Here is a 115343-nt window from a genome sequence, read left to right as displayed (position 1 = left end):
CGTGGGGGAACGCGAAGTCGCCGGCCGAGAGCACGGCAAAGCGCACGTGCTCGGGCAGCTCGGGCGTGCCCCCTTCGATGTCGAGCGCGGAGAAGTCGACGTCTCGTGGCTTCTCGAACACGACGTAGCCGTAGCCGAAGCGATCGGCGAGGGTCATGATCGCCTCGATGCCCGCGACCTCGAGGTTGGGAACCTCCTCCTTGGCCTTGAGCTCCCAGGCCTCGAACGTGCCCTCGGCCGCCTCGAAGCCCGCGTCGGTGAGCACGATGCTGTAGCCGCGGGTGCGGGCCACCACGAGCACCTTGGCGGGATCCTCGGGGTTGCCCGTGCCCTGCTTGCGCAGGAAGAAGAACCACCCCGCCGCGCCCAGGGCCGCCACGAGCAGGACGAGCAAGACGACGACCTTGCCCCGCCCGCTCCGCCGCAGCGCCTCGAGATCCGACCTCGAGCCGAACTCCGCATCCGTCATGTCGCCCACCATCGCATAGATCGCCGGCCTCGCCAGCCGCCCCGTGTCGGGGGCACGATCATGGAGCCGGACCCGCCAGACCGGCATCGGATCGCCGTTTTGGGCCGAGTCCGGGCACCGATGGGCGGGAGTGCCGCCGCGCCTACTCGACCGCCGCCCGTACCCCGTTGACCAGGATCCCGAGCCCATGCCCCACCGCCGGCAATCGCCCCCGATCGCGCTGCGCGATCCACCGGGGATGGTTCTCCGGGTAGAGATACGCCTCGGGGTGCGGCATCAGGCCGAACACGCGCCCGCTCGCATCGCAAAGCCCCGCCATGCCTGCCATGGACCCGTTGGGGTTGTCGGGCCAGGCCTCGGTGGCATTGCCGTCGGCGTCCACGTAGCGCACGGGCACCAGGTGCTCGCCTTCCACCCGCGCCCGCACGGCCTCGTCGGCGAGCACCAGCTTGCCCTCGCCATGGCGGCTGGGCACCGGCAGCGGCACTCCGGTGCTGCCCCGCGTGAACACGCAGGGGCTCCGCGAATCGATCGACAGCCGCACCCATGCGTCGCGATACCCGAGGCGATCGTTGTGCACCAGCGAAGCCTGCTGCGGCGCGAGCCCCTGCCCGGGCCGGCGATCGAGCGCGGGCAGCAGCCCCAGCTTCACGATCGTCTGGAACCCGTTGCAGATCCCGAGCACCAGGCCGCCGTCGTCGACGAAGCGAGCGAGCCGCTCGCCGAGGCCGAAGCGCATGCGATTGGCGAACACCCGCCCCGAGGCGATGTGATCGCCGAACGAGAACCCGCCCACGAACACCAGCATGTGCGCCCCGTCGAGCTGCGTCCCCCCGCCGTGCACGAGGTCGCCCACGTGCACGATCTCGGCGCGCGCCCCCGCCATGCGCAGGCCAGCCGCGGTCTCGGCCTCGCAGTTCAGGCCATAGCCCGACAGCACCAGCGCCCGCACGTCTCGGGCCCCCGGCACCGGACCGGGCACGAAGTCCCAGGGGCTGCCGTCACCGTCGGAGACCTGCATCGACTGCGCGTGCTCGCTCATGCGGGCCGACCGTAGCGCCACCGGCCCCGCCGCGCGAGCCGGGTCGACGGTCCAGCGCGTGCGGTTTGCCGCGGCCGCGGCCCCGCTCGCGCCGCCCGCCGTCACGAGCCATCGCAGGTCTGCACGTCGCCGAGCCCGGTGCGATCCATGCCCGAGACCGCAGTGATCGCCGCGGGGCACTCCACCTCCCCCCACGAGAGCGCGGGGTTGTCGGCGGCCTGGAACCAATCGACGAACCACTCGCAGCCGGCGTGCAGATCGCCGAACCCCGAGAGCACGTCGTCGCAGCGGCTCATCACGCAGGCCTTGATCGCATCGTGGCTCGCCCCGCCCATCTGCTGCTTGCAGGTGCTCAAGAACCCTCCGTAGGTGGCACCGAGCTGCTCGTTGCTCACGCCCCACTGGAAGCTGCACGCGTTGAAGGCCCCGACGCCACCCCCGGGCGTGAGGATGTCGAACTGGCCGCCCGCGACGTCGTAGCCGATGTTGACCGCCTGCACGATCATCGACTTGCCGGCCAGCGCGGCCGATCCGGGATCGGCACCCGCATTGTGGGACATGCCGTTGAAGTCGAGGCGATGGCAGCGCCCGCAGATGTCCCCCGCGCTGGGGATCGCGGCAAAGCCATACGAGATGTCGCTGGTCACCGCCCACGGCGCGAGGCTGTAGCAGGTGAAGGCGCTGTTGCCCGCGAGCTGGTTGCAGGCGCTGGCCACGTCGCCGCTTCCGTGCGTCTGGTCGCCCTGGTTGCAGCTATCGAGCACACCGACCGCGGCATCCACGTTGCCCGGCCAGCTGCAGTGGGGCTTGCAGCAATCCCAGTAGCGGGTGGCGTAGCCCGGGCACGTCACGTCGGGCGTGGGCGGCGGCTCGCCGGTGTCGAGGGTCTCCCCGTCGTCACTGGTCCCGGTCGAGCTCGGGCCACCGCTGCCGTCCGGCGAGGAGGTGGTCGGGTCGGGCATCGTCGTGGCGCCCGACGTGGTTCCCATGGTGGTCGACGTCGTGCCGGTGGTGGTCCCCGGGTTGGTGGAACCGCCCCCGGTCGCATCCCCGGTGGCGTCGGCCTCGGAGCCCGCAAGCGACTCGTCGGTGCCGACCGACGGTCCCCCCGCGTAGCAACCACCGGCCACGAGCATGCAGGTCAGCCCAAGGGACGGGTTGGATCCACTCGATCGGCGATGAGGACGTTCCACGGCACGATCAGCGTCGCCCCCCAGGCGCGGGCCGACAACGTGATCACTTCGTTCCGCGGACGGATGCCCGCGATCGCGTCCATCCGCCGCGTGTGACCGATCGACGCGATGCGGAAGCGATCGGGCCGGTCATGGCCCGCGGGCTCGGTCGCACCGCCGCCTCCCCGCGCGCACCGGGCTCACCCCGCTCACCCCGATTGGGGGAAGCACCCGTTCATCGGACCGGGCGCCCCGTCGATGGTGCTGCACTCGCACGGGAACGCCGTGGGCCGCTCGTCGCGATCGGCCAGCCGCGTGGCGGCGAAGTTCGAGCCCTCGAGCGGCACCTGGATCGGCGACTCCACGTCGCCCGTGACCCCGCCGCACCACGCATCCTCGCTGCGGATCGAGCCCTCGAGCGCGAGCGTGGCCACGATGTCCGAGCCGGTGATCGGATTGGCCGCGCCGGTGACCATCGTCTCCCCGAAGTCGAGGGCGAAGGCATAGGCCGTGACCTCGGTGTCGATGGTGATCGACTCGCCCACCTCCTCGCGCGGCTCGGTGGTGCTCATGGGATCGAGCGACAGCGGCTGGAACTCCACCGTGACCATGCCGTCCCCCGCCGCATCGAGCTCGGCGGTGACCTCGGCGAGGAACTGCAGCGGCAGCCCCGGGCTCACGATCGTATCGACCGCGACCAGGTAGACGCCGTCGATGACCAGGCCCGGCGGACCCTCGGTCTCCGTCTCGCCGCCCGAGCCGAAGTCGGGCAGGACGGGCGCCCCGAGATCCATCTTGCTCTCGGGCACCTCGCGGTCGTCCTCGGTCTGGTCGATGAAGCCGTTGTACTTGCCCTCGGCATCGGGGCTGGGGCAGCCGAGGATCGGGGCGGAGAGCCCCACCAGGGCGACCCACGATGCCAACGGCCCCAACGGCCGAGCCACCGTACGAGCAAGGGGTCCCCTACGGGGTTGCGAAGCGCTGGACATGGGCGGGGCTCCTCCGGTTGGCGAGGCGTCGGTTTTCTGCGAAGCTGACGACCCGTCGGCCGGCGAGGCAAGCATAGAGCCCCCCGCCGGTCTCCGACAAGCACCACCGTGCCGGGCTTTCCACCCCCCGCGGCACGGACGACACCCGATCGCACCAGCCGATCGCCACCCGATCACCGAGCGAGAGCCGAGAGCAGGAACGTTGCCGATGGGTCGCACGACGAGCAATGGGATCAAGCCGAACCTTGGGCTCGGTGGGGCCGTGGCGGTGGCCGTGACATGCGGGCTGTGGTCCGGGGCGGCCGAGGCCTCGGGGTTTGCCGTCGCCCGCTTCGGAGGCGAGCACGGCCACCCCACCACCGACAACGCGACCGCGATCTACTACAACCCAGCGGGCATCGCGCTGTCGAAGGGAACCCATGTGTTCGTCGACGGCACCGTGGCGCTGCGCTGGGCCAGCTACGACCGGCCCTCGACCGCGGTCAACAACCAGATGAGCCTCGATGCCGCGCCGGGAGCCAACGACGGCAAGGCCACCCTGTTCAATGGCGTCGCCGGGCCGTTCATCGGTGCCACCTCCGACTTCGGGACCGACTTCATGGTCGCCGGCGCGGCGGTCTACTTCCCCTTCGGGGGCTCGGCGGTGTGGGACAAGAACCCGGCCTACATCGACAGCGAGCGCTTCCCGGGCGCGCAGGACGGAACCCAGCGCTGGTACAGCATCGACGGCACGATCCGCTCGATGTACATCACCACCGCCGCTGCCTTCAACATCGAGAAGATCGGCCTCACCCTGGGGCTCAGCGGCAGCGTGATCCGCAGCGAGGTGGTGACGATCCGCGCCCGCAACACCGACGGCACCGACGATCTGCTGGACAACAACGGCAACCTCAAGGAAGGTCGCAGCTACATCGACGTCAAGGGCTGGCAGGGAGGGTTCGCGCTGGGAGCCACCTACAACCTGCTCAAGAAGGACAAGCTGTGGCTCGGGGCCTCCTACACCAGCCAGCCCAACGTGGTGGGGGGCATGACCCTGGAGGGCTCCCTCTACAACACGCTCGCCCTGGCCGAGCCGTCCGAGACTCCGGTCGAGCTCACCCAGACCCTGCCCGAGATCGTCCGCTTCGGTGCCCGCTATCGCCCGACCGACCGGGTCGAGCTGCGCCTGTTCGGTGACTTCACGCGCTGGTCGGTGTTCGACAAGCAGTGCGTGCTCGACACGAACGTCGAGGGTCGCAGCTGCGAGTTCGACGGGGTCGACACCGCGCTCGACGACCCCGAGGCCTTCGGCGGCGACGGTCCCGACGACCAGGTCGTGGGCGTCACCCAGCACCTGCCTCGCTACTGGAAGAACGCCGGGGGCGTGCGCGTGGGCGCCAGCTACTGGTTCCTGCCTCGGCTGGAAGGGTACCTGGGCCTGGGCTTCGACAGCACCGCCGTGCCGCTGCAGACCCTCGATCCCGCGCTCATGGACATGAACAAGGTCAGCGTGTCGGCCGGCGCTCGCTGGCAGATCATCGATCACCTCGGGCTCGCGTTCACCTCGACCGAGCTGTTCTTCATGACGGTGGACACCGAGGGCGAGAACGCGCTGAACAAGTTCCAGTCGCCCACGCGGCAGCCCGACGCCAACGGCGAGTACAAGCAGTTCTTCCAGCTGTTCAATCTCTACGCCGACGTCTCGTTCTAGCAGCTCGCACGCTTCGCGGGGCAGCTGCCTCCATCACTCGCAGTCGATGTAGCCCTGGCGGGGCCGCTGGGAGCTGCACCACTCCATCACGTCCACGGAGCGGATGAAGCCCCCGAATCCGCGGTCGAGGTAGCGACGAGCGGCCGCGGTGTGGGCGTGGGCCTCGTCTTGAGAGGCGAAGCGATCGACCAGCACGTAGAACACCGAGCTCTTGCGGTAGATGGTCGGGTCCTCGGCCCCTGCGCCGCGCGCCTTGGCGGCCTGACGCTTCGCTTCCTCGAGGTCGGATGTCGGGACGGGCAGCCGCAGGCGCCACTGCGAGGCGCGTCGCGGTGCCTCGACCTCCGGGGCCGCGGGCGACACCACCACGCCGGCCGCCACCGCGGGCATCTCACCCGCGCGAACCTTGAGCCCGAGGGTGTCGTTTTGGATCTGCTCGATCTTGCGATTGACGTCCTCCACCTCGAGCTGGGCGACCTGGACCACCGTCTCCTTGGTCTCGGGCTCCGCGGAGGCTTGCAGCGCGGCCGTGGTCTGATCGAGGGTCGCCGTCCTCTCCTTCTCGAGCTGAGCGATGCGCTCCTGGTTGGCCGAGATCTGCTGCTTGAGCGCCTTGATGCTCTCCTCCACGAGGTTCAGCTCGCTCGACGCCCAGGAGCGCAGGTCGTCGTCGTCGGGCACGGTGCTCAGGAACCGCAGCACCTGGGCTTGCCTGGCTTCCTCGGGCTCGGGACTGAGGGCGCGATCGAGGTAGGCCAGCGTTCGCTCGTGCTGCAGCTTGATCCGAGCGTTCTGCACCTCGCGCTCGGTCTGGTAGTACTCGTGGATCGCCGTGAGACTGGGTGGAAGCACGGCCGCCAGCGTACCGATGAGGCCGAGCAGCGCCGTGTTCTTCCACAGCGGCAAGGGCTTGCTCTCGTGCTGGGCCCGCTCGAGCGCGTCGATGCGAGCGAGCAGCACGTCGCGATCGGGGGGATCGGCCGTGGTCATGATCCCAGGGTCGCGGGTGAGCACGGTAGGGTCAAGCACGGCCCCGGATCAACCCGCCGACGGAGACGCGGGCGCGGGCTTGGCCGGCGCGGGCTTGGCCGGCGCGGGCGCGGGCTTGACCGACTCGGGCTTGGCCGACTCGGGCGCGGGCTTGGCCGGCTCGGACGCGGGCTTGGCTGGCTCGGGCGCGGGCTTGGCTGGCTCGGGCGCGGGCTTGGCTGGCTCGGGCGCGGGCTTGGCACGGTCCTTCTCGCCCGCGTTCCCGCTCGGCTCCCGGGGCAGCCCACCGTCCTCGTTGGCCGCGGGCTCGTCCTTCTTGGGCTCGGTCTTGGGCTCGACCCCACGCGCAGGGTCGGCCACCGTGGCGGCCGCGGACGACGTTGCCGCGGACGCGGCCGCGGCCGGATCGGCGTTCTTGACGTGCCGATCGAACCACTCGAACGACTCGGCGAGCACGTGCAGCACCGACTCGCGGGCCACGTAGCCGTGGGACTCGCCGGGCAGCAGCACCAGCCGCGCGGTGCCCCCCGTGCCTTGCATGGCGTGGAACAGCCGCTGGCTCTGCAGCGGGAAGGTGCCCGAATTGTCGTCGATCTCGCCGTGCACGAGCAGCAGCGGCTCGTCGATGCGGTTGGCCGAGAACAGCGGGGACACGGTCACGTAGGTCTGGGGGGCCTCCCACAGGGTTCGGCGCTCGCTCTGGAAGCCGAACGGGGTGAGCGTGCGGTTGTAGGCGCCCGAGCGCGCGATCGCGGCCTGGAACAGGTCGCTGTGCGCGAGCAGGTTGGCGGCCATGAACGCGCCATAGGAGTGCCCCATCACCCCCACCCGATCGCGATCGGCCACGCCGGCCTTCACCGCCGCATCGATCGCCGCCTCGGCCGACCACACGATTTGATCGACGAACGTGTCGTTCATGGTCTCGGGGTCGCCGACCACCGGCATCGCGGCGTCGTCGAGCACCGCGTAGCCCTGGGTCAGGAACATCAGCGGCGAGGTACCGCCCAGGCGGGTGAAGGTGCGCGGCGCGGCGCGAACCTGGCCCGCCGTGTCGCCGTCGTTGTACTCGAGGGGGTAGGCCCAGATCACCAGCGGCAGCCGCTGCCCCTCCTCGTAGTTGGGAGGCAGGTAGAGCGTACCGGACAGCGGCACGCCGTCGCGACGCGCATAGCTCAGGATCTGCTTGCGGATCCCGGTGAGCTGCGGGTGGGGATCGGGGAACGTGGTGAGCTGCCGCTGCGCTCCTCCCTCTTGCTGCACGTGGAAGTTGGGGGGCTCGGTGGCCGACTCGCGGCGCACCAGCCACGCCGAGTGGTCCGGTCCCACGAAGTCGCTGAACTGCACGTGCTCGTCGCCCTCGCTCTGGAACAGGCGCTGCTTGGTGCCAGTGGCCAGCTCGAGGCGATCGAGGAACGGCCGATCGCCGTCGGGGCTCGCCCCGTCGCCGGCCAGGAAGATGCTCCCGCCGTCCACGATGACCACGTGGGTGCCATCGGGCCGGGCCTCGGTCACGGGCACGCCCGGATCGGCATAGGCATCACGCGCGCTGCGATCGAACAGCACCCGCGGCTCGGTGGGCGCCCCGCCCTTGGCGTCGAGCTCGTGGATCCGCGTGGTCACCCAGCGACGGTCGCGGTCGTACTCCTCCACGAGCACCTGCCCCGCGCTGGAGGTCCAGTCGAGCGAGCTGAGCCGGTGCTGGACCCGCAGCCGCTCCTCGGGGGTGTCGGCGAACGGGGCGGCGTGGCTCATCACGCGATCGCGGTGCTCGACCTCCTTGCGAGGATCGCCCTCGTCGAGCGCCTCGGTCCACACCAGCGTGGCCGGAACGCCGGGCTGCCAGTGGACCTGTCGAGGACCGGTTCGCACGCCTTCGATGGGGATCTCGTCGGCCACCGGCAGGTCGGCCACCCGCCGCACCACCTTGGCCTTGGCGTCGAGCACCTCGATCACCCGCGCGAAGCGATAGTACGGCACGGTGTACGAGAACGGCCGCTGCAGCCGTTCCACCAGCACGTACTTCCCATCGGGCGAGGGGTCGGCCGCTTCGACCAGGCCCGGCTCCGAGAGCGGGCTCGCCTCGCCGTCCAGGCTCACGATCGCGAGCTGGCTGCCTGCGAAGTGCTCGAACATCCGCTCGTCGTCGGCGTTGGTCAGCAGATCCTGGTACGTCCGGTTCTGCGCGACCTTGCCCGAGGTGTCCTCCACCACCGGCCCGGTGGGCACGGTGGACCGCGCGGGCACCGGACCATCGCTTCGAGCCTGCCGGACCAGGAGCGCCTGCGAGCCCGGCATCCAGGTGAAGGGCGCATCGAGCACGTCGTTGACGTGGAACGAGCCCAGGCGCCGGGCCTGGGCCGTCTCGGCATCCACCACCCACAGCTCGAGCCCCTGACCGCCGTCGCGGGCGAAGGCCAGGTGCTTGCCGTCGGGCGACCAGTGCGGCCGCGTCAGGTGCGTCCCGGTCGGGAGCTCGACCTCCTTGGTCTTGCCGTCGACGATCGTCTGGATCGCAATCTTCGTGTACCAGCGCGTGTGCCTTCGCGCGTGGCGCTGGGCGTCGACGCGGATCCCCGCCAGGCGCTCGAACGGCCGCGTGACCACGTCGATGCCGGGCAGCGCCTCGTAGGTGAACTGGCCCAGGCGAGCGCCCCCGGGCGCCACGCTCACCACCGGGGTCGGCGGAGCGTCGACGATGTCGACCACGTCGGTCGGCGGCAGGCGGTAGGTCGATGCCGGGGCGTCGGCCTCGTCGCGCTCGGAGCCGTGATCGATCGCGGGCGCCGGCACCACGACCGGCGTGGCCGGCGAGGCATCGGGCGAAGGGTTGGGGGGAGGCGAGCTACAGGCCAGGGCCAAGAGGCCCGAAGCCAGGAGCAAGCGGCGGGCGTGACCTACGCAGATCCCCGACACGGTCGGGAGAGTCTAGCAGACGTGGGCGGGGGTCCTGGTGAACGATCGGGCCGAGTGGACGAGGGGCCGGGATGGGACCGGCCACGGACCGGCCGCGGAATCAGGGGCTGCAGCCCAACAGGCAAGGGCCACCACAGTCGATGCCGAGCTCACCGCCGTTCTGCACGCCGTCCTTGCACGTCGGGCAGGGTGTCGGACAGGGGCCACCACAGTCGATTCCCCACTCGAAGTCGTCATGTATGCCATTGCTGCAGCTCGGACCGCAGGTCAGCGGGCACGAGCCTCCGCAGTCGACCCCGACCTCGTCGCCATCCTGCACGCCATTGCTGCAGCTCGGACCGCAGGTCAGCGGGCACGAGCCTCCGCAGTCGACCCCGACCTCGTCGCCATCCTGCACGCCATTGCTGCAGCTCGGACCGCAGGTCAGCGGGCACGAGCCTCCGCAATCGACCCCGACCTCGTCGCCATCCTGCACGCCATTGCTGCAGCTCGGACCGCACGTCGCCGGGCACGAGCCGCCGCAGTCGACCCCGACCTCGTCGCCATCCTGCACGCCATTGCTGCAGCTCGGACCGCACGTCGCCGGGCACGAGCCTCCGCAGTCGACCCCATCCTCGTCGCCGTCCTGCACGCCATTGCTGCAGCTCGGACCGCAGGTCAGCGGGCACGAGCCGCCGCAGTCGACCCCGTCCTCGCCGCCATTGTGCACGCCATCGGTGCAGGTCGGCACGGTGAAGACCTCGATGATCGCATCGGACCAGTTCGTGGCGGAACGGATCGTGTTGGCGCTGCCATACTGACACGACGTACCGCTGGTGCACCGCTTCTGCTCGACGTGGATGAAGCGGGCCGAGACCGCGGGATGGTTCCCATCGTGGCTGCAGATCGGGTTGCCGAGGTCATCGCCGCCGTCGTCCTCGATGCCATTGAAATAGCGCGACAGCGTGTTGCGGCTGCCGTACTGATTGCAGGTGGAGACGCCGTCCCCTCGAAATGCCACGTTCCAGCCGGGGTGGTCGTCCTGTAGCGCGTCGGCGAGCTGCTGCGCCGCGTCGCCGATCAGCACCGGGCTACCGTCGCCGTTGCTCAGGAACACGTGGTCGCCGACGCAGGTGGTCACCGCCATGCCGTGGAACTGCAGCGCGTGGAACGCGGGATCGGCGTCGGAGAAGTCCACCACCCCACCCACCTCCTCGGCCCCGTAGTGCATCGCAACCGCCTTGCCCGCCGCGTAGAACGTATCGATGTTGTGGGCGGCATTGGCCTCGAGGTACGAGTATCGCGCCTGGCAGATGCTCTCCGCGTCGTTGGCCTCGGGGTGGGCACCTCCGATCAAGGCCGAGCGAGAGTGCGTGAGTTCGAACAGCTCGACGGCCTCGAACTCGGTGAAGATGTTCCCCCGGATGTGCGGGGCCTGCAGATCGATCTCGTTGTGGGCATCGGGAGCGTACAGGAACGTACCCCAGCCGAGATCGGAACTGTCGTCGCCATTGGCGTCGAGGAACTCGTGGAGCACGCAGAACTCGCGGCCGTTGGACTGCAGCGTCGAGACACGGTAGTGCTCGTCGAGCCCGATCGGCACCACGGCATCGCAGTCGAACACCCCGTCGTCCATGTCGGACATCATCTGCTCGACCACGAAGGCGAAGTCGAGCGAGTCGGCGATGCTGGGAAACACGTAGAGCTCGCTGCCACCGCCCGGCGCGGCCGCCCTCACGCAGCCGATGAAGTCCATCAGCGAGGGCTCCGTGTCGCAGGCGAGGTCCTGGGCGCTCGCCACGGGCAGCGCTGCCCCTCCTCCAGCCGCACCCACCGTGTTGGCGAGCTCCAAGAGTTCGATCGACGTTTCATCCAGTCCATCGACCCCGTCATCACTGCCACCGGCGATTGCGGTGCTCGGTGAGACTTCGATGGCGGAGGCGGAGACGAGGACCAGCGAGGCGACGAGAGACGACCTGGTGATGTCCATGCGTAGCTCCTCACGTCTTATGATTCCAAGTGACGGCGTCAAACTCCTGCGCGTCGAACGTGCAAGAACGCAGTCAGTGACCGACTCGAATGCATCCCGACCTCCCGTGACGATCGGATGACCAGGAGTCATCGGTCTTCCACGGCGCGGCTGGCCACGCATACGAGCATCACTGACACATGCCTCCGCGAGCGCCGTCGAGCAACACCCTACGGAGCAGCGCTCGACCGACGGTGTCACGAGCGCTCATTCGATGAGAGATGGCACTACGGGCGGAGCATGATATCCCGAATTCCACGGACGACTCTCGCATCGAGGCACGCGCTGGTGTCGCTGTTCCTTCCTCCTGCTCGGGCTGCCTTCGCCGCCAACGGCACGGCGGTCGCTCGACGAGGCGGGCACCACGACCGCGGCGCCCGGGCCGGTGGGCCCGGACGACCGATGCCCTCCCCCATTCGCTCGCACATGCCCCGGGTCGTCCCGCGAATTCCACTCCTACCGATCATCCCAAGCCGGCATGGACGATCTCGTACCGGCGAATGCCATCGACATGGGCATCGAGACCACGGAGTCGACGATGCCCGGTCCCAAGACGAGGTACAGGTACAGTAGATGCAACGAATGAAGCGAGTCTCGATCTTCGCGTTCGCGATCCTGGGGGGTGCAACGATTGGCGCAATCTCCAGCCACTCGTCGAGCGAACCCGCAATCACCACCCGCAGCCTTGCAGAGGCGGAGGACCACTGGAAGATCGTCACACTGACGAACGACATGGCGCGTCTTCGCGAGCAGCTCGAGCAGGGCGATCGATCGGCCCACCACGCCGCCGAGGACGAGACGAGAGACGACGAGCCGGAGCTCGCGGAGATCATCGCGCGCGAGCGCGAGACGGCCGAGCGCAGGGCTGCGGTGCTCACGGCTGCCGTGCACGGCGAGGTCGTGGACTCGGACTGGGCGCCGGCCGTGGAGCTGCAGATCGCCGACGGGCTCGCGGCCCTCGGGCCGCAGGGGGCCAGGCTGCTCTCCGTGAGCTGCAAGACCACGCTGTGCATGGCCGAGATCGAGCACCCGCCCGGCAGCGACGCCGAGCACGTGAGCTGGCTGCGGGTCTTTGGCCTGTCGCGCGGCTTCTTCGTGCACCACGAGCCCGCGCCGGGCAGCGGGGCTCGAACCGTGGCCTACCTCGCGCGTGACGGCTTCTCGCTGCCACGTGCCGATCCTGCGGCCGCCGCAGGGTGAAGACGACTGGCGCAACAGCAAGCAACAGCAGACGACATCGACAGGAATGGACATGAAGCACGAGAAACAACGCAAACGTCACGCTCGGATCCTTGCCGGCCTCACCGCCTGCTCGCTACTGGTCGTGGGTGGGATCGCAATCCATGACCTTGGCTCCCGAACCGCGATGGCGGCGGACAACAAGGTGATCTCGGGTCATGCATGCGAGCCCGAGGGTGACGATTGGTTCACCGACCGCAGCGATCCCAGATATCTCGAGAATACGGGCGGGGTACAGTCCTACATGTGTCCGGTCGTGCGGGACGACACGACCGGAGAGCTCGACTTCGTGCGGGTTCGGGTCGACAACAACACCGGCTCGGGCCCGACGCCGCTGTCGTGCATCGTCCACTCGGTGTCGGTCGGCGGAGGCTCGCAGGACATGGAAATGGAGTCCACGACCACCGCGGGGGTCCAGACCCTGGAGTTCGATCTGAACGGCTTCACCGAGTACGACAACGGGCACTATGTGATCGAGTGCGTGCTGGGTCCCTACGACCGCATCCTCAGCTACCGCACGGCAGAGGACTGATGCGATCGTCGAGCACGCGGGGCCGGCTCGGCCCGCGTGCTCGTCCCTGGCCCGCCGCCCCTGGAGGGGGCAGCACTGCGAGGTGGGCTGGGTCAGTCGGGCAGCCCGCTCCGAAAGCGCGTTCGCAGCTCGTCCACCCCGACGTCGAGCAGCGCGGCGCCTCCCCACCGCACGCGCAGCCGTGCCCCCCTCGGGGCGGTCGGAGCCGCGAGCCGCCCCAGGGTGACGAGCCCATGCGATCCGAGGTGCTCCCGAAGCGCGGGCAGGTCGTCGACCCGCGCGCTCAGCAGCAGCCGTCCCGTGCTCTCGGACCACAGCATCGCGAAGGGATCCAGGTTCGTGGTGGGCAGCTCCACCTCCACGTCGAGTTCCGCGGCCAGCAGTGCATGCGCCAGCGCGATGCCGAGGCCCCCGCGCCCGATCGGGGCCGCGCTCCGCACCAGCCCCGCATCCCTCGCGGCCACGAACGCTCGATACCTCTGCGCATACCGATCCGGATCGCTGCGCGGTGCGTCCCCGAGGCCCCGAAGGCCCAGGCACCGCGTCACCGCGCTGCCGCCGAGCTCCTCGCGCGTGTCGCCGAGCATCACGAGCACGTCCCCCGCGGCCCGCGGCTCCAGCGTCAGGGCCCGGCTGACGTCTTGCATCTGGCCCATCACGCTGACCAGGAGCGTGGGAGGGATCGAGATCTTGACCCCGTCGAGCACCGCGTCGTTCTTCATCGAGTCCTTGCCGCTGATGAGCGGCAGGCCGTAGGCCTCGCACGCTTGCGCCAGCCCCCGGCAGCACTCGACCAATTGGGCCAGCTTGTGCTCCCCATCGGGCGTCCGCTCGCTGACGATCGGATCGGGCCAGCAGAAGTTGTCGAGCGCCGCCATCCGGTCCCACCGCGCGCCCGCGCACAGCACCCGCCGCACGCCCTCGTCGACCGCGGCCTGGGCCATCGCGAACGCACCATGATCATCGGCATCGGCGTAGAACGGATGCACGCCCTCGCCGAGCACCACGCCCTCGGGTCGCCCGTGACGGATCCGCATCACGGTCGCGCTGGCCGGCACGTCGTGGCGCACGCCCACGAACGGCTTGATGACGCCGAGCCCCTTGACCTCGTGATCGTAGCCCCGCGCCCGCGCCTCTCCACACGCCAGCTCGGGGGTCTGCAGCAGCGCCAGCAGGTGCTCGCCCTGCCGCGCGGGCTCGCGCGCGGCCGCGATCGCGGCCTCGTCCACCGGGGGCCGAGCCGGCGGGTCGAGCCGCGCCCGCAGCAGCGCCCGCGGCCAGCCCTCGTGCAGGAACCGCAGCGAAAGATCCACCACCGCTTGCTCGCCGTGGGTCACCACGAAGCGGCCGCTGTCGGTCAGCTCGCCCAGCACCGTCGCCTCGACCTCGCGGCGCTCGGCCAGCGCCAGGAACGCGTCGAGTCGATCGGGCGGCACCACCACCGTCATCCGCTCCTGCGCCTCGCTGATGAGGATCTCCCACGGCGCCAGCCCGGGGTACTTGAGCGGCGCCAGGGCCAGATCGATCCGCGCGCCTCCGGTCGACTCGGCCATCTCGCCCACGCTGCTGGACAGCCCCCCGGCCCCGTTGTCCGTCATCGCGCTCATCAGGCCGCGGTCGCGGGCCTCGGTGAGCATGTCGAACATCATCTTCTGCGTGATCGGGTCGCCGATCTGGACCGCCTGGACCGGTGAGCGCTCGTCGAGCCGGACGCTCGAGAACGTGGCGCCGTGGATCCCGTCCTTGCCGATCCGCCCGCCCACCATCACCACGCGATCGCCCGGGCGCGGGTACTTCTCGTGGGTCGGCCGACCTGCCGACTCCACCGGCATCACCGCCACCGTGCCGCAGAACACCAGCGGCTTGCCCAGGTAGCGCGCGTCGAACAGCTCCCAGCCCCGCATGTAGGGGATCCCGCTTTGGTTGCCCCCGTCGATCACCCCGTGGTGCACCCCATCCCGGATCCGCCGCGGGTGCATCAGGCCCCGGGGCACCCGCCCGGCGTGGTGCGGATCGCCGAAGCAGTAGCCCCACACGTTGGCCAGCAGGTCGGCCCCCCGCCCCGTGCCGAACGAGTCGCGGTTGACCCCCACGATTCCGGTCATGGCCCCGCCGTAGGGGTCGAGCGCCGACGGCGAGTTGTGGGTCTCGACCTTGTAGACCAGGTGATCGACCTCGGTGCAGCGCACGACCCCGGCGTTGTCATGGAACACCGACACCAGGTACGGCGCGTCTTGGGCATCGATGCCCTCGTCGCGTCGCCGTGCCGCCACCGCCTCCGTGGCGCCCCTGATGTAGCGGCGAAACAGGCCCTCCTCGATCACCTCGGTGGCGCCCGTCGCGTAGGTGTGCTCGATGGGCGCGGCGAAGATCTTGTGCTTGCAGTGCTCGCTCCACGTCTGGGCCAGGCACTCGAGCTCGGCGTCGGTGGGGTCGCGCCCTCGCTCGCGAAAGTGCTGCTGGATCGCTCGCATCTCGGCAAGGGACAGCGCGAGCATCCCCTCGATCGAGCGTCGTGTGAGCGCATCGTCATCGTCGTCGCGCAGCGGAACCACCGCCACCGCCGTGGCTCCGTCGTCGCCCGGCCGCGGCACCTGCAGGTCGAGGGCTCGCGGCACCGCGAGGATCCGCGCGTGCTCGACGAGCGGGTTGTGCAGCACCGCATCCGCGGCCTCCTGCACCTGGGCCTCCGTCAGGCCCCACACGAGGTAGAGCGTGGAGGCATGGGCGCGCCCCGTCAGCGCGCGCCCCACACAGTCCTCGGCCGCCCGTCGTACGCTCGTGCCCACGCTGTCGGTGACCCCCGGGCGGAGGCCCACTTGCAAGACCACGGGCGGGGCGTCCGGCGTGGGCGCCTCGTCGGGCAGCATGCCCACCGCGCCGACCTCCGCCACCGGATCGACCAGGGCTGCCAGCACCCGCTGGGCCTCGTGGTCCGAGAGCCCCAGATCGAGGTGGATCACCCTCCGGGTCCGAATCCCGGCTGGACGAAGGCCCAGCCAGGCTTCCAGGCGTCGCCGCGTCTGCTCGGCCAGCGCATCGACCAAGCCAGGGCGGACCTCGATCTCCAGGCGGTGGATCGCCACGCGCGTCTTTGTCCCAGGCTCGTGCCCCTGTCAAGGGATGGGTCAAGGGATGGGTCAAGGGATGGGTCAAGGGATGGGTCAAGGGATGGGTCAAGGGATGGGTCAAGGGATGGGTCGAGGGCCAGGTCGAGAGATGGGTCGAGGGCCAGGTCGACGCTCGGCCGAGAGTGAGAGTCGGCCGAGGGCCAGCTCGACGCTCGAGTCGCGCAGCCGGCCGAGCGGCGTTGCTTGACAGCGGGTACGGGGCGGCGCACCATTTCGGCGACGGTGGGTGGTCCGATTTCGCGGCCTCCGCCCTCGGTTCTGCCGCCTTTGGCCTTTCGTCCCCCTTGGTGGATGCTCGGGGACTGGCGGACCGAGCCGGGTCGACGACCTCGATGCGCTCCGACCGGTCACGCGATGGATGACACGACACTCATGACGCAGGGCAACGATGCGGTCACCGAGCCGCCCAAGGTGGAGTCGGCCGACACCGCGTGGGCAGAGTCGCTGCGAGAGGTGATGTGCAAGGTGATCTCCACCTTGCCCGATCACGCGACGCTGGGCGAGCTGATCGATGCGGCCCGAGCCAACGCGGCCATGGCCCCGGTGCTCGGCATCTTCACGGTGCAGGAGCTCATCGACACCGCCCGCAAGCGCCCCAAGCCGCAGCCCAAGCCCAAGGACGACGAGATCCAGCTCGACGAGGAGGGCAACCCCATCATGGATCTCGATGCCACTCCCGCCGTGATCCGCCGCCGAGCCGACGTGCCCGACGGCGATCTCCGCGTGCTGCGGGTGCTGGCCGAGCGCGGTGCTCAGCGAGAGCTCGATCTCGCCAACAACACCGGCCTCACCGGCGAGCAGCTCCGCCTGCTCATCCGCCACCTCCGCGCCAAGGGCTTCGTCCACGTGGAGGGCAGCGGCACCAAGCGCCGCCTGAAGATCACCCGCCACGGCAGCGGGTTCCTGCGCCGCCAGAGCTAGGCTTCCCCTCGCAACCGCCACGGGCCAGCCACCACCCAGCGTGCCGGGCCCCCATGCAGCCGGCGAGCTGCGAGCATGCGGCGGGTTCAAGGGGCTCGCAAAGGGGTCGCCAACGCGGGGCGTGGATGCTCGGCCAGCCAGGCACCGACCTCTGCGCGCGCCGAGCTCGGCCCGTGCACCTCGAACCACGCATGGATCTCGCGCACCTGCGACCACGCCTCGGCCTCGTCCCCGGCCGCCCATCGAGCGCGCGCCCGGTGGAACCGGGCCTCCTCCACCAAACCAGGCTCGGCGTCGATGCGCTCGAGCAACACCACCGCGGCCTCGAGCTGGTCGCGCGCGGCCGCGAGCTCGCCCTCGGCGAGCAGTGCCCGACCCACCTGCCCCATCGCCACCCCCACGTGCGGGTGCTCGGGTCCCAGAGCGTCGCGCATGTCGGTGAGCGCCCGCTCGAGCGCCTGCCGGGCCTGCGACGGGCGGCCGAGGCGGAGCTCGGCCAGACCCACGCCGGCCCGCGCGGCGGCGGAGTTGGGGTGCTGCGGACCGAGTCCGGCGGAGAACACGTCGAGCGCGGCCTCGTAGCGTGCGCGAGCCTCTGGCGCACGGCCGAGGTCGAGCAGCAGGTTGCCGAGGTTGGTGTCGCAGTAGGCAACCCGTAGGTCACGCGGGCCCAGTCGCTGCACGAACGCCTCGCGGGCGGCGGCGTAGTGCTCCTGCGCGGCGGCATGCCACCCCAGCTCCGCCGTGACGATGCCCAGGTTCATGCGCGCCGCCGCCGTCTGTGGATGATCGTCGCCGAGCAGCGCCGCGAGCCGCTCGTGCGAACGGGCGTAGTGCTCGAGCGCCTCCTCGCTGCGCCCGAGCCCGAGCGCGGCGGTGCCGAGGTTGTTGAGGATGGTCGGCAGCTCGTGTCCCCCCGGATCGGCCTCCTGCTGCACCGCCAGCGCCTCGCGGTAGCGCTGGTACGCCTCCTCCTCGCGCCCGAGCAACCGCAGCACCGTGCCCTCGGCCACGCGGGCTCGCGCCAGAGGGTAGCGACGCTCGCCGTGGCGCAGCGCGGCGGCCTCGGCATGCCGTGCCCACTCGAGCGCCTCGTCGAAGCGAGCCATCGCTCCGAGCACCGTGGTGAGCTCGACCGCCGCGAGCGCGGCCACCTTGTCGTGCGCGTGGGCAGACGCGAGGTGAGCCGCCTCCTCGAGCACGGGTAGGGCCGGCTCGAGCTGTCCGGCGATCCGACGCACGTGCCCCTCCCACCACAGCGTCTCGGCCAGGAGCGGCGGGTGGCCCAGGGCGCGCGCATCCTCGACCCGCGCCACGACCTCGACGAGCGCCTCGTCGATCCGCCCCGCGGTCACGAGCGCAGAGATCTCGGCCAGCCCCGTGCGCAGGGCTTCCGCCCCGGCGTCGTCGACGAGCTCGCCCCGGGGACCGAGCTCGGCGCGCAGCAGCTCCACGTCGTGACAGCGCTCGAGCGCGGGCAGCTGGGCCACTGCGGTCGACGCCTGCCCCGCCACGTCGGCATCGGCCTGCGCGAGGATCCTCGTCAGCACCTCGAGGTGCTCGGCGGCTCGCCGCAGGCAGCTCGTGCGCAGGTCACCGTCGGAATCGCCGGGACTCGCGAGCATCTCCTCGCACAGTGCCCGCTGCTCGTCGCGCCAAGCGCTGGTGTAGGCATCGAGGCGCTCGAGCACGTGCGGCAGCGCGTGTCGTCCCGCTGCGTGCAGGCCGAGCCCTCGCTCGACGCCTGCACGTGACGACGAGCTCCACGCGGTGGCCATCGGATCGCGATCACCACATTGCGATGCTGCCGTGGGCACGCAGAACCATCCCAGCCCGCCCAGCCCGAAGAGGCCGGTGCCGATCGCGAGCGCCCGACGGCGGGCTCGCCGGGGACGCCGATCGAGCGCTCGCAGCAGGCTCGTCATGGAGGGCCACCGCTGCGACGGATCGGGCGCGAGCCCGCGCAGCACCACCGCGTACAGCCACCGAGGGACGCGGGCGCCGTGGTCGGGGGGCACCAGCGCGAGGCGATGCTTCTGGTCGGCGATCGCCTCGAGGTCGGCACCGCGGAACGGGAGCACCCCGTGGAGGCCGTGGTAGAGCGCGGCGCAGAAGCCATACTGATCGCTGCGCGCATCCACGGTGCCGCCGCGGTGCTGCTCGGGTGCCATGTAGGCCGGCGTGCCGAGCACCATGCCCTCGAGCGTCAGCGAGCGCCGCGGATCCTCGAGCTCGTGCGACGTGGTGCTGAGGCTCGACGACCCTCGTCCGGGGCCGCGCGCGAGGCCGAAGTCGAGCACGCGCACCCGACCGTCGCGCTCGACGAACACGTTGGCGGGCTTGAAGTCGCGATGCACCAGGCCGACCGCGTGCGCAGCCGCGAGCCCCTGCCCCGCGGCCACGAAGCGCTCGAGCACCTCGGGCCAGGGGCGCGGCTCGGCCCGCAGCCACTGCTCCAGCGTCTCTCCCTCGAGCCGCGGCATCACGATGAACACGCCGCGCGACGGTGCACCCGAGCCCTCGCCGTGCAGCTCGGGCGCCCCCTCGTAGGTGCCCACATCGAACACCTCGACCACGTGGGGGTGTGACAGCCGTGCCATGGCCTGACCCTCGCGCAGCAGCCGGGCCTGCTCATGGGCGGCGTCGTCGGCCATCGCATTGCGCACCAGCTTGATCGCGACCTCGCGGTCGAGCTCGGGATCGTACGCCGAGTGGACGACCCCGAGGCCCCCCTCGCCCAGGCGCTCGCGCAGGCGATAGCGTCCGACGCTCGGCTCGGCGACGGTGCGGCCGAACAGCCGCGACCGGATGCCCACGAGCGCGCGTAGCCCCTCGAGGTCCCGGGACGGCCGCGCCTGCCGGAGCACGACGTCGACGTCGTCCTCGGGCGCACTCATCGTGACCGGTGCTCCGCGAGTCCATGGGCGTCGCGCAGCGAGCGGGCCCAGCCCTCGAGATCGGACAGCGTGGACCGGAGCGTCGCCTCGGGAAGCTCGAGCTGCTCGAGCCGCTCGCGCAGCTTGTCGCGGGCTCGCGCGAGGCGACTCTTGACCGTGCCCGGAGCCACGTCGAGCACCGCCGCGACCTCGGACACCGACAGCTCCTCCCAGTAGTAGAGCTCCACCGCGATCTGGAAGTCCACCGGGATCTGGCGCAGCGCCAGGAGCAGCGCGCGCTGCTGCTGGTTGCGCACGAGCTTGACGTCGGCCCGACTGTCGCGGAGGTCCGCCACGGAGGTCTTCGTGGGCTCGAACAGGTGGGCCGAGCGATGGTGGCGACGCAGGTACAGCATCAGCTGGTTGCGGGCGATGCCGAAGAGGTAGGCACGAAAGCTCAGCTCGGGCCGCACGCGGCCGCGGGCCTCCATGCACGCCAGGAACGTACGCTGCGCGAGATCCTCGGCTGCGTCGTCGACCTTGTTGCGAAAGAAGCGGTACACCCCCCAGAAGTGGCGCTTGACCAGCGCATCACCGGCCTCGTCGTCACCGGCCTGCCACGCCTTCACGAGCTCGAAATCGCCATCCATGTCCACGCGGGCCCATGCTAGCAGTCCCAACCCGAGCTCGTGACGGGATCGGACGCGAGCTCGAGCGTTTTTCTCGAGGAACTCGGGAACCGCGGGCGCGCTCGGGCAAATCCACCACTGACTGCCTCGCTCGGGCGAAGACGACCGAGGGCGTAGGCACGAGGAGAACGACATGACACGGCACGTACGTTGGTTTGGAATCGCGCTCGGACTCACGCTGGCCTTCGGCGGTTGCGACGTGGAAGACGTCGACGGCGACTGGCGCGACGCGGAGATCATCGAGCTGGAGCAGGAGCTCGCGGCGACGCAGCAGGCGCTCGAGCAGGCAGAGCAAGCGCTGGTACAGGGATCGAACCCCATGGCCGACGACGCCGACGGGGATGCCGAGCCGGAGCCAGTGGAGGACGAAGACCTGGCGGGCGGCACCTACGCCTGCTGCGTCCCCGACAACGCCGAGCCGCCGCGGGGACAGTGCAAGAAGGGCAGCCGCTTCAACACCAAGGACAAGTGCGAGGGCACCGAGGGCGGCAAGTTCTTCTCGGCGGAGAACGGCCAGGATGGCTATCAGCGCTGCGCGGACGAGTGCGAGGGCAAGATCTGGGACGGCAATCCTCCGGCTGACGCGGTCGCACCCGCGCCGCTCGAGTAGCGACGGCCCCTCGCGGCCACGAGCCAGGGCGCGGGGCAAGAGCACGCGCCCTCGTGACATCGAGAGCGCAGCTGCCCCTCAGCCATCGATGGGTGTCCCGCCCACCATGGCCTTGATGCGGGCGGCCCACTGATCGAGGTTGGCGGTGGTGCTCTCGACCTGCGCCTGGCTGGTGGCGAGCGCGGCCAGCTGGTGCTCGAGCAGCTGCTTGGCGCCGCGGATCCGCGAGCGCACGGTGCCCTCGGGCAGCTCGAGCACCTCGGCGACCTCGCGCGCACGCATGTCCTCCCAGTAGTAGAGCTCGAGCACGATCTGGGACTCGATCGGGATGCGCTTGAGGGCTCGAAGCAGCAGCCGAACCTCCTGCTCGGCCGCGAGCTGGGACGAAGGCGTGGCGACGAGATCGACCACCGACTGGCTGCCGAAGTCGATGCGCTCGAGGTCCTTGCGAACCCGGCGATAGTGCTCGTAGAGCACGTTGCGGGCGATGCCCAGGAGGTAGGCGCGAAAGTTGGCGTCGGCGCGCACGCGCGCTCGGGCCTCGAGCACGCGCAGGAAGCTCTGCTGGATGAGATCGGCGGAAGCGTCCCCCACCTTGTTGAAGAAGAAGCGCTCGACGGTGGCGAAGTGGCGCTCGACCAGGCGACGGCCGGCTCGATCGTCGCCCCCGCGCCAGGCCTCGAGCAGCTCGTGATCCTCGGCCATGCGCCACGAGGATAGCGCGGCCCACGGCGCCGAACTCACGGGGGAGCGAGCTTGGTCCAGGCGTGGTAGTGCGCGGTCATCAAGGTCCAGGCGAAGGGCGGGCAGGTCGGCAGCGCGCAGTCGACCACGGCTCCGGGATCACGCGGGCTCGACAGGCACAGTGCACCATCGGGGCCGAAGACGGCCTCGGTGCTCTGCTGGGACGAGTCGAACGCGAGGCCGATGAGATCGTTGCGCACCTGGATCCTGGTACCGTCCTCGGTGTGGGCCTCGCCATCGCCGCAGTAGTCGGCCCTCACGGTGCGGACCCCCGTTTGATAGAGCGGCAGGTCGAGCGGCGGCGGCTCTCCGACGCCCGGCAGGGGCTCGTCGTCGTGAACCCACGGCGCGAACCCCCAGGTGATCGCCTTGCCGAGCGCACCCGAGCTGCACGCGACCAGCAGGGCCCCGGTGTCCTGGGTGATCGTGGCGTCGTCGACGTCGACGTACACGTCGCCCACCAGGTAGGCCCAGTGATCGCCGTCGATGTCGGGCTCGCAGATGGGCACGGTGCCCATCCCCTCGCCGTCCTTGGCCTTGTACGCGAGCTGATAGCCGGGAGCCTGCCCTCCCTCCGCCACCTCGGTGATGGTGATGTACTCGGTATGCCCTTGATCGAGCCACCAGCGGGACCCGACGAGCTCGGCACCCTTGTGAGTGCCGACCGCCGTCTCGAGGATCAGCGTGCCCTCCACCGCGGAGACGGAGGTCACCGTGTGGTACTGGCCTGCGATCTGGACCTGGATCTGGGTCGCCCGCACGTCCAGCCCCCGCAGGATGTGCAGGTAGCCCGGGGGCAAGATCCGCATCAGCGGGGTGTCGCCCAGCCACGCCGTGTTCAGGCCACCCCCGGGGGGCGGCCAGGGGCCCTCGGGCCCCGTGCGGAAGTCGATGGCCTGCGGGAGAGCGTCTGGTCCTTCGGGCACTTGCATCGCGTCGCAGGCGACGAGCGAGAGCATCGAGAGGATGAGGATGGAGCCCAGCCTGGGCATGATCGTGGTCGGCATTGTCATCACCGTCGAGGAAATTGTCGCCCGCGGCGGGTTCGATCACGGCGAAGACGACATTTCCAACACGGCGTCGAGCGCGCTGAACTCGGGCGCGAATGCGTCACCATGGGAGCGGAGGATCGTGCGCGCCCGATCGGCGAGCGCATCGGCCTCGCGGTGCTCGGCGGGCGTGGGCGCCCCCGCACGGAGCGCTCGGGCCAGGACGGATGCGGCGTGGGCATGGTCGGGGTGATCGGGCTCTCCCCAGGGCTGCAGCTGGGCCATCGCTGCCCGCGCATGCTCGACGGCGGGCTCGCGGTGGCCCTGCGCCAAGGCGGCCAGCGAGCGCTCGAGCAGGGCCAGGGCTCGCTCGCGTCGACGAGGCGTCCCCTCGAGCATCGCGAGCGTCTCGATCGCCGCGGCCTCGGCCTCTTCGGCTCGTTCGAGCCGACGCAGCGCCCGAGCCTCGTCGATCCGCGACCACGCGGCCACGCTCGAGTGCGGCGTGCCGTGCTGCTGCTCGAGCGCGCGGGCCCGCTGCAGCTGCGGGAGGGCCGGCTCGGGGTGGCCGTGGAGCAGCAGCGTGGTCCCCAGCAGGTAGCGCAGCCCCGCCGCGTGCACGGACCCGGTCGTCTCCCCCCGGGTCGCCAGGTGCTCGAGCACCGCTCGACCGCGCTCGGCCTCTCCCCGGCCCCACCATGCGCGCGCGAGGCCAGCCTGCTCGAGCATCTCGTACATCTCACCGCCTCCCCCCGACGACAGCTCGAGCGCGACCGCCTGCCGAAACCATGCCTCGGCCTGGGCGTAGCGGCGCTGCTCCAGCGCCAGCTCGCCCAGCAGCACCAGCGGGGTGTGGTGGAGGGGCGAGCGCGGGCCCACGGCCTCGCGCAGGGCCCCCCGCACCTCGAGCAGCGCGGACTCGGCCGCCCGGAAGTGGCCGGTGCGATGCAGCAGCTCGCCGCGCAGCCGGGCGAGCTCGACCGACGTGGGGTGATGCGGACCGAGCACCCGCTCGGCGATCGCCCTCGCTCGCTCGAGGTGCTCGAGCGCGCGTGCATCGTTCCCGAGCTGCTCCTCGGCGATCGCGAGGTTGCCCAGCGTCTGTGCGATCGCGGGATCGTCGGGGTCGAGCGCGCGCTCGGCCTCCAGCGCACGCTCGAGCACCCGGCGGGACTCCTCGTGCGCCTCGCGGCGCATGTGATGGACGCCGACGTTGTTGAGGTAGAGGCTCCGGTGCCGAAGATCGCCGTGCAGTCGCTCGAGCAGGGACGCTCCCAGGGTCACGTCGTCGGCGGCCCGCTCGGGCGTGCGCATGCGCTCGGATCGCACGAAGATCCGCCGCGCCAGGGCCTCCACGGCCACCTCCACGTGATCCGAGGCCAGCGCGTGACCGAGCGCCTCGGTCAGCAGGCGCTCGGACGAATCCGGTGCGGCGTGCTCCATGGCGAGGCTGCCCTCGCGCACCATGGCCTCGGCCAAGAGCGGCCGATGCCCGAGGCGCTCGGCGACCTCGACCACCGCGTGGGCCTGCTCGATGCCCTCGGCGTAGCGACCGAGCGCCTCGAGCTGCACGACCCGTGCGAGGCGTCGCCGCTCCGACCGGACCCGACGGGCGAGCTCGGGATCGGACGGTGGCGCCATCGCCCCCATCATGGCCGCGGGTCCGCGGCACGAGTCCGCCGAGGGCAGCCCGGCCGCGGCAAGCAGCGCGCGCTCGGCCGTGGCCCGATCGGAGCTCCCCAGCAGCTCGACCAGCGCCTCGAGCGACGTCCGGCGCAGCTCGAGGCACACGACGCGCCGATCGTAGAGCGCGTCGCCCAGGCTGCCCTCGCGGTGCTGCTCGCAGGCCTGGTCCCGCGCGTCGGCCCAGGCCTGGGCGTACCCCGTGAGTCGAGGCTCGAGCCGCGCCCACGTCTCCTCGGCCAGCGGCATGCCCGACGCTAGCACGCCCTCGCGCGTCCGGGCTCGGGCCGTCGGTCCCCACGCCTCGTCCATCTCTCGTGCCCCGTGATCGCAGGGTCTGCGCGCGGAACTCCAGGCGGAGGCCAGCGTGGCGCTCGCGGTCGAGACGACGACCACCAGCGCCCCGAGGGCCAGCGCGCGTCGGCGCCGGCTCGCGGGATCGCGGGTGATCGCGGCCAGGGCGTCTTCCATCGTCGGGTACCGTGCAGACGGCCGTCGCGAGAGCCCCACGAGCACGGCGCGATGCAGCCAGCGCGGCACGCTGGATCCGACCGGTGGTGAGCGTACGTTGCCCTCGGTGACGGCGAGCGACAGGCTGGCCATCGAGTCGGTGGGAAACGGCAGCTGGCGATGGAGCGCCTGGTAGAGCGACACGAAGAACGCGAACTGATCGCTGCGCTCGTCGGCCTCGGCTCCCTGGTGCTGCTCGGGCGCCATGTAGGCGGGCGTTCCCACCGTCGCCCCGGTCCGGGTCAAGGCCGCGATCGGCGGGGGCTGCAGCGAGGGCGGGGCGCTCGGCTCGGCGGTCGGCCCGAGCACTCGAGCGAGCCCGAAGTCGAGGACCTTGACCACCCCGTCGTCGCCGACGATCACGTTGTGGGGCTTGAAGTCACGGTGCACGATCCCGGCGCGATGGGCCGCCGCCAGGCCTCGACCCGCCGCGCTCAGGACGGCCACGACCTCTCGCCACGTCCGCCCGCCCGGCTCCGCCCCCTCCGCCCGCTCGAGCCAGCGGTCGAGGCTCTGCCCGCGCACGTGCTCCATCGCGATGAACACGTCGTCGTCGTGCGTGCCCACCTCGTGCACCGTGACGATGTTGGGGTGGGACAGCCGCGCCAGCGCCCGGGCCTCCTGCAGCAGCCGGCGACGACGCGTCGGGTCGGGACCGGCCGCCGCCGAGCGCAGCACCTTGACGGCGACCTTGCGGTCGAGGCGGTCGTCGTAGGCCGCGTACACGACCCCCATGCCCCCCTCGCCCAGGCGATCGAGCAGCACGAAGCGACCGATCCGCTGCGGCTCCACCTCGCGACCGAACATCCGTGCGAGCACGATGCCCTTCATCCGGGGGTCGCGAACATCGGCCGCAGCTCGAACCACGCTCGACGGCACGGGCGAGCCGGTGCAGTCCGCGTCGACGTCGGCGTCGATCGGCGTGAGCCCCGATGACGACGACGAGGACGGCAAGGCGGGCACGCGAGCGCCAGCCTTGCCGCGGGGTTCGGTGCCCGCGTCGATCCCTGGCTGCCTCGCCATCGCCGCCTCGCTCCGTGCCGCCATGGTAGACCGCCAGGGACGTCCGAGGTGACCTACCAGCACTGCAGCGAGCACGAGCTGGTGGAGCCGCCGTCACACTTGCAGCAGGCGAAGCACTGCCCCGTGCTCTCGCAGCTGGTGCACCAGAAGTTCCCCTGCACGTCGGGCGTCGCGGTCAGATCGCTCGCGGGCTCGAGCGATGCCGAGCCCTCCGCCTCGGCACAGCCCTCGAACGAGGCCTGCGCGGCACCATCCTGCTCGAGCACGAGATCGAGCTCCACGCCGCCCTCGCAGGAATCGGGGGTCGGGGTGGCCTGGGCCAGGGCGGAGAGGTCGCGCTCGACCTGCTGCGGATCGACGACCTCCCAGGCCGCCACGAGCTCGCCATCGAGCTCCATCACCACCCGTGCCTCGCGATCGGTGGGCGCACCGGGGTCGTGCTGATCGCAGCCGGACACGGTGAGGCCGAGCAGCGCGGTGGCCAGGGGAAGCAGGGAGAGCTTGGAGAGAAGGGTCGTCATGATGTCGATGTCCGTTCCTCCGCCGCGAGGCGGATGTGGGGTCACGATGGCGGACCGAGCCCGGCGACGACGCCGCGGGAGCCTCGGACCGTCTTCGAGGGGTAATTGTCGCGACCGCGGATCTCGATCACGACGAAGTGCAGCGATCTCGAACGAAGCCGCCACCGCGACCTCGGACCACGCAATCCCCGAGCCGGAACGGCTCGCCCGCGCTCGCCGAGCAGAGGGCATCCAGCGAGCCAGCGCGGGTTCGCGCCGCCGCCGGTGGTTCGGCGACGTCACATGAGGTAATTGCAGGGCTCCATGCACGTCCTGCTCGGCTGTCTGGTGGCCATGGCGATCGCTCCGTCGGGAGATCCGCGGGCGATCGATCCGGCCGCCAATCGGCCCCAGATCATCGCGCCCGGGGGTGGAGCCGCGACGGGCAAGTCTCCACCGATCCGCACGCCGAAGGCGGTGCCGGAGCCCGAGCCGAAGGTCGCCTCCGGCCAACGACCCACGGTCGAGCCGAAGACCGGGCCCGAGCAACGCCCCGAGGTCGAGCCCACGCCCGAGCCCGCGACGAAGGCTCGGTCGTCGCGGTGCTTGCCGCAGCGGGGCCGCTGCTGGCAGCTCAACGTCGGCGGCATCGTGGCGGCCAGCGTCGGCGCGGCGATGCTGGGAACCGGAATCGGCTTCACGCAGGCCCCGCAATTCCCCGTTGCCGACGAGCCGATCTACAACTACTCGCTGCGACCCCCGGGCGTCGTCCTGCTGGCCGTGGGCACCGCAACCGCGGTGACCGGCGTGCTGATGATCGTGGCCGGCCATGCGGTGCACGGAAGACCCAAGCCCGGCGAGGACACGGCCCGGCTGCGCCTCGTCCCCGGGGGTCTGCGATGGTGATCCACGGGCGCGCAGTCTCGTTGGCCGCGGCCGCCGTGGCGCTCGCCCTGGCCGGCACCACGTGCAAGGTCCTCAACGAGGAGCACTGCGCCAACCAGGACCTCCCGGGCAACGAGTTCTGCCTCGAGCTCAATCGCGCCACGCCCTACTGCTCGCCGTGCCGGCGCGAGTACTTTGGCTGCGTGGACTACGAGCCGTTTGCGTGCAAGCACTACGACCGCGAGATCGGCAACGAGGGCGGTGGCGAGTCCGGTGATGGCAGCACCGGACCCACCGGCACGGGCTCGGACGGCGAGTCGGGCGGCACGGGCTGAAGCGCTCGGGCCGGGGTGATGACGCATCGAGAATTCGTGCGGCATTCCCGCGTTCTCACGCTCGTCTGCGCGCGTTTTCGCGCAGATGAAGAGATCTCCCCGGCGAGGAAATCCGCGCGCCGACGGTCGAGTCGCCGGTTCGATTCAATGCGCGTTTTACACTTCGCCCGCACCGGGGCTCGGCGATCGCCGCTCCGATTCCCGTTCTACATCAACATCCTATCGAGATCATTGGGCAATCTGCATGGGCTGGGCGCCTTGCTCAGCGCGAAAACGCGCTGCTTCTTTTTGTGAACCTACATCCGGAAACCACGTGGGAGGAGGTGTCTGACACAGTGCAGGGAGCGAGAGCACCATGACCCACATCGTGAAGATCGCGCTGGCCGCCACCATCCTGATGACCACCGGCTGCTCCGAGGAGGAGGGCACCGTCATCGGGCCCCGCGGCGGCGTGGTCGTGTCGGAGGACGGGCGGTTCACCCTCGAGATCCCCGAGGGGGCGCTCGAGCAGGAGGTGGACATCACGATCGAGGAGGTCGACTGCGAGACGCCCGACGCGATCGACACCTGCTACGAGATCGGTCCGGTCGGCCTGCCGCTGCTGTTCCCCGGCACCATCATCTACGACGTCGACCCTGCGGCGCTCGAGGGTCTGACCCCCGAGGATCTCACCGTGCTCACCGAGCGCGAGGAGCACTGGCAGCCGCTGGCCGACCATCGCGTCGACATGATCGACGCCGAGGTCACGGCGTCGGCGGTGTACCTGTCGTCGTACGCCGTGGTCACCATCGACTAACCGCTCCCCTGCTCCGCTCTGCTCCTGCAACGACGAGGGCTCCGCAACCACCGCGGAGCCCTCGTTGCATTTCGAAGCGTTGCCTGCTTGCCTACCAACGGCTGCGGGGCGCCCTACCCCAACGCCCGCTGACACTCCAACAATGCCCCCTCGGGGGGCACCTCGTTGCCCGCTTGCCTACCAACGGCTGCGGGGCGCCCTACCCCCAACGCCCGCTGACACTCCAACAATGCCCCCCTCGGGGGGCACCTCGTTGCCTGCTTGCTTACCGACGGCTGCGGGGGGGCAAGGCTAGTGGAGTGCGGGCGAGGTCACCCGGGCGCCCGGTCCCACGCGGTCGACCATTCCCTGCCCCGCGACGCCGACGCCCGTGTAGGCCTCGTCGAGGATCTCGAGCAGCGCCCTGGCCCGCCCCTCGTCGGCCGCCAGCGCAAAGGTGGTGGGCCCGGCCCCGCTGATGCTGCACGCCAGCGCCCCCGCCTCCACGCACGCGGCCTTGGCCTCGAGGTACCCGGGGATGAGCCCGGCCCGCGCCGGCTCGACGATGTCGTCGACCACCGCCTCGCCGAGCAACGCGAGGTCACCCAGGTGCAGCGCATGCACCAGCAAACCCAGGCGCGCCGCCTGGGTCACCGTGTCGGGCAGGGTCACCTGCCGCGGCAGCACGGCGCGTGCATCGGCGGTGGCCACCGAGACGCCGGGCGTGTAGAGGGCCAGCCACAGCGACTCGGGCACGGGCAGCGAGACCAGCCGCAGGGGATCGAGCGCCGGGATCAGCACGATCCCCCCAACGATGCACGGTGCGACGTTGTCGGGGTGCGGGGTCCCGCAGGCAACCCCTTCGGCGTGGCGCGCGGCCTCGACCAGGGTGGTCTCGGGCAGCGAGAGCTCGAGCGCCGCGTTCACGGCCACGGCGGCCGCACAGGCGCTCGCACCACTACTGCCCAGGCCGCTGCCCAGCGGCAGCCCCTTGTGCAGCTGCAGCTCCACGCCGCGATCCGGCGCGTGCCGCCGCAGGAGCCACGCGGCCGCCACCGCGGCCGTGTTGCGCTCGACCTCGCGCGGCAGCTTGCCCCCATCGCCCTCGACCAGGCTCAGCACCACTCCGGGCTCGTCGCGTCGGCGCGCCCGCACGCGATCGCCCGCCCTGCACACGGCCAAGCCCAGGCAATCGAAGCCCGGTCCCAGGTTGGAGACGGTGGCCGGCGCAAACGCCTCGATCCATGGCCGAGGGGTGATCATCGAGCTAGGCAGCGGGGCCGTGGGGGCTGGCGTCGCGCCCTAGCGCTTGAGCGCGTCGTCGATCCACCCGGTCACGCTGCCACCGAACAGCCCCGGGATCATCTCGCGCCCGTTGATGAACACGGCCGGCGTCCCGCTGATCTCCAGCTTCTCGCCGTCGGCCTTGTCCTTCTCGACCACCGACTTGTACTTGCCGGACGCATACGCGGCCTTGAACTTCTCCATGTCGAGCCCGATCTCCTGCGCGAACGCGTAGAGCTTCTCGTCGGAGAGGTCGGTTTGGTTCTCGAACACGAGGTCGTGCATCTCCCAGAACTTGCCCTGCTCGTGCGCCGCCTCGGTGGCGATGGCGGCCGCCTTGGCGCGGTCGTGGCCCATCAGCGGGAAGTGCTTGTAGATCAGGCGGGCGCGGCCCCGGAACTGATCGACGGCCTTGCGCAGCACCGGCGCCTCGGCGCGACAGTGCGGGCACTCGAAGTCGGCGAACACCACCACCGTGACCGGAGCCCGCTCGGCCCCGTAGATCGGCCGCCCCTCGACGGGGATGTCGCGGGGCTGCAGCGCCTCGACCACCAGCGGCAGGTCGTGCTTGATGTCGCTGGGCGAGGCGCCCGAGGCCAGGGCATCGGCCACCAGCTGCGAGACCACCAGGGAGTCGCGGCAGCTCGGATCGTCTTGCAGCGAGCGCGCGAGGCTGTGCGGCTTGTCGCAGGCGCTGGGCTCGGTGTTGATGATCTGGAAGAACACCCCGCGCTGGGCATCCGAGAGCTTGCTGGTGTCGACGCCGGGCGCCTGGTCCAGCACGTCGTCCTTGGGAAGCTCGGCCCGCTTCTTCTCGTGGTCGGTCACCGCCTGCGGCTTCTTGCCGGGACCGCTTGGATCCTCGGTCCCCGGCGCACTGGCCTCGGGTGGATTGCAGGCCGGGCTGCAGGCTGCCAGCAAGAGGGCCACGGCACCGAAGACGAGCTGAGGGACGCGTCGCAAGGGGCCGGCAGGCTAGCGCAGGGCCCAGGGCCGTCGCAAGCCGGCCGCGCCGATGAGCAGCCGAGAACTGCGCCAGCACCGCCGACTCACGCGGGTACGAGGCCATGCCGAGGGGCCATGCCGAGGGGCCATGCCGCCGGGAAGTGGCCATGCGTGGTCCTCCGATGGCTCGTCCGGTTTGACACGGCCGCCCAGGGCACGCGATAAGCCGCCCGAACGCCACCATTTTCCAACCATCACTTGCACACTGGGGTTGGACCCAGGTGAGCAAGAAAGAGCTACGCAAGGAGGAGGCCGGTGAAGATCCTGGTCACCGTAAAGAGGATCCCCGATCCCGACGAGAGCTTGAAGTTCGCGGGCAACGCGATCGATACGTCTTCGTCCAAGTGGGTCGCCAACGCGTTCGACGAGTACGCGGTGGAGACGGCGCTGCGCATGGCCGAGCACATCGGCAACAAGGATCGCCTCGCCGAGGTGATCGTGTGCAGCGTCTGCCCCAAGGACAAGCGTCAGCATGTGACGCAGTTCCTGGCCATGGGCGCCGATCGTGGTGTGATCGTCGATGCCGACGAGACCGCGATGGACAGCCAGACGGTGGCCAAGCTCGTGGCCGAGGTGTTTCGCCGCGAGGGCTGCGACCTGCTGGTGAGCGGCAAGCTGTCGCAGGACAGCGAGGGCAACGAGGTGGCCCAGCGCGCGGCCGGCCTGCTCGACCTGCCGCAGGCCTCGTTCGCCGCCACTCTTCGCTGGGACCGAGGCGCCAACGCGCTCACCGTGGGCCGCGAGGTCGACGACGGGGTGGAGACCAAGACGATCCCGCTGCCCGCCGTGGTCTCGGTCGACCTCCGGATCGTCCTGCCCCATAGCGTCAAGAACGGCGCCACCGCCGACGACCACAAGTACTCCGATGGGGCCCGCCTCGCCTCGCTGCGCGGCATCACCATGGCCAAGCGCAAGAAGGTCGACGTGCACACGCCCGCGGCGCTCGGCGTCACCCCGTCCAGCCACGTCGCGGTGGCCGGCGTCACCGCCCCGGAAAAGCGCGCCGCCGGCCAGATCGTCGACAGCGCGCAGACGCTGGTCAACAAGCTGATCACGGAGGCCAAGGTCCTATGAGCAACGTACTCGTCATCGTCGAATCCGACGGCAGCGGACCCAAGGCCGCGGCGCTTCCGGGCATCACCGCCGGTCAGCAGCTGGCGGCCGCGACCGGCGGCCAGCTCCACCTGCTGGTGCTGGGCGCGTCCCCCGATGCCGCGGCGCAAGCCCTGGCCAGCGGGGGCTACGGAGCCTCGGCCGTGCACGCGATCGCAGGCGCCGAGCTCGAGCCGTTCACGGCCGAGGCCTGGACCGACGCCGTGGTGGCCGCAGTCCGCGAGCTGGGCGTCACCGCCTTTGGCGGCACGGCCAGCTCCACGCTGCGCGAGGTGGTCCCCCGTGCGGCAGCCGTCCTCGACGCGCCCATCGTCACCGAGATCACCGGCGTCACCGGGGCCGATGCCTTCACGCGGGAGATCTCGGCCGGCCGTGCCATCGCCACCCTGAAGGTGAGCCACGCGCCGTTCGGCTTCACCGCGCGCGCCAGCGACTTCGCCCCGGCCGAGCCCGGCAGCCCTGCGACCACGGTGAGCGCGCTCTCCGCGGGCTCGGTGAGCCGCCGCGGCGCCACCGTGGTGGGCGTGGAGAAGACCCAGAGCGCCCGCCCGGCGCTGACCGAGGCCGACGTGGTGGTCTCGGGCGGCCGAGGCATGCGCGAGGGTGCCAACTTCAAGGTGCTCGAGGAGCTCACCGATCTCCTCGGGGGCGCGCTGGGAGCCAGCCGGGCCGCGACCGATGCCGGCATGGTGCCAGCCGACCTGCAGGTGGGCCAGACCGGCAAGGTCGTGGCACCCAACCTCTACTTTGCGGTCGCGATCTCGGGCGCCATCCAGCACCTGGCCGGCATGAAGGGCAGCAAGACCATCGTGGCGATCAACAAGGATCCCGAGGCACCGATCTTCCAGGTCGCCGACTACGGCTTGGTGGCCAAGTGGGAAGACGCAGTGCCGCAGCTGGTCGAGCTGGTGCGCGCCCACAAGGGCGGCTGAGCGGCCATCGTCGCCGATGACCGGGCCGTCGGTACCCTCGGGTGCCGGCGGCCTTTCTTCGTTGCTACGCTCGACGCCGATGTCCACCGCCACGTCCGAGCCGCGATCGGACTTCTTCGTACGCGTGCTCGCCGTGGTGGGCGTCGCCGGACTCGTGCACCTCGTGATCGGGCACGCGACGCTGGGCCTGCTGCTCGCCAGCGAGACCGAGATCGCACACGGGCGCGAGGTGATCAGCCTGGCCGTGCTCGCCACCCTGCTGGCCCAGCTCGGCACCCTGGTCCTGCGGAGCCGAGACAGCGACCCGGGCAGCGTGGCCGTCGCCGTGCCCAATGCCCTGCGAGTGGCGGCCCCGGTGAGTGCGGTGCTGCTGGCGCTGCTGGTGCTCCCGCCCGAGCTGCTCGGCGAAGGCGGCGTGCGCACGATGGTGGCGTTGGTCCCCACGACCGCCGCGGTGTGGTCGGCGGCCCACCTGGTCGCGATCCCGATGGCGCAGGTGCTGCAAGCGCTGGCGATCCGCGACCCCGGCGGCCGTGCGCCTCGTACGGGCGCCCCGCCGCCCCTGCTCTCCCGGGAGATCCGCACGATCCTCACCGAAGCCGCGTGGGCCTGCGCGTTGGTCGTGCTGGCCTCGCTCGTCCATCACCTGGGCCGAGCGCCGAGCCTCGACCTGGCCATGATGCTTCCCACCGGGTGGTTGCTCGCCTTTCCCCTGCTGACCGCGATGGCCGGGGTGAGCCTGGGGCAGGTGCCGGGCCAGGATCTCTCGACGGTGGCCCGGCGTCTGGACGAGCCTCCGCCCGCGGCCGAGCCCAGCCCGGGCGCGGTCACCCCGATCGTGGTCACGCGTAGCGACGAGGTCGGCGAGCTGCTCGCCAACCTCGAGGCGCTGCGACGGCGGCTCGAGGAGGACCTCAACCGCTACGAGTCGGTGCTCGAGCAAGCCCAGTCCGCCGAGCGCACCAAGTCGGACTTCCTCAGCGCGGTCAGCCACGAGCTGCGTACGCCGCTCAACGTGATCGGTGGGTTCACCCAGCTGCTGCTCGAGGGACATCCGGCGCCGCTGACCGAGGCTCAGGCCGAGGACGTGCGCCTGATCCGGGGCGGCGGCAAGCAGCTGCTCGAGCTCATCAACGACATCCTCGACATCTCCATGATCGAGTCGGGCGAGCTGCGGCTCTCGTTCTCGCGGACCGACCTGGGCGCGCTGGTGCGGCAGACCGTGGACTTCCACCGACCGCAGCTCCGCGACGAGCCGGTGACCCTGCGCGCCGAGGTCGCCCCGGGCCTGCCCCCGGCGATCTGCGACCGGCGGCGGATCGGCCAGATCCTGAACAACCTGGTGAGCAACGCGATCAAGTTCACCGAGGAGGGCGAGATCGTGGTGCGGCTCGCGTTCGATCCCAAGGTCGACGCGGTGATCTTGAGCTGCATCGACACCGGGGTGGGCATCGAGGCCGCCGAGCTCGACGTGATCTTCGAGGAGTACCGCCAGGCGGGCACGCGAAACCGCCGCAAGAAGGGCACGGGCCTGGGCCTGGCCATCGCGCGCAGCATCGCCGAGCACCACGGCGGGCGCCTCGCGGCCGAGTCGGCGGTCGGCGTGGGCTCCACCTTCACCCTCACCCTGCCGCTCGATCCACCCGGACGGCCCGCCTCGATCGACGTGACCGAGGAGGCCGCCCGCGCCGTGGTGCGGCGCACCTTCCGGCCCGGCGAGCTGCGGGCAGCGGACCTCTTGCGATGAGCGGCCACGGATCCGAGCACGACTCCTGGGCTCCGCCCGAGCATGCGGGCGACGAGCCCGCGAGCCAGCGCCCGACCCAGCCACCTCCGATCACGGCCCCGGATTCGGAGCTGGAGCCGGAGCCGGAGCCGGGGCCGGAGCGCGCCGCCTCCACCTCGTCGGTCTGGACTGCCCCCCCGTTCGTCGACGAGACGCGCGCGAGCCAGCGACCGACCGAGCCGCCCCCCACCACCCTCCCCGAGGTGATTCGCAGCGCTCCGTCCGGGAGCCCCGTGGGTCCCGTGCTGCGCCTGTCGGTCGAGCTGCGCCTGCTGGGCATGGTGGCCACGCTGTGGGGGCTCGGCCTGCTGCACGCGGCGTCGTGGGCCCTGTGGGTGGGCCTGCCCCTTCACGATCTCGCGTCGCTTCCGTGGGGCCAGCTCTTGCTGCCGCAGGGGCTGGCGCTGGTGCTCACGCTCGGGCACGGGGTGAGCACCCTCCCTCGTCCGCGCTGGGCTCGACGCAACCCGAGCGCACGCGGGTCCGATCCATGGCCATGGCTGGTGGCCGGACCCGCTGCCTTGCTGCTCGCACCCGTGCTCTGGCACCGCGACCGATCGGAACGGGCCACCTCCACGACCTCGCCGGCCGAGGTCGAGGCGGCGTTCCAGGGCCTGCTGAGGGCCCCGCGATCGATTGCGCTGCGCGTGGCCAGCTGGGGTGCGCTCGCCTACGGCGTCGACGCCGTGGTGCTGGGCGCCCACACGGGCTGGCCACGCCACGTGGTGATCGCAATGGCGCTCTTGTGGATCGCGATCCTCGGACCGATGGCCGCCATGGTCCACGGGTGGGGTCGTGCGATGGTGCGGCCCGAGATCCTCAGCGCGCCTCGGGTCGACCCGGGCACGGGCACCCGTCGAAGCGACCTGCGTGGGCCCCTGGTGCTGATGGCCACTGCCGCCGCCGGGGGAGCAATCGCAGCGCCGCTGGCCGCCGGGTACCTGTGGCTGGCGGTGGCCAGCCCGGTCCACGCGCCCCCGCCCGCGCTCGTGGAGCTGCTGCTGCTGGTGGGCCTGCTCGCGCTGATGGGCTGCGTGACCGCGTTCGTGCGGCTGGCCATGGACCTACGGCGCGACGTGCTGCGTGCCGCGGCCCAGGTGGGGGCCGTGGTCCGCGAGGAACCCCCCGAGGCGCTCTGGCCAGGCACCCTGGCCACGGGCGAGGTCCACCAGCTGGTGGGCGCCGTGGATCGTCTGATCGAGCGGATCCGGCAGGCCACCATCGCCAAGTACGTGGCGATCGAGCGCGCCAAGGAGGGCGACCGCATCAAGAGCCAGTTCCTGGCCAACATGAGCCACGACCTGCGCTCGCCGCTCAACTCGATCCTGGGGTTCTCGGAGCTGCTGCTGCGCGGCATCGATGGCGAGCTGCTGCCCGAGCAGCGCGAGATGGTGCAGAGCATCCACGACAACGGTCGCGAGCTGCTGCTGCAGATCGACGACATCCTCGACACCGCCAAGCTCGAGGCCCACCGGCTCGACCTCAGCCCCGAGCCCACGCCGCCGGCCAACCTCATCAGCCGCGCGATCAAGCTCGCCCGCGAGCGTCAGCGCGGACGGCTCGAGTACGAGACCGAGGTCGCTCCTGGCCTGCGCCCCGCGTTCGTCGATCCGTTCCGCATGGTGCAGGCGCTCGGCAACATCCTGCTGTTCGCCGGCGAGCTGATGCACGAGGGCACGCTGCACATCCACGTGTACGAGACCCGGGCCTCCGACGGACCGCGGATCGTCGTGCAGGTGCGAACCCCCGTGCGTCCGGCCACGACCGAGCAGCTCGCACGCGCCCGACGGGGCTTCTATCGCATTCCGGGCCACCGCGGCCTGGGCCTGGGCCTGCCGATGGCGGCCGCGATCCTCGAGCTCTCCGGCGGGAGCCTGGTGCTCGAGGACCTCGGCAACAAGGGCATGGTGATCACCACGATGATTCCAGCGCCACAGAGCAAGGCCACGTACCTGCGCATGCGAGCGATCGAGGGCCCGACCCAGGGTTCCGCGGACCGATGAGACTGTCGGCACGCAGCGGGTGGCCATCGGAGCCGAGCCCGTGGGCCGAGGCGGTGGCCCGGGCCAAGGCCCACGCCAAGGCCCACGCAAGGGCCCGTGCCGAGGACGGCAACGACCTCGTGGATCTGACCCTCACCAATCCCACCGCGGTGGGGCTCGTGCACGACGCCGCGCTCTATCGTGCGCTCGGGACCGAGGCGGCGGCTCGCTACCACCCGCGGGCGCGCGGGTCGGCCGAGGCGAGGGCCGCGGTGGCGGGGTACTATGCGCGGCGCGGGATCGCGGTCGACCCGGAGCGGGTGCTGCTCTACGCCAGCACCAGCGAGGCCTACGCCCAGCTGCTGGCCATCGTGGCCGATCCGGGGGACGCCGTGCTCGTGCCGCGTCCGGGCTACCCGCTGCTGGACATGCTCGGCGACGTGGTCGGCGTGCGACGAGTGCCATACCCGCTGGCCTTCGATGGTGCGTGGTACCTCGATCGCACGGGCCTCGATGCGGCGCTGTCGGCCGAGCCACGGGCGCGGGCGATCGTGGTGGTGGCGCCGAGCAACCCCACGGGGCACGTACCCACCGCGGACGAGCAGGCCGCGCTGCGAGCACGCGCCGTGGCCCACGACCTGCCGCTGCTGATCGACGAGGTCTTCGCCGACTACCCGCTGCGCGGCGACGTGAGCACGCGATGCTTCGCAGCCCACCACGACGTGCCGTGCGTGGTGCTCAGCGGGCTGTCGAAGGTCGCGGCGCTGCCCCAGCTCAAGCTCTCGTGGGCGGTGCTGCACGGTCCCTCGGCCGAGGTGGACGAGCTGCGCGCGCGGGCCGAGCTGGCCGCCGATGCATTCCTGAGCGTGAGCACGCCGGTCCAGCTCGCACTGCCCCGCCTGCTCGAGGCAGCCGAGGAGCTCCAGCCGCGGATCCACGCGCGGCTCCGTGCCAACATCGCCCGCATCGCCACGCTCGTGCGCGACCAACCGGTGGACCTGCTGCCGGCCGACGCCGGCTGGACGGCGCTGCTGCGGCTCCCGAGCGTGGACGGGCTCGACGATCTGGGCTGGGCGCTGCGCCTGCTGGACGCCGGCGTCCTCGTGCAGCCGGGGTTCTTGTTCGATCTCGGTGCACCACCGAGGGTCGCGATGTCGCTGCTGACCCCGCCCGAAGTGCTCGACGAGGGCATGACGCGGCTGCTTCGCGGCGTGGCGGCGGCCATCGACCGCTGAGCGGTCAGCCCAGCCCTCAGCGCCAGCCGAGCTCGTCGCAGCGCACGACCGTGGACGGTCGCGGCGCCGGGCCGCCCGGGCCAGCCGGCGGCTGCACCACCGGACCCAGCCAGCTGCCCGCGATCGCGTGCAGCGGATCGGACACGCAGGCCGCCGACAACGGCTCGGGGCCGGGGGCTGCGAGGGAAGCAGAGAGGGCGGGGCAGGTCTCGATGATCCTCATGGCGGCCGCGAGTGCGAGCGGGTGCTACCACGCCCCACCGCCAAAGACGACCGAAGACGACCACCCGACGCCGGGCGTAGGCTCACAGACCACGAGATCCCTGGCGGGGCGCGGCGGCGCGCTACCCTCGGCCCCATGGACATCCTCCCCGAGGCGCTGGAGCGCTACATCGAGTCGCACAGCGCGCCCGCTCCCCCGCTCCTGCAAGAGCTACGCGCCGAGACCCTCGGCACCCTCGCCATGCCGCAGATGCAGGTCGGCCCGGTGGAGGGCGCCCTGCTGAAGCTGCTGGTCGGGCTCATGGGGGCCAAGCGGGTGCTCGAGGTCGGCACCTATAGCGGTTACTCGGCCCTGTCGCTGGCCTCGGGCCTTCCCGACGACGGGCGGCTGGTCACCTGCGACATCGACCCCGTGGCCACCGGGGTCGCCCGGCGGTACTTCGAGCGCAGCCCTCACGGCCACAAGATCGAGCTGCGGCTGGGTCCCGCCATCGACACCATCCGCGCGCTCGCGGCCGCGAGCGAGCGCTTCGACCTGGTGTTCCTCGACGCCGACAAGGAGAGCTACGTCGACTACTACGAGGCCGCACTGCCGATGGTACCGCCCGGGGGGTTGATCGTGGCCGACAACACGCTGTGGAGCGGTCGCGTGCTCGATCCCCAGCAGCCAAGCGACCACGCGATCGTGCGCTTCAACGCCCACGTGGCCGCCGACGACCGCGTCGAGCACGTGCTCCTCTCGGTCCGCGACGGCGTGATGCTGGCCCGCAAGCGTCCGGTCGCGAGCGACGATCCGGCCGCAGAGCGGACATGAAGCAGGAAGGTCTCCTTGCTTGTTAGACTGGCGGCCGTGACCAGCCCTGGCGCCCCCGCGCGTTCGTCCCCCGAAGCGATGCGTGCGGTGAAGACCGCAGTGGCCGAGGTGATCCGCGGCAAGGACGAGGTCATCGAGCTGGTGCTCATCGCCCTGTGTGCCGGCGGTCACGTGCTGCTCGAGGATCTCCCGGGCGTGGGCAAGAGCACGCTGGCGCGGGCCATGGCCGCAGCGGTCGGCGCCGAGCTGTCGCGCATCCAGTTCACCGCCGATCTGCTGCCCGCCGACATCATCGGCGTCAGCGTGTGGCGACCGCAAGCCGAGCACTTCGAGTTTCGCCCCGGCCCGGTGTTCGGCCACTTCGTGCTGGCCGACGAGGTCAACCGCGCTCCGCCGCGCACCCAGAGCGCACTCTTGGAGGCGATGGGCGAGGCTCAGGTGTCCGTGGAGGGCCAGCCGCGTCCGCTCCCCCAGCCATTCATGGTGATCGCCACGCAGAATCCCAGCGAGCACCATGGCACCTATCCGCTGCCCGAGTCCCAGCGCGATCGCTTCGCGCTGCGGGTCACGCTGGGCTACGCCAGCGCGGCCATCGAGGCCGAGCTGCTGCAGTCGGGTGCGGCCACCGGCCGCACCACGAGCGAGCCGGTCACCACGCTCGCCCATGTGCAGCGAGCCCAGGCTGCCGCCGCCGGGCTCTACCTCCACCCCGACCTCGCCGCCTACGCCCAGCGGGTGGTCCAGGCCACGCGAGAGCACGCCGAGCTCGACCAGGGAGTCAGCACCCGCGGAGCCCTGGCATGGGTCGCCACCGCCCGCGCACGGGCGTGGCTCGAGGGCCGCGAGCAGGTGAGCGTCGACGACCTCCAGACCCTGGCCGTGCCCACCCTGGCCCACCGCGTGGTGCTCCGCTCCGGTGAGCTCGCCGACGCAGTGGCGGCCGAGCACGTGCGCGACATCGTCGCGCGCATCCCCGTGCCACGGTGAGCAACCCGGCGCACGCGACTCGCGGCCGCTCCGGCCCGCCACGGCCGAGGCGACGTCACCGAAGGTGGCTACGACGCTGGCTGAGCGCACGCGGCCGGCGACTCGAGATCACCCGCTCCGGCTGGCTGTTCATCCTCCTGACCATCGCCGTGGGCTTCGCCGCCATCAACTCGGGTGCCAACCTGCTGCACGCGATCTTCGGGGCCCAGATGACGCTGATCCTCGGCAGCGGCGTGCTCAGCGAGGCCACCCTGCGCCGCGTGAAGGTGCGCCGAGTGCTGCGAGGACCACTCCACGCCAGCGAGCCCGGCTTGATCGACGTGGAGCTGACCAACTCCGACGCCCGTCGCGACGTGCTCGCGGTGAGCGTCGAGGACGACGACGACTACGAGGATCCGGGGCACTGCGAGCCCGTGTTCGCCGTACGCATCGGTCCCCGAGAGACCCTGCGGCTCACCGCTCGCGTGGTCATGCCCACTCGGGGCCGCCACGACCTGCCCCGCGCGGTGGTGGCCACGCGCTTCCCCTTCGGCCTGTTCGTCAAGCGTCGCGAGCTGCCGGTGGATGCCGAGGTGCTCGTGTACCCACGACGCGTGCTCGCCCGCATCGGCGATCGAACCACGCCCCACGACGGCCCCCCTCACGGCACCGGACGCCGCGCGCGCGACGGTGAATTCCTCGGCCTGCGTGCCTACCGAGACGGCGACGAGCTGCGGCGGCTGCACTGGCCGGCCACCGCACGCCTGGGCCAGCCGGTGGTGCGCGAGCACGAGGCGGGCACGGGGGCCCGCGTGCGCCTGACCCTGCGCCCGGGCACCGCGGGTGATCCCGCCTTCGAAGCGGAAGTCGAGCACGCGGCCGCCGAGGCCGGCCTGCGCCTGCGCGACGACGGGGTCCGGCTCGAGCTCGAGTATGGCGATCGCGTGGTCGTGCCCGCCGGCTCCGGCCCCGCGCAGCACCGCCGTGTGCTCGACTTCCTCGCGGAGGTGGGATGAGCGAGCCGCTGCCCATGACCCCGCTACGGCGCCTGCGCGATCGTCTGTCGCTGGCCCAGGCCGCGCTCGCCGTGGCCGCGGTGGCGCTGGCCGGCGGCGTGGGAACTCCCAGCCTCCTCGCCGTGAGCGGGCTGGTCGCGGTGGCGTGGTGGCGTCCGCTGCCCGCGATCCCCTCGGTGTCGGCCCAGCGAGCGTGGACGGCGTTGGTGCTCGCGGCCCTGCTGGCCACGTTCGCCCGCGTGGTCCTGCGCGCCGAGCTCATCGACGCCGGCGTCGACTTCCTGCTGTTGCTGGTGGCCCAGCGCATGTTCAACCGCCAGCGCGCGCGCGAGCACGCCCAGCTGCTGCTGCTGGGCTCGCTGCTGATGGTGGTGGGCGCGGTGATCAACACCGAGCTCAGCTATCCGGTGCTGCTCGGCGCCTACCTGGTGACCGCGATCATGGGGCTCTGCGCCAACAACCTCATGGCCGAGGGCGAGCGCCTGGGCGCCCGCGTGATGCCGGTCATCGACCGCGAGGGCCATGCGCGCCGGCGCTCGCTGTGGCGATCCGCGGGCGGCGTCGCGGTGGTGGCCGGGCTCGGGGCCCTGCTCACCTTCCTGCTGTTCCCCCGCTTCGGCGTGGGGGTCCTGCTCCGCGGGCGACTCGCCAGCGAGGTCCGCAGCGGGTTCTCCGAGGATCTCGAGCTCGGTGGCTTCGGCACCATCAAGTCCGACGCCACCGTGGTGATGCGCATCCGCCCCGACGAGCCACCGGGAAGCGATCGGACCACGTGGCACCTCCGAGGCAGCAGCTTCGATCACTACGAAGGCGGCCGCTGGCAGCACGGCCGCGAAGGCACTCCCGGGCCGCTCCAGATTGCCCAAGGCTACCGCTCGGTGACCGACCAAGGACGTCCACGCCTGGTGCGATCGCCGACCCGCGAGCTCTCGGCCCGCCCCATCCCCGGCTTTGCCGCGTCGACTCGGATCGCCCAGGCCACCATCGTGCTCGAGGACATCGGGGCCGAAGTGCTGCTGGTTCCCAGCGATCCGGTCGCCGTTCGCGTGCTCTCTCGTGGCTCGTTCGAGGCGCTCCCGATCCCGGTGGGAGCACGCAACCACGAGGTCCGGCTCATCCGCCCCCCGGGCCCCGTGCAGTACCGCGTGGTGTGGCGCCCGGACGAGCCCACGCGCGACGAGCTGGCCGCCGCGGGTCACCCCGTCGTGCCGAGCGCGCTGGGTGCCTACCTCCAGCGCAGTGCGTCACTCGACCCCGAGGTGGGGCGGCTCGCCCAGCGCCTGGCCGCCGACGCCACCACGCGCCTGCACGTCGTGGACGCGATCATGGGCCACCTGCGAGGCTACGAGTACACGCTCGAGCAGCGCGTCTCGGATCGAGTGCGGGATGGTGCCGACCCGATCGTGGGATTCCTGCTCGACACCAGGGCCGGCCACTGCGAGTACTTTGCGACCGCCATGGTGGTGCTGCTGCGCGAGGTCGGGGTCCCCGCACGGATCGTCAATGGCTACTACGGCGCGCATCACAACGCGGTCGGGGAGTTCTATGCCGTTCGTCAGGCCGATGCCCATTCCTGGGTCGAAGTCCACTTCGGTCCGCTGGGCTGGGTGACCTTCGATCCCACCCCACCCTCGGGCCGCTACGCCGGTGACGACGCCCCATGGTGGCCAGCCGCGACCGAGCTGATCGATGCCCTGCGCAACAGCTACCTCGAGCACGTGATCGACTACGATCTCGGCAAGCAGCTCGCCGCGCTCGAGCGCCTGGGCCTTCGCCGCGGCGATCGACCCCTGGACGGCATGAGCCGGGGATGGTGGCTCGCCGCGCTCGGGCTCGGCCTCGGGCTCTGGCTCTGGCGTCGGGCCGCCGCACGACGACGAGCTCGAGTCCGGCCCGAGACCCGATGGATGCTCGCCGTACTCGCACGCGTGCAGCAGCTGGGGGTGCCGTGCGAGCCCCATCAGTCGCCCCAACGAATCGCCGAGCGCGTGCGCGGAGCTGGCATCATGGGCGCCGATGAACTGCAGCGCTTCGTCCAACGATATGAAGTGGTGCGCTTTGGTCCAGCGCCAACGAACCAGGCACGGCACGATCTGCGACGACTGGCCCGGGCAACCCTGCGATCGTTGCAGCACCCTCGGGCCGGCCACGACGGAACGTCGTCATCGGGATCGATGTGAATGACGTTCCGATCGATCAACCCGCGGACAGTGCCGAGCCAATCCTTCATGATTCCCCCTACAGGAATCGACTTACAAGGTTCCAAAAGTCCATGATTTCATGGTCGTCGATGACCGACCACCACCCTCGGTCGAACCCGCTACGAAGCACGCTGTAATCGCGCTGTCAGATCGTCTACCGTGGGTTCCACGATGTCGGAAACCACGGCGATGTCCATTCTCGTGGGGCGAATGAAGGTCGATGACTTCGCTCGCCTGATCGGCATGGGAGTGGAGGAGCTGGTCGAAGCGATCGTGAGTCGTTCTCCAGGACGGAGTACGCCCACCCCTGCGCCCGCGCCCTCTCGCATGCCAACCAAGGCCCGCGCCGCCAAGGCGGCGCCTGCTCCGCCAAGACGGGCGGCGCTGGGAGGGGCCCCGCCCCCTCCCGCCGCCGATCCACCCGTGCTCGCGGACATGCTCGATCGAGCTACGTACAAGCAAATCCACAATGCAGTCGATCGCTGGTACCTCGGGCACGTGCTCGAGGAGGTCGGCGGAAACGTCAGTCAGGCCGCACGGCGGCTTCGAGTGAGTCGCAAGCGCGTACGCGTGTTGTGGGCTCGTCTTCGTGAAGGTCGCATGAACCCGACCGCGGCGGAGAAGGCCCTCATGCGCAAGCCCGCTCCCAAGAACGCTCCTCCTCCGCCCGATCTCGCTCCGCTGCTGCCGCGCGGGACCTACCGCCAGCTCCACGATGCCGTGGATGGTTGGTTGTTGCGGCACACCCTCGGGCAAGTCGATGGCAACGTCAGCCAGGCCGCCCGCCAGCTCGACGTCAGCCGCAAGCACCTGCGCGACCACCTCGCGCGCGTGGGGCTGTCGGACATGACCCGCACCCGCGGCGGGTGATCGTCGGTCGCCCGCCAAAGGCCACGTGTGCCGGCGGCGGGCGCCGATCCCCACGATCCCTCGAACTCGCGGGGCTCAGCCGCGTAGATCCTCGCCCTCGGCCACCCGGTTCTCGAACCCGGGGTCCAAGGCCACGCGCACCAGGCCGGCCGCGAGCTCCACGTTGGTCATCGACTGGTAGCGATCGCGGAGCGTACGGCCGCCCAGCATGCCCGCCAGCCCCAGCAGGCCGTCGGCCACCACCGCCCCCACCCGCTCGCCGAGCCTCGACTCGTCGCGCTCGGATCCGGTGATGAACGAAGGACGTGCGATCGTGTAGGGCAGCTCGCCCTCGCGCAGCGCCTGCTCGACGCGCACGCGCACGCGCATGTAGGGGTTGCGCGTGCCCTCCGAGAGACCGGCCGCCGACAGGTAGACGAAGCGCGGCCCGCTTCCGCATGCCCGCGCGGCCGACAGCAGCATCATCGTCAGCCCGTGGTCGATCGCCTCGTAGCCCTCGACCGCGCCCTTGCCCTCGCGACGGGCTCGGGCGCGCGTGGTCCCCAGCAGCGCCAGCACCACGGTGGGCCGTAGCGTCCGCAGGGTCCGGGTCAGCGCAGCCTCGTCCCACGGGGTCGCGTCGGCCTCGGCCCCTCGCGACTGCCAACGCTCGGTCCACTCCGCACGTCGAGGAGAATCGGGTCGCACGTGGGCCACCGTCCTCACCCCACGCTCCACCAACGCATCCACCACGGCGCGCCCGGTGTAGCCCGTGGCTCCGGCGACGAAGGCAACGGCGGGTGCAGTCATGACCCGCGGCAGCGTAGCACCGCCGGGCTCCGCCCGGCTGCTGGCTGGCTACGGCCCACAGTACTGCCGCACCGAGTACCCGGCGTAGGCGACGTCCTCGTCGTGGTAGCGGCCGGTGTCGAGTTCGAACCACTGGTAGCCACCGTCGCGATCGCGTAGCCCGAGACCGGCCTGGAACCGCACGCGCTGGACCACCACCAGCGGGACCTCGCCCTGGACCAGGGCCCCCACGAGCTGAGCCTCGCCCCCACCCCACCCCAGATCCTCGGGTGGCAAGAGCCACGCCGGCCCCTCGTCGCCCATCATCACCAGGCCGCTGCTCACCACCTCGTGCTCGTCACACGCCTCCTCGGCGGGCCAGTGATCGATGGCGAAGAGCTGACGCAGGGGCGTGCCCGGCACGGCCATGATCCGAGCCCACCGCGCGGGCGCGGGCGTACCCGCATCGTCCTGGTGCGTCCCCAGCCCGAGCTCGACGAACGCATCGCGCAAGGGGTGCTCCCAGGCCGACGGCTCGACGCGATCATCGAGCTCGACCTCGGCCGGAACCCAGCGCAGCTCGTGCGGCGGCAGCTCGGCGACCACCGCCAGCGGACCGAAGTCGGCCGCACACGGCACGAGATGGAAGCCCACCTCGTAGGCCTCCGGCCCCTCGGCATAGTACCCCACGTAGCCGTCCTTCAGGGTGGCCGGGCATGCCCCCGCCGGCGTCACCAACCACACCGACGGCGGGCGCACCACCCCGATCCCCGCCAGCGCCTCGTCGTCCACGTCGCGAACCTCGTCGACCTCGAGCTCCGAGAACGCCGGCAGCGAGTCGAGCACCGCGAGCACCAGCCGTGGACCCGGCGTACCGAGCATCGTGGGGAATACCCCCGTGTCATAGCCCACGTGGGCGAGCTGCTCGCGCGCGATCACCCGCGGAGCCTTCGGCGATGAAGCCGGGGCCGCCGCCTTCTTCGGCACCGGCAGCGAGGGCGACGGCACCGCGGCAGCGTGCTTGCATCCGGCGAGGAGGAGCAACAGGGCAATGGCTCGTGGCATCGGCACGCAAGAGAGTACCCGCCATGGTCGATGCCCACGACCGGGTACCATCGCTGCCATGCCGACGCGTCCGTTGCTGCTGGCCTGCCTGCTCCCGCTCGCGTGCAACGCTCCGGCTCCGGAGCCGTCGACCAACCAGGCCAGCGCGACCCCGCCGCACCGGCCATCGCCCGCGGAGCCCATCGCCATCCCACCGGCGGACCCGCCACCCGCTCCGAGCGCTCCCGCACCGTCGATCGTCCCCTCGACCCCGCCCCCGCCCGCCGCCGCCCGAGCCCTCGCCGCCATCTCCGCCGAGCGCCTGCGCGACGACGTCGACGCCCTCGCCGCGTTCGGCACACGACACACGCTGTCGGCCGACGCGACCGATCGCGGGATCGCGGCCGCCCGCCGCCATCTCGTGCGCCAATTCGAGGACGCCTCCACCACCGATCGCCCCGGCCCCCCGCTGACCGTGGCGGAGGAGCCCTTCTCGCTGCAGCCCGATGGACGCCGCGTCGATCGACCCGCCACCCTCGTCAACGTGATCGCAACCCTCCCCGGCACCATGCCCGAGGCGATGGGACGACGCATCTACGTGATCGGCCACTACGACTCGCGCGCCAGCGACGTGATGGATCCCGAAGCGGCCGCCCCCGGAGCCAACGACGACGCCTCGGGGGTCGCCGTCACCCTCGAGCTCGCCCGCGTGCTCGCTCCCCATCCCCTCGATGCAACCGTCGTGTTCATGGCCACCGCCGGCGAGGAGCAAGGCCTGCTCGGCGCCCGCCTGCATGCCGCGGCGGCGCACGAGACGGGCGCCGTGATCACCGGCGTGCTGAGCAACGACATCGTGGGCGACCCCACCGGCCCCGATGGCGAGCGCCACGCCGATCGGATCCGCGTGTTCTCGTCGGGCGCCCCCGCCTCGTGGACCGCCGAGCAGCTCGCCCAGGGTCGCGCCACGGGGGCGCTCGACGACGGGCCCGCGCGCCAGCTCGCCCGCTACGTGGCCACCATCGCCGCCTGGGAGCACACCGCGGTCCAGCCCACGCTGGTGTTCCGACCCGATCGATTCCTTCGCGGCGGCGATCACCTCGCGTTCGACGAGCTGGGCTACCCCGCGATCCGCTTCACCGAGGTCGCAGAGAACTACGATCGCCAGCACCAGGATCCCCGCGTGGAGGGCGACCGCTCCCTTGGCGATCTCCCCGAGCACGTGGACGAGCACTACCTGGCCGAGGTGGCTCGGTTGAACGGTGCCGTGCTTGTGCACCTGGCCAACGCCCCGTCCGCTCCGACCGAGCCCGCCGTGGTCGCCGACGCGCTGAGCCGCGACACCACCGTGCGCTGGGCGCCCGCCCCCGAGCCCGACGTGGCCGGCTACGAGGTGATCTGGCGCGCCACCACGGCCCCCAGCTGGGAGCATGCCCGCGACGTCGGCACCGCCACCGAGATCACCCTGCCGCTCCACAAGGACGACTGGATCTTCGGCGTGCGCACCTACGATCGCGACGGCCATCGCAGCCCGGTGGCGGCCTGCGGCATCACGAAGGCCTGAGCGGCCGCCGCCCGCCGATCAGCTCGCGTGCGTGACGATCGCCTTGGTGAAGCCTTCGGGCTGGGCCCGAGTCAGCGCGAACGCCTCGTCGATGTCCTCGAGTTCGAACGCGTGGGTCACCAGGTCGAAGGGCACGAGCCGTCCCTCCGCGACCGCGGCCACCGCCAGTCTCATGTGCTCGACTCGACGCTCGTCGTCACCGCCCAGCGCGCCCACCACCTCGACCCCCCGCTCGTTCCACCGCGAGACCCCGAGCTGCCAGGGAAAGTCGTTGTGCTCCCCGGCCACCACCAAGCGCCCCCCGTGGCCGGTGATCGCCGCCGCCAGCCGCAGCGGCTCGCGTGCACCCGCGCACTCGATCACCCGGTCGCACAGGCGTCCTCGGGTCAACGCGCTCACCTCCCGCATCATCCGACCGTGGTCCTTCATCGAGATCAGCGCGTTGGCCCCCATCCACTCCGCCATCGCCATCGACGACGTGCGTCCCGCGAGCGCGAGCACCTGCGCCCCCGCGGCCCGACACAGCGACACCAACACGGCCCCCACAAACCCCACCCCCACGATCGCCACCTGCTGCCCGGGCTCGATCCCCGCGCGGGACAGCACCGAGAACGCGCGTCCCAGCGACTCTCCCGGAAACGGGTGTTCGTCGAGTGACGGCGGCAGCACCACCACCCGATCCACCGCCACGTCATCGTGGGTGGCATACGCCCGCGTTCCCAGCAATGCGACGCGGTCCCCCTCGTCCACCTCGTCCACCTCTTCGCCGATCGCCTCGACCACCCCCCAGGCCTCGAGCCCCGGGCTCCCGGGCGGCAGCGGGTAGCGAAACCACGGCCGCCCCTCCCATAGCGGCAGCTCCGACCCGCGCACGCCACAGCCCTGGATGCGCACGCGGACCGACCGGGGATGGAGATCCGGCAGCTCGACGCCTTGAATCACGAACGACTCGGGCTCGACCAGCATCGCCGCCCTGGCGTACGAAGTGGCACGGAGCCGCATCGTCCGATCGAGCACGGGCAGCGGGGCCAGCGGGGCCAACGGGACCATGGAAGCCGTCGATGTCTGCATGAGCGTGGGCACCTTCCAACCAGAGTGCGGCGGCCAGGCTCACCACCGACACAAGAGGCACCCTAGGACTCCTCGCAGCCGGGGCAATCGAGCCAGCCCCTCGAATTTTCGTCATGCCACGCGGCAGCGCTTCGATGACCATCCTGACACGGGTACCGCCCGCACGATCGAGCGCGAGCGCTCACCGCCGATCGAGCCGAGCACGGCTCGCGTCACTTCACCCGCGCCAGGGCCTTGCGCACGGCCTCGTTGTCGCGCAGCCCCAGCGAGGTCTCGAAGGCGGTCCTGGCTCCCCTCGCATCGCCGCGTTTCTCCGCCACGAGCCCCAGGTTGTAGTGCACCGCCGCGCGAAACGCTGCGCCGTCGTCGAGCGGCAGCGCGGCCTCGAGATCCGCCTGGGCTCCGGCCAGATCGCCCATGAGCAGCTTGGCGTAGCCACGCTCGGACCACACGCGAGCCAACGAGGCATCGAGCGCGATCGCGGCGTCGTAGGCGGCAATCGCTGCGGCGTAGTCCTTGGCGCGGGTCAGGCGACGACCCTCCTCGAGCTTGGCCTTGGCCCCGGCCTCGTCACCAGCAGCGGTCACGGCGGTCACGGCGGCGATCGGCCGTTCCGAGCTCGAGCCCGACGGCCACGGGCCCTCGGGCGCCTGCTCGAACGCCTCGAGCGCGGCCTGCCGCGCGGCCCCGAAGAGCGACAGCCTCGCCCACCCCACGGTGGGGACGTCGCGCAGCGTCACCAGGGCGTGCACGACCCCTTCGGGCAGCACGTGCAGCGACAGCGGCGCGGCGCCCGGTACCAGCCCCGAAGCCCCGTCCCCGTGCGCGGCGTAGTCGGACGAGCATGCATAGTAGGTCTCGGCCTCGAAGTGCCACGTCAGCCGCGGCTCGCCGGCCGCCACGCCCATGTGCAGCGACGTCAGGCCCATGCGCTCGGACAGCACCTCCTGAAGTGAAGGGCCGTCGTCTCCCTCGCACTCGTCGAGCAGCTGGTGGATCTCCTTGGCCGCCGTGGTGCGCACCTCCGCTGGCAGCGCCTCGGCGACCGCCGCGAACGGTGCCTCCACCTCCTTGCCGGTCGACAGATCGAACAGCACGAAGCTCGACTCGTACGATCCGTGCGCACCGCAGTAGTAGCCGCTGTCCCCCCACTCGAACGCCAGCCGCGGCCCCACGCCCCCCTGCACCTCGAGCGACAGCCCGATGTCACCGCCGACCACGCGCTCGGTGCTCGGTGCTCGAACCACGAGCTCCGTCCCGTTCCCGAGCTCGATGGCGTGCAGTCCCGGGGTCGTCAGCCGCGCCGAGGGCTTGCAGCCGCTCTCGACGCCCTCCCGTTCGAAGCACTCGCAGTCCACCACGTCGACCTCGGCGTCCTTGCGCTCCACCACCCAAAGGCGCGTGCCATCGGAGAGCACCAGCGCCTTCCGCTCGGCCACGGGCGTGCTCCGGTCGGGGCCCACGGAGATCCACTGCGTGATCCACTGCCCCCCGCGATCGAACCACAAGAGCCAGTCCTCTCCCGCGGGCTCGTCGGCGGGCCCTGGAACGGGCACCTTGGCATTCGAGTCGACCGTGGGAGCGGGAGCCTTGGCATCCACCGTCCGAGGCGTCGACGGGCTCGGCGAGGGGGCCGCAGGGGGGCTCGCATCACCGCAGGCCGCAGCGAGCGCGAACGACAGGGTGGCGATGATCCGGACGTGCGTGCATGACACCGCCGGACTGTAGCCCAGCTCGGAGTCGATCGGCGCACTCGGTCCTGGGCTCGGCGCCCCGGCTCGCCCGCCTCACCCCGGCGGGTGAAAGCAGCCGATCGTCGTCTCGATGCGGAAGTTCGACTCCGACGTGTGGCGCTCCGCAAAGAAGAAATCGAGATCGTAGGTGCCGCCCGGAACGATCCCCAGGGTACCGGCCATCGCATCGAGATCGATGCTGCCCTGGATCGGCCCGTGCACCCCGCCCAGATCGATGCCCAGGCGCCCGTTGATGAACGTGAACAGATCGTCGTCGCCGCGGAACGTGAACACCTCGCCCCCCTGATAGGTGAACTGCGTGTGCATCTCCAGGGTGAAGTGGTAGTTGTGCGGGTTGCCCTCGTTGCCCAGGCCCTGGCCGTCGATGGGGAAGAACGCCGCGTCGTCGTACGTGTAGGTTTCGTCCCCGTTGTCGGTGAGCGAGATCTGGATCGGGATGTTGACGTTGACCCCGGCCACGTCGCGATACCACTGATCGAAGTTGGCCTGCCCGGTGGTCGTGCCCGCGGTGCCTCCCGCGTAGACCGGCTTGCCGTCGCCTCCGAGCATGTCCTGCACGATCCCGGGATCCACTGCGATCACGGACTCGAAGTCGGGGTGGCCCTGCGAGAAGTCCCGCACCGTCGCCACCAGATCGGTCTCGCACTCGCCCGGCGGCGGCAGCGTGCCCGTGTCCTCCGTACCGAGGTCGAACTTCACGCCACCTTCGGCCGTGTCATCGGCGCTGGCCGTGGGACCCGAGCCGATCGAGGCATCGCCCTCGACCCCCATCCCCGTGCCCTCCGTGCCGCCGGTGCCCACCGTCCCCGACACGCCCGTCGTCACCCCGGTCAGGCCCGTGAGCCCCGATGCGCTGCCGCTGTCGCGCCCATCCTCGGGCTCACCGCACGCCACCAGTCCCAGGACGAGCAAACACGCACGCATCCGCATGGGCCGAAGGATACGTCGCAAGACCAAAGCAACGGCAGCGGGGATCTACTCCTTTCCCCCGGGGTTCCACGGGTACACGCTGCGCCCACATCCTTCGCGTCAGGGCTCGTCCAACGCCTGCACGATGGCCATCACCGCCCGCTCCACCACGACCCAGGGCCCCGGCGACGACGCGTCATCGAGCGCCTCGAGCACGGCCCGGATGGTCGCCCGAGACACCAAGCACGGCGGTCGCCTTCGTAGCAGCAGCTCGGTCACCGCCCCGAGGGGATCCGGCGCGGGCAGCTCGAGCGCGCTCGCCACCGACCTCGTCCGGGCCAGCCGCCGCGCGTGCTCGAGCGCCCGCGCGCGCAGGCGCCCGCCATCGATCGCTCGCCACGGCACGCTCGCCTCCTGCCACCCGACCCCTCCCGCGTCCCGTCCTCGGCGCCCCTCGCCCACCGGGCAGGGCGCCGGCGCGGCATCCCGTGCGTCCATCGCCTCGGCATCCTCGGTCTGCAGCCCGGCCACGTAGTCCTCGTAGCTGTCGTTGGCCACGACCGTCAGCACGTCCACCTCGGGCTCGAGCACCCGGCGCCCCTGCTGATCCACGCACAGGCGCACGCCACGGCCGATCTCCTGGCGCTTCTTCACCAGCCCCCGCGACGGCGCCAGCGTACAGATCTGGAACACGTTGGGGTTGTCCCAGCCCTCTCGCAGCGCCGAGTGCGAGATCACGAACCCCACCGGCTCGTCCAGCGAGAGCAGCCGCTCCTTGTCGCGCATGATGAGCGCGTAGGCTTCCTCGTCGGCCGCGCTTCGGCCCGTGCGCGAGTCGACCGCCCGCACCCGCCCTGCCGAGCGCTTGACCGCAAAGTAGGCTGCGCTCACCTCGGCCGCCGTACGCCCGCGCGCCCACGCATGCTCGGACGCGAGCTCGTCGAAGCACCGCGAGAACACCTCGCGCACCACGCCGTCCTCGGCCGCCCAGTCGTCGACCCGCTCCACGAACAACAGCGACAGCACCTTGATCCCCCGCGGCCACAGCTCGGCCTGGCGTCGCAGGTGCAGGGCGACCGTGGCCCGCACCTGCGCCGTGATCCTCGCCGTGCGATCGCTCAGGCCCGCCGCGGGTGCGGCCACCTCCACGCGCTTGACCAGCCCCTGCTCGTACGCACGCCGTGGCGTCAAGCGATGCACCAGCGCGTGAGGGCACCGATGCGTGGCGCTGTAGCGCAGCACCATCAGCGGCGCGAGATCGGCCAGCGCCGCTCGGCTCCGCGGACTCTCCATGCGCTGTGGCTCATCGAGCACCACCACCGCACGCGCGGCCTGCAGCAGCGTCAGCGGAGCCCGGCCCCCAAACCCATCATGCGGTCGCCGCAGCCGGTTGCTGGCCTTGTTGAACGCGTCGAGCGTGAGCACCATCAGCTCCACCTCCGACGAGCACACGAACCGCCGCAAGCGAGACAGCCGCCCCCCGTCGTAGGCAAAGCCGCGCAGGCGGACGCCGGGCATCAGCGCGGCAAAGTGCGCCTCGGTGGCGCGCAGCGTCTGCAGCACGCCCTCGCGCACCGCCACCGAGGGCACCACCACCACCGCCTTGCGCATGCCATGCCGCGCCGCCAGCTCGAGCAGCGTCCGCAAGTACACATAGGTCTTGCCCGTCCCCGTCTCCATCTCCACCGACACCTGCGGCACGCCTTGCTCGTCGAGCACCCGAGACGACGGCGCGAGCCCGGCCGCACCCTGGATCTCGTGCACGCGCTCGAGCAGGTGCTCGGGGGTCAGCACGAGGCGGTTGGCCACCACCCCGTGCTCCTGCCCGGCCGCCAGCGCCTCGGCCAGCGACACGTACGGCTGCGCGGCGAACAACCCCAGCACCGCGTCGATCGCCGCGCGCTGGTGGGGTAGATCGGGCTCGAAGCGCAACTTCACAGCAGCGACAAGGGATGGCGGCGGGCGAGGTTGTAGGCCAGCTCGTCGTCGAGCGCGTCGGCCCGGCACGCCACGGCCGTGCCGGATCGCAGGGCCCACCCCTCCGCATCGACCGACGTGAGCACGGGCTCGAAGCTCACCACCAGCCGTCGCTCGTCGTGGTGGATGGCCCAGGTCCGCGGACCCAGTCCTTCGATGGCCGCATGCAGCGGCAGACCGGATCGCAGCGCGACCGCCCATGGGTCGGGCCCCGGATCGAACCCCGGATCGAGCCCCGACTCGAGCATGGACGCATCGACCCGCGAAGCCTCGATCCGAAAGCACCGCACGCCCCGATCCACCGAGCGCGCCGCGGCGATCCGCAACCGGGTCACATCGGCGATCGTCGCTGCGCCCAGCGCACGCGCCGGAGCCTGCTCGGGCAACACCTCGGGTAGCTGCACCAGCAGATAGCGCCGTTGTCCGCCGTCCTCGTCATCGAGCGCCATCACCGCCTCGGCCGTGGTCCCCGAGCCGGCAAAGAAGTCCAGCACCAGCGCCCCGGGGCCCGCACCGAGCCGCACGCACCGCTGCACCAGTGCAACCGGCTTGGGGTGATCGAACGCCGCCACACCCAGGTGCTCCCGCAACGTCCGGGTCCCCTCCTCCGAGCGCATCATCGACTCGTCCCATACCGAGCGCGGCTTGGTGGTGGTGGCCCGGTGCTTCTCGTACACATTGAACACACCATCGCGGCGACGCCGGGCCACCACCTCGCTGGCCTCGGGATCCCCGGGCACGATCGCCGCACGGAGCTTGGGCTGGCCCCAGCGCCACACCCCCGCCGCGCCCTCACGATTGCGGGGCTCCACCCGCTGCCCCCCCGCGATGGGCCCCAACGCCACCGGGCACAGCCCCTCGGGGTCGGCCGCCTCCGCATCCGCCCAGATCGGATAGAAGAGGTTCGGCCGGTTGTCGGGCGAGAACCGCGGGTTGCGATTGCGAAGCTCGCGTAGCTCGTAGGGCCCCCGCCGATCCACGCGTCGCGCTGCGCTCCGTTCGCGCGCCAGCGGCCGCACCACCGCATCGGGCGACTTGCCGTAGCACAGCACGTACTCGTGGGTGGTCGCGATCCGCAAGTAGTCTCGGCCGCCCCGGTTGCTCACCACCACCACCTGCGCCACGAAGCACTCGGGCCCGAAGATCTCGTCGAGCAGCACGCGCAGGTGGTGGACCTCGTGGTCGTCGATGCTGACGAACAACACCCCGTCGTCGTGCATCAGTTCGTGGGCCACCCGCAGCCGCGGCTCCATCATGGCCAGCCAGTGGGAGTGATAGCGACCGTGGGTCTCGGGATTGGCCCGAAGGCGCATGCCCTCGTCGTCGACCTGACCCGAGCGCCGCAGATACGCCTGCACGTCCTCGACCGTGCGATCGCGGTACACGAAGTCGTGCCCCGTGTTGTAGGGAGGATCGATGTAGATGCACTGCACCGTGCCCGCGTACGCCGGCCGCAGCAGCTTGAGCACCTCGAGGTTGTCGCCCTCCACCAGCACGTCGCGTGCGTCGGCGAAGCCGATGGACGCCGGCTCGTCGCACCGCAGGCGAGCCGCTGACCGTTCGTGGGCCCGCCGCACCGCCTCGGCCTTGCCCGCGTAGTGCAGGCCAAAGCGCTCGGGCTCCATCCCTCCTAGCCCCCCCCCTCCGACCGCGTCTCCGGCGCCCCTTCCGACGAGACCGGCACGAGCGTGGCCCGGCGTCCGTCGTCGGCCAGCACCACCGTGCGGCGCTGCCCCGCCCACGCCGCGGCCTCGGGCGGTAGCTCGACCCGCAGGTAGTCGTCGGTCAGCGCCTCGTAGTGACCGTCGCGTCGCGGGCTGCGATGCACGACCACGTCGGCGCCCCTCCCCGCTGCGTTGCGATGTCGAGCCGCCACCGCGGCCCGCGAGTACGCCCGCAGCCTCGCGCCCCGGCGAGCGCGCTCGGCCGCGGGCGCCGCGTCATCCATCGTGAAGGCCGGAGTCCCGCGGCGCGGCGAGAACTGGAACACGTGCAGGTAGGACAGCGGCAGCGAGCGCAACAGCGCCTCCCCGCGCTCGAACGCGGCCTCGTCCTCCCCCGGATGCCCCACGATCACGTCCGAGCCGATCGCGATGCCCGGCACCAGCCTCACGGCCCGCTCCACCAGCTCGGCGAAGGTGCCTGCCGTGTGGCCTCTCCGCATGCGGCGGAGCACTCCGTCGTCGGCCGCCTGCACCGGCAGGTGCAGATGCGGGCAGATCGATCGCGGGTGCTCGGCCAGGAGCCCCAGCAGCTCGTCTTCGACCTCGTGAGGATCGATCGAGGACAGCCGCAGCCGTGCCGAGCCCAGGTGGGGCAGCAGCGCCGCCACGAGCTCGGCCAGCCTCACGCGCGGCCGAAGGTCGCGACCATAGGCCCCCAGATGGATGCCCGTGAGCACGAGTTCGGGCACTCCCGCCGCCACCAACCGTCGGGCCTGCTCCACCACCTCGACCACGGGCAAGCTACGCGACCCACCCCGCACCGCGGGGACGATGCAGAACGCGCAACGATGGTCACAGCCATCCTGGACCTTGAGCTGCACACGCGCGCGACGGGTCGAGAGCGCGGGACGCAGCGCCGTGAACGGCATGCGCCGGGTGAGCGCGGAGACGGAGACCAGCGCGGGACCCGTGCGCCGCTCCGCGAGCGGAGGCAGCCGTGCGAGCAGCTCGGCCAGCCGCGCCTTGTCGGCGTTGCCGAGTACCGCATCCACGCCCGGCAGCGCGGCCGCAGCCTCGGGATCGGCGTTGGCCAGGCAACCGGTCAACACCACCACCACGTCGGGGTTGTCCCGCCGAGCTCGGCGGACGGCCTGGCGCGCATCCGCATCGGCCTGGTGGGTGATCGTACAGCTGTTGAGCACGTAGACGTCGGCCCCTCCCACGTCGTCGACCCATGCGTGGCCGGCCCGCCCCAGCGCCTCGGCCATGGCATCGGACTCGAAGCGATTGAGTCGGCATCCGTGGGTGTCGATCGCCACCCGCACGAGCGTAGGTGTAGCAGAACGGAGCCTCGGGATCTGCATCGGCGCGGGCGGCCCGCGTGGGCACGCCGAGCCGCTTCGCGCAGACGGCGACCTCGCCTCCGCTTGCCCCCTGGCAAGCCCACGGTTGCTGCTGCTACTGTGGCGCCGCGCAAGCGCGAGGAGGATCCCTTGAAGCTCGAAGGCGTGCTCACGGCTCTGGTCACCCCGATGCGGGGGGACGGGATCGACACCGAGGCGCTCGAACGCCTGGTGGACGAGCAGATCCAGGCCGGGATCGACGGCCTCGTCCCCTGTGGTACGACCGGTGAGTCCCCCACGCTCTCCCATGCCGAGCACCTGACGGTGGTGGAAATCGTCGTGCGAGCGACTCGCGGTCGCGTCCCGGTCCTGGCCGGCGCAGGCTCCAACAGCACCAAAGAGGCCTGCGAGCTCGCGACCGCCTGCAAGGAGCTGGGAGCCGACGCCACGCTCCAGATCACCCCCTACTACAACAAGCCCACGCAGAGCGGCTTGGTCGCGCACTTCACCGCCATCGCCGAGGCCTCGGGGCTCCCCATGGTGCTCTACAACGTGCCCGGACGAACCGGCTGCGACCTGAAGCCGGCCACCCTCGCCGAGCTCGCCCGGCACCCGCTGGTCGTTGGGGTCAAGGAAGCCACCGGCGACATGATCCGAGCGGCACGAATCCGCGAGCTGTGCGGCGAGGGGCTCTCCTTGCTCAGCGGCGACGACTTCACGCTGCTGCCGTTCCTCTCGCTGGGTGGCCACGGCGTGATCTCGGTCGGCAGCAACGTGGCTCCCGGCTTGTTCGTGGCGCTGTGTCGGGCAGCCCGCGAGGGTCGCTGGGACGAGGCTCGCGCGCTGCACTATCGCCAGCTGCCGCTCTCTCGTGCGCTGTTCTCCGTGACCAGCCCCGAGCCCATCAAGGCCGCCATGGCCATGCTGGGCAAGATCGAACCCACCATCCGCCTGCCGCTGCAGGTGCTTCCCGACGATCACCCCACGCGTGCGGAGCTCCGCCGCGTGCTCGACACCCTGGAGCTTCGACCGTGATCGACCGCCTCACCTCCGTCGTCATCGTGGGCGCCCGCGGGCGCATGGGCCAGACGCTGCTGCGCACCGTCATGGAGAGCGACACCATGACACTCGTGGGAGCGGTCGATCGCACGGGCGGGCCGGGCCTGGGCCAGGACGCCGGACGCCTGTGCGGCATGCCCGAGGTCGGCGTGACCGTGTCCGACCTCATGGAACCGCCGCGCGGTGCCGTGGTGGTCGACTTCTCGCTACCGCGTGCCACCGAGCGCAACATCCAGCGCTGCCTCGAGCTCGGCGCTCCCCTGGTGCTCGGCACCACTGGGCTGTCGAGCGAGGCCCGTACCCTGCTCGAGGAGGCCTCCAAGGAGCTGCCGATCGTCTACGCGGCCAATTTCAGCGTGGGCATCAGCGTGATGATCCGCCTGTCCGAGCTGGCCGCCAAGTCACTGGGCCCCGACTGGGAAGCCGAGCTGTTCGAGCTGCACCACCGTCACAAGCGCGACGCCCCCTCGGGCACCGCGCTGCGGATCGGCAAGGCGGTGGCTGCCGCCAACGGGCGTCGTTTCGACGACGTGGCCGTGATGTCGCGAGAAAAGGCCGATCACGCCCGCACCAGCGGCGAGATCGGCCTGATGTCGTTGCGTGGTGGTGACTCGGTCGGTGAGCACTCCTTGATGTTCTTCGGCGACGGCGAGCGCATCGAACTCACCCACCGCGCCATGGACCGCAGCATCTTCGCCCGCGGCGCCCTGCGGGCCGCCCGCTGGGTGGCCGGCCGAGCCCCCGGCCTCTACGACATGGTCGATGTGCTCGACCTGGGGCGGCTCTGAGTCCCCAATGACGAGCGGGCGAGCCCTTGGTGAGACTCGCCCGCTCGATCATCGCACTCGTATCAGCCGGACGTGAATCGGTCCTTCCCTGGGCGCTCGCGCTTGGCGGTCAGTCCCTTGCCGGCCGCCTTGTCCTTGGCCCCGCGCTTCGCGTGCGCCTTGCCCTTGGCCCCGCGCTTCGCCTTTGCGTGCGCCTTGCCCTTGGCCCCGCGCTCCCCCATTGCGTGCGCCTTGCCCTTGGCTCCGCGCTCCCCCTTCGCGTGCGCCTTGCCCTTGCCGCGAGCCTTGCCCTTGCCCGCGTGCTTGGCCTTCATCGCCTCGAGCTGCTCACGCTGCTCCGGGGTCAGCACCGCGGAGATCTCGGTGCGGGTCTCCTGACGTGCCTGCTTCATCGTCGCCTTCAGGGCATCGAGCTGAGCCTGCAGAGCGGCGATCTTCTTGGCATCGGGCGAAGCCGCGGCCCGCTCGGCCTTCAGCGCCGTGCGCAGCCGCTTGGCCTCGGCACGCTCGTCGGCCATCTCCTGCCGATGGTCCGCACGGATTGCATCGATGCGAGCCCGCTGCTCGTCGGTGCACGCGAGCTGCTCACACATGTTCGCGCCCCGATCTCCATGGTGTCGGCCCGCGCCTGGCCCCGCGGCAGCGGCATCGGGCGAGACGAAGGCGGTCATCAGAGAGAGGATCTGGGAGAGAAGGATGTTGGTCATGGTTGTGCTCCTCACCCGGTTCGACGCATCGCAGGGCCGAGACATCGTTGACGCGACGCAAAGCCCCCTTCTCTCCCCGTAAACCCCACGTCAATCGAGTCGATCACCGAGGCACCATGCCCCACCGCGCCTTCTCGCCTCGGCCTCACCCCGCGCACGACGATCGATCGTCGAAGGGTCAGTCGAGCACCCGCAGGGCCTGCCCCAGGCGCTCGAGCGCGCCATCGAGTTCTGCCAGACCCACCGCGCCCACGCTCAACCGGAACCATCCTTCGTCGCCCACCACACCAAACGCCTGGAACGGCACCACGGCCACCCGCGCCGCATCCAGCAGATAGCGACGGACGTCCTCGTTCGTCGACAACACGGTGCCCGAGGGCGTACGGCGTCCGAAGGGATGCACCCGTACCGTGAGATAGATGGCCCCCATCGGCGGGATGGCCTCCACCAACAGCCCCTCCTTCGCGAGCGTCGAGAACCCCTGGTATAGCCGCTCGAGCCGAGCGCCCAGCCCCTGCATCAGCTCGGCGACGTAGGCGTCCATGGCGGCATCGTCGTCGAGCAAGGCCGAGGTGGCGTGCTGCTCGGGACGCGGTGCCCAGGCACCCACGTGCCCGAGGATGACACCCATGCGCTCGATGACATCGGCCGGACCCACCGTCCAGCCCACGCGCAGGCCGGTGGCCGCGAACGCCTTGCTGATGCCATCGACGAAGATCGTGTAGTCGGCCATCTCGGGTACGAGGCCCGGTGGAGTCACGTGCTCGACCCCCGGCACCCGCAGCATCCAGTAGACCTGGTCGTACATGAGATAGAGCGGTCGCTGGCCCGACTTGCGACGCGCGTGGTTCTCGGCCACGATCTCTTCGCAGATGCCTCGCAGCGCGTCGGCCTCGATCGCGGTTCCGGTGGGATTGAGCGGCGAGTTGATGCACAAGAGGCGCGCCCCCGGCAGCACCCGCGCCAGGTCCTCCCGCGTCGGCAAGAAGCGCGTATCGGGCCCGCACGAGACCGGCACCCCGTCGGCTCCCAACATGTCCGTATAGTGGTTGTTGTTCCAGCTCGGTACCGGGTACACCACACGATCCCCTCGATCGACCACGGCGCGATAGGTGCCGTAGATCAAGGGGCGTGCCCCGCTGGCGATGAGGACCGAGCCGACCGGATAGGTGAGGCCCAAGCGCCGCTCGAACAGGCGAGCGACCGCGGCTCGTAGCTCGGGGATGCCCGATGATGGCGGATAATTGGTGTGCCCCTGTGCGAGCGCGCTCGCGATGCCGTCGCGTAGCGCAGCCGGGATCCCGAACTGAGCGGGCGAGAAGTCCCCCACGGTGAGGTTGCAGATCTCTTCGCCCCTGGACAGACGCTCGCGGATGTCGGCCGCAATGGCGAGGATCTCGGAGCCCACCAGGCCCGCCGCCATGGTGGATACCCGAGCTCCGCGAGGACGAGCAGGAGAACGTTCCGAGCGAATGGGAGGCACGGTAGGCGGCATGAACCAGCCGACTATGCCATGCTCGCGCCATCCATGAGTAGCGCTCGCAACCCCAGCATGACGGCCCGCCTGCAGGGCTTCGGCACCACCATCTTCGCCGAGATGACCGCCCTCGCGCAGCGCCACCAGGCGGTGAACCTGGGCCAGGGGTTCCCCGATTTCGAGGGGCCGCCGAGCATCCGTGACGCCGCAATCGAAGCCATACGCGCGGGAAGGAACCAGTATTCGCGCAGCTCGGGCATTCCCGAACTCACCACGGCCATCGCCGCCCACCAACAGCGCCGCTATGGGCTCGAGTACGACCCCGACACCGAGATCACCGTCTGCCACGGCGCCACCGAGACCATCGCCAGCACGCTCCAGGCCCTGCTCGACGTGGGCGACGAGGTCGTGATGTTCGAGCCGGTCTATGACTCCTACCTGGCCACGGTGGCCATGGCAGGCGCGGTACCACGCGTGGTCACGCTGCGCTCGCCGGCGTTCGACTACGACCCGGCCGCCCTCGAGGCGGCCATCACCCCCAAGACACGCGTGCTGCTGCTCAACAGCCCCCACAACCCCACCGGAAAGGTGTTCTCGCGCGTCGAGCTCGAGCACGTGGCCACGCTGTGCCGCGAGCACGACCTCATCGCGGTCACCGACGAGGTCTACGAGCACTTGGTCTACGAGGGGGAGCACGTGCCGCTCGCCACCCTTCCGGGCATGCGCGAGCGCACGGTGACGATCTCCTCGGCCGGCAAGACGTTCTCGTTCACGGGATGGAAGGTCGGCTGGGCGTGTGCGCCGGCAGAGCTGACATCGGCCGTTCGCACCGCGCACCAGTTCGTCACGTTCTGTAGCGGCGCTCCGTTCCAGCTCGCGGTGGCCCAGGCGCTGGCGCTCCCCGACTCGTACTTCGACGAGCTGCGCGCCGACTACCGGGTCCGGCGCGACCGTCTATGCGCCGGCTTGGCCGAGGTGGGGTTCACGGTGCTGCGACCGGCCGGCACGTACTTCATCTGCGTGGACATCCGACCGCTGGGCTTTTCCAACGACATGGACCTGTGCCGGCGCCTACCCGAGGCGGTGGGAGTGGCGGCCATCCCCAACTCGGCGTTCTACGTCAACAAGGAGGCGGGTCGGCATCTGGTGCGCTTTGCCTTCTGCAAGACCGACGCTGTGCTCGACGAGGGCATCGCCCGTCTGCGCGCCAACATCGGGGCGCTCGGGGGCGCCCAACGCTGAGCTTGGTCATGGGCGTGCCCCACGGCCCACGCCCACGGACGACTCCCGGCCCCACCATGCCACGGCCAGCGCCACCACGAACGGCATCACGCGCTCCCACGGTCCGCCGGCGAGGCCCTCGATCGAGTAGGCGGCGACGCTGAGCGCGAACCCCAGGGCGATCGATCCGAGGCGAGCACCGGGGCGCACCGGACCTGCGACGACGATGACGAGCAGCAGCGGGCCGAAGGCGGCCCCCATGGCCGTCCATGCGAACAGCACGCGGGAGAAGATCGCCTGGCTCCCCCACAGGGCGAGGGCGACCGCCACCGCCGACAGCCCCAGCACGACCGCGCGCGTGCGCCGAAGCGGAGCCGGTGCGACCGCATCGTCGCGACGAAGATCGTGCGCCACGGAGGACGCGGCAACGAGCAGCTGACTGTCGGCGGTCGACATCACGGCCGACAGCACCGCGGCGATCATCACCCCGCCGAGCACCGGATGCAGCAGCGTTCGCGTGGTCTCGATGAAGGCCACCTCGGGGTCGGACAGCAGCGGCAGGAGCACGCGGGCGCACCAGCCCACCACGAGCATGCCCGTGTACATGACCACCGCCCACGCGATCGCAATTCTCCTCGCGCTCACCATCGACCCCTCGTCGCGCACCGCCATGAAGCGATTGACCACGTGCGGCTGGCCCGGATAGCCCAGGCCGATGCCGAGCAGCCCCAGCACGAAGGCCACGCCAGCCGCGGGTGGCAGTCCGCGCCACGGGCTGCCGTAGCCCGGCACGTCGACCCTCGCCAGCGCGTCGAGGAGCGCTGCGGGGCCGCCCACGGCCAGGAGCGCGGCCAACGGCACCACCAGGGCCGCCGCTGCCATCACCAGCCCCTGCAGGGTGTCGGTGATGCTCACGGCCCAGAAGCCTCCCAGCAGGGTGTAGAGCACGATGATGCCGGCGCCGAGCAGCACGGCCGACGGCGTGGACATGTCGAAGGTCTGGTGGAAGGTCTTGCCCGCGCCCTGGAACTGGGCCGCGACGTAGGCGAGCAGCGACAGCAGCACGATCGCGGTGCACAGCCATCGGATCGTGGACGAGCGGGGGCGACCGGGCGGCCCGGCGAGCACGTCGGTCACGGTGAGCGAGGCTTCGCCCGCGCTGTGGCGGCGCAAACGCGGGGCCAGCACGAACCAATTGAGGAGGAAGCCCCCCACGCACGCGGGGAACAGCCACAGGGCACCGAGCCCCCATGCGTACGCGGCCCCGCTCACGCCCAGCAGGGTCCAGGCGGACGACGACGAGGCCGAAGCGGAGATCGCCGCCACCCAGGGGCCCAGCCGTCGCCCGCCGAGGAAGAAGTCGCCCACGTCGTGGGTGCGGCGATTGGCGAGCAGGCCGATGACGACGAGCGCGATCTTGTAGACGACGAGGGTGATCGCGATGGCGAGCGTCTCGGACACGGCCGAGGGTAGCAGGCCGACGGGTGTGGCATGATCGGGCGATGCTCCCCATGCTCGCACCGCTGATGGCGATGGCCGGGCTGGCGGTTCCCGTGCTGCCGGAGGGCATCGTGGGCGGCGATCCGGTCGAGCCGGGGAGCCATCCGGCCGTGGTCGCGGTGCTGGCGAGCGGAGACTCGTGCACGGGAACGCTGCTCGGACCCGACATGGTGATCACCGCGGCCCACTGCCTGTGGGATCCGACGCTGCGTCCCGAGCTGCTCTACGTGGCGGTCGGCGATGCCGTGGGTGAACGGTTCCTTCCCGTGATCGACTACGGGTTCCACCCCGAAGCCTGTGACCCCTTCGTCGAGGAAGGATGCGGACCGTATGACGTGCACGACTACGGATGGATCCGTCTGGGCGAGCCGGCCCCGGTGGATGCCGCGGCTCTGCCCGTGGTGATCACCGACGAGGACCTCCACCACCGCATGGTCCGCCCGGGCGCCGAGGTCGAGTTGGTTGGGTTCGGTGAGGACGACGACGGCGTGATCGGCATCAAGCGCCGCGTGTTCACCTCGCTGGTCGCACTGTCGGCCAGTGGCGAGGATCTGCGCGCCGGAGGCAACGGGCGGGACTCGTGCCTCGGCGACTCGGGAGGGCCCGCGCTCGTGCCACTCGAGGACGACCGCATGGCGCTCGTTGGCGTGCTGTCGCGCGGCAAGGAGTGTGGGGAAGGAGGCCTGTACGGGGCCCCCCTGCCCGCGCTGTGCTGGATCCGCGACGACAGCGGTGTCGACGTGGTGCCGCCGGGCTGCGAGAGCTGCGACTGCGTGGACCTGACGCCGCACGACGAAGAGGGCTGCGGCTGCACGGCGCCCGCCGGCCGGCCCTTCGACGGCCTGGGGTGGCTGGTGCTGGTGGGCCTGCGGCGGCGGCGTGGGCACGTCCCGGGCTCGTGACACTCGGTGGTCTGGTCGCTTCGGAATGGCGGCAGACCGGCTCGAGGACTCCGGCTCACTCGTCGCGTCTGCGTCGCGAGCCGGGCAGCAGTGCTCGCAGCGCTCCGCCTCGCCGCTGCGGCAGCTTCCACAAGGCGCCCGCGAGTTGCTTGGCCAGGGCCCATGGCGTGGTGCTCTCGGCCTGCACCGCGACCCGCTGACCGTCCACGCTCTCCATGGCTCCGCGGGCCACGGTTCGACGGCCATCGGAACGAATCTCGACCACCAGGCGGGCGACGACCGGGAGTTCCTCGGGCTCGACGAGCGCGTCGGATGAGCCCCGCTCGGGGAGGTCGAGCGAGGACGGCGTCGGCGGGGCCACTGGCGATCGCCCGTCCGTCATGATGGAGATCCTATCGTGCCCTCCGAATCGCGATGTCGGCGGGGATGGGATGGGGATCCGGTGGGTCCAACGTGCCCCGACTCACGGACTTGGCGCTCCTTACATCTATCAGCGGCATACACGCAATGCTAGAGTCCTGCGTTGCCGATGGCTGATCCGCGCAATGAGCGCGAGGCCATGAGGGGCGACTTCGGCCCACGACAAGCCACGAAGGACAGCGACGAAGCATGAAACCATTCACACCCCTCCGAGGGCTGGGCCCAGTGGCCTTGCTCGCCTTGGCGGTGGGTCTCCCGGCCTGTCAGGGCGCCGGGGCCTTCGCCCAGGTGAGCGAGAAGCTGAACCAGATCTCGGACAACCAAGCGCAGATCCTGGCCCGGCTCGACAAGCTCGAGACCAAGCTGGAAGAGGCCGCCAAGGCCGCCCCGGCGGCTGCCCCCCGCGGCAAGCAGCCGCCGCAGGGCCAGCGGCCCGGCCAGCCCGACCCCGCCGCCACGTACAAGGTCGCGGTGGCGCCCACCGACCAGAGCAAGGGACCGGCGGACGCCAAGGTCACCGTGGTCGAGTGGTCGGACTTCCAATGACCGTACTGTTCGAGGGTCGGTCCGACTCTCAAGCAACTCCAGCAAGACTACGGCGATGACGTCCGCATCGTCTTCAAGCACAACCCGCTCGGCTTCCACCCCAACGCGATGCCGGCCGCGAAGGCCTCCGAGGCGGCGGGCCGTCAGGGCAAGTTCTGGGAGATGCACGACAAGCTCTTCGAGAACCAAAAGGCCCTCAGCGAGGAGAACTACGTCGCGTGGGCCGGCGAGCTCGGTCTGAACGTGGAGCAGTTCAAGAAGGACATGGCCGATCCGGCGCTCGAGAAGATGATCACGGCGCAGCAGCAGCAGGGGATGACCCTGGGCGCCCGCGGCACCCCGGCCTTCTTCATCAACGGGCGCTTCCTGTCCGGCGCCCAGCCCGTCGAGAACTTCAAGAAGCTCATCGACGAGGAGAAGGCCAAGGCCGACAAGCTCATCGCCGCCGGCACGCCCAAGGCTCAGGTCTACGCAAAGACCATCGCCAACGGCAAGGACAAGCCGTAGCCGGCCACCCCAGGCCCCCTTCGGGGCATGGCGAGGAGCGCGACGCACCTTCGGGAGCGTCGCGCTCTTTCGCATTCGAAGGCTCGTGCCGTTCTTGGGCGACGGGACCGATGACCGACGAGACGACATCGATGATCGCGATTCATCACCCGCCATCCCATCGACCCATTGAATGCGACATGGCGGGGCATTCGTGGGTATTCGGCCGCAGGAGGCCTCCCTATCATCCTCCGCCACCACGGAGTCGCCTGCGCCGTCGTTCGAGGCGCGACGCGACATCGCCTTCATTCGCACAAGGAACGCGATCCATGAATCATGCACCCCAATCCCTCCGGTTCGGGCTCTCGGCGCTGCTCGTCGCCTCGCTGGCCCTCCCGGCCTGCCAAGGCGCGGGCGCCTTCGCCCAGGTCTCCGAGAAGCTCAACCAGATCGCCGATGGCCAGACGCAGATCCTGGCGCGGCTCGACAAGCTCGAGAGCAAGGTCGAGGAAGCGGCCAAGGCCGCGCCCGCCGCCGCCCCCGGCAAGCCGGGCCGAGCCGGCCAGCCGCAGCAGCGCCCGGGACAGCCCGATCCGGCGTCGACCTACAAGGTCCCAGTCGGTGATGCGTACGTCAAGGGCAGTGCCGAGGCGCTGGTGACCATCGTGGAGTGGTCGGACTTCCAGTGTCCGTACTGCAGCCGGGTCACGCCCACGATGACGCAGCTCCTCAAGGACTACGGCGACGAGGTTCGCGTGGCCTTCAAGCACAACCCGCTGGGCTTCCATCCCAACGCGATGCCGGCCGCCAAGGCGGCCGAGGCAGCGGGCAAGCAGGGCAAGTTCTGGGAGATGCACGACAAGCTCTTCGAGAACCAAAAGGCCCTCACCGACGAGAACTACGTGGCGTGGGCGGGCGAGCTGGGCCTGAACGTCGAGCAGTTCAAGAAGGACATGGCCGACCCGGCGCTCGAGAAGAAGATCACCGCGCAGCAGCAGGAGGGCGCGACCCTGGGAGCGCGCGGCACCCCGGCGTTCTTCGTCAACGGTCGCTTCATCTCCGGCGCGCAGCCGGTCGAGAACTTCAAGAAGCTCATCGACGAGGAGAAGGTCAAGGCGCAGAAGCTGCTGACCGGGGGGACCCCGAAGGCGCAGGTCTACGACAAGGTGATCGCGAACGGGAAGACCAAGGTCTAACCGCCCCACCGGCTCCTCCCGAGACCAAGCCGGCTCGCGAACGACGGCGCCTCGACGAGCGCTACCGGCTGCTCCCGCGACCAACACCAGCAGGCCGTGCTCCCCGGAGCACGGCCTTGCTCATTTTCCCCGCCCCCGCAGCACCTCGACCTGCTCGGCCGTCGCGGCGCAGCGAAACCCGAAGTGGTGGAACGGCTCGTTCGCCGGAAAGTGCGGCCGCCGAAACACCCCGGTCGCCCGCGACGCATCCCAGTACCACGAACCCCCGCGCACGACTCTCATGTAGTGCCGCGGACAGCTCTCCGCCCCGCCGCAGGGTCCCTTGGGGTCGGTGCCCTCGCACTCCGCTCCGCAGTCGGCGTAGCTCTTGGAGTACCAGTCGAGCACCCACTCCCACGAGTTGCCCATCATGTCGTAGAGGCCGTAGCGCCCGACCGGTCGCGAGCCCACGTCCCACGGACGCCCGGTCTCGGGCTTGCTCTTGGCCTTGGGCAGCCCGCAGCTGCGCCCCCGCGCGTCCTTGATGATCGCGTGCTCGCAGGTGACCGGCTCGTTGCCCCAGGGATAGAGCTCGCCATCGGGGCCGCGCGCGGCCTTCTCCCACTGCGCCTCGGTGGGCAGGTCCTTGCCGTGGACCTGGCAGTACTTGCGGGAATCGAACCAGCTCACCCCCTGGATGGGCATCTTGGGGTGGTCGAAGTCGAGGTACTGGGGCCCCGCGCGATCGCAGGGAGCGCTCGGCCGATCGCGTCCGTCCGCAGCGACCCCTTCGCCCTTCTCGCAGGCCTCGTATTGCTCGACCGTCACCTCGTGGACGTCGAGGTAGAAGGTCTGCAGCCACACGGTGGCCTGGGGTCGGGCGTTGGCCGGCTCGTCGTCGTTGGTGCCGCGCACGAACGGACCCCCGGGGATGCAGACCATGCCGGGTGGCGGCTCGGCGCACGGCAGGATCGGAGTGCCATCGGGAAGCTTCGGAGCCTCCGGCTCCGGGTCGGGCTCTGGCGTCGGCGCAGCCGGCTCGACCGCATCACCCGATGCCCGGCCGTCCATCGCGGCGGGGGTCGGGTCGCCCACCGGATCCACGGCCGGCGCGACGGCGGGGACGGGGTTCGCCTGCGGCACCGGAGTCGACACCGTCTCGGCATTGCGGCACCCCAAGGTTGCCGTCGTCCACCCAAGCCACCATGCCCACCGCGCTCGCGTCACGGGCCAGGGATACACCGAACGACGCCCCGGGCCCAATTCGCCTCCTGCGCGCTTGCGCCCTTCGACCATGGAGCGACCGACCCGTCGGCCCCATCGGTCCCCAGCTCCCGGCAGGGACCATCGAGGGATCGCCAGTTTCGTTCGAGCGCGCCGATCCCTCCCTGGACGGAGCCATGCGGCCGTCCGCGGGCCGCGTTCGGTGGTTTGGGGTTTTATGGCCGCCGCGGTTATGCTTCCCCCGCCTGCCCGCCGCGTCACCTCGCGACCGGCCGCAGCGTCCCTTCCATGGCGAATCGCGGGCCGACAACCCCCAAGTCCAGGGGACTCTCCAAGGGCGAACGGAGCCGAGAGGACTCGAGCGGAGACGTCGAGCTCTCGAGCCTCTCGGGTTCGAGCATGGAGATGTCGATCAGCAACGAGATCGGCCAGCTGCTGCGCGACCGCTACAAGATCACCGACATCATCGGTGAGGGCGGCATGGGCGTGGTCTACGAGGCCTGGGACACCCAGGTCGAGCGCAAGGTCGCGATCAAGCTCGTCCGCTCCGACACCACCGCGGACCGCAAGTTCATCACCCGCTTTCGGCGCGAGCTCGAGATCACCAGCCAGCTCCGGCACCCGTCGACCATCCGCGTGTTCGAGCACGGGGAGCTCGAGGATGGCCGCCCCTACATGGTGATGGAGCTGCTGACCGGCGAGAGCCTGGCCGACCGCCTCGAGCGCGGCCACGTGCCCGAGATGGAGGCGCTGCAGATCGCCCGTCAGGTGGCCGAGAGCCTCAGCGAGGCGCACGAGCACGGCGTTTTCCACCGCGACCTCAAGCCCGACAACATCTTCATCGAGACGGTGGGGGTGAGCAAGGTCGTCAAGGTCCTCGACTTCGGCATCGCGGGCGGGGTGGATGCCACGCGCCTGACGCAGGCGGGCGAGGTGTTCGGCACCCCGCAGTACATGTCGCCCGAGCAGTGCAACGGACTGCCGCTCGATCACCGCACCGACATCTACTCGCTGGCGATCATCCTGTTCGAGATGATCGAGGGTCGTCCGCCGTTCGCGGCGGAGACTCCGATGGCGACGATGCTCAAGCACGTGCGGGCCAAGGTCCCCGCGATGCGGCATGCGGGCAAGGAGACCTCCCGCGTGGTGTCGATGGGCCTGCGCAAGGATCGCGGCAAGCGGATCCAGACCGCGGGACGCTTCGCCGAGCTCATCGGCGAGTGCATCGGCCACCTGCGAGCGGCCCGAGAAGGACGCGAGGGCTCGGGGTCGGTACCCAACCTCACGGGCACCGGAGCGGTGCGAACGGCGGCCCTGACCACCTCGTCGATGGCCTCCACCGGCCTGCCCGTGTCCGTGCCGCCCGCGATGGGACCGGGCCCGGGCGAGCAGACGGGAAAGATCGTCGCGGTGGTGCTCGGAGTGGCCGCGCTGGTCCTGGTGGGGGTGATGGTGTTCGGCGGGCTGGGTTCGTCGTCCACCGAGACCGGCGACGGCACCGACCCGTCCAGCAATGAGGCCAGCGCCAGCGGGGCGAGCGACGGCGAGGCCGGCAACAGCAGCGCCCCGACCTACGACAGCTTCCCGTTCAACCGGGCGCTGGTCAGCACCAACGTCACCGGTGCCAAGGTGTTCGTGGACGGCGAGGAGCAAGGCGAGACGCCCTGCGAGATCAAGGTGCCCGTCGACGGCAAGACGCACGAGATCCGCCTGGAGAAGGACGGGCACACGAGCGTCACGCACAACTGGCGGCCCAAGAGCGTGGGTGAGCCCCTGCCGCCGTTGCCAGACATGAAGGCGCTGTAGATCGCCCCCCACGTCCGTCACGGGCAAGCGGTGCATCCAGCTTGCCCCCCATGGGGCGTTGGGGAGGCCGACCGGAATGCTCTGCTCGTCCCCGCAGCCGGCTGAGAGCTTGCCGTGCTGGGAGGGTGCTGCCATTCTCTGCGGTCGAGCCATGGCGGAAAACGACGACGACTTTGCGACCCTGTTCGAGCAGTCCATGGCCACGGGGGCCGCGGCGGCACCGCGAGCCCGGAATGCGCAGCTGAAGGCCGGCCAGGTGGTCGAGGGCACCGTGGTCGCGATCGGCGACGATACGGTGTTCGTGGACGTGGGGACCAAGGCCGAGGCCCGTCTCGACCGCAGCGCGGTGACCGACGACCGGGGCGAGCTGAAGGTGCGCGTGGGCGATCGCCTCAAGGCCACCGTGGCCGACCCCGGGGGGCGTCAGGCTCCGCGGCTGGTGCTGGCCTACGGTGCCGGTGGGCTCGACGTGGAGGCGCTCGAGCTGGCCGCGCAGTCGGGCACGCCGGTGGAGGGCGAGATCCGCAAGGCGGTCAAGGCCGGGCTCGAGGTCGACGTGGGCGGGGTGCGAGCGTTCTGCCCGGCCAGCCAGGTCGAGCTGTCGTACGTGGCCGACCTCGAGGCGTTCGTGGGTCAGCGACACTTCTTTCGCGTGCTCGAGGTGCGCGACGGCGGGCGCTCGGTGGTGGTCTCGCGCAAGGCGCTGCTGCTGGCCGAGCGCGATCAGAAGGCGTCCGAGCTGGCCGAGCGCCTCGAGGTGGGGGCCGAGCTCGATGGGATCGTGCAGTCGATCCAACCCTACGGGGCGTTCGTGGACCTCGGCGGCCTGCAGGGCCTGGTCCACGTCAGCGAGATGGCCCACGGCCGTGTGAGCAGCCCGTCCGACATGGTGTCGGTGGGCGAGTCGGTGCGGGTCAAGATCACGGCCATCGACGCGGCCGCATCGGGCAAGGTCCAGGACATGCGGATCTCGCTGTCGATGAAGGCCCTGGTGCAGCCCACCGAGGGCACGAGCCCAGCCTCCGGCGGCGACGAGGTCGTCACCGCCACGGTGGTGAAGGTGGAGGGGTTCGGGATCCTGGTCGACACCCCGGCCGGCCAGGGCCTGGTGCCCAACGGCGAGCTGGCGCTGCCGCCCGGCAGCGATCCGAGGCGGGCGTTCTCCCCCGGCGATGCGCTCGACGTGGTGCTCTTGCGACGCGACGGAGGCACGGGCCGCCTGCGGTTCTCGGCCAAGGCGGTCGAGGAGGTGGAGGCACGCCGCAACTTCCGCCAGTTCCGCGAGGACCAGGGCAAGTCGGGCAAGGGGCTCGGGAGCCTCGGCGATCTGGCCGGCATGCTGGCGGGGATCGACCTGCCCGACGCGCCGCAGCCGGCCAAGGCCCCGCCGCCCGGCTCGGGTGGCGCGGCCAAGGGCCCTGTCCCGAGTGGTGCGGCCAAGGCCCCCGCCCCGAGTGGCGCGGCCAAGGCCCCCGCCCCGAGCGAGAGGGCTCCGGGCAAGGGCCGCCGCCGCCGCGTGTAGCCGCGTTCGCAGCGGATGCGGAGGGCCTACTTGGCCTCGGGCAGCGCCTTGAGCAGCGCAATGAGGTCGCGCAGCCGCATGCGGACGCGATCCTTGCCGCACAGCGCCATCGTGTCGAACAACGGCGGCGCCGCGGTGCGCCCCGAGATCCCGATCCGCAGCAGCGTGAACAGGTCGCGCGGCTTCCAGTCGTTGCGCTCGCAGAACGAGCGGCTGAAGTTCTCGAGCGCCTCCGGGGTGAACGCGCGCGCCTCGGGGTCACGCTCGATGAGCTCGATGTACTCGTGCAGCAGCTTGGCCGACTGCTTGAAGGTGCGTCCCTTGACGTGGAGCTTGTCGACCACCGGCGTGTAGTCGAGCGAGGCGCCAAAGAAGAACGAGACGTAGGGGATGAAGTCGTCGAGCCGAATGAGGCGCTCGTGAGCGAGCGCCAGCATGGTGCGCAGGCGATCGGGTCGCAGCACCTGGGTCATGACGTGCTCGTAGAGCGCCTCGGGCGACAGTGCCCGGATGTCGTCGGCGTTGAACGCCTCGAGCTTGCGGGGGTCGAACACGGGGCCGCCGGGGCTGACCTTGGACCACTCGAAGGCATCGACCATCTCCTGCAGGCTGAAGCGCTCGCGGTCGTCCCCCATCGAGAACCCCAGCGTGGCCAGGAAATTGAGCAGGGTCGAGGGCAGAAAGCCCAGCTCGCGATAGTGGATGATCGAGACCGGATTCTTGCGCTTGCTGAGCTTGCTCTTGTCGTAGTTGCGCAGCAGGCCCAGGTGATACCACTGCGGCTCCTCCCACCCGAACGCGTCGTAGAGCAGCACGTGCTTGGGAGTGGACGACATCCACTCCTCGCCGCGGATCACGTGGGTGATGCCCATGAGGTGATCGTCGACGACGTTGGCGAGGTGGTAGGTGGGAAAGCCGTCGGACTTGAGCAGCACCTGATCGTCGATCTCGGAGTGGGAGAACTCCACGTCGCCGTGCAGGCGATCGGCGACCACGGTGCGCCCGCCCTTGGGGACTCGCAGCCGCACCACGTGGGGCTGCCCCGCCTCGGCACGTTGCTGGGCCTCGCCGGGATCGAGGTCGCGACAGTGGCCGTCGTAGCCGAGGAACGAGGCCTTGGCCGCCATCTGGGCCCGGCGCAGCTCGTCGAGCCGCTCGCGCGTGCAGAAGCAGCGATAGGCCCGGCCCGAGTCGAGCAGCGTCGTCAGGTGCTCGCGGTAGATCGGCAGGCGCTCGCTCTGGCGGTAGGGGCCGTGCTCGCCCCCCACGTCGGGCCCCTCGTCCCACGACAGGCCCAGCCAGCGCAGCGCCTCGAGGATGGCCTGCTCGCTGCCCGGGGTGTAGCGCTCCTGGTCGGTGTCCTCGATGCGCAGCACGAACTTCCCCCCGTGGCGGCGCGCGAACGCGTAGTTGAACAGCGCGACGTAGGCCGTCCCGACATGGGGATCGCCGGTGGGGCTGGGCGCGATACGGACCCGAGGAGGCATGCGGCCGGGCGTGGGCATGCTCGGTGCCTACCACAAGGGCGGCCCGACCGTTACACTGATGCACGGTGAGCCAAAAGCAAACGGAGAGCGACGTCTACGAGGCCGTTTGGCTGGTGATCTCCCGCCGTGTGGCCGAGCGTGCAGCGGCGGCAGTCGAGCTGGTCGACGATCTCATCCATGCCAGCGGTCAGCTGCGCCGTCGCGACCAGGAGCTGATGGCGGGTGACCGCGTGCTCAACGGGGACCGCGAGCTCCTGCCTCGCCTGGCGCGAGCGACCAGCCTCGGCATCAACCTCTACCTCGGCAACCGCCGCGTCGCCTCGTCGTCGGTGCTCGATGCGGGCGACGCGATGGAGGTCGGAGGCTTTGCGGATGCCACGGTGGTGGACACCGTGCTCCGGCGCCGCGAGGTGTACCGCGGCACCGTGGATCTGGCTGGCCGAAGCTTCATGCTCGCGAGCCGCCCGCTCTACGCCTCGGACAAGAGCGACGAGTACGGGCCCATCGGCATGGTCGAGGCGTTCCAGGACGTCGGTGCCTTCCGCGAGATGCTGGTGGCCAGCATGCGCGATCGCACGGGCACCGACACGCGCAGCCAGCTCGAGCTGCAGGCCGATCGCATGGAATCGGTCATGCACTTCATCGACGACGTCGCGCGGCGCCTGCAGCTGCTCGCTCTGAACGGCAACATCATCGCGGCGCAGGCCGGAGATCACGGCCGTGCCTTCCGCGTCGTGTGTCGCGAGCTCTCGAGCCTTGCCGAGCAATCCAAGGAGGCCGTGGCCGAGGTCCGCAAGCTCACCCAGGCCATGGGGCTCGACGGCAGCGGTGACTCGTACGCCCCATTCGAAGACGACGCGACGCTCGACGCCAGCGAGGACCACTACGACGGCGATGCCGTCGATGAGTCGGCCAACGCAACCTGAGCCCCGCGGTGGTCCTCGTTCGTCCGGGAGCACCGACGCGGCCAGACTCCCCGTGCGGCCCGGGCCCGAGTTCGGTCCGCGCTGATCCCGGGAGCGGCGCGCCCGCGGAATGCGTTCGGCCTCGCCTTGGCATGCGCAGCGAACGGAGGATCCGTCGATGGGAGGACCAGCCTGCGGCGGAGGACCGATCCGATGGGTCCAGGTTGGGCCGCCGGCCGGGGTGGTACCCGCGCACTTGACAAAGGTTGCGTATGCCCTTCGGTGTGGCGCCCCAGATGGGCATGGGACGTTCGAGCGATCGCCCAGCCCCGCCGCGTCGTTCCGAGACGATCCGAATGGATGCGAGACCGCGAGCCCCGGGACTCGACCACGAGCGACGCCCGCTCGGCCTGCATCGACCTGTGACGTCCGAGGACGTGACGAGGGTGGTGATCTCCAGCCGCCACCCTGCGACCTCGTCGGCCGATCCCCACGTCGCCGACCATCCAGAAACCATCGTTTAATCGTTTGTTTTCAATGAGTTATGCAGCACGCCAAGGCCCTCCCACGCGCCGCAGTGGCAGGCCCCCGGTCCGACTGCGTCTGGTTTTCGGCGCCAATGGCTCTTGTGGGTACGATAGACGCGTGATAGTGCGAGCTTGAACCGGAGACTTAGGCGGATGGATCAGATCTTCGAGAGCCACTTCGGGGGCAACCAAAGCTCCAGCAACGGCGGCGAGGTCGAGGGCTACTGCCCCAAGTGCCGGGCCGATACCCAGCACATCATCCTCGAGAGCTACGGTGAGGAGATCCGCCGCGTGCAATGCGCAGTATGCGGTGATACTCACGCGTACAAGCCACCCCGTGGGGGTGACGACGACAACCCGGAGACGGTCGCGGCGGCCAAGCGCAAGGGGCTCAAGAAGCCCGACTGGCTCGACGGGATGAATCTGTTCGATCACGAGTCGGCGGTTCGGTACTCGCCCAAGGCCCGGCTCACCGAGAACCAGATCGTCGTGCACCCGACCTTCGGCGTGGGCTACGTGTCCGAGATCGTCGGGGAGCAGAAGGTGGAGGTGATGTTCCGCAACAACCTCCCGCGCGTGCTGGTGCACGGGCGTGGCGACAGCGACGCGGAGCTCGCCGGCGAGAAGGTCGACGTCGAGGAGGTCAAGCAGCTCCTGGGCCTCGAGATGGGCCCCTCGCCCGAGGAGATCGCGGCCGAGCGCGAGCGCAAGCTGGCCGAAGAGGAAGCCGAGCGGCAGCGCCAGCTCGAGGAGAAGCGCCTGGCCGCCGAGCGCGAGCGACAGGCCCAGGCCGAGCGCCGGGAGGCCGAGCGCCGTCGTCGCGAGGAGGAGCGCGAGCGCAAGCGCAAGGAGCGAGACGAGGAGCGCGAGCGCAAGCGCAAGGAGCGAGACGAGGAACGCAAGCGCAAGGCCGAGGAGCGCAAGCGCGAGGCCGAGCGCAAGCGCGAGGATCTGGCCCGCAAGCGGGAAGAGGAGCGCCTGCGCAAGGAAGCCGAGCGCGAGGCCAAGCGCAAGGAGAAGGAAGCCGAGCGCGAGGCCAAGCGCAAGGAGAAGGAAGCCGAGCGCCTGCGCGCCATCAAGGACAAGGAGAAGGAGAAGGTCCGACTCCAAAAGGAGCGCGAGAAGGAGAAGCTCCGCAAGATCAAGGAGCGCGAGCGCCTGGCCAAGGAGAAGGACAAGGAGCGCGAGCGCCTAGCCAAGGAGAAGGAGAAGGAGCGCGAGCGCCTCACCAAGGAGCGCGAGCGCCTGCGGGCCCTCAAGGACAAGGAGAAGGCCAAGAAGGACAAGGAGCGCGAGCGCCTGCGGGCCCTCAAGGACAAGGAGAAGGCCAAGAAGGACAAGGAGCGCGAGCGGCTCAAGGACAAGACCAAGAAGCCCGCGTCCAAGAAGGCCACCAAGAAGCCCGCTGCTTCCAAGAAGGCTGCGGCCAAGAAGCCCGCCGCCAAGAAGTCCGCCTCCAAGAAGACCGCGGCCAAGAAGCCCGCTGCGGCCAAGAAGACCGCGGCCAAGAAGCCCGCTGCGGCCAAGAAGCCCGCCGCCAAGAAGCCCGCCTCCAAGAAGGCCGCCGCTTCCAAGAAGGCCGCCGCTTCCAAGAAGCCCGCCGCTTCCAAGAAGCCCGCCGCCTCCAAGAAGCCCGCCGCCTCCAAGAAGAAGGCCACCGCCAAGAAGGCCGCCGCTGCCAAGAAGGCCGCCGTCAAGAAGCCCGCCGCCTCCAAGAAGAAATCGTCATCGACGCCTTCGAAAAAGGCCTCACGTCGGGCCCGAAAGCGCTAAGCTAGGCCTCGTACCAACGGTTTTCCGCCGCGCCCCTCCCCGGGTCTTCCGGTGAGGGGCGTTTTGTTTTGCTCGGCGTCTTGTTTGCTCTGCGTGGGCCAATGGCCCACGATGGCGAGCATGGCCCGGGCCCCAAAGACCACGCAAACGGCGCCTCCTCATCCGCTCGTTGCGCACCTCCAGGGCCGCATCGAGGGGCTGACCAGCGCGGTCCTGGTGTTTCCCCTGTTCCTCGTCTACCAGCTGGGGATCCTGAGCGGACGCGGACAAAACGGCGTCGACTTCGTCACCCAGGCGCTCATTCGCGTCAGCCACCGCGATCTGAGCCAGTACCTGGTCATCCTGGCGGGCCTGCTGGTCGCGTATGCCGCGGTGGTGGTGCTGCTGCGGCGCCGAGGCCAGCTCGCACCCCGGGCGTTCGTCCCGATGCTGGTCGAATCCACGTTCTACGCGCTGATCATGGGGTCGATCATCGTGTTCGTCATTCGGCAGTTCGCGGGGATCGTCCCGGGGCTGGTGGTGGGCGGCGCAGGCCCCCTCGACGTGGTGGTGATCTCCGCGGGCGCAGGCTTTCACGAGGAGCTGATCTTCCGGGTGATCCTGATGGGCGGCTTGGCCTGGCTGCTCACGGGCCTCACCGGAGCCCGCCGGGCCTGGCTGCTGGCGCTGGTGCTGTCGTCGCTGGCGTTCTCGCTGGCCCACCACATCGGCCCGGTGGGCGAGCCCTTCACGTTCGCGGCGTTCGTCTACCGCACCCTGGCCGGGGTGTTCTTCGCGCTCGTCTACCAGATCCGTGGCTTCGCCGTCGCGGCGTGGACCCACGCGCTCTACGATGTCTACGTGCTGAGCCTGACCGCGTAGCACGTTGGGCCGCGGTCGGATGCCGGACCCGGCCTCGCCGACTCAAGGACCGACCATGCAGACCACCCGGCGCCGAGGGTCGAGCAGGCGCCGAGCCAGGGCTCGCACGCGCCGGGCGTCGACCCGCTCGACCCGCTCGCGATAGCGCAGGTGCTGATGGCGACCGAGCCCGAACGCTTCGTTGAACGCGAGCAGCGAGGCGACCCGGCCGTGGCGCTCCATGCCGATCGCGTGCTGTCCCACCAGATAGGCCTTGGCTCGCCACAGCTCGTCATCGCCGATGGGCTCGTCTCGGATCCGAGTCAGCTCGGCCTCCAGCACCTGCCGTGCCCTCGGCATGCGATCGGGCCCGGCTGCGGCGTAGAACGAGATGTCACCGGCATCGACGCCCTCGGTCGAGCTGGCCGACACGTGATAGACGAGCCCCTCGACCTCGCGCAGGGCGACGAACAGGCGACCCGCCTGCCCTCCGAGCACCGCGAGCAGCACGTCGAGCGCGGGCGCGGCGGGATCGTCGAACGCAAGCCCCGGCATCGCGAGCACCAGGTGGGCCTGCTCGCGCTGCAGTGGCCGATGGAGATCCAACGGACCCTCGGGATACCGCGGGCCGCCACCGGGCCACGGAGGCAGCGCGGGCCCTTCGTCGGCACCCAGCAGCCCATCGAGCGTGCCCACCACGCCGTCCACGTCCACGTCGCCGGAGATCGCCAGCACGGCTCGCCCCAGCGGGTACCACTGCGCCCATGCCTTGCGTAGCCCCGCCGAGCGCAGGCGTGCGAGCGAGGAGGCGGTCCCGCTGCGTCGCAAGCGAAAGGGATGGCCGCCGTAGAGGCGCTCGAACGCCCCGCGAAAGGCGAGCTTGCCGGGGTCGTCCTGCTCGGCGTCGAGTTCCTGCAGCGCGACCCGACGCTCCTCGTCGAGCTCGTGCGCGGCAAAGGTCGGTGCCTGGGCGCACTGCACCATGCGCTGCAGCACCAGCGGCAGGCTGGTCGCCATGCACTCGAAGTGCAGGCCCGCACTGTTGCGACCCGAGAACCCGTCGAGCGCGGCGGCAGACCCCTCGATCTCCCGTGCGAGCGCGTCCCCCTCGATGGCCGCACAGCCACGCGTGAGCAGCTTGGCCATCATGGCCGTGGTGCCCGCCCGGCGCGGATCCTCGCGGCGCAGCCCGCCCGGCCACATGAGCCAGCCCGCGGCCATGGGCACGCGACGATCCACGGCAAGCAGCACGCGCAGTCCCGAGGACAGACGGGCAGCCATCACCCCGTGGCGATCGACCCGGACGACCGGCCCCGGCCTGGCCTTGCCTTGCCCCTTGACTCGCTTGGCCAGCGCGGCTCGCAGCGCCGACGTGGCGGCGGGCCGCCCCTTGGGCACCACCACGCTCACCGCCGCCGCGCCCGAGCGCAGCCAGCGGGCGCAGAAGCGACGGATCTCCGCCGTGGTGAGGCTGGCGAGCGCGCCGTGATAGCGGCGATCGAGCTCGAGCGAGCCACTGAGGCTGAGGTGCTGGCCCAGCGCATGGGCATGGCCGGCCGCGGTCTCGCGGCGGTAGACCAGATCGCTGGCCAAGACGGTGAGTGCGCGCTCGAGCTCGGGTGGCTGCAGCGGCATGCGAGCGAGCGCCTCGACCTCGTCGAGGATGGCGCTCACCGCCGACGCGACCGAGGCCGGCTCGGCGTGCGCCGTGATGACGAGCGAGCTGCCCTGGCGCGAGGGATAGAAGCTGGCCAGCACGTCCGAGACCAGCCGCGCGCCGCGGCGAACGTTGCGGGTGAGCCGAGAGGCCTCGCCATAGCCGAGGACGATCGAGGCGACCTCGAGCGCGCAGGCCTCGGACGCCGGCAGGGCCGGACCACGCCACCCCAGCTGGATCTGGGCCTCGTGCACATCGTCCTGCCGTATGCGTACGCGCGCGCGCGACAGGGGCTCGACCACCGCCAACGCCCCCTCGGACGTGGGCTTGCCTCGCGGCAGCGCCTCGAGCCACGGACGCGCGACCTCGACGACCGCGTCGGGATCGACGGGCCCCACCACGACCAAGCGGGCCCGCCGGGCCGCGTATACGCGGCGATGGAAGCGGCGCAATCGGGCGGCATCGTGGCGACGGACCTCGGCCGTGGTGCCCAGCACCGGGCGCGCGTAGGGATGGCGTCCGTAGAGCGCCTCGCCCAGCGCCTGCATGGCGCGCGAGGCCGGGTCGTCGTCGTACTGTCGGATCTCCTCGACCACCACGCCGGTCTCGAGCGCGAGGGAAGAGGCCTCGAGTGCGGGTCGCAGCACCGACCCCAGCAGCACGTCGATGGCTTCGCGCTCGTGGCCCGCGGGCACGGTGGCGTGCACGACCGTCTCGTCATGACTGGTGAAGGCGTTGATGTCTCCGCCGAGGCCCTCGAGCATCGCCGCGAGATCGGTGCCGTCGGCCGTGGGCTTGAACAGCATGTGCTCCAGCAGGTGGGCACAGCCGTGCTCCTCCCGCTCCTCGGCCGCCGTGCCCCCCAGGATCCACAGCTGCAGGGCCACCACCCCCCCGGGCGCCGAGCTCTCCGCCCGTGCGGGCGCACCGCGGCCGGCCGTCCCGGGCCGAGCCCGGCCCGAGCGCGCGACCCCACCCGAGGATCCCGCCGCAACGGGCAAACCGGTGGGCAGCACCACGACCTGCGCACCGCGACCGACGACGACGGTGCGCGGGGCCACGGCCCCCCCCATCGAGGCCAAGGGTAGGCCCGGAGGCGAGGCGGAAGGTCGGGCCGGAGGCGGGAGGTGCGACGTCATTCGAGGCTGCCGGGAGCATAGCGTTTCTTCGCCCGACCCCCGTGCACCCCTGGACGCCCGGCACGTCTCGCAGCCGGCGCAGGGGCTGTGATACGTTGCGACGGTCGCGCCACTTGCCGGCGCCCGGCCAATCCATGAACGAACGCGTGGACGCCTCGCTCGAGCCCGCTGCGGGCCTCCCTTGCTCCCTGCCCGGCCCCTACCCTGGCGAGCCCCCCGAGCTCGGGGACTATCGCCGCGCCCCTGGCGACGAGAAGACCTTCATACGCCTGCGTCGCACGTTCCGCGACGCCGAGAACTGGCGCGCCCTGGCGACCCTGCTGGTGGTGCACGCCGCCCATGCCCACCCCACGGCCGACGCGGCCAGCAAGGCCTCGGAGCTGTGCCTGCAGGCCTACGAGCTGTGGAGCGAGCGCGTCAAGGACCGCACGGCCGCTGCCCATGCGCTGGCGCGGGCGGTGATGCTCAAGCCCGACAACACCCGGGCGCTGCATCGGCTGCGCAAGATCTACGAGGCCATGCCCACCCGCAAGGAGCTGGTCATGCTGCTGCGCTGGCAGCTGCGGACCACGGCCGACCCGGCCCGCGCGGCCGAGCTGCACGTGGAGCTGGCCAAGCTGCTGCAGGAGCACTTCGTGGCGGTGGGCGAGGCGGTCCAGCACTTCGAGCAGGCGCTCGAGCTGCAGCCGGGCCACGTGGAGGCCACCAACACCCTCATCGACCTGTACCTGGGGGCGGGTGCGTTCGAGCGAGCGGGTCACGTGATCGAGTCCGAGCTGCACCACGGTCGGCAGCGCCTGCCGGCCGCCCGCGCGGCCGAGCTGCACCGCCGCATGGCGAAGATCGAGAGCGAGACCCGCGGCAACGTGCCCGCGGCGGCGCGCCACCTGCAAGCGGCCCTCGAGCTGCAGCCCGACGACATCGCGGCGCTGCGAGCGTTCGGCGTGCTCTACCTCGGCTCGGGCAAGGCCGGCGAGGGGGTGCGCAAGGCCGCCGACATCTTCTACAAGGCCGCCGAGCTCGCGCGTCGCCGCCAGCGACACGACGAGGCGATCAAGCTGCTGCGCCGCGCGCTGTCGCTGGCCCCCGACCACCAGCAGGCCGCGGCTGCGCTCGAGGGCACGCTGTCGGACGCCCAGGACTGGCTGGCCCTCGACGACCTCTACCGCGAGTGGCTGTACTACGATCAGGGCCCCGACGGGGTGCCGCTCTTGCTGCGGCGGGCCGACCTGCTCGAGACCCGGCTGCACCGGCGCGAGGAGGCGCGGCAGCTGTTCGAGGACGCGAGCCGCTACGAGCCGCCCGACGGCGAGTCGTGGCGGCGGCTCGAGCAGATCTACGAGGCCACGTCGGATGTGCACGCGCTGGCGTCGCTGCTCGAGGCCCGGGCCGAGCGCATGCCCGACCAGATCCCGACCGACGTGCTGCTCAAGACGGCCCGGATCTATCGCGATGATCTGGGCAACGACGAGCGGGCGGCGGTGTTCTACTACAAGGTGCTCGAGCGCGAGCCGTTCAATCCGGCCGCGTTCGAGGGCTACAAGGAGCACTGGCGTCGCAAGCACAACTGGACGCACCTGCGCGACCTCATCCTCTATCAGATCGAGCAGGCCACCGCCCACGCGGAGCACGGACCGCTCTCCGACACCGCGTTCGCGGAGGAATTCGTCGAGCTGGCCGACATCTGCGAGAAGCACCTGGGCGACGTCGACGGGGCGCTGGACGCCTGGCACCGCATGGCGGCGCACTACCCCCGCGACAGCCGACCGTCCAAGTCGATCGCACGGATCGAGAAGCGCGCGCGCATGTGGGACAACATGGTGCGCGTCCAGGAGGATGAGCTGGCGCGCACCGTCGATCCGCGCAAGCGGCTGGACATCCTCAAGCGGCTCACCCAGGTCTACCGCGACCGCGACGTCAACCGCTCGCGTGCGATCGAGCTGTACCGCGAGATCCTGGAGCTGTCGCCCGGGGACGTGCAGGCCTCGCGCGCCCTGACCTCGCTCTACGAGCGCGAGGGCGACTTCCACCAGGTCAGCGATCTGCTGCGCGACCAGTACGAGCGCTCGCGCAGCCCGGCCGAGCACATCGCGGTGCTCAAGCGGCTGGCGGAGCTGTGGCAGCACGAGCTCGAGGCGCCCACGGAGGCGATCTGGGCCTGCGAGGCGATCCTCGAGCGCAGCCCGGCCGACCGCGAGGCGCTGGTGCGCCTGCAGCAGATCCTCGAGGAGCAGCAGCGCTTCGGCGAGCTGCTCTCGGCGCTGCAGCGCGAGCTGGACCAGGCGGGCAACAAGGACGCCAAGGTCAAGGTGCTGCGCCGCATGGCCCGGATCGCCGAGCTGCAGCTCCACGACGAGGATCAGGCCGCGGCGATCTGGACGGAGCTGCTGGAGCTGCTCCCGGGCAACCTCGAGATCGTCGACAAGGTCATCAGCCTCTACGAGGGCTCGGCCCGCTACGAGGAGCTGGGCACGCTGCTGCTCAAGGTCGCGGGCTCGCCACAGACCCCCGAGATCCGCCAGGTCGACTACCTGCTGCGCCTGGCCCATCTCGCCGAGTCGTCGCTCGACGATCCCGAGCTGGCACGCAGCTGCTTCGAAAAGGTGCTCGGCAGCCGCCCCGATCACCGCGGGGCGCTCGAGGCCCTGGTCCGGATCTATCGCGCCGAGCAGCTGTGGGATCCGCTGTGCGAGGTGCTGGGGCGCCTGCAGACGCTGTCCGAGACCGAGGACGACGCGTTCCGCATCGCGTGGGAGCGCAGCGAGATCCTGGGCGAGCAGCTCGAGTCCCCCCGGCGCGCGATCGAGGTGCTCACCGAGCTGCACCGCACCGAGGCCGCCGCGGGCAACGGCGACGTCGCGCGGACCTTGCTGGATCTCTACGAGCGAGCGGGCCGGCATCGCGACGTGATCCGGCAGGCCGAGCTGGTGCTGCTGGCCACCCACGAGTCCAACGCCCGCCGTCGTCTGTTCGACACGATCGCGACCACCTGGCTCGAGCAAGAGCAGGACAAGGCGGCGGCCCTGGCCGTGTACGCGCGGCTGCTCGACGAGTTCTCCGACGACACCGACGGCCTGCGCACGATGGCCGGGCTCCAGGTCGAGCTCGGCGACCACGAGGGCTCGCTGGCGTCGCTGCAGCGCCGCCTCGACCTCTTGCCCGATCCGCTCGAGAAGACGGCCACGCTGGTCCAGATGAGCGAGATCGCCGAGAAGCAGATCGGCGATGGGGCGCGGGCGCTCGACCTGCTGCGCCGTGCGCTGGCGATCGACCACTACGCCGAGGAGGTGCTGGTGGAGGCACGGCGCGTGGCCAAGCAGTATGGCCTGTGGCGCGAGCTGCTGGGCCTGTTCGACGAGCGCTTCGTGCACATGAGCAACGAGGGCGACGTGCCCACCCAGCTCGACGTGTGCTTCGAGGCGTCGGAGGTGGCCGAGCACCGCTACGGTGACGCCGAGAAGGCGTTCGACTGGGCCCGCCGCGGCTTCTTCGTGGCGGTGGAGAACGACCGCGACGGCTCCCAGGGCGAGGCCCGGCTGCGCGAGCTGGCCGCGACCCATCGGCTGTGGAATCCGCTGTTGTCGGTGCTCGACGAGGAGCTCGGGCTGCAGGAGCGGCGCGGCGCGGCGGAGGCCGGCACCTTCGATCTCTCGGGCCGGCTGCAGCAGGCGGCCGACCTCGCGCTCGATCGCCTCGACGATGCTCCGCGCGCGGTGAGCTACCTTCAGCGCGCGTTCCGGCACAGCCCCCATGACGATGCGCTGTGCGCCCGCCTGGAGGACACCGCGCGCGCCCACCGGCTGTGGAGTGCGCTCATCGAGCTGCACGGCAACCTGCTCGAGCGCGCCCAGACCAACACCCAGCGCTTCGACGCCTGCGTTGCGATCGCGACGATCTACGAGGACGAGCAGGGCGACCCGGAGAAGGCGTTCGAGTGGCTGCGGCAGGCCTGGGCGGAGCTGCGCGACCGCGACACGCGGCTGGCTCAGCAGGCGATCGATCGGCTGCTGTCGCTGTGCGAGCGCCACTCGCTGTGGACGCACCTGGCCAACCACCACCTGCTGCGGGCCAACGAGGCGTTCGCCGCCAACGCGACCACGCAGGGGCTGACCAACCTGCGCGAGGCCGCGCAGGTGTTCGACCAGCGCCTCGAGGATCCGCTGGGAGCCCTGCGCGTGCTGGCCAGCGGCCTGCCCCACGACCCGGGCGGGGACGTGCTGATGCCCGACATCCGCACCCTGAGCGAGAAGATCGACGAGCGGCGGGCGGGGGACGTGCCCGCCGTGGGCGCGCTGCTCCACCTCGCGGTGCTGCAGCGGCTCGTCGCCGACAGCCGCAGCGACGACGAGACCTTGCAGCTGCTCGAGGAGCGTGCCGAGATCCGCGAGACTCGCCTCGGCGATCCCAGGGGCGCCATGGCGGAGTGGCTGCGCGTGTTCGGTCTGCACCCCGACGACGACCAGGCGCTGGTGGAGCTCGAGCGGCTGGCCGAGGATGGCGACGCGTGGGACACGTTCCTGGTGCTGCCCGCGTGGCGGCTCGAGCGAGCGCTGGGCGATCCTCCGGCCGAGGCCTCGCTGCTGCGGCGGCTGGCCCAGCTCTACGAGGGGCCGCTCGAGCGCCCCGAGTATGCGCTGCGGGCCCGACTCGAGGCTTGGCGCCGCGAGCCGGAGCTGCCCGAACCAACCGGGCCCGAGCAAAGCGATCCATTCGAGTCCGCGAGCCCCGAGCTCGACGACACCCACGCCGCGATCTGGCGCCTGGCCGAGCAGACGGGCGCCTACCACACGCCTCCCGTGCCGCGCGATCCGTTGATGCGTCCCGTCGTGGAGCTGCCCGAGCTGGCCGACCTGCGCGTGTGGACCAAGGCCGGGCTCGACCCGGAGATGCTGCTGTCGACCGTGCCGTCGCCGTTCGGGGCCAAGCTCGACGTGTCGAGCCCGCAGGCGATCCTGCGCACGATCACCGAGGAGGTCAGCCTCACGGGGATCCACGAGCCGCGGCCGGTCACGGTGTCGGTGGCCATGCTGACGCCGGAGCACGAGCCCGACGCAGAGGCCACCAGCACCATTCCGCGCAACCTGATGGGTGGCGCGGGCTCCCGCGGTGCACCGGCCGGACCTCCTGCGCCGCCCATGCCTCCCCGGACCCCTCCGCCCGGGGTGCCGATGCCCGTGTCGGGGTCGCACACGATGGAGCTCGACGAACTCGAGGAGATCGAGGAGCTCGACCTGGTCGAGGAGCTCGACCTGGTCGAGGTGGAGCCGATCCCCTACCAGGAACCGGACGGGAGCGAGGGCACGGTCACCGTGGCCGCGGGCGCGGCCGTCTCGCTGCCGCTGGTGGCCACGCCCTCCGATGACGGCCTCACCCGCACGCACGCGGCGGTGAAGGCCCCACCGCCACCGCCGCGCACCCCGGGCGTGGGTCTGCCGCCCATCCCTCGCCTGACCAGCAACATCCTGCCGCCGCGTCCGCGAGTGGCCAGCGCATGGGACGAGGTGGCGATCGCCTACGCCGATGCGCCGACCCGCGACAAGGCGGCCCAGGTGGAGGTGTCGCTGTGGCTCGCGCGCATGTGGGAAGAGGGCGCGCACAACCTCGAGCGCGCGTTCACGGCCCACGAGCAGGCGCTGCTCATCGTGCCCGAGCACCCCCGTGCCCTGCTCAGCCTGCACGCGCTGACCGAGCGCCACAATGTGCTCGACCGCGAGCTGGCGGCCTACCAGCGGCTGCTGGCCGAGGCCGCCATGCCCGAGCACCTGGTGGCCCAGAACATGCGAATCGCGGCGCTGCACGAGACCCGCGACGACCTGACGGCCGCCGAGGCCTCGTACCGCGCCGTGCTCTCGGTCAGCCCGCGCCACGTGCCCGCACTCGCGAGCCTGATGCGGATCTACACCAGCCAGGATCGGCCGGCCGACTATGCGGCGGCGCTCACCGATCTCATCGACGCCGAGCGCGAGAAGTGGCCGGAGGAGACCCTGGTCGAGCACAGCCTGGATCTGGTCCAGACGCTCCGCGAGCGCCTGTCCCAGACCGAGGAGGCGGTCGATCGACTGATCATGCTGGCGCGACAGTGCCCGAGCAGCCGAGCGGTGCACGAGGCCCTGGTCGACGGACTGGTGGCGCTGCAGCGCTGGCAGCCCGCCATCGAGGCCATGCGCACGGCCTGGACCACGCTGGGCGACGTGGGGCTGCACTACACGCACCTGGCCCTGACGGCGGACATCTACGAGCGCCAGCTGGGGCTGCCCGATCGCGCGCTCGATGCCCTGCGAGAGCTCACCGAGGCTCCCGAGGACGACCTGCCGACCGGGCTGCTCGACGAGGTGCTGGCCCACCAGCAAAGGCTCTACGCCACCTCGGCCCGCCACGACGAGCTGGTCGCCACGCTCGACCGGCGGCTGGGGCGTGTCGACGACGATCCCGATCTTCGCGTCGCGCTGCTGGTCGAGAAGGCGCGTGTGCTGCAAGAAGGGCTCGGCGATCAGGACGCCGCGATGCAGGCCATGGAGGATCTGCACCGCGAGGCCCCCGATCGCGACGACGTGGTGATCGCGCTGTCCCGCATGCTCCGCCGGGCGGGACGCTACGAGGAGGGCGTGGCGCTGCTGCGCGAGCGCTGGCGCGAGCTCCCGCCCACCTCCGAGCGCTCGCTCGTGCTCACCCGGGCGCTGGCCGACGTGCTGGCCAACGAGGGCAGCGACGCGCGCGGAGCCCAGCAGGTGGTCGAGGCCGCGGTGGCACACCACCCCGAGGATCCCGATCTACGCGACCGCCGGGTGGCCCTGGCCCGCACGCTTCACGAGCCGCAGTCCTTGTCGGAGGCCCTCGAGGCGCGAGGTACCATCGACGATCTGCTCGAGGCCGCTCGCATCCATCATGGCGGTGCGCACGGCGGTGGGCACGGCAGCGGGCACGAAGATGGCCACGACGGGCTCGGCGACCGCGAGCAGGCCATGAGCCTCTACTCGCAGGCGCTCGAGCGCGCCAAGCAGGACTTTGGGCAGGAGGGCCAGGCGCGTCGGCTGGCCGCCGCGCTCGAGGGCATGGTCGAGCTGCGGGTCGAAGGCGGCGACATCGAGGGCGCCATGCAGTTCATGGACGCCCAGCTCGCCGAGGTGCAAGGGCCCGCCATTCGAGCGCTGCTGCTGTCCGAGATGGGGCGCGTCACGTTCCAGAGCACGGGTGACATGGCGGCGGCGCGCGAGCGCTTCGACGCCGCGCTGCGCGAGGATCCCGAGCATGCCGGCGCCAAGCTGGGCCTGGCTCGCATCCTGGTGCAGGCCGACGAGCTGCGCGACGCCGAGATGCACCTGACCACGGCCGTGGAGGCGCTGGCGCTGGCCGGACGTGGGACCGAGCTGGTCGAGGCGCTGGTCATCCTGGCCGAGGTGCTCGAGCGCACCGATCGCTCGGGCGAGGCCTACCGTCGGCTCACCGCGGCGCTGCGCCACGATCCCGACAACCTCGAGATCCGCGCGGCGGTGGTCCGCAATCGCTTTGGCGCGCAGCGCTATCGCGACGCGATCATCGCCGTCGAGCAGATCGAGCAGCGCCTGGCCGAGCACCCGGCCGCCGACGAGCAGCGCCGCCTGGTCAGCGACACCTTCGTGCTGGCCGCCCACGCCGAAGAGGCCCAAAAGCACGCCGACGCGGCCTACGCCCGCTACCGGCGCGCCGCCGAGCTCGATCCGGACAACGCGTCCGCGCTCGAGCCCCTGGTGACGCTGTGCCAGGAACGCAGCGCATGGGCCGATGCCGCCGGCTACGCCCGAGCGCTGGCGCGAATGACCGAAGACCGCGAGCTTCGCACCCAGCGCTTCGTCGACGCGGCGCTGATGTTCTACGACGCCGCGGCCACCGTCGAGGATGCTCACGACCCCGACGCCCCGCGATCGCCCGAGGAGCTGCGGCAGTCGGCCCTGCAGGCGCTGCGCAGCGGGCTCGAGCTGGCCGAGGGGCAGGAGGAGCGCTGCATCATCGATCGGGGCGCGCTCGAGGCCGCGTTCCGCCACACCGCGCCGCGCGACTCGGTGACCGCCCTGCGCGTGCTCGAGCGGCTGCTCCGCCACGAGGGCATCGGCCCCGCCCGCGAGCACGACCTGCGCCTCGAGGGCGTGCGCCTGGCCCTCCACGCCGGAGAGCGGCTCGAGCTGGCCGAGCGCTACGCCGAGCAGGCCCGGGCGCTCGTTCCGGGATCGTCGGCTGCGGTCATGGCCCACGCCGAGGTCCTCGAGGCCACCGCTCGCGTGGAGGAGATCGAGCCGCTGGTGGAGAGCTTCTTCGCCGCGCGCGAAGGCTCGGGCGACGACCCCGACGAGCACCAGCACCAGATCACGCTGCTGCTGCGGCTGGCCGAGCTCCAGCGCAGCCACCCCGAGAAGGCGCTGGCTTCGCTCGAGCGTGCAGGCACCCTCTCGCCCGACGCGCTGGGTCCGGCCGAGCGCCGGCACCTCGCCGAGCTCTACACCGAGCTCGATCGCAAGGACGCCGCGGCGCTCGACAACCACCGCCAGCTGCTCGAGCACGAGCCGCTGTTCGTGCCCAGCCTGGCCGCGCTGGCCTCCCACCGCGCCGAGCACGGCGAGCTCGACCACGCCCACGCCCTCTACTCGCTCATCGCCCTGGCCGATCCCGATCACGATCGGGCGCGTGCGTTCCTCGAGGCCCACGAGCTCGACGTGCAGCCGCCCGAGAGCCCGATGGGCGACGAGTGGCTCGACGCCCTGTGCCCCCCGTCACCGCCCGACGCGGGGGTGGGCGAGGCGCTCCTGCAGCTGTGGGAGGGCGGGGCATCGCTGCTCAGCGAGCACCTGCCCAAGCTCGACATCGCCCCCGATGCACGCATGTCCCCGCTGGGAGAGAGCCTGGTCTGCCAGGTCTGGGCCGAGCTGCTCAAGCGCCTCGGTCAGAGCAAGGTGGGCGTGGTCGACACCATGGATCTGCCGCAGGGGCACGAGGCCGATCGGCCCGACGACGCCCGCGACGGCGGGTTCTTCCACGTGCGCTGGCAGAACCCGCCCGTCATCCTCGCCGACGGGCGAGCGTTCGAGAGCGACGACCCCGACGAGCTGCGCTTTGCCCTGGGCCGCGCAATGTACCACGCCCGACCCGACGCCGTGTTCGCCGTGGGGCTGCGACGCGCCGCGCTGGCGCAGCTGCTGGCCGCCACCTTCCAGGCGTTCCATCCCCGCCACATGCGACGGCGCCACCGCGGCTCGGAGGAGGACGAGGTCAGCCGCCTTGGCCAGGAGCTCGGCCGCAAGCTGCCGCAGAAGGTCTCGCGCCGGCTCGGTGCGGTGTTCAAGGCCTACGAGAACGAGCCCTTCGACTCCCGCAGCTGGCGGGCGTGGGTGCGTCGCTGCGGCAACCGGGTGGGCCTGGCCCTCGGCGGAGCGCTCGGGGCCGCGCTACGGGTGATGAACGACGGCGATCCCGAGCCTCGCGGCGAGCACCTGGGCCAGTGGGCCGCGCACGACGGTGACGTCCGTGACCTCCTGGCCTTTGCCGCCAGCGCGGCCTATGTGCAGGCCCGGCGCGACCTCGGGGTCACGGTGCGCCCGCTCGCCCCAATGCAGTAGCTGCAAGTAGCGCGAGCGAGGTGCACGCCAGCACGACGAAGCCCGCGGCGCCTCTCGAGCGAGGACGCGCCGCGGGCTCGGCTCGTCGACGGACGGTGGCTACTCGGGTGCGCCCGCCAGGATCCACTCCTCGATCGTATCGAGCTGCTCCGGGGTGAGCTCCGTGACCGGCATGCCGGGTCGGGCCTTGGGCATGGGCAGCCCGCTGCCACCCGCCGCGACCTGCGTGTTGTTGATCTTGTGCCAGATGTAGCTGGCGTCGGGATCGCCCGGCTCGATGTGGCTCATGCTCATCAGCTGCGGCGCCGCCACGCCCACGATCGCCGCGTGGGCATCGCCGGTCATGTCGAGGAACAGGCCCCACTCGCCATCGGCCTCGTGACAGGCGGTCACGCAGTGCTCGTCCCAGATCGGCTGGATGTCGGCGGCATGGCTCAGGCCCGAGCTGCCCCCCGAGGAGTCCTGCTCCGAGCTGGAGCTGCCCTCCTCCATGCCGGTGTCGGTCATGCCCATGGGCATGGTGGTGGCAGCGATGGTGTCACTGCTCTCGCCGGTGTCATCTCCCGCCGGGCAGGCTGACAGCCCCAGCAGGCTGGTGATCGAAGCAAGTGCGAGCATCGAGCGAAGGGAAGTCATGGGTCGTCCTTGGTGGCTCATGAGTCGCGTGTTCATCTACCGCATTTGCGCCGGTGACGAAACAAAGGATCACGCACCAACAGCGTGCAGCCCCCTACGCACCCACAAACACCCAAGTCGAAACCCCACCAACCACCGACAAACCGCCCGATCGAATGTCGGGGGCGAGCTGGCTGCACCGCCAGCTCCAAGCCGAATGCGGGCGACGATCAGAGTAGAGCCACGCTCGACCTCACCCACGCCCCCCTCTGGGGGGCGAGCTCGCTGCACCGCCAGCTCCAAGCCGAACGCGGGGGGCGATCAGAGTAGAGCCCCACGATCGACCTCACCAACGCCCCCCTCTGGGGGGCGAGCTCGCTGCACCGCCAGCTCCAAGCCGAATGCGGGGGGCTACGACTAGAACCGGCCGTGCAGCGCCACCCCGCCAAAGCGACGAGACGTCGTCGGCACCATCCGCAGCTCGTGGCGTAGCAGCGCCGACGCGGACGGATTGCCGGCCTTCTTGCGCTTGAGCACTCCGACCACGATGAGCGGCACGCCGATCGCCAGACCGGCCGCCCCCACGCCCAGGCCCACCCAACCGATGAGGTTGGCGCGCGAGCCCTCGGCATCGAGCTGGTCGACCCGCGCCTGATCGTTGGGCAGCGTGAGCCCCTCGACTTCCTTTTGCTTGCTGGAGCTGATGATGAGACCGGCCAGACCCATCGAGACCCCCGCCAGGCCGATCGCCGAGACCCCCGAGCCGATGGCGATGAGCGCCAGCCCGGGCTTCTTCTCGCGCTTCTTCCTGGTCTTGCCCCCGGCCGCAGTTCCGCCGCCCTCCGTCGACTCGGCCTCCTCCGCCTCGATCTCCTCGATGAGCGTCTCGGCCTGCTCGATGATGCCCTGCACCTCGGACACGAGCGACGACGCCATCGCGGGCTCGATGGGGCGATAGTCGCTCTCGGCCTCGCCCTCGTCGACGGCGTCGTAGAAGTAGAGGATGTCGAGCGTGATGTTGGCGGTCTCGATCGCCTCCTTGGCGACGTCGATGTCGCGGTCGGCTCTCGCCTGCTCGAGCCGATAGTTGGCGGCGTCCTTGTAGCTCAGCGGATCGCCCGTTGCCTCCGCGCCGGACTCGGTGGCGTCGGCCGCCGCCTCCCAGCGCTCGGCCTCGACGTCGTCGGCCACGCTGGCGCGAAGCTCGTCGCGCTTGGCCTCGCCCTGCTCGGGAGTGAGCCCACCCGCGGGCTTGCTCGACTTCTTCTTCTTCTTGGCCATCATGAACGCTCGATCGAGCGCCCCCGGCACCGCCGCGGCCATGCCGGCCCCGGCAGGCACCAAGAAGTCCCCGCTCGGCCCGCCTCCGTTGGGCCCCGCGATCGCCATCGTCGGCACCGCCAGGGACATCGACAACACCAGCGCCGTCACGGCCGTGCTTCGCCCGCTTCGCGAATCTCTCACCGGGCCAGGGTAGCACGGCTGCAAGGGGCGCCCCTAGCCACCGAACGCTCGCCATCGCTCCCTTTTCGTTGGCGCCAGCACCCCGCGTTGCGGTCGTGGGTCACGGCACGTCCCGCGCACGCGCCATGGCACCCGTAGGGCTGACAAATGTTGCTATGCTGGTGCCCTCCATGGCTTCGATTGCCCCGCTGATTGCCGCCTCGATGCTGGCGCTGGCCGAGCCCGGCTCGACCCCGGGCCCGAGCTCGATGCAGAACCCGGCCGAGCCCCTGCCGGCGGAGCCGATCATCGGCGGCGAGCAGACCGGCGAGTTCGAGTACGGCGCGATCGTTGCCATCCTCACCAGCCATTCCGGCCTGTGCACGGGCACGGTGGTGACCCCGCGCCTCATCCTCACCGCCGCCCACTGCATCGTGGGCCTGCCGCCGCTGGGCGGCGTGGACGTCCACTACGGCCACGATCTCTACGCCAACACGCCCGTCGATGCGGTGGCCTACGGTGCCCACCCCGACTTCGACCCCGAGGGCCGCGAGGACATCTACGACTACGCCTACGTGCTGCTCGGGACCGACTTCTCGCCCCCCGACGGCTTCCTGCCGCCGATCACCGAGCAAGACGAGTGGGACGAGGCGATTCGAGAGGGGGCCACGATCACGCTGGTGGGCTTTGGCGAGGATCCCGACGCGAACAACCCCGTCGCCAGCCTCGGGGTCAAGCGCAAGGTCGACACCACCATCACCCGGTTCTCGGAGCTGGGCCTCGAGTTCTTCGCGGGCGGCGATGGCCACGACTCGTGCCAGGGCGACTCGGGCGGCCCCGCGATCGTACGGCTCGCAGGCGGCGGCGCCCGCTTGGCCGGCATTACCTCGCGCGGCTCCGACCCCTGCGGCGACGGAGGCTTCTACGGCGCACCGTTCCCCGCGCTGGCATGGATCCGCGACGAGACCGGCATCGATCTGCTGCCCGCGGACTGCGAGGACGGCGAGTGCCTCGACATGTCGCCCCCGGCCGAGAAGGAAGGGCGCTGTGCGGTGGGAGCCTCCGAGCGCACGCCCCCGCCGTGGTCCCTGATGCTGCTGGCCCTGGGACTCGTCCGACGTCGGCGCGCACGCTGAAGCGTCGTCCCCCACCGAGCGCGCTCAGGGAGCGGCCCACAGCGGCTCGAGCACGTCGCGCAGCAGCACGAATTCGAGGGCCGCCACCGCGAGGAACGGCCCAAACGGCACCCGCTGGCCGGTGACGCCGGCATCGGCGTCCTCGGGTCCGAGCTCGGGATCGTCACCATGGACCTCGTGGAGCTCGGAGTTGGCCACGCGGCGCCCGAGCAGGAGCAGCGGAACCGAGACGAGCAAGCCCTGCACCGCCCCTGCACCGATGCACCACACCAGACCCGGCAGCCCCGTGAATGCCCCCACCATCAGCAGCAGCTTGGCGTCGCCGAGCCCCAGCGCCTCGATTCCCCGGACCCGCAGATAGAGGGCACGAATGCCGGCGAACGTGCCATAGCCCAGGCCCGCGGCCACCAGCGCCTCGACCCCCGGCACCCCGAGGCCCTCCGGCCACGCGAACGCCACCACGACGCCGATGACCGCCATCGGCAGCACGATCACGTCGGGGATGATCCAGTAGTCGAGATCGATGTACGTGATGACGAGCAGCGAGAGCCCGAACCCGAACCACATGAGCCAGGGGACCACCGCCACGCCACCGCCGGCCACCAGCGGCACGTGCACGACCTTCATGTAGAGCGCAAACGCGAGCACGCCGCTCAGCAGCTCGACCATGAGGTAGCGCAGCGAGAACGGCTCGCCGCACTTGCGGCAGCGCCCGCGCAGGATCAGGTAGGACAGCACCGGGATGTTGTCCCAGCCCGCGATCGGGGTCTCGCAGGCGGGGCAGCGCGAACGCGGCCGCAGCACCGACAGACCCTGGGGCACGCGATGGATGACCACGTTGGCGAAGCTCCCCCACAGGGTGCCCCACACGAACGCGAACAGCCCCGCCCACGGGGACAGCAGGACCTCGATCCAAAAGGGATCGACCGAGACCGGGGTGATCACGCCCGCAATCGGCCCGGCGGCGTCTCGTAGTACGAAGGGGGACGCCCATGCGGTGCTGGCCAGCACGAGGGGCCAGCATAGCGCCGAGCCCCCGGGTTGGCATGCCCGCGCGCCGACCTCTATGCTGCCGCGCGTGCGAGCCCCCGCGCACGGTTCCTCGCCTCCACGCTCGGCCGGACTCCCGGCTGGGCTCCCGGTGCCGTGGTTCCTCGCGCTGGCGCTGGGCGTGCTCGGCTGCGGCGGCGACGGGCCCTCCGAGGACCCCAACCCGAGCTCGGCCGGGCAAGCCGCCCCCGGCTCGCGATCGGTCGAGCTCGATGACGGCGCTGGCTGGGCCGAGCGGCTCTCGGAGCCGACCGTCCCCGACCTGCTGGCGGCCCTCGCCCAGCCCCACGCGGTGGTACGCGAGGCCATGGGGCCCCACCGCCTGCAGATCGTGACCGATGTCGCGCTCTCGGGGGACGCCGCCGCCGCCCGGCATCCGCTCGACACCCCCGTGGTCGAGGACCACGCGATCCACGACGAGCTCGAGCTGCGGTGGGCTCCCGTGCAGAGCGAGGGCTCCGAGCCCGAGCTTCGTCTGTCGCTGTCGCAATCCAACGACCACGATCGCGGGCGCGACGTGGTGGTGATCGGGCCGACCCTCTACGTCCGCCACGCCCACCGTCCGTGGTTCCACCACCTGCAAGAAGGGCCGAGCAGCGGGCTGCGCAGCGACGAGCTCGTCGAACAATGGCTCGACGACGCACAGCGGTCGGTGCACGACGCGATCCAGCTCGCGGCCCCTCGCCTGGCCCTGCGCGCCGACCCCGTGGAGGGGGCCGGACTCTCGGGAGGCTCCGCCGTGGAGATCGTCCTCGCGCCCGCCGACCAGGTCGACCCCTCGCTGGTGGCGGCCGGCCCCACCCAGGGCTGGCGCGCCGACGCCGAGATCGAGGCGGTCGAGGGCACCGTGCGCCTCGACGCGGGTAGCGGAGCGTGGCTGTCGGCCACCGTCGACGTGCGCTATCGGCTGCCGGCGGCCGATGGCCGCGTGATGTCGGGGCACCTGCACGTGCAGGCGCAGGCGGCTCCAGGCTCGGTGGATGTCGTACGAGCGCCCGAGGGCAGCCGCCCCCTCCCGTCACGCCTGCGCTACGACGACGAGCAGCAGCGCCTCCTCGATGGGCTTGCCGCCCCGTGAGACAACGAGCTACAAGGGTTCAGAAGCAGTGAGCGGTACGAGCGGTCCCCAGATGACGTCTTCCTCCTCCACGACCTGGAGCCCGAGAGACCTCCCCACCGAGCTGCGCACCGCCCTCGACGCCGCCCTCGACAAGAAGGCGCTGGCGCCCGCGGTGATGCGCGTGACCGAGCTCGCGGGATACACCGACTGGGTCATGATCCTCTCCGCTCGCTCCGAGCGGCAGGTGGCCGCGATCGCGGAGGCCATCGTCCGTGCACTCAAGGGCCACGGCGTGCGCCCCCGGGGCACCGATGGCTTCGAGGGGCACCAGTGGGACCTGCTCGACTACGACGACTTCATCGTCCACGTGTTCCATCACCCGGTGCGAACCCACTTCGACCTCGAGAGCATGTGGAGCGATGCGCCACGGGTCGAGCTGGGGCTGCCGCCCGAGGTCATGGACACCTCGAGCCTCCAGGACGTGTTCGCCCCCACCCCGAGCGCGCGGCCCGAGTACCACGGTGACGTCCGCTTCGGCGGCTTCGACGACGAGTTCGACGACGACGGCGACGAGTTCGACGACGACGACGGCGACGGCGACGGCGACGGCGAGGCGCTCGAGGGCGACGAGGACGAGTACGACGACGCGCTCGACGACGACGGTTCCGACGAGCCCGGCGACGACGCGGACGACGAGTGGGCCGACGAGCTGCCGGCCGACGAGGCCGAGGACGTCACGCCCGCCTGAGGCCAGCTCGTGCAGCTGCGGGTGCTCGCGATCGGCAAGCTTCGGGACTCTCGCCTCGAGGGTGTTTGTGACGAGTACGTCAAGCGATCGCGCTCGCTGCTGCCGATCGAGCGCGTGGCCTGTCGCAGCGCGGCGGATCAGGAGCGGCTGGCCGGGCAGGACGGCGCGCCCGTGATCGTGCTCGACGAGCGCGGCGAGCAGCTCGACACCGCGGCGCTGGCCGCCCTGCTCGGCAGCATGCGCAGCGCGGGGCGCCGCCGGGTCGACTTCCTCATCGGCGACGCGCATGGCTACGACGATGCCGCCCGCGCCCGCGCCGATCGGGTGCTGGCGCTGTCGCGCCTCACCCTGCCCCACCGGCTCGCCCAGCTCCTGCTGTGCGAGCAGCTCTACCGGGTGGGCACGGTGCTGGCGGGGCATCCGTATCACCACGCCTGACCGCCATTTTTCCTGCAACACCCGGGTCTCGTGGCCGATGTAGAGCACGTGCTGCTCTCCCTGCTGTTCCCTCCCGTGTGCCTCGGCTGCGGCGTGCTGCTGCGCCGCGGCGCCGACCCTCACCTGCCGCTGTGCCAGCGCTGCGCCCTCGAGCACGTCGGCCTGCCCTCGGCCGCTCGTGCCATCGCCGGGATCTCGGCCGTGCACGCCTACGCCGGGCCCCTGCTGCGAGCGCTCCAGCGCCTCAAGTTCCACCACCAGCCCGCATGGGCCGGACCGCTCGGCTCCGTGCTCGCCAGCAGCCCCGCCTTCGACCTCGGCTGGGACGCGCTGGTCCCCGTGCCCCTGCATCCCGCGCGTCTGCGCCAGCGGGGCTACAACCAGTCCGCCCTGCTGGCTCGATTTGGACGGGCCCAGCGTCCGTGCCCTCGCCCTCCGCTTCGCCCACACTGGCTGCAGCGCGCCCGAGACACCGCCCCGCAGCACCGCCTGCCCGCCGACCAGCGCCCAGGCAACGTCCACGAGGCGTTTCGTGCCCCGCACCCCGAGCGCGTGGCCGACCGTCGGATCCTGCTGGTCGACGACGTCACCACCACCGGAGCCACCCTCCACGCCGCCCGCCGTGCCCTCCTTGCCGCCGGAGCCGCCGAGGTCGGCGCGCTTGCCCTGCTTCGGACCCTCGCATAACGTCCCCGCCACCTTGGCCGCCGCGTCGAAGAAATCGGGCAAGCCCAAGACCACGGCGCCCCCCGGCTCGTCGCTGGCGCAGAACAAGCGCGCCGCGTTCGACTACGAGATCCTCGAGCGCTTCGAGGCCGGCATCGTCCTGCACGGCAGCGAGGTCAAGTCGATCCGCGACGGCAAGATGAGCCTGGCCGAGTCCTACGCCCAGTTCCAGGGCGACGAGCTGTTCCTGCTCGGGGCCCACGTGGCCGAGTTCCCCCAGGCGCACCAGCGCAACCATCCGCCGGTGCGCGCCCGCAAGCTGCTCATGCACCGCCGCCAGCTCGACCGCCTGCACGAGGAGGTGAAGCAGGCCGGCATGACCCTCGTGGTCCTGCAGGTCTACCTCAAGGACGGGCGGATCAAGGTCGAGCTCGGGCTCGGCCGCGGCAAGAAGGTCCATGACAAGCGCGCCTCCATCAAGGACCGCGAGCAGCAGCGAGAGGTCCGGCGAGCGCTGCGGGAGCACCGTTGAACGATCCGCGGACCGAGGCCGCCCAGGCCCTCGAGCAGCTGCTCCTTCGCGCGCGGCGAACCGCGCTGTCGGCCGCCGACTGCCAGCGCATGCTCGAGCACGTGGGCCTGGTGCCCGGCCGGCTGCGCCAGGTGGCGCACACGCTCTCGGCCCAGCGCGACTCGGCCTCCACCGCCGCGCTGCTGCAGCTGCCTCCGCACGTGCCCGGCGTGGTCGAGGGGACCCATGGTGCGCTGCTGGTCGGAGTCGCCCGCACCCGCCGAGACGGCGAGCCCTGCCCACACCTCCTGGCCATCGACTTTCGGCGCTCCCGGGCCAAGACCTTCCCCGCGCTCCTCGAGCGCGCGCATGCGGTGTTCGGCCTCGACTTCGAGCGCCTCGACGTGGGCGGCGAGCCCTGCTTTCGCGTGAGCCTGCGCGAGGGCCCGGGGACCTTCGCCGGCCGCGTCGCCGCTCGCTCGCAGGACGTCCAGTGGCTGCACCTCCGCCTCGGTCGCCTGCGCGGCACCCGGCTGTGGCTCAACGGCTGGTGCTTCCCCGTCGACGGAGCCTGGCGCGCCCCCATCCAGGTGCACCTGGTCCGCGCCTGGCTGTCGTGGGCGGCGAGTCAGACCCAGACCCAACACTAGCGCAGGCACTCGCAGGAGCCGAATGGACGATCTTCGCACCCGCATCGAGCGTGCGCTCCGGGCCGGAGTCCGCGGCGTGCTGCTGCAGACCCCGGAGGAGGATCGCGCGCTCGAGGTGCTCGAGCACGTGGCCGAGCGGCTGCACTGGCGCCTCCACACGTGGAGCGCCGCCTCCGGCATCGACCACGGCAAGCCGCGTGCGCTCGCCGATCTGCTGCACGAGCTGCAAGGCCACACCGACGACGCGCTGTGGGTGCTGCTCGACGCCGGAGCCGGCCTCGAGTCCCCGCCCTTGCGACGAGCCGTGCGCGAGCTGACCCAGCGCGAGCGTGGTCCCGCGGTGGTGATGGTGGAGCCCCCCGGGCCCTCCATCTCCACGCTGTCGTCGATCCCCGAGCTGGTGGTGGAGGCGCTGCCCCCTCCCGATCTCGAGGAGCTCGCCCAGCACATCGCCTGGGTCGCCGACCTCCTCGCCGAGCACGATCACCCCGACGCGCGCGAGCGACTGCATCCCCACGCGTCCGCGCTCGCCCGGGCGGCCCTGGGCCTGCCGCGACAGGCGGTCGACCGTCTGCTGGCCGAGACCGTGCTCGAGCACGGCCCCGATCCCGACGCCCTGCGCCGCACCATCGCCGCCCGCAAGCCGTCCACCCTCGATCGCAGCGGCATGCTCGAGGTCTGCGAGCCGGTGCCGCCGCAGGCCCTGGGCGGCCTGCCCCGGCTCAAGGCGTGGCTCCACCGCCGCGCCCTCGCCCTCGACCCCGCCGCGCGCCAAGCCGCCATCCCTGCCCCTCGCGGGGTGCTGCTGCTGGGCGTGCAGGGCTGCGGCAAGTCCCTCGCCGCCCGCGTCAGCGCCCACATCCTGGGCCTGCCCCTGCTCCGCCTCGAGCCCGGCCGCCTGTTCGGCGGTACGGTGGGCGAGAGCGAGGCCAACCTGCGCCGCACCCTCGCGCTCGTGGAGCGCCTGGCCCCCGCGGTCCTGTGGCTCGACGAGATCGACAAGGGCCTGGCCGGCACCGAGGGCGCCGCCAGCGACGCGGGAACCGCCGCGCGCGTGGTGGGGGGCCTGCTGACCTGGCTGCAGGAGCGGCAGCAGCCCGTGTTCGTGGCCGCCACCGCCAATCGCGTGGATGCGCTGCCGCCCGAGCTGCTGCGCCGCGGGAGGCTCGACGAGATCTTCTTCGTCGATCTCCCCAACGCCGAGCAGCGCCAGGAGATCCTGCGCGTGCACCTCGAGCACGAGCCACGCCGCATCCTCGGAGGTGCACCGCCCTGTGCCGATCCTTGGCCCGCCTTCGCGTCTGCGATCGCCGACGCCGACGGCTGGAGCGGCGCCGAGATCGAGGCCGCGCTGGTCGAGGCCCGACTCGATGCGTTCGCCGAGGGACGCCCGCTGGCGGCCGCGGATCTGCGCCGTGCGGTGGAAGCCACCGTTCCGCTCTCACGAACCCGCGCCGAGAGCATCGGCGCGCTTCGAGCCTGGGCCAGCGAGCGCGCGCGCCCGGCATGAATCGGCGCTTGGCAGGCGCGCCCGATGCCGTTAGTGTTCGTTCCACGGACCACGCGACCCCTCCGCGCCGCGCCGTGTGGTGGCCCTGGTTCGCATGGCTGGCCGCGTTCTATGCCGTTTGGCTCGGCCTGCAGCTCTCGCTCGGCACGTGGGAACAGACCAAGGCCCACTGGCCGATTGCGGTCGCGATGGCCTTGGGTTCCTACGTCGCCGGCTCCACACCAATGGGCGGAGGCACGATCGGCTTCCCGATGCTCGTGCTCCTGTTCGAGCTCCCACCAGGCCTGGGTCGAAACTTCGCGCTCGCGATCCAATCGATCGGCATGACGTCGGCCACGATCTTCATCCTCTGCTTGCGGATCCCCATCGAGGGTCGCGTGATCCTCTGGAGCCTCCCTCCCGCCGCGATGGGCCTGCTCGTCGGCACGTCCATCCTCGTCCCCATGCTCGACGACACCATCGTCAAATTGATCTTTGCCTGCCTGTGGATGAGCTTTGCCGTGCTCACTTGGTTGCGCAACCGCGAGTTGTGCGCGCTACGTGGCCGACCGGAGCTCCGGGGTGCAACGGCCCGAAAGGTGGGTCTGCTGGTGGGTCTGAGCGGTGGCATCACCACGGCCCTCACGGGAGTCGGCATCGACATGATTCTCTACTCGGTGCTCGTGCTCTCGTTCCGCTGCGAGCTCGTCACCGCCATTGCGAGCTCGGTGGTCCTGATGGCATCGACCTCGTTGATGGGCGTCGGGCTCCACCTCTCACTCGGCGACATCCAACCCGAGGTCTTCGCCAATTGGCTCGCCGCGTCGCCGGTGGTGATCCTGGGCGCTCCTTTGGGCGCCTACCTGGTCACGCTCATCTCGCGAGCGCGAACGATGTGGTTCGTCGCCTTCCTGTGTGCCTTCAGCTTCGTGTGGACTCTGGCCCGGGTCGAGCTTGGCCCGACGCAGATCGTGTTCGTGATCGCCAACCTGATCGTCGCCGGGCTCATCTTCTCTGCGATGGATCGCTCCGGCCGCGCCAGACATGATCGTGTCGTTCGCTGATCAAATGCCGTAGGAGCCACGAATTGGGGTGTAAAGCCCTCGCGCGCGATTGCATACTCCAGGGCATCGTGACGACCCTCAGCTTCGCAAGCTCCATCAAGGCCCTGCTCAAGGGCGCCCACGAGCTCCTGCTCATCGCCCCCGTCGCCTCGCTGTCGTCCAAGAAGACGCCGCGCCTGTTCGGTCGCCGCGTCGATGCGCTGTGCCGCGACCTCGCGTCCGATCTCGATCCCGGTGATCGCGGCGCGGTGTCGACCTCGCTCGGCGCCGAGGGCCTGCGCTGGGTCCACGTGGGCGCCCTTCCGGACCGACTCTCGCGCTACAACTGCCCCGCCCGGGCCGACTCGATCCGCAACGTGGTCGCCCAGGCCGGCCTGGGGCACAAGGGCAAGCTCGCGATCGTGCTGGTGCTCGACGACCCCGCGCATGCGCTCGCCGCCGCCAACGCGGTCAGCCGAGCCCTCCCCGCCTATACCGCCAAGAGCAACGCCTCGCGCCAGCGCGTGCAGGTGCTCGCCGTCGACGGCAGCGGTGCGGTGATCCCCATCGACAAGGCCACCCAGCACACGGTGCAGCTCGCCCGCGAGGCGGCCGAGATCGTCGACACGCCGCCGTCCGAGCTGCACCCGGCGGCCTTCGCCGCGCGGGCCCGCGCCTTGCTCGAAGCGCTGCCCGGGGTGAGCCTCGAGGAGCTCGCGGGCCAAGACCTGGTCACCCATGGCCTGAACGGGATCTTCAACGTGGGCAAGGCAGCGAGCTCGGCACCGCGCATGCTCGTCGCCACCTACGAAGGGATGGGTCACGGCAAGGACGCCGCCACCGAGCACGTGGCGCTGGTGGGCAAGGGCGTCACGTTCGACACCGGCGGACTCCACGTCAAGGCGCGGGGCTCCATGGAGGGCATGAAGGCCGACATGGGAGGCGCGGCCGCGGTGCTCGGCGCGTTCACGTCGTTGGTTCGCGGCGGCTGCCACCACCGCCTGAGCCTGCTGCTGTGCCTGGCCGAGAATGCGATCGACGCGGCCTCCTACAAGCCCGACGACATCCTGCACATGCACTCGGGCAAGACGGTCGAGATCAACAACACCGACGCCGAGGGCCGGCTACTGCTCGCCGACGGGGTCAGCTGGGCCGCCCGCGAACTCGAGGCGACGGTCGTGATCGATGCGGCCACCCTCACCGGAGCCCAGCTCGTCTCCACCGGGCTCGTGCATGCGGCGGTCGTCAGCAACGACGAGGCGCTCGAGCGCGCCGCCGTCGAGGCCGGCCGCCACAGCGGCGATCTGTGCCATCCCCTGCCCTTTGCGCCCGAGCTCTACCGCCACGAGTTCTCGAGCCCGGTCGCCGACATGCGCAACTCGGTGGCCAACCGCAACAACGCCCAGTGCAGCTGCGCCGCGCAGTTCGTCTACGAGCACCTCGCCGACGCCCCCAAGGCGCGCTCGCGTCGCTGGTGCCACATCGATCTCGCCGGGCCCGCGTTCCCCAAGGACCGCGGCACGGGCTTCGGGGTGGCCCTCATTGCCCAGCTCGTGCGCTCGCTATGACCGGCCAAGACCGCGCGGCCAAGACCGCGCTCAGCTCTTGCTCTCGAGCAGGCGCGCCACCAACCCGTGCGTACGCAGGGTCTCGTCGGTGTGCGCCGTACGCCGAGCCTGCCGATACGCCTCGTCGCGCAGCAGGATCTTGCGCACCACGTCGCGCGAGGCCTCGCTGAGCTCGACGAACTCGACCCCCATGCCCGAGGGCTCGCCATCGACCGCGTGTCGCACCACGCGGCCCTGGCCCTGGAACAGCACCGGATGGTCCGGCTCGGGAAAGGCCGTGAAGCACAGCTCGATGGCCGAGCCCACGTCGAGCGGCTCGTCGGTGTGCACGAAGCACCCGGTCTCGGACAGGTCGCTGATCGGGGTCGTCGCGCGAGGATCGAGCCCGCTTACGGCAGCACTCATGGGCACGCGCCTGCCCCTACGGCGATCGGAGGATTTCCCTGAGGTCGTCACGAAATGTACGCCCCCAAGATACATGCAAAACCCGGCCGCTGCCGAGGGGGCCGGGCGTGCGCGGGCTTGGCGGCCGTCCGGGCCTGCTAGAGTGCGCCCCATGCCCGACCGCGGCGAACGATTCCGGCGTTTGCGCACCCCCCGGACCGGTGATCTGTTCGAGCACTTCGGCGTTCCCGCCACGGTGGAGCCTGCCCCGGAGCCGGGAGCCATGGCTCCCGTGGTCTCCGCGGCCGCCTGCGACGGCTGCGGCTGGTACCGGGCCCTTCCCGTGCGTGGCCCCTGTCCCCTGTGCGGGGCGCCCGGCCGGGAAGCCAACCGACCCACCAGCTCGGACTCGCGCCGGGAGGCGGGGTGAGCCGCTACGTCCACGTCACCGCCACGGCCCTCGCCGATCTCGAGGAGATCGCGTCGGCGCTCGAGGGCCTGGGCCTGCCCTTCGAGCGCCGACACGGGCAAGTGATGCTGGAGGGCAGCCTCGAGTGCCCGGGGGAGCCCGTGGACCTGCGATTGCCCGCCGGCACGCTGGACACGGTCGAGGACTTCGGCTTCGTGCGGACGCCCGACGGCCTGCGCCTGGTGTGCGGCGAGCTCGACCAGCGCCTCCTGGCCGAGCGCTTCCTGCCTCCGCTCCGCGCCGCCGTCACCGAGGCGCGCGTACGAGACGCGGCATCCGAGGCCGGCCTCGCGATCGAGCACACCACCGTCGCCAACGGTCGTCGCCGGCTGGTGCTGCGCCGCCGCTAGTCCGCACCAGGGCTAGTTTCGAAAGCGCACGTGGAAGTGGTGCCGGTGGCTCGGCCAGTGCCGGATGATCCCATGCGCGCGCCCGCGCCCGTGCGGATACTGGAACAGCCGGTCGAGCTCGCGCTGGGACACGCCCTGGGCCTTGGCGTGCTCGTAGAGCCGCTGCTGGATCCGGTAGTCCACGAACACGTAGACCACCTGCCGGGTGTCGAGGAGCGCCTCGAGCAGCGCCCACGTGCGCGCCACGTCGAGGTTGTCCTCGGTCACCCCACGAAAGCGCGTGCCGCCGGCCTGGGCCCCGCGCAGCACATAGCCGAGATCGATGTCGCGACCGGTCTGATGCGACAGGTGCGGACGGAAGTGGCCGCCGCCCTTGCGGCTGATGTCGCCCACCACCACCTTGGGCGCCCCCGGATGCGAGCGCTGATACTTGGCCACCGCGCCCTCGAGCAGACCGATGGTCTTCGACGTGCCATAGGCCGCGCTCGGCCGCTTCACGTGGAGGTGCTCGCTGGACGACAGGGCCACCGAGACCCGTGGGCGCGAGGCTCCCCCTGCCTTCTTCTTCGAGCTCGCCGACTTGGCCGAAGGCTCGGGGGGTAGGAAGTCCGGAACCAGGCCGCCGTCGACCCACACCACCAGGCGCTGGCCCGCACGCACATGGTTGGGATTGGAGATCGCCCCGTCCTGCCCCTCGAGGAGCGCCTCCAGCGTCAGGCCATACGTCTGCGCGATGGCCCCCAGCGTCTCGCCTGGCTTCACCTCGTGCTCGATGCGCTGGACCAGGCGGGGAAAGATCTCGGGACACACGCGGATCTTGTCGCCGGGGCGAATGAGGTTGGGGTCGGAGAGCTGGGCATTGAGCGCGACCAGCTCGACCGTTCGTACCCCGTAGCGCCCAGCGATGATCCCCAGGTGCTCCCCGCTCTCCACCGTGTGCTCGTAGAGCGGCATCCGATGCCCGCAGTCCGCGTGGGTTGGAGCGCGTGTGGGACGATCCCCCGCGGTCACGGGCAGCGCGCTCGGGTCGGTTCCGCCATCGACCTCGTCCTCTTCATCGGCGTCGGCATCCCGCGCGGTCGTCACTGGCGGTCGGCGCGGGCTCACCGCTGCGGCCATCGCTGGCGAGGCCATCGAGCCCCATCCCAGCACGCCGCCCAGCAGGCAAGCCAACCACCCCTTGGATCCCCTCGCACCGGTCACCCATGCGAAGGGGCCAGAGGAGGCACTTCGACCACGAATTCGGGGTCCGCCCAGGCTCGTGTCGCACATGTCCTACCTTGTATGCAGATCCTGACCGCCTCTCCAAGAAAGAGGCAGGCGCAGCCTGCCGCCAAGGCCCTGCGGCGCCGACAGGCGACGCTCCCGGAGGGGCCGCCAAGAACAGCCCGCTCCAGCCCTCACTCGCCACCAACTCCCACCAAGACCACCGCGCTCCAGCCCTCCCTGGCCACCAACTCCCCACCAAGACCAGCGCGCTTCCAGCCCTCCTTGGCCACCAAACTCCACGAGATCGCCCATGAACAAGCCCCCGGACCCTGCCGTCCCATGCCGGCCGCGCGTTTGGCCCGACCATGCTTGCATCCCCCTGCATTGCGCCCGACGATGCGGAACGCCCTTCAGGAGCAGCAACGGCATGATCATGGACTTGCGTCTTCCCTTTGCCCGCGGCATCGCCGCTTTGGGCCTCCTTGCCCCCTTGGCCCTCGCCGCCTGTGGTGACGACCCCCAAAGCGGTGGCTTGACCATCAATTACACCTTCGCGCCGGGGGTGAGCTGCAACGAGGACCAGGAGAACGTGGTCGACGTTCGGGTCGAGCTCGGCGAGGAGGGCTCGGTCGCCGCCGAGACCGAGACCTGCGACAACGCGGGCGGGGAGCTCGTCCTCGCCGGGGTTCCCGCCGGCACCCACGACATGTTCGTGCTGGGCATCGACGACCAGGGCGATGCGGTGCTGGACAACCTCGGTGGCCTCACCGCCGACGATCGCGTGGAGATCATCGGTGGCAATGCCAAGACCGTGAGCGTGGAGCTGGGGTTGGCGCCGGCCCGACTCGAGGTTCGGTTCCAGGTCGAGATCGACGACTTCGGGGTGCAGTGCACCGCGGACAACGTGACCATCAAGGGCTTGCGGGTGCAGGCCTGGTCGATCTCCAGCGCCACCATGCTCATCTCCCACGACTTCGACCTGTGCGACTTCGCCGGCTACATCCCCGTGCCCGACCCGATGCGCCAGATCAACGGCCGGCAGTTCGACACGGTCCGGCTGCAGGCCCTCGATGCGTCCAACAACCCGGTGGGCGGCCTCGTGGAGATCGAGCTGGGAGCCTCGGTGGGCGCGGGCAAGCAGCTCCAGCTCGACGTGAGCTGCGACGATGTGTCCCAGGATTGCGAAGCGCAGGTGCTGGGTGGTGGCAGCGGGACCACCACCACCACCGACGACCCAACCGGCGATCTCACTGGCGGTGAGACCTCGGGCGGCGGCGACGCAACGGCGGGCGGAGACACCACCGCCGGTGGTGACACCACGGGCGGTTGAGCGTCTTCTCGACGCCCCGTACCAATACCTGGCCAAGAACGCCAACCCTGGCCAAGAACGCCAACCCTGGCCAACGCGCCAACCCTGGCCAATGAAGTCTTGACCCAATCGGAGGTCGCAGATGGTCCAGTTTGGGCCACCGCGACCTCGCCCTTTGGGCCCGATACGAGCCCCCGAGTCGGCCACCACGCAAGCTGGCGATCGGGGGTCTCGCATGTCGGTAGCCGTTGCTTCCGCGGCGGCGTTTCTCTATGCTGGACGCTGGCTTCGAGTGGCCATCGCAGGCGCTTCGAGGCTCGTGAACAACGCCGCGCTGATTCGCCCCACGTGCTCTCGCGCCCGTCCCCACGGCGCGAGCGCGGGATCTCGTACCTCCCATCTCCCTCGCCTTGGCACCCCCCATCCACTACACGCAGCAGCCATCGAAGCTCGCGGCCAGTTTGGGCACCGCCTGCATTCGCGTGCATGGTGGCGGCTTCGTGACCCGAGAGATGCTCGAGCAAACCGCCGACGATCTACGCCGAGAGCTCCGCGCCTCCCCCTCCTCCGGGTTGCTCGTCGATCTTCGCGAAGTGGCGGGCTACGAGACCTCGTGCCTGGCCCCGGCCCTGCAGTTCTTGCGGGAGGCCGCGGGATTGGGACTGCGGAGGATCGCCCTGGTGGCGTCCTCCTCGGTGCTTCGAACCGCGTCACGCGTGGCCTCGCAGGGCGTCTTGGTCGAGCTACGCACCTTCGATCACGAGCCCTCGGCCGCCCAGTGGCTGCTCGGTCCGGGCGTGGTCATGGCGCGAACCCATCACTCGTCGTCGTCCGCGTCGGCCGCCGCGCCGTAGCGCGTGCGCTCGCGCCCACGCCCAAGGCACTGACGTTTTCAGCCTCGCCGGGGCAGCGTGCGATGCAATCCGGCCCAAATGCTCCAACCAGGCGCGGGCCCTCCGACCCGCATGAGCGCCAGATCCACGCGGCCGCGGCCATCGACCACGAACGACAGCTCGGAGACGAGCTCGAGCTGGAGCTGCCGCGTCCCATCGGCCTCGCCCACCGACAGGCTCACATGCGCCGGGGCCCCCCGCGGCCGCGCCTGGAACGTCGACCCGAGGCTGCGCACCGCCTCGCGACGTCCCCGGTGAGCGGCGAAGCCACCCTCGAGGGTCACGAAGGGAAAGCGTGCGTGGTGAACCCAACCGCACCGCTCATCCTCGGTCGCGTAGAAGCACTGATGGGCTTCATCACACGCTCCCCAGTCGCGCACCCCCCAGCCGTGCTGCCGTAGCGAGGCCGCGCGCACGGGCAGCAGCCGATCGCCCAGCGCCACCGTGCCATGGAGCTCGCCGAGCTGGACGTAGCCGCGCGGGCGATCGCGTCGTGCCGCCCGCAGCAGGCGAGCATCCCACGTCGCCTCTCCCAGCCGTCGCGCGAGCAGCTCGGGATCGTCGTCCGTGCCCGGAACGTGCGGGGTGGAGGTGGCGACGAAGGTCAAGTCGATGCTGGCGCGACGTGAGCAGGAGCCTTCGGCTCCCACCACGCGCAGCGGAGGTCGCCGCGCCCCTTCGTTGACGCGCTCGAGCTGGCCCACGAAGCGAAGGGTCCAGCGCTGGAGCGGCGTCTCGCAATCGAGCTGCAGGCCTCCCGCACGCCAGCGGTCGTCGTCGGCCGCGCGCAGCACCAGCTGGCCCCCCCGCAGCGCCCATGCGCCATCGGGCCGCAGGATCACGACCCACACGCGCTGGGAGTCGCGCCCCGGCAGGTGCTCGAGACGCAACACCAACCCCAGCTCGGGCTGCGCGGCCACGAACGTGTAGTCCTCGGCGAAGTATCGCTGCGTCGCCAGGGGTCCGCCGTCGATGTGCGTCGCTTCGTCCTGCGGCGTGATCGGCGAGCGCGACGAAGACCGCCCGCGCTCGCTCCCCTCGGCCCTCCCTTCGGCCGCTCGCATGCGCTCGCGTCGCTTGGTGAGCACCCAGCGCGCCAGCGCCGACTTCACGCCCTGGCGCAGCACCTGCCCCAGCTCCTGCCCCAGCTCCTGCCCCAGCTCCGTGCTGGCCGGGGCACCCCCACGCGACTGTGCCCCCGCGTCCCCGACCGAGTTCGGTGGACTACGGCCCTCGTCTCCCGCACGACCGTCGTCGCCGGGCCCATCGCCAGCGACGCTCATCGCGGGTCCCCCTGCGATGCTACGCCCACGAGCGGCGTCCTTCACAGCCCCGCCACGCCTGCCATCGCCCAGCCCCCATCAGCCCTCACCATCAGCCCTCACCAGACGCCCGGCCCCTACGCGGCTGCGGCCGTGGACAGGCTTTCGTACCCCATGCTAACCACCGGCTGCGATGACCTCCGTGCGCCTCGTCCCCGTCCTCCTCGCGGCCCTCCTGCTCGTTCCAGCGTGCGATCGCGGCGAAAAGGAGCTCACCCCCGAGGAGGCGGCCGCCAAGCTGGCCTCCGATCTCGAGGAGGCGGCCGCTCGGGTCCGCAACAACAAGCTCGAGGACGCCGAGAAGATCTACACCCGCATCCTGGAGCAGCAGCCCGACAATGCCGACGCACAGGCCGGCATGGCCAAGGTGCGGTTCGAGCAGAAGAACTACGACGAGGCCGAGACGCTCTACGCGGCCGCGATCGCCAAGAAGGGCGACGACCCCGACATGCACTTCATGCTCGGCCACACGCGTCAGCTGGCCGGCAAGGCCAATGAGGCCGCCGAGGCGTTCGGCCGGGCGTTCGAGATGAACGGCGAGAACAGCGACTACGGGCTCTACTATGGCCGCGAGCTCAAGAAGATCGGCCAGCTCGAGAAGGCCGAGGAGGTGCTGCGCCAGGTGGCGGAGATCGACCCCAAGGCGCAGTTCGTCTTCACCGAGATCGGCGACGTGCTGCTCGAGATGAACAAGCCCGACGACGCGCTCAAGACGTACATGAAGGCGCAGACGACCTACCCCTCCAACAAGGAGGCGTTCGCTGGCGCCGCGCTGGCCTACGAGGCCAAGGGTGACAACGCCCGTGCGCTCGACCAGTGGTCCTCGTACATCCGCATGGATTGCTGCTCGAGCTACTCCAAGGACGTGGCGCAGAAGAAGATCGAGACCCTCAAGGTCGACGACGGCCAAGGTGGCGGAGACGGCGACGTGGTGATCGACGACGGCTGAGACGCCACGACGGCGGCAGCGCGTCCGAGCATCGAGGGTGACGCGCAGGCCGCTTGGCGCGGGTCGTTGCCGAGCCGCTCAGCGCTGGAGGGACGCGAGCATGTGCACGCGTGCCGCGAGCATGGCCACCGGGCCGCTGGCGAGCGCGCACAGCAACACGGCGGCCCCCGCCGGCCCCAGCGCATCGATGGGCTGGACGACCACCGGAAGGTGATCCACCGGATACACGTCGCCGCCCAGCGGGTAGCGGAAGGCGTCGATGACCAGGCAGTAGAGGCCCCCGAGCCCGAGCCCGAGTACCGCGCCCATCAGGCCCGCGAGCAAGCCCACGGCCTCGAACACCCAGAAGATCAGCGAGCGCGACCCTCCCACCGCCATCGTCACCGCGATGTCGTGGCGCTTGCGACGGACCAGCAGCAGCAGGCTGGCGATGAGCGAGGAGGCCGAGACCACCACCATCAAGCCCAGCACCAGCGCGAGCGTGGCGCGGATCTGGGCCAGCCCGATCAGCATGGGGGAGTTGGTCTCCTTCCAGGTGCTGATGCGGTAGAGGGGGGGAAGCTCGGCCGTCATGGTGGCCGCGACCTCCTCGGCGAGCTCGGGATCGGTGAGTTCGAATTCGATGCCGGTGACCCGCCCCTCGCGAAAGAACAGCGCCTGGGCGGCGCTGATGTGCATGAGCGCCAGGTTGCGATCGAGCTCGCTGGTGCCGGTGGAGAGGATGTCGAGCACCTCGAACGGCGCGTGACGGGCCGGGCCGGGGGGCTCGTCGCGCCCGGTGACCTCGGCCGGCACCACCACCCGCACCCGCGATCCGACCTCGGCCCGAAGGCGCGCCGCCAGCCCCTTGCCGAGCACGATGCCGGGCACGTGGCGGGTGTCGCCCGGGCGGAGGACCGCCACGGGATCGCCCGTGCCGAGGACCTCGCGAAAGCCATCGAGCTCGGCCGCACGGACCGGGTCCAGACCCTTGCCGATCACGATGGAGGGGCCCGCGGGCGGGGCGTCGTCCTCGTCGGCCGCGCTCGGCTCGCCGTCGTCGCCGTCCTCGTCGTCGGACGCGCCGGGCTCGTGGACCACCGCCACCATCGAGTAGGCGAACGGCGACGCTGCGATCACCGGCTCGCGAGCACGCCAGGCGTCGGCCACCGCCTCGTACTCGAAGAAGTCCAGCCCGTACTTGGTGAGCAGCACGTGGCCGTTGAGCCGGGCGAGCGCCCGGGTGATCTCGAGCTGGAAGCCCGCCGTGACCGAGAGCGCGGTCATCAGGCTCGAGCACGCCAGCGCCACGCCGACCACCGAGACGGCCATGGCCGGGCTCAGCAGGCGCAGGCAGATCCACACCAGCAGGCCCATGCTCGCGAGCCCCAGGCCCGCCACGAGCGCGAGGTGGTGGATCCCCAGCACCAGCGGCAGCGCACAGCCCACCGACACCACGGCCGAGACGATCCCGAGCTTGCGCACGCCCGGGCCCGGGACGTCGTCGCGCAGCATGAGGCGGGCGGCCATCATCCGCACGACCGCCAGGTTGGTCAGGGCCAGCGTGGTCATGCCCCTCACTCGTAGCGTAGACCCTCGACCGGCCGCAGCTTGGCTGCGCGCAGCGAAGGGGGGATCGTGGCCACGAAGGAGATCAGCATGGTCAGGGCCAGCACGGCGGCCACCTGCACCCCGGAGCGCTCCACCGGGAGCTGCTCGATGAAGTAGACCTCGGGGTCGAGCGTGTAGCCGTAGAGCTCCACCAGCCAGCACAGCACCAGACCGAACGCCACGCCGGCCACGCTCCCCACCGCACCGATGGTCATGCCGGCGAGCTGGAAGATCCGCGCCACGCCCGACTCGGTGGCCCCCATCGACGACATGATCGCGATCTCGGGGGTGCGCCGCACCACCATGGTCCACAGCGCCGCCAGCACGTTGAAGCCGGCCACCGTGCTCACCAGGCTCAGGATCACGGTGAGGATCGACTTCTGGGTGCTGATCGACTGGAACAGGTTGGCGTTGAGCTTCTGCCACTCGAGGATCGAGTACTCCTCGGCTCCGATCGTGCGGCGCAGCACCTGCTCGACGTCGGGGGCGTCGTACGGATCGGCCAGGCGTAGATCCACGCCCGACACGGTGTCCTTGCCCCGGTACTTGAAGTACTGCAGCTCCTTGATGTGCACGTAGACCAGGCGGCTGTCGTACTCCTGAAAGCCGGCCCGGAACACGCCTGCGATGCGATACTGGCGGAATTCGGGGGCCTCCGAGGTGTCGAAGGTGGCGCCCGGATCGACGAGCATCACCACGTCGCCCTGCGAGAGATCGAGCTCGCGTGCGAGGGTGACGCCCACGAACATCGTGGGCAGGTCCTGCGGATCGATGGGCTCGGTGGGCTCGCCGTCATCGAGCGGCCACTCGTCCTGGTCCACCGCCACCACGCGGCGACGCCCGTACTTCTTGTGATCGGGCTGGGCGCGATAGGCCTGCAGCGCCTGCTCGTACCAGCCGGGACCGCGAGGATCGGGGACCTCGGCCACGGCCGGCGGCAGCCGATCGTCCTCGCGATCCTGGATCGGCTGGAGCACCAGATCGCTCTCGAGCTCGGCGATCTCGACGGGGTCGCTGGGCTCGTTGCTGCCCGCGCGCAGGTGCGCCTCGAGATCGATGACCTCGGCGGCCGTCTGCGGCTCGATGCCCTTGACCAGCACGCTGGCGCGCCGGATGTCGCCCTCGCGCTTGCCCTCGGGATCGACGGGGGCGAGCGCCATCGCGTAGTAGACGAACGGGCTGGCCCCGGTCACGCCGGCCACGGTGCGCAGGTAGCCCTCGAAGCGCCGGTACTCGGAGATGCCGAACGAGCGCGTCACGTTGATGTGGGCGTAGACCCCGAGCACGCGGCGCTCGAACTCGTGCTGGAAGCCGGTCGCGACCGACTGCACCACGATGAGCGCGGCCACGCCGATCGCGATCCCGACCATGCTCAGGGTGGCGAACACGGCGAAGTACCGGGCGAGCACCACCACCATCACGGTGCCCGTGGCCAGGGCGACCACCACCGCCAGCGAGGCCGAGCGTGCGCCCATCCACAGCGCGATCACCCCGGCCACCGCCACCACGAGGGCGAGCAGGCCGATCCCCAGGGTCTTGGGAGGCGCGCTGGGGCGTCGGAGGATCCGCAGGCCGGCGGTCTTCTCGTAGCCCGAGAACCCGGTGATGACCCACCAGGCCACGAGCGCCACGAAGCTCGCCACCCCGATCAATCCCCAAAGGGCCACGCGGAAGTTGGCGCGCTCCGCAAGGTCGGCATCGGCGCTGGGCCAGGTGATGGGATCGACCCACAAGAGGCTCACCGCGCGCAGGGACAGCAGCGCCAGCACCAGCAGCACCACGTGTTCGCGGGGCTCGAAGCGGCGGGTCGGACCGGTCTTGGGGCGCTTGGGAGGGGCGGGCTTCACTGCCGTTCGAGATCCCGGGCACCGTAGCAACCGGGCTCCGCCGCCGGCAACGGCCACCCATCATGGCCCACCGATTCCCACCCTCCACCGGCCTCGCCGCCAAGTCGCCGCCGGCGCCGCCGAGGGCCGTCACGGCCGAGCATTCCTTGACATGCGACGTCGGCGCAAGATACGCTCCGCCGGCCGATCGAGCTCGGAGCCCCGCATGCATCGCCGGTTTGTGCACCTCCTGAACTCCCTGGCGCCCAAGGCCGAGGCCCCTGCGATGCCGGTCGCCGGCCCCCGCGTCGCCGGGGCTGCTTGCCTGGTCCTCGCGATGGCTGCGTCGATGGCGTTGCCCGCGAACGCGCATGCCGGCAAGTACGACCTCGATCTCACCCCGCTCGGATCGCTCGAGACGCAGGGTGGAGGCACCAGGATCGTGCAGGACAACGCGGCGTTCCGCAGCTTGTCCTCCGAGCTCGGCACGATCATGGCGCCCAAGGTCGTCGATCCCGCCGACTCGCTCGGTCTGTCCGGGTTCGCGATCTCGGCCGACGTGTCGATCAACACGCTGTCGAGCAACCAGAATTATTGGCAGGCCACCAGCGGGGCCGACACGGCGGCCCCCAGCATGCAGATCATGGGTCGCAAGGGCTTGTGGCCGGGCGTCGAGGTCGGCGGCGGCGCGACCCACCTGTTCGACAGCCGCATGTGGGCCCTGGGCGGCTACGGCAAGATCGCGTTCCACGAGGGCTTCCACCACCTGCCGATCCCGTCCATCGCGATCCGTGGCAGCTTCTCGCGGCTGCTCGGCGCCAAGGACTTCAACATGACGACGGCCGCTCCGGCGGTCACCGTCTCGCACCTGTTCGGGCTGGGCAAGACGTTCAGCCTGACGCCCTACGTGGGCTACGAGGCGCTCATCATCTTCTCGCGCTCGCAGGTGCTGAACGCCAACCCGTCGTGCGACGAGTTCCCCGACGCGTACAACGAGGATCCCGACGCCTGCGACTTCCCCGACGGCATGGGTGGCACCGTCAACAAGCCGCCCAGCGAGTTCGTCTTTGCCGATGGTGGTGCCATCGTGCGCCATCGCCCGCACTTCGGCGCGCGCATCATCTTCAGCGTGATCCGCATCGGCCTCGAGGCGATGTTCGTGCCCGGAGGCAAGTCCGAGGGCACGGTCGACGGAGAGACCGTCGTCGACGGCTCCGGCCTCCAGCAGCAGTACACGGTCTCCGTCGGTCTGGACTTCTAGTCCCGTAGCGTTCTCCCAAAGCTCGACCTCCCCATGATCATCTCCTGCCCCGAGTGCGCCGGGCCCTTCGAGGTCCGAGACGACCAAATCGCGGTCCTCGTGCAGGTGGCGTGCCCGCACTGTGCGTTCCGCATGATCCTCGACTTCGGGGCCGCCAACGATCCGGGCCTCGTGGAGGAGGGCATGCGGATGGCCAGTGGCTTCCGCTCGGCCGCCGACTATCACGCCAGCGTGCAGCAAGCGACCGGCCTGGCCGCGGCTCCCGAGCCGGAGCCGGAGCCCGAGCCGGCGGTGGCGGTGGCCGCCCGGATCCAGCCCGTCGTCGAGCGGGTGCCAGAACCGAGGCCGGAGCCGCGACCAGAACCACGGCCCGAGCCGAGGCCAGAGCCGAGGCCAGAGGCAGCACAGCCCGCGCCCACGCCCGTCCCCGGGGTGCCGCCCGTGCGCCCGCGACCCGAGCCCACGGCCACGGCGGCTCGACGTCCGCGATCGGTGGGGCCCACGCCGTCGACCGAGCCCGCTCGGCCCGCGGCCGAGTCCACCCCCTCCGAGGAGGCCAAGACCGAGATCCACATGGTGCCGCCCGGCCCACGGCGGACCCCGGTCGACATTCCTCCCGTGCGTCGTCCACCACCGACCGACGAGGACGAGGTCGAGGTCGAGGTCGCCGCCATGCCTCCGGCTTCCGAGCGGCGTCGGCCCGAGCCCCGGCCACCGGCCGACGAGGTCTCGATCGACGTCGACGAGGATCTCGACGAGGACCAGTCGACCCACCATCCCGAGATCGGCAGCGAGGACGACGACGACGCGCCGACCATGATCGTCACGCCGGACGCGGCCGTCCTGGCGCGGCCCGTCGAGCACGGGGCCGAGCGGCCCGAGTCCGAGCGCATCCCGCCTCACACCCCGCCGACCCGAGCCAAGCCGTCGCAGGGCGACGACGAGACGACCAACAAGCAACCCGCGCGTCGCCCCGCGGCCGAGGTCTCGGCCAAGCCGCCGCGCACCGAGTCCAAGCCCCCCGAGTCCAAGTCCAAGCCCCCCGAGTCCGAGCCCAAGAGCCCGCCGAAGCTCGATGCGCTCGACGATCTCGAGTCCGAAGCCGAGCAGGAGCGGATGTCGACCTTCGGGGTCGTGATGGTGGTGCTCTTGCTGGTGCTCGCCGGAGCGCTCGTGGGCACGAGCATCGCGCTCGAGAACACCGCCGATCCCCGCCCGTTGCTCGAGAAGCTCTACCGGCAGCACATCAAGGGCGAGGCGGCGCCTGCGGCTGATCCGGCTCAGGCGCCGCCGGCCGAGGCGACGCCGCCAGCCAAGCAGTAGCCCGCGTCCGCGACGATGCATGAACCGTCGCGGCGGTCATGCACCGCACGGGTTTCGTGCGAGACTGTGCGGTGCCATGGCGGACGAGGCTCTGGTGGCCGTCGCGACCGAGGTCGACATGCGGCAGGTCGCGAGCCGGCTGGCGTCGCTGCCCGAGCGCGGCATGCGAGTCGCCAAGCTCGCCGAGATCTTGAGTGCACGGAGCCCGGCCGAGGCCGCCTGGCTGCTCGACGCCCTGGCGACCGCCGGTCGAGCGGGGGGACCCCCGTTCGACGTGAGCCTGCTTGCGGCCGTGGATCTCTTCGGGGAGGAGCGCCTCCCCTACGAGACGCAGCGGGCAATCTTCGAGGCCGCAGAGACCCTGGGCCTGCGCGCATGCATGGATCTGCTCCTGACCCCCGAGGAGATCGCCGACGAGCAAGCCGCCGAGCCCCGCCCGCTGGTGCCTGGAACCCGACCCCTGACGCTGGGGGAGCGCAAGAGCCTGGCCCGCTCCTGGGATCGCAACGTGCTGCAGCGTCTGCTCGTCGATCCCCACGTGGACGTGGTGCGCCTGCTCCTGGGCAACTCCCACGTGACCGAGGACGACATCCTGCGGATCGCCACCGCCCGCCACGCCTCGGCCGCGGTCCTCGGCATGGTCCTCCGCTCGCGTCGCTTCGGCCACACCCCGCGGATCCGCAGGGCTCTGGTGCGCAATCCCAGGCTGCCGCTGGCAACCGCGCTGCGCCTGGTGGGGCTGCTCAATCGCCAGGAGCTCGAGGAGATCGACCGAGATCCCCACCTGCCACCGCGACTGGCGGTGGCGATCCGGCGGCGGCTGCGACCGGTGCTCTGAGGAACAGCCTGGCTTCGCCTGGCTGTTCTTGGCGGCCCGGGGGAGAGCGTCGCCTCCCGGCGCCGCGGGGCCTGCCGCCAGGCTTCGCCTGGCTGTTCCTGGCTCAGGCCTTCGCCTTGCTCGACCCCTCGGACTTCTTCGGAGTCACGTCGATCTCGTCACCATCGTGATCGATGGCCTTGGCGGCCGTTCCGGCGGCATCGGCCGCCTTGTCATCCTCGAT

General features: G+C 70.9%; 90 protein-coding genes and 1 pseudogene (2 of these 91 running past the window's edge). 50 read left to right on the top strand and 41 right to left on the bottom strand.

Going from position 1 to position 115343, the window contains the following annotated elements; translation table 11 throughout:
- The 4 genes from OEB96_RS21815 to OEB96_RS21800 all read right to left on the bottom strand — a co-directional run.
- Nucleotides 1–469 carry the 5' portion of a TolB family protein gene (locus OEB96_RS21815; RefSeq protein ID WP_266218438.1) on the bottom strand. It extends 1511 nt beyond the left edge of the window, so the window shows 469 of its 1980 coding nt (coding positions 1–469); the start codon lies at nucleotides 467–469; its stop codon lies off the left edge, out of view.
- 142 nt (nucleotides 470–611) lie between these two features.
- Complete coding sequence (locus tag OEB96_RS21810) at nucleotides 612–1511, bottom strand: phosphoribosylformylglycinamidine synthase subunit PurQ (RefSeq protein WP_266218437.1); 900 nt, start codon at nucleotides 1509–1511, stop codon at nucleotides 612–614.
- 101 nt (nucleotides 1512–1612) lie between these two features.
- Nucleotides 1613–2647: a hypothetical protein gene (locus OEB96_RS21805; protein WP_266218435.1), complete on the bottom strand. Its 1035-nt coding sequence runs from the start codon at nucleotides 2645–2647 to the stop codon at nucleotides 1613–1615.
- Between the two features lie 245 nt (nucleotides 2648–2892).
- Nucleotides 2893–3606 carry a hypothetical protein gene (locus OEB96_RS21800; protein ID WP_266218434.1) on the bottom strand — a complete coding sequence of 238 codons (714 nt, stop codon included), beginning with the start codon at nucleotides 3604–3606 and terminating at the stop codon, nucleotides 2893–2895.
- A 274-nt stretch (nucleotides 3607–3880) separates the two neighbouring features.
- On the opposite strand from OEB96_RS21800, the gene OEB96_RS21795 reads away from it, so the two are divergent.
- Nucleotides 3881–5362 (top strand): OmpP1/FadL family transporter, encoded by a 1482-nt coding sequence (locus tag OEB96_RS21795; RefSeq protein ID WP_266218432.1) that lies wholly within the window; start codon nucleotides 3881–3883, stop codon nucleotides 5360–5362.
- A gap of 33 nt (nucleotides 5363–5395) precedes the next feature.
- Here the strand turns inward: OEB96_RS21795 and OEB96_RS21790 are convergent, their stop codons facing one another.
- The 3 genes from OEB96_RS21790 to OEB96_RS21780 form a co-directional block, all read right to left on the bottom strand.
- Entirely contained in the window at nucleotides 5396–6391 is a 996-nt protein-coding gene (locus tag OEB96_RS21790) for a hypothetical protein (protein WP_266218430.1), read from the bottom strand.
- A 9-nt stretch (nucleotides 6392–6400) separates the two neighbouring features.
- On the bottom strand, nucleotides 6401–9265 hold the full coding sequence (locus OEB96_RS21785) for an alpha/beta hydrolase family protein (protein WP_266218429.1): 2865 nt from the start codon (nucleotides 9263–9265) through the stop codon (nucleotides 6401–6403).
- 100 nt (nucleotides 9266–9365) lie between these two features.
- The gene (locus tag OEB96_RS21780; RefSeq protein WP_266218427.1) at nucleotides 9366–11096 is read right to left on the bottom strand and encodes a hypothetical protein; all 1731 of its coding nucleotides are present in this window, start codon (nucleotides 11094–11096) and stop codon (nucleotides 9366–9368) included.
- Between the two features lie 759 nt (nucleotides 11097–11855).
- Between OEB96_RS21780 and OEB96_RS21775 the strand changes: the two genes are divergently transcribed.
- A complete protein-coding gene (locus OEB96_RS21775; protein ID WP_266218426.1) occupies nucleotides 11856–12473 on the top strand; it encodes a hypothetical protein in 618 nt (205 codons plus the stop codon).
- Between the two features lie 166 nt (nucleotides 12474–12639).
- On the top strand, nucleotides 12640–13044 hold the full coding sequence (locus OEB96_RS21770) for a hypothetical protein (RefSeq protein WP_266218424.1): 405 nt from the start codon (nucleotides 12640–12642) through the stop codon (nucleotides 13042–13044).
- A 92-nt stretch (nucleotides 13045–13136) separates the two neighbouring features.
- On the opposite strand, the gene OEB96_RS21765 is transcribed toward OEB96_RS21770, so the two are convergent.
- Nucleotides 13137–16130 carry an AIR synthase-related protein gene (locus OEB96_RS21765; RefSeq protein ID WP_266218423.1) on the bottom strand — a complete coding sequence of 998 codons (2994 nt, stop codon included), beginning with the start codon at nucleotides 16128–16130 and terminating at the stop codon, nucleotides 13137–13139.
- 399 nt (nucleotides 16131–16529) lie between these two features.
- On the opposite strand from OEB96_RS21765, the gene OEB96_RS21760 reads away from it, so the two are divergent.
- Nucleotides 16530–17096, top strand: coding sequence for a hypothetical protein (locus OEB96_RS21760; RefSeq protein ID WP_266218421.1), 567 nt, complete (start codon nucleotides 16530–16532; stop codon nucleotides 17094–17096).
- A gap of 86 nt (nucleotides 17097–17182) precedes the next feature.
- Here the strand turns inward: OEB96_RS21760 and OEB96_RS21755 are convergent, their stop codons facing one another.
- Nucleotides 17183–19993, bottom strand: coding sequence for a serine/threonine-protein kinase (locus OEB96_RS21755; protein WP_266218419.1), 2811 nt, complete (start codon nucleotides 19991–19993; stop codon nucleotides 17183–17185).
- Nucleotides 19990–20622 carry an RNA polymerase sigma factor gene (locus tag OEB96_RS21750; RefSeq protein WP_266218418.1) on the bottom strand — a complete coding sequence of 211 codons (633 nt, stop codon included), beginning with the start codon at nucleotides 20620–20622 and terminating at the stop codon, nucleotides 19990–19992. Before OEB96_RS21750 ends, OEB96_RS21755 begins: the two co-directional genes overlap by 4 nt.
- A 172-nt stretch (nucleotides 20623–20794) precedes the next feature.
- On the opposite strand from OEB96_RS21750, the gene OEB96_RS21745 reads away from it, so the two are divergent.
- Nucleotides 20795–21271 (top strand): hypothetical protein, encoded by a 477-nt coding sequence (locus OEB96_RS21745; protein ID WP_266218417.1) that lies wholly within the window; start codon nucleotides 20795–20797, stop codon nucleotides 21269–21271.
- A 78-nt stretch (nucleotides 21272–21349) separates the two neighbouring features.
- Here the strand turns inward: OEB96_RS21745 and OEB96_RS21740 are convergent, their stop codons facing one another.
- From OEB96_RS21740 to OEB96_RS21725, 4 genes are read right to left on the bottom strand one after another with little or no spacing between them, the layout of a single operon-like run.
- Nucleotides 21350–21976: an RNA polymerase sigma factor gene (locus OEB96_RS21740; RefSeq protein ID WP_266218415.1), complete on the bottom strand. Its 627-nt coding sequence runs from the start codon at nucleotides 21974–21976 to the stop codon at nucleotides 21350–21352.
- Between the two features lie 35 nt (nucleotides 21977–22011).
- On the bottom strand, nucleotides 22012–23022 hold the full coding sequence (locus OEB96_RS21735) for an ADYC domain-containing protein (protein ID WP_266218413.1): 1011 nt from the start codon (nucleotides 23020–23022) through the stop codon (nucleotides 22012–22014).
- 42 nt (nucleotides 23023–23064) lie between these two features.
- Nucleotides 23065–26220, bottom strand: a complete 3156-nt coding sequence (locus OEB96_RS21730; RefSeq protein WP_266218412.1) for a serine/threonine-protein kinase — start codon at nucleotides 26218–26220, stop codon at nucleotides 23065–23067.
- 53 nt (nucleotides 26221–26273) lie between these two features.
- Complete coding sequence (locus tag OEB96_RS21725; RefSeq protein ID WP_266218411.1) at nucleotides 26274–26741, bottom strand: hypothetical protein; 468 nt, start codon at nucleotides 26739–26741, stop codon at nucleotides 26274–26276.
- Between the two features lie 303 nt (nucleotides 26742–27044).
- Between OEB96_RS21725 and OEB96_RS21720 the strand changes: the two genes are divergently transcribed.
- The 3 genes from OEB96_RS21720 (at nucleotide 27045) to OEB96_RS21710 (ending at nucleotide 28736) form a co-directional block, all read left to right on the top strand.
- Nucleotides 27045–27626, top strand: coding sequence for a hypothetical protein (locus OEB96_RS21720; protein WP_266218410.1), 582 nt, complete (start codon nucleotides 27045–27047; stop codon nucleotides 27624–27626).
- Nucleotides 27620–27940: a hypothetical protein gene (locus OEB96_RS21715; protein ID WP_266218409.1), complete on the top strand. Its 321-nt coding sequence runs from the start codon at nucleotides 27620–27622 to the stop codon at nucleotides 27938–27940. Before OEB96_RS21720 ends, OEB96_RS21715 begins: the two co-directional genes overlap by 7 nt.
- A 355-nt stretch (nucleotides 27941–28295) precedes the next feature.
- A complete protein-coding gene (locus OEB96_RS21710) occupies nucleotides 28296–28736 on the top strand; it encodes a hypothetical protein (protein ID WP_266218408.1) in 441 nt (146 codons plus the stop codon).
- 291 nt (nucleotides 28737–29027) lie between these two features.
- Here OEB96_RS21710 and OEB96_RS21705 read toward each other — a convergent pair whose 3' ends face one another.
- Both OEB96_RS21705 and OEB96_RS21700 read right to left on the bottom strand, forming a co-directional pair.
- Complete coding sequence (locus OEB96_RS21705) at nucleotides 29028–29978, bottom strand: homoserine kinase (protein WP_266218407.1); 951 nt, start codon at nucleotides 29976–29978, stop codon at nucleotides 29028–29030.
- Nucleotides 29979–30017: 39 nt separating this feature from the next.
- On the bottom strand, nucleotides 30018–30962 hold the full coding sequence (locus tag OEB96_RS21700) for a DsbA family protein (RefSeq protein WP_266218405.1): 945 nt from the start codon (nucleotides 30960–30962) through the stop codon (nucleotides 30018–30020).
- Between the two features lie 297 nt (nucleotides 30963–31259).
- Here OEB96_RS21700 and OEB96_RS21695 point away from each other — a divergent pair, with 297 nt between their 5' ends.
- The 5 genes from OEB96_RS21695 (at nucleotide 31260) to OEB96_RS21675 (ending at nucleotide 38052) form a co-directional block, all read left to right on the top strand.
- Nucleotides 31260–32078 carry an electron transfer flavoprotein subunit beta/FixA family protein gene (locus OEB96_RS21695; protein WP_266218404.1) on the top strand — a complete coding sequence of 273 codons (819 nt, stop codon included), beginning with the start codon at nucleotides 31260–31262 and terminating at the stop codon, nucleotides 32076–32078.
- The gene (locus OEB96_RS21690) at nucleotides 32075–33049 is read left to right on the top strand and encodes an electron transfer flavoprotein subunit alpha/FixB family protein (RefSeq protein WP_266218402.1); all 975 of its coding nucleotides are present in this window, start codon (nucleotides 32075–32077) and stop codon (nucleotides 33047–33049) included. The genes OEB96_RS21695 and OEB96_RS21690 overlap by 4 nt, the downstream gene beginning before the upstream one ends.
- A gap of 79 nt (nucleotides 33050–33128) precedes the next feature.
- Complete coding sequence (locus tag OEB96_RS21685; RefSeq protein WP_266218401.1) at nucleotides 33129–34796, top strand: sensor histidine kinase; 1668 nt, start codon at nucleotides 33129–33131, stop codon at nucleotides 34794–34796.
- Entirely contained in the window at nucleotides 34793–36838 is a 2046-nt protein-coding gene (locus tag OEB96_RS21680) for a sensor histidine kinase (RefSeq protein WP_266218399.1), read from the top strand. The genes OEB96_RS21685 and OEB96_RS21680 overlap by 4 nt, the downstream gene beginning before the upstream one ends.
- Nucleotides 36835–38052 (top strand): pyridoxal phosphate-dependent aminotransferase, encoded by a 1218-nt coding sequence (locus OEB96_RS21675; RefSeq protein ID WP_266218398.1) that lies wholly within the window; start codon nucleotides 36835–36837, stop codon nucleotides 38050–38052. The genes OEB96_RS21680 and OEB96_RS21675 overlap by 4 nt, the downstream gene beginning before the upstream one ends.
- Before the next feature lie 16 nt (nucleotides 38053–38068).
- Here OEB96_RS21675 and OEB96_RS21670 read toward each other — a convergent pair whose 3' ends face one another.
- Nucleotides 38069–38275 (bottom strand): hypothetical protein, encoded by a 207-nt coding sequence (locus OEB96_RS21670; RefSeq protein ID WP_266218396.1) that lies wholly within the window; start codon nucleotides 38273–38275, stop codon nucleotides 38069–38071.
- A 135-nt stretch (nucleotides 38276–38410) separates the two neighbouring features.
- On the opposite strand from OEB96_RS21670, the gene OEB96_RS21665 reads away from it, so the two are divergent.
- From OEB96_RS21665 to OEB96_RS21645, 5 genes are all read left to right on the top strand, one after another.
- Nucleotides 38411–39088 (top strand): O-methyltransferase, encoded by a 678-nt coding sequence (locus tag OEB96_RS21665; protein WP_266218395.1) that lies wholly within the window; start codon nucleotides 38411–38413, stop codon nucleotides 39086–39088.
- A 36-nt stretch (nucleotides 39089–39124) separates the two neighbouring features.
- Nucleotides 39125–40075, top strand: a complete 951-nt coding sequence (locus tag OEB96_RS21660; protein ID WP_266218393.1) for an AAA family ATPase — start codon at nucleotides 39125–39127, stop codon at nucleotides 40073–40075.
- Nucleotides 40072–41070, top strand: a complete 999-nt coding sequence (locus OEB96_RS21655; RefSeq protein ID WP_266218391.1) for a DUF58 domain-containing protein — start codon at nucleotides 40072–40074, stop codon at nucleotides 41068–41070. The genes OEB96_RS21660 and OEB96_RS21655 overlap by 4 nt, the downstream gene beginning before the upstream one ends.
- Nucleotides 41067–43250, top strand: a complete 2184-nt coding sequence (locus OEB96_RS21650) for a transglutaminase TgpA family protein (RefSeq protein WP_266218390.1) — start codon at nucleotides 41067–41069, stop codon at nucleotides 43248–43250. Before OEB96_RS21655 ends, OEB96_RS21650 begins: the two co-directional genes overlap by 4 nt.
- Nucleotides 43251–43460: 210 nt before the next feature.
- Nucleotides 43461–44141 carry a helix-turn-helix domain-containing protein gene (locus OEB96_RS21645; RefSeq protein WP_266218389.1) on the top strand — a complete coding sequence of 227 codons (681 nt, stop codon included), beginning with the start codon at nucleotides 43461–43463 and terminating at the stop codon, nucleotides 44139–44141.
- A 75-nt stretch (nucleotides 44142–44216) separates the two neighbouring features.
- On the opposite strand, the gene OEB96_RS21640 is transcribed toward OEB96_RS21645, so the two are convergent.
- Nucleotides 44217–44930, bottom strand: a complete 714-nt coding sequence (locus OEB96_RS21640; protein ID WP_266218387.1) for an NAD(P)H-binding protein — start codon at nucleotides 44928–44930, stop codon at nucleotides 44217–44219.
- Nucleotides 44931–44978: 48 nt separating this feature from the next.
- A complete protein-coding gene (locus OEB96_RS21635; RefSeq protein ID WP_266218386.1) occupies nucleotides 44979–45917 on the bottom strand; it encodes a hypothetical protein in 939 nt (312 codons plus the stop codon).
- Nucleotides 45918–46032: 115 nt separating this feature from the next.
- On the opposite strand from OEB96_RS21635, the gene OEB96_RS21630 reads away from it, so the two are divergent.
- Nucleotides 46033–47514: a M20/M25/M40 family metallo-hydrolase gene (locus OEB96_RS21630; protein ID WP_266218385.1), complete on the top strand. Its 1482-nt coding sequence runs from the start codon at nucleotides 46033–46035 to the stop codon at nucleotides 47512–47514.
- 18 nt (nucleotides 47515–47532) lie between these two features.
- On the opposite strand, the gene OEB96_RS21625 is transcribed toward OEB96_RS21630, so the two are convergent.
- The 6 genes from OEB96_RS21625 to mtaB form a co-directional block, all read right to left on the bottom strand.
- Nucleotides 47533–48564: a zinc-binding dehydrogenase gene (locus tag OEB96_RS21625; RefSeq protein WP_266218384.1), complete on the bottom strand. Its 1032-nt coding sequence runs from the start codon at nucleotides 48562–48564 to the stop codon at nucleotides 47533–47535.
- Between the two features lie 233 nt (nucleotides 48565–48797).
- A complete protein-coding gene (locus OEB96_RS21620; RefSeq protein ID WP_266218383.1) occupies nucleotides 48798–50300 on the bottom strand; it encodes a tetratricopeptide repeat protein in 1503 nt (500 codons plus the stop codon).
- Between the two features lie 72 nt (nucleotides 50301–50372).
- Nucleotides 50373–51269 carry a fibro-slime domain-containing protein gene (locus tag OEB96_RS21615; protein WP_266218381.1) on the bottom strand — a complete coding sequence of 299 codons (897 nt, stop codon included), beginning with the start codon at nucleotides 51267–51269 and terminating at the stop codon, nucleotides 50373–50375.
- 99 nt (nucleotides 51270–51368) lie between these two features.
- The gene (locus tag OEB96_RS21610; protein ID WP_266218379.1) at nucleotides 51369–53186 is read right to left on the bottom strand and encodes a DEAD/DEAH box helicase family protein; all 1818 of its coding nucleotides are present in this window, start codon (nucleotides 53184–53186) and stop codon (nucleotides 51369–51371) included.
- The gene (locus tag OEB96_RS21605; RefSeq protein ID WP_266218378.1) at nucleotides 53183–54850 is read right to left on the bottom strand and encodes a site-specific DNA-methyltransferase; all 1668 of its coding nucleotides are present in this window, start codon (nucleotides 54848–54850) and stop codon (nucleotides 53183–53185) included. Before OEB96_RS21605 ends, OEB96_RS21610 begins: the two co-directional genes overlap by 4 nt.
- Before the next feature lie 5 nt (nucleotides 54851–54855).
- Nucleotides 54856–56214 (bottom strand): tRNA (N(6)-L-threonylcarbamoyladenosine(37)-C(2))-methylthiotransferase MtaB, encoded by a 1359-nt coding sequence (gene mtaB, locus OEB96_RS21600; protein WP_266218376.1) that lies wholly within the window; start codon nucleotides 56212–56214, stop codon nucleotides 54856–54858.
- 168 nt (nucleotides 56215–56382) lie between these two features.
- On the opposite strand from mtaB, the gene dapA reads away from it, so the two are divergent.
- Together dapA and dapB are read left to right on the top strand one after the other, a co-directional pair.
- The gene (gene dapA / locus OEB96_RS21595) at nucleotides 56383–57267 is read left to right on the top strand and encodes a 4-hydroxy-tetrahydrodipicolinate synthase (RefSeq protein WP_266218375.1); all 885 of its coding nucleotides are present in this window, start codon (nucleotides 56383–56385) and stop codon (nucleotides 57265–57267) included.
- Entirely contained in the window at nucleotides 57264–58079 is an 816-nt protein-coding gene (dapB, locus tag OEB96_RS21590) for a 4-hydroxy-tetrahydrodipicolinate reductase (RefSeq protein WP_266218373.1), read from the top strand. Before dapA ends, dapB begins: the two co-directional genes overlap by 4 nt.
- Nucleotides 58080–58141: 62 nt before the next feature.
- On the opposite strand, the gene OEB96_RS21585 is transcribed toward dapB, so the two are convergent.
- Nucleotides 58142–58786, bottom strand: a complete 645-nt coding sequence (locus OEB96_RS21585; RefSeq protein WP_266218371.1) for a Spy/CpxP family protein refolding chaperone — start codon at nucleotides 58784–58786, stop codon at nucleotides 58142–58144.
- Between the two features lie 178 nt (nucleotides 58787–58964).
- The gene (locus tag OEB96_RS21580) at nucleotides 58965–60209 is read right to left on the bottom strand and encodes a pyridoxal phosphate-dependent aminotransferase (protein ID WP_266218369.1); all 1245 of its coding nucleotides are present in this window, start codon (nucleotides 60207–60209) and stop codon (nucleotides 58965–58967) included.
- Nucleotides 60210–60314: 105 nt separating this feature from the next.
- On the opposite strand from OEB96_RS21580, the gene OEB96_RS21575 reads away from it, so the two are divergent.
- Nucleotides 60315–61505 (top strand): pyridoxal phosphate-dependent aminotransferase, encoded by a 1191-nt coding sequence (locus tag OEB96_RS21575; RefSeq protein ID WP_266218368.1) that lies wholly within the window; start codon nucleotides 60315–60317, stop codon nucleotides 61503–61505.
- A gap of 6 nt (nucleotides 61506–61511) precedes the next feature.
- On the opposite strand, the gene OEB96_RS21570 is transcribed toward OEB96_RS21575, so the two are convergent.
- Nucleotides 61512–62945 carry a sodium/proline symporter gene (locus OEB96_RS21570; RefSeq protein ID WP_266218366.1) on the bottom strand — a complete coding sequence of 478 codons (1434 nt, stop codon included), beginning with the start codon at nucleotides 62943–62945 and terminating at the stop codon, nucleotides 61512–61514.
- A 41-nt stretch (nucleotides 62946–62986) separates the two neighbouring features.
- On the opposite strand from OEB96_RS21570, the gene OEB96_RS21565 reads away from it, so the two are divergent.
- Nucleotides 62987–63886: a S1 family peptidase gene (locus OEB96_RS21565; RefSeq protein WP_266218364.1), complete on the top strand. Its 900-nt coding sequence runs from the start codon at nucleotides 62987–62989 to the stop codon at nucleotides 63884–63886.
- A 55-nt stretch (nucleotides 63887–63941) separates the two neighbouring features.
- On the opposite strand, the gene OEB96_RS21560 is transcribed toward OEB96_RS21565, so the two are convergent.
- On the bottom strand, nucleotides 63942–64268 hold the full coding sequence (locus tag OEB96_RS21560) for a hypothetical protein (protein WP_266218362.1): 327 nt from the start codon (nucleotides 64266–64268) through the stop codon (nucleotides 63942–63944).
- A gap of 263 nt (nucleotides 64269–64531) precedes the next feature.
- Between OEB96_RS21560 and OEB96_RS21555 the strand changes: the two genes are divergently transcribed.
- The 3 genes and pseudogenes from OEB96_RS21555 to OEB96_RS21545 all read left to right on the top strand — a co-directional run bounded on the left by OEB96_RS21555 (nucleotide 64532) and on the right by OEB96_RS21545 (nucleotide 66534).
- Complete coding sequence (locus OEB96_RS21555; RefSeq protein WP_266218360.1) at nucleotides 64532–64852, top strand: hypothetical protein; 321 nt, start codon at nucleotides 64532–64534, stop codon at nucleotides 64850–64852.
- 60 nt (nucleotides 64853–64912) lie between these two features.
- A pseudogene (locus OEB96_RS21550) lies at nucleotides 64913–65359 on the top strand (DsbA family protein); the annotation flags it as partial.
- Nucleotides 65360–65667: 308 nt separating this feature from the next.
- Nucleotides 65668–66534, top strand: coding sequence for a DsbA family protein (locus OEB96_RS21545; protein ID WP_266218358.1), 867 nt, complete (start codon nucleotides 65668–65670; stop codon nucleotides 66532–66534).
- Between the two features lie 120 nt (nucleotides 66535–66654).
- On the opposite strand, the gene OEB96_RS21540 is transcribed toward OEB96_RS21545, so the two are convergent.
- Complete coding sequence (locus tag OEB96_RS21540) at nucleotides 66655–67668, bottom strand: formylglycine-generating enzyme family protein (protein ID WP_266218356.1); 1014 nt, start codon at nucleotides 67666–67668, stop codon at nucleotides 66655–66657.
- A gap of 474 nt (nucleotides 67669–68142) precedes the next feature.
- Between OEB96_RS21540 and OEB96_RS21535 the strand changes: the two genes are divergently transcribed.
- A complete protein-coding gene (locus tag OEB96_RS21535) occupies nucleotides 68143–69543 on the top strand; it encodes a serine/threonine-protein kinase (protein ID WP_266218355.1) in 1401 nt (466 codons plus the stop codon).
- Nucleotides 69544–69694: 151 nt separating this feature from the next.
- Nucleotides 69695–71065 carry a 30S ribosomal protein S1 gene (locus tag OEB96_RS21530; RefSeq protein WP_266218353.1) on the top strand — a complete coding sequence of 457 codons (1371 nt, stop codon included), beginning with the start codon at nucleotides 69695–69697 and terminating at the stop codon, nucleotides 71063–71065.
- Between the two features lie 26 nt (nucleotides 71066–71091).
- Here the strand turns inward: OEB96_RS21530 and gltX are convergent, their stop codons facing one another.
- Nucleotides 71092–72570, bottom strand: a complete 1479-nt coding sequence (gltX, locus tag OEB96_RS21525; protein ID WP_266218352.1) for a glutamate--tRNA ligase — start codon at nucleotides 72568–72570, stop codon at nucleotides 71092–71094.
- A 47-nt stretch (nucleotides 72571–72617) separates the two neighbouring features.
- Here gltX and OEB96_RS21520 point away from each other — a divergent pair, with 47 nt between their 5' ends.
- The 3 genes from OEB96_RS21520 to OEB96_RS21510 all read left to right on the top strand — a co-directional run bounded on the left by OEB96_RS21520 (nucleotide 72618) and on the right by OEB96_RS21510 (nucleotide 76618).
- A complete protein-coding gene (locus tag OEB96_RS21520) occupies nucleotides 72618–73478 on the top strand; it encodes a methyl-accepting chemotaxis protein (RefSeq protein WP_266218350.1) in 861 nt (286 codons plus the stop codon).
- A gap of 659 nt (nucleotides 73479–74137) precedes the next feature.
- Nucleotides 74138–75757 (top strand): coiled-coil domain-containing protein, encoded by a 1620-nt coding sequence (locus tag OEB96_RS21515; protein ID WP_266218349.1) that lies wholly within the window; start codon nucleotides 74138–74140, stop codon nucleotides 75755–75757.
- 120 nt (nucleotides 75758–75877) lie between these two features.
- On the top strand, nucleotides 75878–76618 hold the full coding sequence (locus OEB96_RS21510) for a CPBP family glutamic-type intramembrane protease (RefSeq protein ID WP_266218347.1): 741 nt from the start codon (nucleotides 75878–75880) through the stop codon (nucleotides 76616–76618).
- Between the two features lie 42 nt (nucleotides 76619–76660).
- Here OEB96_RS21510 and OEB96_RS21505 read toward each other — a convergent pair whose 3' ends face one another.
- Nucleotides 76661–79315: a M16 family metallopeptidase gene (locus OEB96_RS21505; RefSeq protein ID WP_266218346.1), complete on the bottom strand. Its 2655-nt coding sequence runs from the start codon at nucleotides 79313–79315 to the stop codon at nucleotides 76661–76663.
- A 224-nt stretch (nucleotides 79316–79539) separates the two neighbouring features.
- Here OEB96_RS21505 and OEB96_RS21500 point away from each other — a divergent pair, with 224 nt between their 5' ends.
- Nucleotides 79540–88980 (top strand): tetratricopeptide repeat protein, encoded by a 9441-nt coding sequence (locus OEB96_RS21500; RefSeq protein ID WP_266218344.1) that lies wholly within the window; start codon nucleotides 79540–79542, stop codon nucleotides 88978–88980.
- Nucleotides 88981–89079: 99 nt separating this feature from the next.
- Here OEB96_RS21500 and OEB96_RS21495 read toward each other — a convergent pair whose 3' ends face one another.
- Nucleotides 89080–89616 carry a c-type cytochrome gene (locus tag OEB96_RS21495; RefSeq protein ID WP_266218342.1) on the bottom strand — a complete coding sequence of 179 codons (537 nt, stop codon included), beginning with the start codon at nucleotides 89614–89616 and terminating at the stop codon, nucleotides 89080–89082.
- Between the two features lie 396 nt (nucleotides 89617–90012).
- Entirely contained in the window at nucleotides 90013–91059 is a 1047-nt protein-coding gene (locus tag OEB96_RS21490; protein ID WP_266218341.1) for a hypothetical protein, read from the bottom strand.
- A 170-nt stretch (nucleotides 91060–91229) separates the two neighbouring features.
- On the opposite strand from OEB96_RS21490, the gene OEB96_RS21485 reads away from it, so the two are divergent.
- Nucleotides 91230–92174, top strand: coding sequence for a S1 family peptidase (locus OEB96_RS21485; RefSeq protein ID WP_266218339.1), 945 nt, complete (start codon nucleotides 91230–91232; stop codon nucleotides 92172–92174).
- Nucleotides 92175–92198: 24 nt separating this feature from the next.
- On the opposite strand, the gene OEB96_RS21480 is transcribed toward OEB96_RS21485, so the two are convergent.
- The gene (locus OEB96_RS21480; RefSeq protein WP_266218337.1) at nucleotides 92199–93185 is read right to left on the bottom strand and encodes a prepilin peptidase; all 987 of its coding nucleotides are present in this window, start codon (nucleotides 93183–93185) and stop codon (nucleotides 92199–92201) included.
- 130 nt (nucleotides 93186–93315) lie between these two features.
- On the opposite strand from OEB96_RS21480, the gene OEB96_RS21475 reads away from it, so the two are divergent.
- The 9 genes from OEB96_RS21475 (at nucleotide 93316) to OEB96_RS21435 (ending at nucleotide 101397) form a co-directional block, all read left to right on the top strand.
- On the top strand, nucleotides 93316–94302 hold the full coding sequence (locus OEB96_RS21475) for a hypothetical protein (protein WP_266218336.1): 987 nt from the start codon (nucleotides 93316–93318) through the stop codon (nucleotides 94300–94302).
- A gap of 52 nt (nucleotides 94303–94354) precedes the next feature.
- On the top strand, nucleotides 94355–95032 hold the full coding sequence (rsfS, locus tag OEB96_RS21470; RefSeq protein ID WP_266218334.1) for a ribosome silencing factor: 678 nt from the start codon (nucleotides 94355–94357) through the stop codon (nucleotides 95030–95032).
- Between the two features lie 9 nt (nucleotides 95033–95041).
- Nucleotides 95042–95470, top strand: coding sequence for a 23S rRNA (pseudouridine(1915)-N(3))-methyltransferase RlmH (locus OEB96_RS21465; RefSeq protein WP_266218332.1), 429 nt, complete (start codon nucleotides 95042–95044; stop codon nucleotides 95468–95470).
- Between the two features lie 30 nt (nucleotides 95471–95500).
- Complete coding sequence (locus OEB96_RS21460) at nucleotides 95501–96157, top strand: ComF family protein (RefSeq protein ID WP_266218330.1); 657 nt, start codon at nucleotides 95501–95503, stop codon at nucleotides 96155–96157.
- 13 nt (nucleotides 96158–96170) lie between these two features.
- Nucleotides 96171–96668: an SsrA-binding protein SmpB gene (gene smpB / locus OEB96_RS21455; protein ID WP_266218329.1), complete on the top strand. Its 498-nt coding sequence runs from the start codon at nucleotides 96171–96173 to the stop codon at nucleotides 96666–96668.
- Nucleotides 96665–97297 carry a hypothetical protein gene (locus tag OEB96_RS21450; protein ID WP_266218327.1) on the top strand — a complete coding sequence of 211 codons (633 nt, stop codon included), beginning with the start codon at nucleotides 96665–96667 and terminating at the stop codon, nucleotides 97295–97297. The genes smpB and OEB96_RS21450 overlap by 4 nt, the downstream gene beginning before the upstream one ends.
- A gap of 22 nt (nucleotides 97298–97319) precedes the next feature.
- Nucleotides 97320–98807, top strand: coding sequence for an AAA family ATPase (locus tag OEB96_RS21445; protein WP_266218325.1), 1488 nt, complete (start codon nucleotides 97320–97322; stop codon nucleotides 98805–98807).
- A gap of 8 nt (nucleotides 98808–98815) precedes the next feature.
- Nucleotides 98816–99850, top strand: a complete 1035-nt coding sequence (locus tag OEB96_RS21440; RefSeq protein ID WP_266218323.1) for a sulfite exporter TauE/SafE family protein — start codon at nucleotides 98816–98818, stop codon at nucleotides 99848–99850.
- 68 nt (nucleotides 99851–99918) lie between these two features.
- Complete coding sequence (locus OEB96_RS21435) at nucleotides 99919–101397, top strand: leucyl aminopeptidase family protein (protein WP_266218321.1); 1479 nt, start codon at nucleotides 99919–99921, stop codon at nucleotides 101395–101397.
- 30 nt (nucleotides 101398–101427) lie between these two features.
- Here OEB96_RS21435 and OEB96_RS21430 read toward each other — a convergent pair whose 3' ends face one another.
- Entirely contained in the window at nucleotides 101428–101877 is a 450-nt protein-coding gene (locus OEB96_RS21430; protein ID WP_266218320.1) for a PilZ domain-containing protein, read from the bottom strand.
- 76 nt (nucleotides 101878–101953) lie between these two features.
- On the opposite strand from OEB96_RS21430, the gene OEB96_RS21425 reads away from it, so the two are divergent.
- Nucleotides 101954–102211, top strand: a complete 258-nt coding sequence (locus tag OEB96_RS21425) for a hypothetical protein (protein WP_266218318.1) — start codon at nucleotides 101954–101956, stop codon at nucleotides 102209–102211.
- On the top strand, nucleotides 102208–102600 hold the full coding sequence (locus tag OEB96_RS21420; protein WP_266218317.1) for a hypothetical protein: 393 nt from the start codon (nucleotides 102208–102210) through the stop codon (nucleotides 102598–102600). The genes OEB96_RS21425 and OEB96_RS21420 overlap by 4 nt, the downstream gene beginning before the upstream one ends.
- A 12-nt stretch (nucleotides 102601–102612) precedes the next feature.
- On the opposite strand, the gene OEB96_RS21415 is transcribed toward OEB96_RS21420, so the two are convergent.
- Nucleotides 102613–103734 (bottom strand): LysM peptidoglycan-binding domain-containing protein, encoded by a 1122-nt coding sequence (locus tag OEB96_RS21415; RefSeq protein WP_266218315.1) that lies wholly within the window; start codon nucleotides 103732–103734, stop codon nucleotides 102613–102615.
- A gap of 502 nt (nucleotides 103735–104236) precedes the next feature.
- Here OEB96_RS21415 and OEB96_RS21410 point away from each other — a divergent pair.
- Entirely contained in the window at nucleotides 104237–105139 is a 903-nt protein-coding gene (locus OEB96_RS21410; RefSeq protein WP_266218314.1) for a hypothetical protein, read from the top strand.
- 389 nt (nucleotides 105140–105528) lie between these two features.
- Nucleotides 105529–105972, top strand: coding sequence for a SpoIIAA family protein (locus tag OEB96_RS21405; protein ID WP_266218313.1), 444 nt, complete (start codon nucleotides 105529–105531; stop codon nucleotides 105970–105972).
- Nucleotides 105973–106010: 38 nt separating this feature from the next.
- Here OEB96_RS21405 and OEB96_RS21400 read toward each other — a convergent pair whose 3' ends face one another.
- On the bottom strand, nucleotides 106011–107294 hold the full coding sequence (locus OEB96_RS21400; protein WP_266218311.1) for a hypothetical protein: 1284 nt from the start codon (nucleotides 107292–107294) through the stop codon (nucleotides 106011–106013).
- A gap of 172 nt (nucleotides 107295–107466) precedes the next feature.
- On the opposite strand from OEB96_RS21400, the gene OEB96_RS21395 reads away from it, so the two are divergent.
- On the top strand, nucleotides 107467–108282 hold the full coding sequence (locus OEB96_RS21395) for a tetratricopeptide repeat protein (protein WP_266218309.1): 816 nt from the start codon (nucleotides 107467–107469) through the stop codon (nucleotides 108280–108282).
- 78 nt (nucleotides 108283–108360) lie between these two features.
- On the opposite strand, the gene OEB96_RS21390 is transcribed toward OEB96_RS21395, so the two are convergent.
- Nucleotides 108361–109833 (bottom strand): ABC transporter permease, encoded by a 1473-nt coding sequence (locus tag OEB96_RS21390; protein ID WP_266218307.1) that lies wholly within the window; start codon nucleotides 109831–109833, stop codon nucleotides 108361–108363.
- Nucleotides 109834–109838: 5 nt separating this feature from the next.
- Entirely contained in the window at nucleotides 109839–111719 is a 1881-nt protein-coding gene (locus tag OEB96_RS21385; protein WP_266218305.1) for an ABC transporter permease, read from the bottom strand.
- 205 nt (nucleotides 111720–111924) lie between these two features.
- Here OEB96_RS21385 and OEB96_RS21380 point away from each other — a divergent pair, with 205 nt between their 5' ends.
- The 3 genes from OEB96_RS21380 (at nucleotide 111925) to OEB96_RS21370 (ending at nucleotide 115120) form a co-directional block, all read left to right on the top strand.
- Nucleotides 111925–112959: a hypothetical protein gene (locus OEB96_RS21380; protein ID WP_266218304.1), complete on the top strand. Its 1035-nt coding sequence runs from the start codon at nucleotides 111925–111927 to the stop codon at nucleotides 112957–112959.
- Nucleotides 112960–112992: 33 nt separating this feature from the next.
- Complete coding sequence (locus OEB96_RS21375) at nucleotides 112993–114282, top strand: zinc ribbon domain-containing protein (protein WP_266218302.1); 1290 nt, start codon at nucleotides 112993–112995, stop codon at nucleotides 114280–114282.
- Nucleotides 114283–114358: 76 nt separating this feature from the next.
- Nucleotides 114359–115120, top strand: a complete 762-nt coding sequence (locus OEB96_RS21370; protein WP_266218301.1) for a hypothetical protein — start codon at nucleotides 114359–114361, stop codon at nucleotides 115118–115120.
- Nucleotides 115121–115223: 103 nt separating this feature from the next.
- Here the strand turns inward: OEB96_RS21370 and tatA are convergent, their stop codons facing one another.
- Nucleotides 115224–115343, bottom strand: the end of a protein-coding gene (gene tatA / locus OEB96_RS21365; RefSeq protein ID WP_266218299.1) for a twin-arginine translocase TatA/TatE family subunit. 141 nt of this gene lie beyond the right edge of the window; the window shows 120 of its 261 coding nt (coding positions 142–261); the start codon falls outside the window, past its right edge — the gene reads right to left on this strand; its stop codon occupies nucleotides 115224–115226.

Source organism: Paraliomyxa miuraensis, from assembly GCF_026337845.1.
Lineage (GTDB): Bacteria > Myxococcota_A > Polyangia > Nannocystales > Nannocystaceae > Paraliomyxa > Paraliomyxa miuraensis.
Note: the sequence above shows the minus strand (reverse complement) of the source record. Positions and strands in the feature narration are given on the sequence as shown.

What these genes read in the sequence shown, in the direction of transcription:
- OEB96_RS21810 (WP_266218437.1), bottom strand. Translation starts at nt 1,511, where the DNA reads ATGAGCGAGCACGCGCAGTCGATGCAGGTCTCCGACGGTGACGGCAGC.
- OEB96_RS21805 (WP_266218435.1), bottom strand. Translation starts at nt 2,647, where the DNA reads ATGCTCGTGGCCGGTGGTTGCTACGCGGGGGGACCGTCGGTCGGCACC.
- OEB96_RS21795 (WP_266218432.1), top strand. Translation starts at nt 3,881, where the DNA reads ATGGGTCGCACGACGAGCAATGGGATCAAGCCGAACCTTGGGCTCGGT.
- OEB96_RS21775 (WP_266218426.1), top strand. Translation starts at nt 11,856, where the DNA reads ATGAAGCGAGTCTCGATCTTCGCGTTCGCGATCCTGGGGGGTGCAACG.
- OEB96_RS21770 (WP_266218424.1), top strand. Translation starts at nt 12,640, where the DNA reads ATGGCGGCGGACAACAAGGTGATCTCGGGTCATGCATGCGAGCCCGAG.
- OEB96_RS21760 (WP_266218421.1), top strand. Translation starts at nt 16,530, where the DNA reads ATGGATGACACGACACTCATGACGCAGGGCAACGATGCGGTCACCGAG.
- OEB96_RS21755 (WP_266218419.1), bottom strand. Translation starts at nt 19,993, where the DNA reads ATGAGTGCGCCCGAGGACGACGTCGACGTCGTGCTCCGGCAGGCGCGG.
- OEB96_RS21750 (WP_266218418.1), bottom strand. Translation starts at nt 20,622, where the DNA reads ATGGATGGCGATTTCGAGCTCGTGAAGGCGTGGCAGGCCGGTGACGAC.
- OEB96_RS21745 (WP_266218417.1), top strand. Translation starts at nt 20,795, where the DNA reads ATGACACGGCACGTACGTTGGTTTGGAATCGCGCTCGGACTCACGCTG.
- OEB96_RS21740 (WP_266218415.1), bottom strand. Translation starts at nt 21,976, where the DNA reads ATGGCCGAGGATCACGAGCTGCTCGAGGCCTGGCGCGGGGGCGACGAT.
- OEB96_RS21735 (WP_266218413.1), bottom strand. Translation starts at nt 23,022, where the DNA reads ATGCCGACCACGATCATGCCCAGGCTGGGCTCCATCCTCATCCTCTCG.
- OEB96_RS21730 (WP_266218412.1), bottom strand. Translation starts at nt 26,220, where the DNA reads ATGGCGAGGCAGCCAGGGATCGACGCGGGCACCGAACCCCGCGGCAAG.
- OEB96_RS21725 (WP_266218411.1), bottom strand. Translation starts at nt 26,741, where the DNA reads ATGACGACCCTTCTCTCCAAGCTCTCCCTGCTTCCCCTGGCCACCGCG.
- OEB96_RS21720 (WP_266218410.1), top strand. Translation starts at nt 27,045, where the DNA reads ATGCACGTCCTGCTCGGCTGTCTGGTGGCCATGGCGATCGCTCCGTCG.
- OEB96_RS21715 (WP_266218409.1), top strand. Translation starts at nt 27,620, where the DNA reads ATGGTGATCCACGGGCGCGCAGTCTCGTTGGCCGCGGCCGCCGTGGCG.
- OEB96_RS21710 (WP_266218408.1), top strand. Translation starts at nt 28,296, where the DNA reads ATGACCCACATCGTGAAGATCGCGCTGGCCGCCACCATCCTGATGACC.
- OEB96_RS21705 (WP_266218407.1), bottom strand. Translation starts at nt 29,978, where the DNA reads ATGATCACCCCTCGGCCATGGATCGAGGCGTTTGCGCCGGCCACCGTC.
- OEB96_RS21690 (WP_266218402.1), top strand. Translation starts at nt 32,075, where the DNA reads ATGAGCAACGTACTCGTCATCGTCGAATCCGACGGCAGCGGACCCAAG.
- OEB96_RS21685 (WP_266218401.1), top strand. Translation starts at nt 33,129, where the DNA reads ATGTCCACCGCCACGTCCGAGCCGCGATCGGACTTCTTCGTACGCGTG.
- OEB96_RS21680 (WP_266218399.1), top strand. Translation starts at nt 34,793, where the DNA reads ATGAGCGGCCACGGATCCGAGCACGACTCCTGGGCTCCGCCCGAGCAT.
- OEB96_RS21675 (WP_266218398.1), top strand. Translation starts at nt 36,835, where the DNA reads ATGAGACTGTCGGCACGCAGCGGGTGGCCATCGGAGCCGAGCCCGTGG.
- OEB96_RS21670 (WP_266218396.1), bottom strand. Translation starts at nt 38,275, where the DNA reads ATGAGGATCATCGAGACCTGCCCCGCCCTCTCTGCTTCCCTCGCAGCC.
- OEB96_RS21665 (WP_266218395.1), top strand. Translation starts at nt 38,411, where the DNA reads ATGGACATCCTCCCCGAGGCGCTGGAGCGCTACATCGAGTCGCACAGC.
- OEB96_RS21650 (WP_266218390.1), top strand. Translation starts at nt 41,067, where the DNA reads ATGAGCGAGCCGCTGCCCATGACCCCGCTACGGCGCCTGCGCGATCGT.
- OEB96_RS21645 (WP_266218389.1), top strand. Translation starts at nt 43,461, where the DNA reads ATGTCCATTCTCGTGGGGCGAATGAAGGTCGATGACTTCGCTCGCCTG.
- OEB96_RS21640 (WP_266218387.1), bottom strand. Translation starts at nt 44,930, where the DNA reads ATGACTGCACCCGCCGTTGCCTTCGTCGCCGGAGCCACGGGCTACACC.
- OEB96_RS21630 (WP_266218385.1), top strand. Translation starts at nt 46,033, where the DNA reads ATGCCGACGCGTCCGTTGCTGCTGGCCTGCCTGCTCCCGCTCGCGTGC.
- OEB96_RS21625 (WP_266218384.1), bottom strand. Translation starts at nt 48,564, where the DNA reads ATGGTCCCGTTGGCCCCGCTGGCCCCGCTGCCCGTGCTCGATCGGACG.
- OEB96_RS21615 (WP_266218381.1), bottom strand. Translation starts at nt 51,269, where the DNA reads ATGCGGATGCGTGCGTGTTTGCTCGTCCTGGGACTGGTGGCGTGCGGT.
- OEB96_RS21605 (WP_266218378.1), bottom strand. Translation starts at nt 54,850, where the DNA reads ATGGAGCCCGAGCGCTTTGGCCTGCACTACGCGGGCAAGGCCGAGGCG.
- OEB96_RS21585 (WP_266218371.1), bottom strand. Translation starts at nt 58,786, where the DNA reads ATGACCAACATCCTTCTCTCCCAGATCCTCTCTCTGATGACCGCCTTC.
- OEB96_RS21580 (WP_266218369.1), bottom strand. Translation starts at nt 60,209, where the DNA reads ATGGCGGCGGGCCTGGTGGGCTCCGAGATCCTCGCCATTGCGGCCGAC.
- OEB96_RS21575 (WP_266218368.1), top strand. Translation starts at nt 60,315, where the DNA reads ATGAGTAGCGCTCGCAACCCCAGCATGACGGCCCGCCTGCAGGGCTTC.
- OEB96_RS21565 (WP_266218364.1), top strand. Translation starts at nt 62,987, where the DNA reads ATGCTCCCCATGCTCGCACCGCTGATGGCGATGGCCGGGCTGGCGGTT.
- OEB96_RS21560 (WP_266218362.1), bottom strand. Translation starts at nt 64,268, where the DNA reads ATGACGGACGGGCGATCGCCAGTGGCCCCGCCGACGCCGTCCTCGCTC.
- OEB96_RS21545 (WP_266218358.1), top strand. Translation starts at nt 65,668, where the DNA reads ATGAATCATGCACCCCAATCCCTCCGGTTCGGGCTCTCGGCGCTGCTC.
- OEB96_RS21535 (WP_266218355.1), top strand. Translation starts at nt 68,143, where the DNA reads ATGTCGATCAGCAACGAGATCGGCCAGCTGCTGCGCGACCGCTACAAG.
- OEB96_RS21530 (WP_266218353.1), top strand. Translation starts at nt 69,695, where the DNA reads ATGGCGGAAAACGACGACGACTTTGCGACCCTGTTCGAGCAGTCCATG.
- gltX (WP_266218352.1), bottom strand. Translation starts at nt 72,570, where the DNA reads ATGCCCACGCCCGGCCGCATGCCTCCTCGGGTCCGTATCGCGCCCAGC.
- OEB96_RS21515 (WP_266218349.1), top strand. Translation starts at nt 74,138, where the DNA reads ATGGATCAGATCTTCGAGAGCCACTTCGGGGGCAACCAAAGCTCCAGC.
- OEB96_RS21510 (WP_266218347.1), top strand. Translation starts at nt 75,878, where the DNA reads ATGGCCCGGGCCCCAAAGACCACGCAAACGGCGCCTCCTCATCCGCTC.
- OEB96_RS21495 (WP_266218342.1), bottom strand. Translation starts at nt 89,616, where the DNA reads ATGACTTCCCTTCGCTCGATGCTCGCACTTGCTTCGATCACCAGCCTG.
- OEB96_RS21485 (WP_266218339.1), top strand. Translation starts at nt 91,230, where the DNA reads ATGGCTTCGATTGCCCCGCTGATTGCCGCCTCGATGCTGGCGCTGGCC.
- rsfS (WP_266218334.1), top strand. Translation starts at nt 94,355, where the DNA reads ATGACGTCTTCCTCCTCCACGACCTGGAGCCCGAGAGACCTCCCCACC.
- OEB96_RS21445 (WP_266218325.1), top strand. Translation starts at nt 97,320, where the DNA reads ATGGACGATCTTCGCACCCGCATCGAGCGTGCGCTCCGGGCCGGAGTC.
- OEB96_RS21430 (WP_266218320.1), bottom strand. Translation starts at nt 101,877, where the DNA reads ATGTATCTTGGGGGCGTACATTTCGTGACGACCTCAGGGAAATCCTCC.
- OEB96_RS21425 (WP_266218318.1), top strand. Translation starts at nt 101,954, where the DNA reads ATGCCCGACCGCGGCGAACGATTCCGGCGTTTGCGCACCCCCCGGACC.
- OEB96_RS21415 (WP_266218315.1), bottom strand. Translation starts at nt 103,734, where the DNA reads ATGGCCTCGCCAGCGATGGCCGCAGCGGTGAGCCCGCGCCGACCGCCA.
- OEB96_RS21410 (WP_266218314.1), top strand. Translation starts at nt 104,237, where the DNA reads ATGATCATGGACTTGCGTCTTCCCTTTGCCCGCGGCATCGCCGCTTTG.
- OEB96_RS21400 (WP_266218311.1), bottom strand. Translation starts at nt 107,294, where the DNA reads ATGAGCGTCGCTGGCGATGGGCCCGGCGACGACGGTCGTGCGGGAGAC.
- OEB96_RS21395 (WP_266218309.1), top strand. Translation starts at nt 107,467, where the DNA reads ATGACCTCCGTGCGCCTCGTCCCCGTCCTCCTCGCGGCCCTCCTGCTC.
- OEB96_RS21390 (WP_266218307.1), bottom strand. Translation starts at nt 109,833, where the DNA reads ATGACCACGCTGGCCCTGACCAACCTGGCGGTCGTGCGGATGATGGCC.
- OEB96_RS21380 (WP_266218304.1), top strand. Translation starts at nt 111,925, where the DNA reads ATGCATCGCCGGTTTGTGCACCTCCTGAACTCCCTGGCGCCCAAGGCC.
- OEB96_RS21375 (WP_266218302.1), top strand. Translation starts at nt 112,993, where the DNA reads ATGATCATCTCCTGCCCCGAGTGCGCCGGGCCCTTCGAGGTCCGAGAC.
- OEB96_RS21370 (WP_266218301.1), top strand. Translation starts at nt 114,359, where the DNA reads ATGGCGGACGAGGCTCTGGTGGCCGTCGCGACCGAGGTCGACATGCGG.